The sequence below is a fragment of the Candidatus Poriferisodalis sp. genome, assembly GCF_965214215.1.
In the GTDB taxonomy this organism is placed as follows: Bacteria; Actinomycetota; Acidimicrobiia; order Acidimicrobiales; family Poriferisodalaceae; genus Poriferisodalis.
Genome location: NZ_CBDCBD010000003.1, coordinates 864002 through 977956, shown reverse-complemented (window position 1 = coordinate 977956; position 113955 = coordinate 864002). Strand labels below are relative to the sequence as shown.

The window sequence follows — 113955 nt, the reverse complement described above, 5'->3', positions numbered from 1 at the left end:
CCGCCGGCCTACTTGAGCGACCCCGACCGCGACGCCGAATACCAACGACTCATGCGCGACGAACTGCTAGCCGAGCGCTTGGATCATCTCGATCTGCTCGACAGCACCCTCGCATTGGAACATCTCGACGATTCGCAGGTCACCGCTTGGATGCAGGGTCTGAACGAACTGCGCCTCGTGCTCGGAACCCAGCTCGACATCTCCGAGGAAGACGATCCCGCCGACGTCGACCCGCACGATCCTGCCCAGCGGCCACGACTGCGCTACCACTACCTCGGTGGACTCCTCGCGGAGCTCATCGATGCCGCATACCGCTGAGCCGCCTGCGCCAGCGCGATCGTTGCCACGCTGCGGGTTCGGCCTAGCCTGAGATGCCCTGCCCCCATCGTCTAGCGGCCTAGGACACCGGCCTTTCACGCCGGCGGCACGGGTTCGAATCCCGTTGGGGGTGCACTGGTTCACAGCGTGCCCACTGCGCCGCCGCCGACCGGCTTGGGCACGATCGCCAGCAGCAGCCGTAGCTCCGCGGCAGGGGGAAACTGTCCCTGAACCTGCAGGTCAGGGGCACATTTCCCTGTCTAAGAAACGTTCGTATCGTAGACACCTGATCTGAGCCTGTCAAGCAGGCGACTCAGAACTGCGGCCTCTCGCCGGCGACGGCGCCCATCGGGGCCGCAAACCCGCGTACTTGCTGAGCAATCGGGCACCGTCGCCGCCTCGACGCGAGCCGGCCGCGGCGTCGCGCGCCAACCGGTTGTCGCGCTCCCGTGCTGTCGATGAAACGAACGATTCGCAGCCGCGTCGGCTCTGCGGACGGCATCAGTTGCATGGGTTCCTCCCAGGCGCCGGCGCGGCCGCGGATCGCCCCAACACCCGATTCGCGCACCAAGGACCCACCAATGCCCAAACGCACCCTCGCCGCGCTGTGCGCCGTGCTCGCGTTCGCCGCCGTGCTCGTGGTCGTGCCGCTCGCCACTGCTGACGACGCCGGCGCGGACACACGCACCAAGACCGTGCAGCGCTGCTCCTATGACCCCTTCGCCGGCCGGCAGTGCTGGACCGAGACCGTCAGCGTCTCCCACGTCCACAGGTGCGGCGCCGGCATGACCGGCACCTACCCGAACTGCTACCCCATCCCGCCCGCGACTCAGCCGGTGTGCCCCGCGGGCATGACGGGCACACCCCCGAACTGCTACCCGCCTCCGACCACCACAACCGAGCCACCCCCGCCGCCCACGACAGCAACTCCTCCCCCGACCACAGCGGCACCGCCGCCCACCACGCAGCCGCCGCCTCCGACCACCACCATCTACGTGCCGCCCACGACCACCACCACCACGACGGCCCCGCGGGCCTGCATTCCGCCCAGGCACCGCCACGGGAGCACCTGCCACCACAACCACAGCGACCCGCCCTGCGGCACCGGCCTATGGACACCCCACAACGGTCACCCACCCCAACAACGGCCCCCCTGCACCACCGAGCCGCCCAAGACAACCGAGCCGCCCGCCTGCGAGACAGACCAGCACCGGCACGGGATAACCCAAAACCGGAGCGGCGCCGACTCGGGCTGCCATTACGTCAGCGCCTCACACTGTGCGGCCGGCTACCACGAACACGCCCACGGCTCCGGGGCCTGCCACAGCGTCGGCAACGAGCGCTACTCGCACAAGGCCAACCACTTCGGCGACATCTACCACTGCTCGGCCGGCGAGCACGAACACCCCCACGGATCAGGCAACTGCCACGACGCCGACACCCTGCACTGCCACCACCACCCGTCGGCCAATGACCCCACGCCCAGCCGCTGTCATGACGCCGGAATCGTTCACACGGAGGATTGCCCCGCCGGCCAGCACAAACACGACGCCGGGCTTGGCGGCTGTCACCCTGTTGACGAGGACAAATGCCCCGCCGGCCAGCACGAGCACGTCGAGACCGTGCGCTGGGGCTGCCATTCCCCCGATCTAGATCACTTTTGGTCTTCAACCAGCGAAACGGTGCTCGACGCCACCGGGCTGGTTTTGTGCGCACCCGCACATCTCATCAAGCGAATCGACGTGTCCTTCCTCGTAGGGCAGGGCTGCGAAAAAGTGTGGGAGGAGATCACAAAATCGCAACGAGAAACGGGCGAAGCGAAAGAGAAAGAGCACGACGAAGCCGCCAAAGACGACGACGCGGACGACAGCGATTCGGACGATGGCGACAGCGATGGTGCGCCGAAGCCGCCGACCTTGGACCAAATGCTCGCCGCGCAAGACGCCTACGAGCGGGGCGAGCTCAGCCGGGAGAAGTACAGAGCCCTTCACCAGAGCTATATCTGCCAAAACAGCCCGCAGCACCTGAAGGACATCTGCCCATGAGTTCCGCCGATTACGCTGAACCCATGCCTGCGAACGCATCCGCCGCGCCGCCGCTTCGGCGGAGCCTGCGGGCCCCGCTGCGCTGGTGCAGGACTAGAGCCGAAATGGTCGCGACAACCCCTCTCTTTTTTGGGATCTTTTTGCTTGACGGCCTTGTGGGGTGGCTTTACCTCGGTGCAATCTTCGCGGGCTGGGTCGTGTGGACGCTTGCCCGGCCTAGGCCACCTGCGGAGGCGTCATCTGCGGAGGCGTCATCCGCGGTTGCTCTGGCCAGCATCCCGACGGAGCGGCGGGCGGCGGCGGAGGCGCGTTGGGCGGCGGGTGCGGAGGCGGCCTTGCGCGAGCGAGCCGAGCAGGCAGCCGAGTACGAGCGGGCGGCCGAGCAGCGGCGCCGTGAGGGTGCCGAGCGGCGCGAGGCCGAGGCTGAGCGTCGGCGCTTGATGTAGGGGAACGCGCTCGGCTGCTGACAGCGCCGAGCGTGGGCCGAGCTCATCGACGAAATGCGGCCCGGTCGTGGCCACGACATCGAATGTCACGGCTGACGTGACAATGACACGCCATGTTTCGGCGGGTCACAATGACGGCATGACAACTTCCGGAACAGAACGCGCCCAGGTCGTCGCCCGCGTGGTGAGACGCGGCGCGGCGGCGGGGGTCAGCCGCAGCCGACGTAGCGGAGGGCGTCGCGTAGTTCTCGGAGCTGCTTCGGGCCGGGGGCATCAGTGACTCGGAGCGTCAAAATGCCCAGAACGACTGGAAGAACGGGAAGCTCGACGGCGACGACTACGAATGCATCAACAACCTCTGGCTGTGCTCCATCGGCATACCAGTGCCAGGGGTCTGCCGATGAGCGCCCCCAACTACCCTGTATCCAAAGGAATGGCGATGAACGCCCGAACTGACTCCGACCCTCAAAGAGAAGCCTTTCGCTCAGCCAGTTGGATGGGGCGACCCCGTGACAGACGCGAGCGCTTGGTCAGCCTGCTGGGCATCGTGTCGGTCTACCTCATGGCTTGGCTCATCAAACCGGGCAAATGGTTCTTCAGTGACTACCGGGGTACCCTCATTACATTGGCAATGATGATGGCCGCAGGCGGCGCATTCGTCGTAGCGTTCGTGTTGTGGCAGCGGAACCGCACTCCCACGCGGAGACAGCCGGCCGCTAGTGGGGGTTAGTCGCAGCCGGCATCATGCGGGGCGTCGCCTATTTCGGCGAGGCGTTTTCGGCCGGAGGGCTGTGTGTGCCGCCGCTGACGGCGTCCGCGACATCGCCTGCGTCACCGATCGGGCCCGCCAGACCGTCCACCGCTGGCGAACCGCGCCCCCGGCCAAAAGCAGCCGAGGGAACTACGCGACGCTCCCAAAATACGACGGCTGCGGCTAACCCCGGCCGCTAGCGGCCGGCCGCCGCGTCGGCTGCAGGGGCTTCGACAACCTGGCAGGGTCCGCAGTCAGAACGGCCCCCGCACAGCACCGCGGTTGGCCGCAGCCCACACCAACGACAACGCCCCGAAGCAACGACATCGGTACGTATCGCTGGCTGCGAGGATCTTGTCGCGATCGGCGTCGGCTCGTGCTTTGCAGGCGCACGGTGCCTCTGCCACCCGATTAGGGCCGCCACTGCTGCAACGCTGAAGAACAGAATCGGCGCTACGGCCCAACCGGGGGAGAGCAGACGCAGCGACAGCACTCCGACGGTCAGTACAGCGACCGCTGCGAGCAACCCCGCCAGACGCTCGCGGAAGTCACCGCCGGCCCACAGGGCAACCGCTCCGAACAGCCCAGCAAAGGCGATCAGTCGCGCCAACGTCATGCCCGAATCAATGATGCTTCGCCCCGCGAGAATCACCACGAAAGACCACAGCCATGCCCAGCGCCCCCGCTTCGTGGGCTGCTCGAAGGCGGGTTCGTTCGTAGGCATGGTGTCCGGGTAGCTGGGGGCGCTCATCGGCCTAGCGCCGCGCAGGCGTCGGTCCAGCCCTGGGCGCAGTCGCGCTCGTTCTAATTCCTCGACAGCTTGTCTTTCGCCTCATTCGCAGCGTTCAACGCCTTCGCTGCCGCATCGTCGCCGCGGCGTTCATCAGCACCAGCTCGGCTGCGGATTGTGCTGGCAGACGTAGCGGCGGTGAACAGCGTTGAACTGCTCTTGGGTGATGTTCCCGTCCTCCTTCACTCGCGACGGGGCCACGGCCGAGCCGTCGGGGTGTCGCTGCGCTCTGCAGTCATGGGTTCAAGGTAGTTGGGGGCGCTCATCGGCATATGGCCATGTTCGGGCTGAGCTGGCAGGTGTAGCGATGGTGAAGGACGTTGAACTGCGCTTGGGTGATCTTCCCGTCTTCCTTGGCCTGTTGCCATTTGAGCATGTCGTCCATAGTCAATGGCTTCGGCGTAGTCAATGGCTTCGGCGTACCGTCGTCGTCGTTCTCGGAGTCGCTGTCGCCGCCGGAGTCGCTGTCGCCGCCGGTGAAGTGCTCGACGGCGATGCGAGCCGCTTCGACAGCGGTGCCGCAGGTAACGCTGACGGTCCCAGGATGGGCTACGAGCCACGCCACCCACGCCGAGGCCGCTACGACCACCGTGGCCACGGTGGTCGTAGCTGTCGTCTTTGTCAGTGCGACGTAGGCGGCGCCAGCGGCTGTGGCTATCAAGAGCCGCTTTGCTTGCTCGGGCGCGTTGTCCCAGAGCTTCTCGATCTCCGCTCTCAGTTGTTCCAACGACTCTCGCTCGCCCTCGGCAGCTTCCCCATGGGTCTCGCCTATGTAGTTGACCAACCGCCCCAAAGCGGCTAGGAGCTCCGTAGTTGACGCCCCTTGGCACTGAGTCGGCCGTGGGGGCGGGTCAAATGAGGCGTTGGTGCCGTCGTTGACCTTGTTGAGCACGTCGATCAAGTCGTCGGCGTAGTCGCCGCAGGGATCGGCCGTCGCGGTGGTCTTGCAGGCGGGGAGCGCTACGGGGCGGTACCCCGCGTGGGGAGCCCAGGTCTTGCCGGTGCCGCATTGGCCGGCTGGCGGAGTGAACTCGTCGGTGTGGCAGCCGTTCCCGAAGCGGTGAGAGCCGCCGGTGCAAGTGACCGTAGAGGAGCCGCCGCCGGCCCACGCTCGGCGCTGTCAGCAGCCGAGCGCGTTCCCGTATGTCGAGCGCTGACGCTCAGCCTCGGATCGCCGCCTCCCCTGCCGCCTCACGGCGACCGCGGCGCTTTCCCCACTCAAAAGCCATGCCCACGATGAACACAGCAGCTAGCCCTGATTCTTCATGGGGCTGTGGGTCGGTGCGGTGTGGGTCCGCGGAAAAGCCCCTCTGACCTGCGACGATGCATGGCGTTGAGTCAAGCATCAGCGAGTTCAGGGGGGCATCTCCGAGGTGAAACCTACCAGTGTCACGAACGCGCAGTTGACAGGCGGCGGGGACCGGGTTGTTTGGGGTGCGGGCCTGTTCGCGCTGGGGCGGTTCGCGGACCGTGTGGGGCTGACTGAAGCGCTGTCGGCGGCGGTGCCCGCACGCGGGGAGCGTGCTCCGGTTCATGACCGCGGCGCGGTTTTGGTTCATGCGTTGTTGGTGCTGGCGGGCGGCGGTGAGGCGTGCACCGATATCGAGTATCTGCGCGCTCAGCGTGAGCTGTTCGGCGAGGTGGCGTCGGACTCCACGCTGTATCGCACTCTCACCGGTCTGGGCCCCGGCGGCGGTGCGGCGCTGATGAGCGCAGCGGCAGCGGTGCGCTCCGGGTTGTGGGCCGGTCACGATCGTGGTCGCCCGCTGGTCCTCGACGTCGACTCGACATTGGTGGAGATCCACTCGGAGAACAAAGAGGGCGCAGCGCCGCATTTCAAGGGCGGCTACGGGTTTCATCCGATGGTGTGCTCGACCGCGGACGGGGAGCCGCTGTGGGTCAAGCAGCGGGCGGGCAACGCCGCCGCGAACGACATCGCCGATCATCTCGAAGTGATCGACGCCGCGGTGTCGATGCTGCCCGAGCCCGACGCGGCAGGGCACCGCCCAGGCGACGACAGCGAGCTGGCGCAGCGTTCGCTGGTGGTGCGCATCGACGCGGCGGGCTGCTCGGCGAAGCTCGCGAAAGGACTGCGGGACCGCAACATCGGGTTCATGGTGTCAGCACGCTCGACGCCCGGCATCCAAGCAGCGATCCGCGGCGCTTTGGGCGACCCGGGCCGCTGGCACAACGCCGCCAAGAGGCCCCGCCAGCGCAAGCCCGGCCGCGCTCAGGTCGCGGACCTCACCGACCTCGTCGACCTGCCGGGCTGGCCCGCTCGAACCCGGCTGATAGTGCGCCGCGAACCATTGCATCCCGGCGCGCAGCGCAGCCTGTTCGGAAGCGACAACTACCGATACTGGGGATTCCTCACCGACCGGACCGGCGACACAGCCCAGCTCGACCGTCTCATGCGCTCACACGCCGACGTCGAGAACGCCATCTGCCGGCTCAAAGACAGCGGCCTGGCCCGCATGCCGTTCACCGACTGGCACGCCAACAGCGCCTGGGCGGCCCTGGCCATGACCGGCCTCGCGCTCGTGGGATGGTTCCAGACCCGCTGCCTCACCGGAACGCTGCGCCGAGCAGCCCCCAAACGGCTCCGCTGGCAGCTGTGGCACCTCCCGGCGGTCGTGTGCCACAGCGCACGACGCGTCCTGCTGCGGCTCCCCCAACAACACCCCGGCGCCCGAGCCCTGCTCGCCATCGCCCACCCCCGCTGACCCGCCGCGGCACCCGAACTCGACGATGCCCGCACCAGCGGGCCGGCTCCGCCGCGCCCCCGAACACGCCCCACAGCATGCCCACACCCAAATCGGAGCCAAAAACAGCCCGGCCGAGCCCCGGCCCGCACCCCGACAACCTCGACACGACAAATCAGGCCAACCGGCATGCCCAAAAGACGACTCGCGGCATTCTCATGAATAATCAGGGCTAGTGCACCTAGGGCCGCCACGTTCCACCATCCCGAGAGCGACAACCACCTATCGGCAGATTTCGCCAAAATTAGCCACCCGAAGCATATTGCAGTCATCCTCAGCCATATGGAGACGAACGAAGGCGATTTCTGCGGGTGGTCAAGCCCGTCTGCGGCCGTGTCGGTGCTCGCGGGTTCAGGGTAGCTGCGGCTCATCATTTGCACCAGTCCGTGTTCGCCACGGTCGGGCTTTGACTGTCATGCGCTCACCATGTCAGACCGTGACGGTGCCGTGTCGCTGTCTCGGCTGTCAAGCGGCGAGGCGCGCGAGGCCGTCGCGGTCGGGCTCCCCGGGGCCGCCGATACGGGCCGGGGCGGCGAGCAGCATGGCGGCGATCTCGCCGGGAGCGATCCCGTCAGGCCGAACGCCCGACATCAAGGGCCGACGCTCAGCCCCGAAGCGCCGCCACCCCCTCAGCCTCACGGCGACGCTTCATGGCCCACTTGTGCGCTATTTCAATGATGCCGCCGCCGCATATGACCACTAGGGCGTGCCACGGCGAAAACAAATACCCGACGAGAGGCATGATGAAGAAGACGACCCACCCCGACCAATAATCACGCCTCGATATCGGCGCCTCGATGTCGGTGCTCATGGTGTGAGGGTAGTTGAGGCTCATCATTTGCACCAGTCCAAGCTCTGCACGGCCGGGCTGGTCGCGCACAGGTGGATGCGATTCGGCCTCGCCCATTCCCCCCGCTCATCGGCCCAGTGCCGCGCAGGCGTCGGCCCAGCCCTGGGCGCAGTCGTACTCGTTCTGAATCCTCGTCAGCACGTCTTTCTTGAGCTCGCCGCGCTTGAACTTATCTTCGGCTTTTTTCACGTCGTCAAGGGTCGGCGGGCCGTTCTCGGCGGGGTCCGTGTCGTCGGCGTCATTGCTGTCGGTGCTGTCGGTGCCGTCGATGTCAATCTCAACCGCTGCGATGATTCTCTCGCACCCAAATGTGGCCGCAGCCTGCCCAAAACCGGGAACCCGGAGAGCCTTGCCTCGGGTTCTAACGACGGCCGCGACGAACACGTAACAGGCAGCCGCTGTGCTGGCGGCTTCTACGTGTTCGACGCCGGGGATTTCGTAATCCCAAGCTGCCTGCATCGCTTTGGCAAGTTGTTCATATGCCTCGCGCCGGGCCTTGCGTATCTCTTCGGAATTGTTCGGATGGCCCTTGCCTAACGCGGCGAGGGCATTGCCAATTGCCGTGAGCAAATCCGACGTAGAGGCACCTATGCACTGCGTCGGTGTCGCGGGCAGGGTGGGCGGAGTGTTGGTGCCGTCGCTGACCTTGTTGAGCGCGGCGATCAGGTTCTCTGCGTAGTCGCCGCAGGGATCGGCCGTCGCGGTGGTCTTGCAGGCGGGGAGCCGTATGGGGGTGTGCCCCGCGTGGGGAGCCCAGGTCTTGCCGGTGCCGCATTGGCCGGCTGGCGGAGTGAACCCGTGGGTGTGGCAGCCGTCTCCGAAGCGGTGAGAGCCGCCGGTGCAAGTGACCACAGTGGGCTCGAAGCTGCCGCCTTCGTCATCATCGTCGCCGCTGCTGTCGTCGCTGTCGTCGCTGTCGGTGTCGGTCCCTCCGCCGCCGTCGTCATCGCCGCGCCGCCGTCGCCGCTGTCGGTGTCGTCGCTGTCGTCGCTGTCGGTGTCGGTCCCTCCGCCGCCGTCGTCATCGCCGCCGCCGTCGCCGCTGTCGGTGTCGTCGCTGTCGTCGCTGTCGGTGTCGGTCCCTCCGCCGTCGTCGTCATCGGCGCCGCTGTCGCCGCTGTCGGTGTCGTCGCTGTCGTCGCTGTCGGTGTCGGTCCCTCCGCCGTCGTCGTCATCGCCGCCGCTGTCGCCGCTGTCGGTGTCGTCGCTGTCGTCGCTGTTCTTGTTGTCGGGGGGGATGGGGTAGCAGTCCGGGAAGGTGCCGGTGGTGCCTGCGCCGCAGTTCTGGTTGGCGGGCGGGATGGGGTAGCAGTTCGGATAGGTGCCGGTCATGCCTGCGCCGCAACTGTGGGTGTGGGCGACGGTGACGGTCTCGGTCCAGCACTGGCGGCCGGCGAACGGGTCATAGGAGCAGCGCTGCTTGGTGGTGGTCTGCGAATGCGCTGCTGCGGGTTGGGCGACCACGGCGAGCGTGGACGCGGCAACGAGCAGCGCCAGCAGTGCGGCGAGGGTGCGTTTGGGCATTGGCGGGTCCTTGGTGCGCGAATCGGGTGTTGGGGCGATTCGCGGCCGCGCCGGCGCCTGGGAGGGACCCATGCAACTGATGCCGTCCGCAGAGCTGACGCGGCTGCGAATCGTTCGTTTCATCGACAGCACGAGAGCGCGACATCCGGTTGGCGCGCGACGCCGCGGCTGGTTTGCCTCGGGGCGGCGACGGTCCCCGATTGCTCAGCAAGTACGCGGGTTTGCGGCTCGGATGGGCCCGATCGCCGGCGAGAGGCCGCAGGGCTGATTCGCCCGCTTGACAGGCTCAGATCAGGTGTCTACGATACGAACGTTTCTTAGACAGGAGAATACGCCTCTGACCTGCAAGTTCAGGGACAGTTTCCCAGGACGAGTGGCCTCGTCTCAGAGTGGCAAGCCCGCCTCGGGTGCCAGAGGCAAGCGGAGTTCGACGGTGGTGCCCGGGCCCTCGGTGTCGACGACGGCGGCAGTGCCGTCGTGGGTGCGAGCGACGTAATCGACGATCGACAGTCCGAGCCCGGATCCGGGCTGGGAGCGGGCTTCGGGAGCGCGGTAGAACCGCTCGAAGACCGTCTCGCGCAGGGCAGCGGGGATGCCTGGGCCGCGGTCACGCACCCGGACCCGAGCTTCGCGTTCGGCTGCTGCGACGCTGATCTCGATGGGTTCGCCGGGCGGAGACCACTTCACCGCGTTGTCGACGAGGTTGCCGATCGCTCGCTCGACCAGCGCCGCATTCACGACCACCTCGCACGGCACGAAATCAGTCACGAAGGCCGTCTCGGTGCGGCGGCGGTGCCGGTCCACCACCGACGCCGCCAGCTCGGCCAAATCGACGCGCTCAGGCTCGCCCTGGGATCGCTGGTCGGTCGCCAGCTCGACAAGTTCGCTCACCAGCTCAGTGAGTTGGTCCAGCTCGAACTGCACATCGTCGAGCATCTGGCGCCGCTCGTCGCTGTCGAGTGCGACGCCTGCGCCCCCAGCGTCGGCTTGCGTTGCGGCCTCCGCTGAGGCGGCAGACGGTTCGGCGCGGACTAGCAATTCGATGTTGGTGCGGATGCTGGTGAGCGGTGTGCGCAGTTCGTGACCGGCGTCGGCGACCAGCCGATGCTGCTGGGCACGCGACAGCGCCAACGCCTCCAGCATGGCGTTGAAGCTGCGAGCCAATTCGCCCAGCTCGTCGTCGCGTTCGAGCTCGATGGGCTGATCCAAGTCTTGGGTCTGCGCGACATTGCGCGCCGCATCGGTGAGTCGTCGGACCGGTCGGATGGCACGGCCCGCCACGAGAAAGCCCAACAGCCCGGCGCCCGCGACGCCGATGGCAGCGACCACCGCCAACGCGTTGCGCAATCCCGCCACGTTTGCGTCTACCTCATCGAGCGGGCTCGCGACCATCAGCGCGCCAGCCGGCGATATCGGCACAGTCAGCACTCTCAAGCGCACACCGTCGGCAGACACATCGGTTCGGTGACGGCGAGCCCGTCCGTTCGCCACCGCAATATCGGCGGGCGCCACCGGCAGCACCTCGTCAGACGTGTACACCACTGCGCCGTTGGGGGCCACGATCTGCGCAAGCACATCCCGCGGGACGAAACGCCCGAAGAACTGGACGCCTCGGCGTTCGGGCAGGCGTCCGCCGCTCGCAATCAGCACCGCGACTCGGTCTTCCAACGTACGGTCGAGCGCGGAGCGTGCTTCGTCGCGGGCAATCCAGAGCGCGACCCCTGAGACGGCCAGCACGGGCACCGCAACGGAGATGGCCACGAGCAGCCCGAGGCGCGTTCGCAACGTCATGGCGAACTTGGATGCACAACCGCGTCCCCAGCGGCCCATCGACGCAGCACACGCGCGGGCGGGATACGAGACGGCGCCAGCAGGAGGGTCAACGGACCCCGTGCTCCTTGAGGACGTATCCCACGCCGCGCACCGTGCGGATCGGGCTGTGGCCATCGGGGCCCGCAGCCGCCGCCAGCTTGCGGCGCAGGTAGCCCACGTAGACCTCCAAGGAGTTGGAGGCCAGCGACGCGTCGTAGCCCCACACCGTGTCGTAGATCTCCTCACGGTGGAGCACCCGGCCCCGGTTGCGCACGAACAGCTCCAGCAGCCGGTGCTCGGTATGGGTCAGCTCGACGGGCTCGCCAGCACAGCTCACCTCGTAGCTGGCGGTGTTCAACACGATGTCGCCGCACACGAGACGCTCACCGTGGTCGCTTGGGAGCGCTTCGGCGTTGCGGCGCAGGAGCGCCCGCAGCCGAGCCAGCAGCTCGTCGAGCGCAAACGGCTTCGCCAGATAATCGTCAGCGCCGGCATCGAGGCCTTCCACTCGGTCAGCGGTGGCACCTCGGGCCGTCAGCAGAAGGATCGGCACGCGGTTCCCGGCCGCGCGCAGGCGGCGGCACAGCTCGAATCCGCCCAGATTCGGCATGGTGGCATCGAGCACCAGCACGTCCGCCCGACCGGCGAGCGCCTCGCCCTCGAGGCCGTCGCGGCCTTCGAGCACCTCGTAGCCCTCGAGCTGCAGCGCGCGTCGCAGGGCAGCCCGGATGCGCTGGTCGTCGTCGACAACGGCTACTGCGGCGCGGTTGCGCCCTGGTGGGTCAGCACCCATGGCCTCATTCTGGAATGCGCACCATGAGAAACCCATGAGAGGCGGCGCCGCTCGGGGCCGGAGCTCGGCCGCTAGCCGGCAGCCGAAGCGGTGCGGCGCAGGTGCGGGATCGTGAGCACCGAACAGGCTTCTCGCTCGGATTCGTAGGTCAGCGCCCGCACAGCATCCGCGATGTCCCACCAGACCACCTCGTCGACCTCGCTCGGGTCTCCGGTGAGCCGCTTGGGCACCTTCGTCGGCGCCATTGCATAGAAGAGCACCAGCTTGGGTATCTGGCTGCCGATCAGGTAGCTGACCGGGTAGGGCGCCGAGGTGATCGCGCAGCGCACGCCGGTCTCCTCGCGTACCTCACGCAGCGCGGCCTCCTCCCAGGACTCGCCCGGGTCGAGATGGCCCTTGGGCAGCGACCAGTCGTCGTATCGGGGCCGGTGCACCACGAGCACGGCGCCTTTGTGGCACACCACGCCGCCGGCCGCCCGGTCCACGGGAGCGTTGGCGTAGCGCCCCCGTTCGACGTGGCGGCGCCGTGGCTTCATCGGTTTCTTTGCGATGGCCTCTTGGGGGCGTTCGGGCGCGGCCCGCTGATCGAGTTTCTTCTCAACCGTCCTGGGTGCCCGCTTGCGGTCACCCTCCAGCGAGCGCTTCTTCGATGACCCAGGTCGGTTCTGTGCCACGGTTCGTGTCTAGCGTGTCCGCGCCGCCCACGGTGAGCTTGTCGCGGGCATCGAAGAAGATCGCGCGGAGATCTGCGGGAACTCAGGGAGTTTGCATGGACTTGGGGATTTGCATCGCATCGCACATCGGCGATCTCGACTACGTGGAGCGCGCCGAAGAACTCGGCTACACGCACGCTTGGTTCGCAGACAGCCACATGCTGTGGTCGGACTGTTATGCCACGCTGGCGCTTGCTGCGCAGCGCACGAGCACTATCGGGCTCGGCACCGGTGTGTCGGTCTCGGGCACGCGGCCCGCGCCGGTCACCGCCGCGTCGATAGCCACGATCAATGCCCTCGCTCCCGGGCGGACGTTTCTGGGCATCGGGACGGGGAACACGGCAATGCGGATCATGGGGCACAAGCCTCAGCGCATCGCCGAGTTCGATCAGTACCTCGCGGCGTTGCGGCCGCTGCTGCGCGGCGAGGAAGCCATGCATCACTTCGGCGGCAGTGCGCAGCCGATCCGTCACATCATGCCGGACGCGGGCTTCGTCAACTTCGACGATCCGATCCCGCTGTACGTGTCGGGCTTCGGGCCGCGGTCGCTGGGGCTGGCGGGCCGCTACGGCGATGGTGCTGTGCTTTCGGTGCCGCCTGACGGTTCGGCGACGGCCCGCGTCTGGGAGTACATCGAAGCGGGCGCAGCCGAAGAAGGCCGCAGCATCGACCGCAGCGACTACCTGATGTGCTCGCTCACCACGATCGTGGTGCTCGACGACGGCGACACCCTGGCAAGCCAGCGCGAGCGCGTTCACCATGAAGCGGGTGCGTTCGCGATGGCGTCGCTGCATTACTCCTACGACCAATACCGGCAGTTCGGCAGGTCGCCCGGCGCTCGCCTCGAGGCGGTCTGGGACGAGTACTGCGCCATGCTCGACGACTCCGACCCCGATCGCATCCACCAGCGGATCCACGCCGGCCACAACTGCTGGGTGCTGCCGGAAGAAGCTCGGTTCCTGACCGACGAGCTCATCGACGCCACCTGCATCGTGGGCACCGCAGACCAGGTCACCGAACGACTGGCGGATCTCGGCGAGCGCGGGCTCGACCAGGTGATGATCCTGCCGAACTTCGACCCTCGCTATGACGTGCTCGAACGTGTCGGACGCGAGATCATTCCCCGGCTTCCGACCGGCTGACGTCGCCATGGTCTCGCCGCCTTGCGCGGCTTTACCCGATGGCCGGCCACTTGACACTCGCGGCGCGATCTCTGCAGGCCGCTCGGTAGCCTTGTGCGCTGCTGTCAAGCCCATCTGCGGGAGCTGCTTCCCATGAGCAACATCTGCCAAGTCACCGGTCGTCGGCCGCACTCGGGCTTCAACGTGTCTCACTCGCACCGGCGGACCAAGCGCTGGTTCAAGCCGAACATCCAGCGGAAGCGGTTCTGGGTGCCCAACGAGCAGCGCTGGGTCACGCTGACCGTCAGCGCCAAGGGCATCAAGACCATCAACAAGCGTGGCATCGAGTCGGTAGTGGCCGAGCTGCGCCGCCGGGGAGAGAAAGTCTGATGCCCAAGAGCGACAAGCGTCCCGTCATCAAGCTGAAGTCCACCGAGGGCAGCGGCTACACGTACTCGACTCGCAAGAACAAGACGAACACCCGCGAACGCATCGAACTGCGCAAGTACGACCCCGTGCTGCGTCGGCACGTCATCTTCAAAGAAGAACGCTGATCGAGGTCGCTGTCGGGATAGCTGAGCGGGTTCGCGAGCGGCCTGCGTCCCAACGCCTGTTGCCCCGGGCACTTGCCCACCGCGTACCCAGACTTGCGGGGGCGCGTTCTCGCCCTTCGTCGCGGCCACTTCGCTCCCGCCCCCCATTCGGCCTGTGCACCTGAGCCTGCGTGCGGCGCGGCACCTCGCCATCGGCGCGCAAGGGCTCGCCGCAACGCTCCCGGCGGGACGGCTCGATGCACGCCATCTGCGACGCGCCATGGGCCAGATGGGTCTGCTGCAGATCGACGCCGTCAGTGCCGTGGCGCGCTCGCACTTGCTGGTTCTGCGAGCGCGAATTGGCGGCACGCACGACGCCGTGCTCGCGTTGCTGGAGCGGGCGGCCTACGCCCGCGGGACGGCCGACCGGGAGCTGACCGAGTACTGGGGCCATGAGGCTTCGTTCGTTCAGGTGAGCGACTGGCCGCTGTATCGCTGGCATATGCGGCGCGGCGAACAAGGCGAGATGTGGAGCGGCTTTGCGCGCTTTGGGCGCGAAGAGCCACGCCGCATCGACGAAGCACTGGCATGGCTGGACAGCAATGGGCCGGCATCATCGGCGGAACTGGACGCAGCGCTGGGCTGGGGACCCGGTGTGCGAGGGCCGTGGGGCACGCGCAGCAACGCAAAGATGGCGCTGGCATGGCTGTTCTGGTGCGGTCAGGTGGGCGTGGCGGAGCGGGTCGGCTTCACTCGCCGTTACGACATGATCGAACGGGTGCTGCCCGACAATGTGTTGGCACGCGAAGTCGATGAGCCAGACGCTCACCGGGCGTTGCTGAGCCAAGCGGCCGACTGCCTCGGCATTGCCACCGCAGACGATCTGATCGACTACCACCGACTGCCAAAGCGCATTGCGCGGACACGCATTCATGAACTCGTCGAGGAGGGAACCCTGCTCGAAGCGACGGTCGACGGCTGGGACAGATCCGCCTACCTGCCTGCAGCGTTGAAGCGTGGCCGCAAGCGATCCCGGTCGGCGCTGCTCAGCCCGTTCGATCCGCTGGTGTGGTACCGCCCGCGTGCTGAGCGCCTCTTCGGGTTCCGCTACCGGATCGAGATCTACACGCCCAAGGCCAAGCGACAGTACGGCTACTTCGTGCTGCCGTTCCTGCACGACGATGCGCTGGTGGCGCGCCTCGATGTTCGATTCGACCGGGACCGCGGCGTCTTGGAGGTGCCGGCCTCTTGGGCGGAACCAGGGGCGTGGCCCAGCGGTGGCGAAGCAGAGACCAGAACTCTCGAGGCGTTGGCAGCCGAACTGCGCGCGCTGTCAGCATGGTGCGGCGGCGAGGGAGTGTCGGTGTCGTCTCGCGGCGATCTCGCTGACCGTCTCTGGCGAGCACTGGGCGGCGCTGATTGCTGATCCAGATCGCTATCGTTGCTGGTCTTGCATCGGCAGCGACTGCGGTCGCCGTGTCGGTGCGAGCAGACAGCAAATCAACTGGTCCCGTGGTGAAGTCTGGAGTTCACGCTGGCCTGTCAAGCCAGAGGTCGCGGGTTCAAATCCCGTCGGGACCGCGGTCGGGTAGCTCAGTTGGCAGAGCGCGCGCCTGAAAAGCGTGAGGTCACCGGATCGACGCCGGTCCCGACCACTCTGGTGCGAGTGCAAGGCTTCGCCGCACTCGCGACAATAGAAACGAGCGAAAGGGTTGCGCCCTCGCTCGCGACAATAGAAATCAAGGCTTCGCCGCACTCGCGACAACAGAAACGAGCGAAAGGGGCTTCGCCGCACTCGCGACAATAGAAGGGCGTTTAGCGGCGGGTGACTTGGTCGGTTCGGGCTGCTTTGGCTACTGCGGCGGCTACTGCGGGGACTACTGAGCGGTCGAAGGCTGTGGGGATGACCAGCTCGGGGCACAGATCGTCGCTCGACACGGCAGCCGCAATCGCGTCGGCAGCGGCGATCTTCATGTTCTCGGTGATGTCGGTGGCACCTGCGTCGAAGGCGCCCCGGAAGATGCCCGGGAATGCCAGCACGTTGTTGATCTGGTTGGGGTAGTCGCTGCGGCCAGTCGCCACGACGCCGGCGATATCGGCGATGTCGTCGGGCAGGATCTCGGGGTCGGGGTTCGCCATCGCGAACACGATCGGCCGCTCCGCCATGCTCGCCACATCGTCGCGGGTGACGAGCCCAGGGCCGCTCAGCCCCAAGAACACGTCTGCACCGGCCATCGCGTCGGCCACCGTGCCAGCTACACGCTCCGTGTTGGTGTTGGCGGCAAGCCATTCCTTGGCGTGGTTCAGGTCGGCGCGTCCGGGGTGAATGGTGCCCTTGCGGTCGCAGGCGATCACGTTGCCGATTCCAGCGCCGAGCAGGATCTTTGCGGTTGCCACGCCGGCGGCGCCAGCGCCCAGGATGACGCATTGCAGGTTCGCCAGCTCCTTGCCCACAATGCGCGCCGAATTGCGGAGTGCCGCCAGCGCAACGACAGCGGTGCCGTGCTGGTCGTCGTGGAACACGGGAATGTCGAGCGCGGCGCGCAGCGCTTCCTCGACCTCGAACGCGCCGGGCGCTGCAATGTCCTCGAGGTTGATGCCGCCGAAGGTCGGCGCGAGCCGGATGACCGTTTCGACGATCTCATCAGGCTTGGTGACGTCGAGGCAGATCGGGAAGGCGTCCACACCGGCGAACTCCTTGAAGAGCAGCGCCTTGCCTTCCATAACCGGCATCGCCGCCGCCGGACCGATGTCGCCGAGACCGAGCACGGCGGTGCCGTCGGACACGATGGCCACCGTGTTGCCCTTAATCGTCAAGTCGTGGGCGCGAGAGGGATCATCCACGATCGCCCGGCAGACACGGGCCACGCCTGGCGTGTAAGCCATGGACAGATCGTCCGCGTTGCGCAGCGGGATGCGGCTGACCGTCTCGAGCTTGCCGCCGTCGTGCAGCTCGAAGGTGCGGTCGAGTGCCGATATGACCGTGATGCCTTCGAGGCCGTTGACAGCTGTGCAGATCTCGGTGATGTGCTGCTCACTGGCTGCGTCGACCACGATGTGCTGGCGCAACGCCCCCTGTGTGATCGTGAACCCGTCGAGGCTCTGAATGTTGCCGCCGACATCGCCGATGGCGGTACACAGCCGGCCGAGCGTGCCCGGCTGGTGAGCCAGCTCAACTTCGAGCGTGGCGGAATAGGCGGCGGTGGGTCGGGACCCTGCGGTGGCAGTCATCGGCGCTCCTGCGCGTGTGCAGAACCGGCAGGGTATTGGTCTGGACTGCTGTTCTAGGCCTGATCAGGATCGAGGAGGTGGACGGCGCCGTCGCCACGCCGGATCTCGCCGATCTGGAATGCGTCGTGTCCTGCTGCACCGGCAATGTCGATCGCACTGTCCGCGTACGAGGGCGGCACCGCCACCACCATGCCGACGCCCAGGTTGAAGACGCGATCCATTTCGGACTGGGTCACCGGTCCGGTAGCGGCGATGTGGTCGAAGATCGCAGGCACCGGCCACGCACCGCGTCGCACGACCGCTTCTGCGTCGGGGCCCAGCATGCGTGCAAGGTTCGCCGCCAGTCCCCCGCCGGTGATGTGGGCAGCGCCGCGAGCGTCGCATTCGTCGAATATCGCCAGCACTGCGGGGGCATAGATCGCTGACGGCGCCAGCAGCTCGTCGCCCAGCGCGCGATCGGCACCCGGCCATGCCGGCACAGCAAGCCGCCCGGCGTCGAGCGAAGTGCCGCACAGGACGCGGCGGGCGAGGCTGTAGCCGTTGCATCGCAGCCCGCCGGACGCGAGTCCCACGAGCACCAAGGGCTCGCCCCCAACGGGGGCCGGCAGTCGTGCGCGCTCGACGACGCCGACGGCGAAGCCAGCGATGTCGACGTCGTCGGGAGCGAGCGCGTCAGGGTGTTCAGCCAGCTCACCGCCGACCAAGGCGCAGCCGGCAGTGCGGCACCCCGCGGCCAGGCCCTGCACGATCGCCTCCATCACGTCGGGATCGAGACGACCCGCGGTGATCTGGTCGTGAAACAGCAACGGTTCTGCGCCAAGCGTGACGATGTCATCGACGCACATGGCCACCACGTCGATCCCGATGGTGTCCCATCGGCCGAGCGCAGCGGCGACGAGCGGCTTGGTGCCGGCACCGTCATTCGCGCTCACCAGCACCGGTTCATCCATGCCCGCCGGCAGGGCAGTCACCGCCCCGAATGCCCCGATGTCGCTCAGCACCTCAGGTCGGAACGTGCTGCGAGCGTGCGGCGCCAGACGCCGCACCGCCTCGTCCCCCGCAGCGATGCTCACTCCGGCCGCTTCGTAGGTCAGCGGTGCGGCACCATCGGCCGTTATGGCCTGCTCGGGTGCATCCGAGGGCTCGGCAATCATCGGACTGCCGCCGTCGCACCGTCGCGATCGAAACTGGGCGCGTGGTCAGAATTTTCCGCAGGGCCATCTGTCATCGGATCGGTGCAGTTCGCAGGCATCATCGCACCGGTGTCATCCGGTCAGCGGCGCCGTGACGACCGCAGGCTGCACGCGGCCCGTGGCAATCAGCGAGCGAGGGGGCTCGTCGGTGTCGCTTCCGAACACCTCCGCACGTGCCCTCGCACCGATCTCGATTGGGTATTCACCCGTGAGACATGCATGGCAGAACCCGCCGCCGGGCACGCCAGTGGCCTCGACGAGCTGATCGAGGCTCAGGTACGCCAGCGAGTCGACTCCCAGGTAGTCCTCGATCTCGGCCAGATCACGGTTCGCGGCCAGCAGCTCGTCGGAGGTGCCGGTGTCCATGCCGTAGAAGCAGGGCCACCGGTAGGGCGGCGAGGAGATGCGCATGTGCACCTCCGTGGCGCCGGCACCGCGCAGCATCTCAATAATGGACCGAGTGGTCGTGCCGCGCACAATCGAGTCGTCGACCACCACGAGCCGGCGTCCGTTGATGTTGGGGCTGATCGGGTTCAGCTTCGTTCGCACACCTAACGACCGGACATGCTGGTTTGGCGCGATGAAGGTGCGTCCGATGTAGCGGTTCTTGACGAGTCCGTCGCCGTAGGCGATGCCGCTGGCACGTGCGTAGCCCTGTGCGGCAGGAATGCCCGATTCGGGAACGGGCATCACCAGATCTGCTGCGACCGGTGCATTGGTCGCCAGGTGCGCACCCATGCGCTGCCGGGCTGCGTGCACGTTCTGGCTGGCCAAGTTTGTGTCAGGACGCGAGAAGTACACGAATTCGAAGATGCACAGATGCGGTGCCAGCCCGCCGCCGGTTTCGGGTCTGCTGGCGAACGGCCACAGCGAACGGCAGCCCGCGGCGTCGATGATGATCATCTCGCCCGGCCGGATCTCGCGTTCGAAGGTCGCGCCCACCACCTCCAGCGCCGGGTTCTCCGAGGCCAGCACCCAGCCGCCCCGATGCGGGTCGACATTGGACGGATCGATCCCGGGCTCATCGACATTCAGGCGGCCCAGACACAGCGGCCAGATGCCGTGCGGGTCGCGGACCCCGATCAGGCGATCCCGGTCGGCGACCACGAACGTGAAACCGCCACGAAGGCTTGGCAGCACCGCTGCCAGTGCCTCGGTGACGGCCTCGCGCGGTCGCGTGCGAGTGATCTGCGGTGTGGCGCTGATGCGCTGGGCGACCAGCTCGGCGACGAGGTCGCTGTCACTGGTGACCACCCCGTCGAGCATCCCCGATGAGGCAGCAAGCTCGGCGGTGTTGGTGAGGTTCCCGTTGTGCCCGAGCGCGAATTCCGTGCCGTCGAGGCCCCGGTAGAACGGCTGCGCCGCGCGCCACGAGCTCGACCCGGTCGTCGAGTATCGGGTGTGCCCGATGGCCAGATTGCCCTCGAGCCCGGCCAGCACCCGGTCATCGAACGCACTGGCGACGAGGCCCATGTCCTTCACCACGGTGATGTGGGTGCCGTCGGACACCGCAATGCCGGCCGATTCCTGCCCGCGGTGCTGCAGCGCGTACAACCCGAGGTAACTCAGGTGGGCGACGGGACCGCCAGGCAGGTACACCCCGAAGACGCCGCAGGCCTCGCGCGGTTTGCACAGCTCCACACCTTCCTCCGGAGCCTGGCTCATGCCGCGGCCCCGCTGGCAGGTTGTGCGAACGATCCAGGCAAGGCGCCGCGCCAGCGGACGAGCGTCTCGTCGAGCGCGAGGTCGACATCGAGGCCCGTTTCGGAAGCCCGGCCGATCTGCACGCGCGATCCGCCGAACGATCCAAGGCGGCGGCATTCGACTCCCGCTGCGGATGCCGCACTCGCGAGACGGTCGACATCGTCAGCCCCAACGGCCGCGAGCACGCGGCCAGGTGGCTCGGCAAACAACGCTCGTGCCGCTGGCGCCGAGGTTCCAAGCGACGGCACCCGGGCGTGCACGCCCGTGCCGCCGTGACAGCACATCTCCGCGATTGCCACCGCGATGCCGCCATCGGAAACGTCGTGCGCGAAATGCACGAGGTTGTCCCGTACGGCGCCTGCAACGAATTGGGCAGTTGCGACGCTGGCGGCGAGGTGGAGCTGCGGCAAGGCTCCGTCGCGGCAGTGGCGGCGTTCCCATGCCCAACGGCTGCCGCCCAGCGGGACCGGGGGGCGCGCGACAGGATCAGCGCCATCGTGCGCCTGACCGGCGAGACCGGTCGGAGCCAGCACCACAAGCTCGGTCCCGGGCGCCACGGCGGCGGCGATCGGACGCCGGACGAGGTCGGGATGCACACCGACCATGCACACCACCGGAGTCGGACAGATGTCGATGCCGTTGGTCTCGTTGTACAGGCTGACATTGCCACCGACGACCGGTATTGCGAGCGCATCGCAGGCTTCGGACATCCCGTCGATCGCCTCCGACAGCTGCCACATGACTTCGGGATGGGTCGGATTGCCGAAGTTCAGGCAGTTGACGAGCGCGAGCGGGTCGGCGCCCACGCAGGCAAGGTTCAGTGCCGCTTCGATCACCACCATGGCGGTTCCCCTGCGGGGATCAGCGTCGCACCAGCGATGGTTGCCGTCGACCGAGATGCCCAGGCCCCGACCGGTGGGCGTGCCGTCGCGAGGGTTTCGCAATCGCAGCAGCGTGGCGTCGTGCCCGGGGCCGACGACCGTGTTCAGAAACAGCTGGTGGTCGTACTGCCGGTATACCCAGCTCGGGTCCGCGAGCATCGCCAGCAGATCCGCGGCGCAGTCGCCCGGAGCGCCAGCCGGCGAACTCTCTGCGACACGATGGGCTGCAGGATCGACGCGGCGGCGGACTGCGAGATCAGCAGGCGGACTCTGGGGGCGGTCATAGGACGGCGCGTCGTCGTGCAATGTGCTCGCAGGAACCTCTGCCAGGATTTCGCCCTCGGCACCGTCACGGACCCGCAGCATGCCGTCGCCGGTGACGCGCCCGACAACGGTCGCATTCACTTCCCAGCGCGCGCAGATCTCGAGCACCTGATCGACGTTGGCCGGCGCGACGATCGCCAGCATCCGTTCCTGGGACTCCGAGGTCATGATCTCGAAGGGCGCCATGCCGCGCTGACGCAAGGGCACCGCGGTGACGTCGACCTCCATGCCGGTACCGCCGCGTGAGGCGGTCTCGCTGGCCGCACACGTCAAGCCGGCGCCGCCGAGATCCTGAATACCGCTGACGAGTTGTGCTTCGAGCAGTTCCAGGCAGGCTTCGATGAGGCGCTTTTCTTCGAACGGATCGCCGACCTGAACGCTCGGGCGCTTGGTCGCATCGTCGTCAGCTTCCTCGAAGCCCGCCGACGCCAGCACGCTGACGCCGCCGATGCCGTCGCGGCCGGTGCTCGCGCCCATCAGCACGGCCGAGCTGCCCACGTCGGTCGCGCGGCCGAGGACCAAGCGTTCAGTTGGCATGATGCCCAAAGCGGCCACATTCACCAGCGGGTTGTCTCGGTACGTCTCGCATGACACGAATTCGCCTGCGACGGTCGGAACCCCGACGCTGTTGCCGTATCCGGAAATACCGCTGACGATTCCCTCAGCAATCCAGTTGCTGCGCGGCTCATTCAGCGGTCCGACACGCAAAGGATCGGCGAGGGCAATAGGACGTGCGCCCATCGTGAAGATGTCGCGCAAGATGCCGCCGACGCCTGTCGCGGCACCTTGATACGGCTCGATGGCGGAGGGGTGGTTATGGCTCTCGATGCGCACTGCTACGGCAATCCCGTCGCCGACATCGACAACGCCAGCGTTCTCGCCCGGACCGACGAGCACCCAGGGTGCCTCCGTTGGCAGCCGAGCGAGATGGCGACGCGACGACTTATACGAGCAATGCTCGGACCACATGACCGCATACATGGCGAGTTCGAGATGGTTCGGCTGCCGGTCCAATAGTTCGCAGATGCGTTCGTATTCGGAGTCTGTGAGACCCAAAGCCTCATGAATGCTTGCAGAACCAGAAGCAATTGCTGTCACATCGACCCGATTACATTGGATAAGACTGCACATCCTGCTATACAGACACCATGAGTGAACGAACAATGTCCGATGAACACAAGGCGGCGATTGCCGCCGGGCGCATTGAGGCCACGGCTGTGCGCGACTATCTCGAGGCGCTCGAGACCAACCGCCCGCGTCCGGGCCGTCGGCAGAGTGCGGAGTCGTTGAACGCCAAGAAGGACGCGGTCGACGCGCAGATGGCTGAGGCAAAGCCGATCAAGCGTTTGCTGCTCATGCAGGAGCGCCGCGACATCGAAGCCGCCATCGAGGAGATGCAGATCGAACCCGACATGGCCTCGGTCGAAGAGGGCTTTGTCACCCATGCCAGCAATTACGGGCGGCGCAAGGGCATCCAGTACGCCACGTGGCGCGAATTCGGGGTCCCGACAGACATGCTGGCCCGTGCGGGCATCACACGGGGCGGCTGACACTTCAGACCACCCAGCCGTCGGCACTTGAAATTTCGATCCACACGGCCGTCATTCCTCGTCAAGCCGTACGGCCATCGACGACTCGACGAGTGCTCGCTGCTGCTTCGAGCAGCGCTTCGAGCAGCCTGCAGCCGTCCGTTGATCCCAATAGTTCTGAGGTGGCCCGTTCGGGGTGGGGCATGAGACCCACCACATTGCCCATCTCATTGCAGATACCGGCGATGTCATCCAACGATCCGTTGGGATTGCCCACGTAGCGCATCACTACTTGGCCTTTCTCGCGCAAACGCTGCAACGTCAGGCGATCGCACACATAGTTCCCTTCGAAGTGGTTAATGGGGATGTGCAGCACCTCCGACGTTGACAGTCCATGTCCCAGAACATGATTGACCGACGCCATCACCACCTGCTGCGGCTGGCACAAAAACGAGAGCCCCGCATTAGGTCGTAATGCTCCGGGCAGCAGACCTGCCTCGGTCAGCACTTGGAACCCATTGCATATGCCGACGATGGGACCGCCAGCACTCGCAAATGACGCCACTGCGTCCATGATCGGCGAGAAACGGGCGATTGCTCCCGTTCGCAGGTAGTCGCCGTGAGCGAAACCGCCGGGGATGACGACAGCATCGACACTCCCGAGCGAGGTCTCGTCGCTGTGCAGCAGCACCGTTCTCGCCCCCAATTCAGTCAGCGCATCGAGTGTGTCGAGATCGCAGTTCGTGCCGGGAAACCGCACGATGCCGACCGTGACGCTCACCGACTGGGTTCCTGGGCTGCGGGTTCCGGCGTCATGGGTTCTTGCGTAGTGGCGCGCAGCTCGATGCGGGTGTCTTCGATCACCGGATTCGCCAGCAGGCGTTCGCACATCTGCTCGGTCACTGACCGGGCCTCAGCGGCGTCCGCCGCGGAGACCTCCATGCGGATGGCTTTGCCGACCCGCACCTCGCCGACGCCCGCAAATCCCAACGCTGCGAGGGCGCGTTCAATCGTGGTTCCCGCCGGATCGGCAATCTCAGCGCGCGGCGAGACTTCCACCAAGACATCCCAGCGGCTCATGGGGCAGTTGCTCCGCCCAGTACGCCCGATTGCGCCAGCCAGTCGTCGAACGACTCGCCGGTCAGCGTCTCGTATGCCTCGATGTACCGGGAACGGGTGGCGGCCACCACGTCGTCAGGCAGCGGCGGGGGCGGCGGCTCTTTATTCCAGCCGGTGGCTTCGGTGGCGTCACGCACCGGCTGCTTGTCAAGCGACGGCGGCGTTGCGCCCGGCTGCCAGTGATCCTTGGGCCAGAAGCGGGACGAATCGGGCGTGAGCCACTCGTCGGCAATGACCAGGGCACCGTCCACGTAGCCCAGCTCGAACTTGGTGTCGGCAATGATGATGCCCCGCTGCCAAGCATGCGCGGCCGCCGTGCTGTAGGCATCGACGCACACTTGGCGGGCGGCGGCGGCGGCTTCATCACCGACCAACTCTGCGGCTGCGGCAAAAGAGATGTTCACGTCGTGCCCATCGGTCGCCTTGGTGGACGGCGTGAAGACCGGTTCAGGCAGCTGCTGAGATTCGAGCAGCCCGGCCGGCAGTGGCTCGTCGTGCATGGTGCCGTGCTCGCGGTATTCCTTCCACGCCGAACCGGTGATGTACCCGCGCACGATGCACTCGATCGGCAGCATCTCTGCCCGGCGGACAAGGAGTGTCCGGCCGGCGAGTTCGGGTCGCCGCGCGGCGGCGGGGAAGTCGCCGGGGTCGGTCGAGACCACATGGGTCGGTGCAATGTTGCCGAGCCACCTCGACCACCACGCCGTCATGGCGGTCAGGACACGGCCCTTGTCGGGCACCGGTTCGTCGAACACTACGTCGAAGGCCGAGATGCGGTCGCTTGCGACCATCAGCAGATGTCTGTCGTCGACGCGATACATCTCGCGCACCTTGCCGCGGTGGACGAGTTCCAGCTCGCTCACGTTGCTCCTTTCATCGGGTCTCTCTTCGGATCGTGATCGCCGAAGCGCCATCTCGCCGCGTTCACAGCACCTCGCCCCCTTCATAGGCCACAGCCGGCCCGTATCGCTCGGCGAGCTTGCCTGCCGCAGCCACGAACTCGTCGACTTGATCGGTGGCACGACCGCTGAAGGAAGCATGGTCAGCGAGTGCTGATTCGATGTCACCGGCGCTGAGCGCCAGCACGGGGTCGGCCGCGAGCCGCTCCGCCAAGTCGTTCGTGGCGGCGTTGCCCTCCCGCAGCGACAGCACTGCGGCGGTCGCGTGCTCGGCAATTCGTTCGTGCGCCTGCTCGCGGCCCGTGCCAGCGGTGACAGCAGCCGCGAGCAGACGGGTCGTCGCAAGGAACGGCAGGTACTCGGCCAGCTCTGCCGCGATGCGTGCGGGGAAGGCGCCGAAGCCGTCCAGCACGCTGAATGCCGTCTCGAGTGCACCGTCGAGTGCGAAGAAGGCGTCGGGAAGCACTACCCGGCGCACTACCGAGCAGCTGACATCACCCTCGTTCCACTGATCGCCGGCCAATTGCGATGCCATCGTGAGATGTCCTCGCAGGATGACGGCGAGGCCGCTGATGCGCTCGCAGGACCGGGTATTCATCTTGTGCGGCATGGCCGACGAACCGACTTGGCCGGCCTTGAATCCCTCGGTCACCAGCTCGAGGCCGGCCATCAGGCGAACGTTGAGCGCCAGGTTGGCGAGCGGCGCGGCGGCGACGACAAGCGCGGCAACGACATCGAGGTCGAGCGAGCGTGGATAGACCTGCCCAGCCGACCCCAGCACGCGGCCGAATCCCAGCTCATCGGCGATCCGGCGTTCCAGGCGGTCGACCGCTGCGGGATCGCCGCCCAGCAGTTCCAGCAGGTCTTGCTGGGTGCCGACCGGTCCACGCAGCCCGCGTAGCGGGTAGCGGCCAGTCAGCTCTTCGAGGCGTTCGATGGCCACCATTGCCTCGGTGCCGATGGTGGCCCAGCGTTTGCCCAGCGTGGTCGCCTGCGCAGGCACGTTGTGGGAGCGGGCGGTCATCACCAGGTCACGGTGGGCAGCGGCCAGGGCGGCGACGCGCGTGATGAACGCCGCCATGCGCTCAGTGACCAGCTGCAAGGCTGAGCGCACCTGGCACTGCTCGACGTTCTCGGTGAGATCTCGCGAGGTCATGGCGCGGTGGATCTGCTCATGGCCGGCCAGCGCGCAGAACTCCTCGATGCGTGCCTTGACGTCGTGTCGGGTGATCCGCTCGCGTTCGGTGATGGAGTTCAGGTCGACCTGGTCGATCATCTCGCGATAGGCCTCCAACGCGCCATCGGGAACGTCGACGCCTGCGTCGCGCTGGGCTTCGAGCACCGCTATCCACAAACGGCGTTCGAGGATGATCTTGTGGCGTGGCGACCACAGCTCGGACATCTCAGCGGAGGCGTAGCGCGTCGCCAAGACGTTGGGGACGACGTCGGGGCTCATGTCAGCGTCACCGGGCACCCGCGGCGCGGAATTCCGCCAGACCCCGGGCGAGCTCCGAATCGGTCACCGCCAAGATCTCTACGACGAGCACCGCAGCATTCGCCGAGCCGTTCACCGCAACAGTCGCCACGGGGATGCCCTTGGGCATCTGCACCGTCGACAGCAGCGCGTCGAGCCCGTCGGCAAGGCCGCCGCTGAGCGGCACGCCGATCACCGGCAGTGTCGTGTGTGCGGCCACTACGCCCGCGAGGTGCGCTGCCATACCGGCGCCGCAGATGATCGCGGCAAAACCGGCATCGCGTGCTGTCGTCGCGAACGACATGACGGCTGCCGGCGTCCGGTGGGCGCTCATCACCTCGGTCACATGGTCGATGCCGAACCTGTCGAGCATCTCGGCGGCTGGCGCCATCTTTGGCGCATCGTTCGGCGAACCCATCAAGATGGCGACTTTCATTGCTGAGCTCCCCTGTCATGGATCGACGTGTGGTGCGAGTCTCGCCGTCCGGAGTCGGTGACGGGGAGATTTCCGCTGCCGCGCTCACAGCGCCGACCCATACCCGTAGGCACCCTCATCGGCCGAGCGCGGCAGTTGCTGCGGTCTCGGCCGCAGCGATGTCGGTGCGGTAGGTCATGCCGGGCCAATGAAGGTGCCCCACTGCTTGATAGGCACGTTCGCGGGCCGCCGCGACATCGGGGCCGCGGCCGCACACGTTCAGCACCCGGCCGCCGCCGGTTACCAAAGACCCAGCAGATCCAGCCTGACCGTCCGCGGTCCCGACACCCGCACAAAAGATCGTGACGCCGTCGACCTCACGCGCGCGCTCGAGGCCAGATATGACGTCGCCGGTGCGCGGTGCAGCCGGATAGCCCTCCGCAGCACAGACGACGCACACCATGGCGTCGTCGGAGACGATGACCTCGTCGCTCAGCTCGCCCGCTGCCGCACCGGCCAGCAGCAACGCGAGGTCGTTGGTGATGCGCGGCAGCGTGACCTGTGCCTCGGGGTCGCCGAAGCGCACGTTGAACTCCAGCAGGCGGGGTCCGTCGGGCGTCAGCATGAATCCGGCGTAGAGCACGCCGCGGTAGTCGACGCCCCGACGGGCCAGCTCGGCCAGCGTCGGTTCGAACGCCAACGCACCCAGTTCGGCGCAGACGGCCCGGTCGACATCAGCCAACGGCGAGACGCAGCCCATGCCGCCCGTATTCGGCCCCGTGTCGCCGTCACCGACGCGCTTGTGGTCACGCACGGCTGTGGGCAGCAGTACCGCTCGGCGACCGTCACAGAGCGCAAACAGCGACACTTCGGGGCCTCGCATCCCTTCTTCGATGACGATGCGGCGACCGGCGTCCCCGAATGCCGTGCCGTCGAGCTTGGCATCGATGTCGGAATGGGCTGATGCCACGTCGTCGGTGACCAGTACGCCCTTGCCGGCGGCGAGTCCGCTCGTCTTGATGACATACGGCGGTGCCAGTGTCTCGAGGTAGGCGTGTGCTGCTTGGCGCTGCGCCGGTTCGCTGGCGAAGGTGGCATAGCCCGCCGTGGGCACACCCGCAGCGCTGACGACTTCTTTCATCCACGCCTTGGAGCTTTCGAGCGCGGCGCCATCTGCGCCCGGTCCGAACACGAGGCGGCCCGCCGCCCGCAGGCGATCTGCCAAGCCATCAGCCAAGGGACCCTCAGGTCCGATGACATACAGGTCGGCGTCGATCTCAGTGGCGGGGGCGGGAGTGCTGCCAGCTATGCCGGGGTTCCCGGGGGTGACAACGACATCGGCTGTGGCGGCCAGGGCACTCGCAAACGCGTGCTCGCGCCCACCCTGGCCAACCACGCAGACCCTCATCAGCGCTCCCCGACTCAGGCCGCGAAGCGGATGTACTGCTCGCGGCCTGGACCGACGCAGACGTAGCGAATCGGCAGACCAAGCTGGCGTTCGAGGAAGACGATGTAGTCGAGGGCCTGACGGGGAAGCTGCCACCGTTCGGTGACCTTGTCGAGCGGCATTCTCCAGCCAGGCAGCGTTGCGTAGACCGGCACGGCCCTGTCATGCAGCGCACGCAAGTGCGGCAGGTAGTCGTAACGGCGGCCGTCCACCTCATAGGCCACGCACACCTTGATCGTGTCGAGCTCGTCGAGCACGTCGAGCTTGGTGAGCGCGACTTCCGTGCACGCATTCAGGCGCACCGCTTGACGGCCCATGACCGCGTCGAACCAGCCGCAGCGGCGCGGCCGGTTGGTATTGGTGCCGAACTCTGCGCCGCGATCGCGCAGATGTTCGCCGGTCTCGTCGTCGAGCTCGGTCACAAAGGGGCCAGAACCCACCCGGGTGGTGTACGCCTTCGCGATGCCGATGACCTGGTCGATCGCGCCAGGTCCGATGCCCGAGCCGACGAGCGCGAACCCTGCCACCGGGTTGGAGGAAGTCACAAAGGGATAGGTGCCGTGGTCGAGGTCGAGGAAGGTGGCCTGGGCGCCCTCGAACAGCACTCGCTCGCCCGCATGCAACGCCTCGTGCAGCCAGCCGACGGTGTCAGCCACCAACGGCGCCAGCTGCGGTGCTACCTCGTCGAGCAGCTCGGTGGCGAGCATGTCTGGATCGGTGCCTGGGTGGTCGAAGACGCGACGCAGGTAGTCGTTACGGTCGTCGAGGACGGAGTGCAGCCGCTCGCGCAGCTTCACTGGATCCAGCAGGTCCTCGATGCGCAGACCGACTCGGGCCGCCTTGTCGGCATAGGCAGGCCCGATGCCTCGTTTGGTGGTGCCCAAACCTGCCTGGCCTCGCCGCTCTTCCACCAGTTCGTCGGTGAGCTGGTGGTACGGCAGCACCAGGTGTGCCGCTGGACTGAGCATGAGGCGACTGCAGTCGACACCTCGCCGGGTCAGCATGTCGATCTCGTCGATCAGCACCCACGGGTTCACCACCACGCCGTTGCCGATGATCGGCGTGACGTGGTTGTACAGGACACCGCTGGGAATGAGCTGGAGCTTGAAAGTCTCGCCGTCGACAACAAGCGTGTGTCCTGCGTTGTGGCCGCCCTGGTAGCGGACGACGTGCTGGCAGTCCTTTGCGACGATGTCGACGATGCGGCCCTTGCCCTCATCGCCCCATTGCATTCCTACGACGATTGAGCCCGGCATGATTCAGCCCATCGCCAGCCAGCAAGGCGCTGTCGTCGTCACCAAATCAGTCTAGGGACAGACCCCTCCGGGACCGCCGGAACTTAGGCTGATCCGGCCAGTCGGCAGGCCATTCAGCAAGCCTCCGACAGCGACGGAAGGTCGCCGGCTGCGGTGGGCGCACTGATTGCGAGGATCGACGTCATGATTCATGACTATTACTATATCACTAAACTTGATGGTTATACACTCAAGTTTGTCGCCGCATCGGCGTTGGGGCTACCCAGAGAGCCGCATGTGTCAAGCCTGTGGATTCGGCCTTCCTCCTCGCCCCGAAGCTGGCCGCGGGATGAGATCGGTCTGGGGCAGCGGCACCAGGTCGCGCCGGTACTGCCGGTGCGTCTGGGCCACGACAGCGGCAGCCTCGGCCTGCACATCGGCGAGCTTGCGCTCCAAGGCCGCCACACGTTCCTCCAGTTCCAGCACACGCTTGACGCCTGCCAAGTTGAGACCTTCGCTGGTGAGCTGGCTGATGCGGTTGAGCATGGCGATGTCGCGGTCGCTGTAGCGGCGGCTGCCGCCTGAGGTGCGTGCGGGCGCCACCAGGCCCTTGCGCTCGTAGATCCGCAGCGTCTGAGCATGCACACCGGCAAGCTCGGCCGCCACCGAGATGACGTACAGCGCCCGATTGCGCTCTGACGCAGATGGCGTTCGCCTCGGTTGTTCGCTCATGTTGTCGCTCCTGCAGCGTCGGCGAGAGTCGCCGGCTCCGGGGAGGCATAGCGCTGTCGCCGGCTCGTGCCTCCCTCGAAATCAGTGACGTCGCCCAGCGCCTCGATGGCGGCCTGCTCCGCGGACGACAGCTTCGTCGGCACGACGATCTCGACGCTCACCAGCAAATTGCCGGTGCCGCGGCGAGTGGCGATGCCGCGGCCGCGCACCCGGAAGGTCTTGCCCGAGGGTGTCCCCTGTGGGATGCGCAGCGTCACGGGGTTCCCGTCGAAGTCGAGCACCTTCACATCGGCCCCGAGCACGGCCTCGGGGAACGTGATCGGCACGCTGAGGGTCAGGTTCCGGCCGTCTCGTCCGAAGTCGGCATCAGGTGTCACGTCGACCAGCACAAAGAGATCGCCGCTCGGTCCCCCGCCCGAACCCGGCGAGCCCTTGCCCGCCAGCCTGATCCGATCGCCGTCGTCGACGCCGGCGGGAATGCGCACCTTGACCTTTCGCATCCCGCCCGACGCCGAATCGGGCGCCACAACCTCGGTGACGGCACCCGAGACCGCATCGCGAAACGAGATGCCGACGCGGGTCTCCAGATCTTGGCCGCGCATCGGCATGGGGCCAGCGCGGCCGCCGCGGCCGCGGCCATCGCCGAACAGCGTGCCGAAGATGCCGCCCAGGTCGCCGAGATCCTCGACGCGGATGCTGAAGCCTCCCGGGCCCGACGCGAAACCGCCCGTCTGGGGGCCGAAGCCAGCTGGCCCCATCCGGCGCGCCTCGTCGTATGCAGTGCGTTTGGTGGTGTCACCGATGACGTCATACGCCGCGGAGATCTGCTTGAAGCGCGCTTCATCGCCGTCGCTCGAATCCGGATGGTGCTTGCGGGCGAGCTTGCGGTAGGCCTTGGTGACCTCCTTCTCCGACGCGTCGGGCGAGACGCCCAAGACCGCGTAGTAATCGGTCTCGAACCACTCGCGTCGTGGGCCCATCGCCGTCCCCTACCCCGTACGCACCTTGACCATGGCGGCACGCAGCACGCGACCGTCAAAACGGAACCCGCTGCGCAGCTCCGCGGTCACAACTTGGAGGACTTCGGCGTCGAGTTCCGGCTCGCCAGCATCAGCTCCGGTCGCGGCGACGTCTGGGGATTCTCCGGCATCGTTATCGGATGCCGCCGTACCGGGTTCGGGTGCCGCTTCGATCGTCACTGCCTCGTGCTGGTTGGGATCGAAAGGTTCCCCAACTGCGTCGATTCGTTCGAGTCCTGCCTTGCCCAGGGCCACCATGAGTGACTGTCCAACGGCGGCCACCTCACTGTGTCCCTGTGCAGTGGCCGCGTCGCACCCGTCAAGCACTGGCAGCAGCGACTCGACCAGGCGGCTAACGCCAGCGGAGACCTGTTGGCGTCGCTCCGCTTCGACTCGCTTGCGGAAGTTCTGGAACTCGGCTCGCTGCCGCTGCAGCTGGTCCAGATAGTCATCCCGCTCGGCCGTCACGGCATTGAGTTTCCCCAGCAGGTCAGCTCGATGCGCCGAGTCATCCAGCTCCGGCGAACTCTCGTCGAGTGACTCCGCAGTCGCTGCAGCAAATTCGGCGGCCTCGCCGACGTCAGGCTCGCTGGTTGCGGCGTCGTCAACGCCATCGACGGCGGAATCAACGGCGGTCTCAGACGGCTCCGGTGCTGAGGCGCTCACTTCTCCTCGTCCACGATCTCCGCGTCGACGACATCGTCGTCAGAACCGGTGCCGGCGGCACCGGCATCGGTGCTCGCGGCCGCAGACTCGTACAGCTTCTGACTGAACGCGCTGCTGGCCGCAGCGAGCGTCTCGGTTGCGGACCGGATCGCGTCGAGGTCATCACTCTCGAGCGCTTCGCTGGCAGCCGCCAAGACCGATTCCACAGGCTCTTTGTCGGCGGCAGCAACGCTGTCGCCTTGCTCGTCGAGCAGCTTGCGTGTCTGGTACACGAGCGTGTCCGCATTGTTGCGGACCTCTGCCTCCTCGCGCCGGCGAGCGTCCTCCGCGGCATGCGCCTCGGCGTCGGCGACCATCTGGTCAATCTCTTCGGACGACATGGCCGACTGCCCGGTGATGGTGATCGACTGTTCCTGGCCGGTGGCGCTGTCCTTTGCGGAGACGTGGACGATGCCGTTGGCATCGATATCGAATGCCACCTCGATCTGCGGCACGCCCCGCGGTGCGGGCGGCAGGCCTACCAGCTGGAACTTGCCCAGCGTCTTGTTGCCGCCGGCCATTTCGCGCTCACCTTGCAGCACGTGGATCTCAACGGACGGCTGGCCGTCTTCGGCAGTGGTGAACATCTCCGAGCGCCGTGTGGGGATGGTGGTGTTCCGTTCGATGAGCCGCGTCATCACACCACCCTTGGTCTCGATGCCCAGGCTCAGCGGCGTGACATCCAGCAACAGCACATCGGTGACGTCACCCTTCAGCACGCCGGCCTGAATGGCTGCACCGACCGAGACCACCTCGTCGGGATTCACGCCCTTGTGTGGCTCACGACCCGTCAGGTCGGTCACCAGCTTCTGTACTGCAGGCATCCGGGTGGAGCCGCCCACCATGATCACGTGGTCGATGTCGTTCTTCGACAGGCCGGCGTCCTTGATCGCCTGCTCGAACGGGGCCCGGCAGCGCTTCAGCAGATCGAAGGTCAATTCCTCGAACTTCGCTCTGGTCAACTCGTAGTCGAGGTGGAGGGGACCGCTGTCGGTCGCAGTGATAAACGGCAGGTTGATCTGAGTGGACTGCTTGGACGACACGTCCTTCTTGGCCTGCTCGGCCGCCTCCCGCAGTCGCTGGCAGGCCATCGCGTCGGCGCTCAGGTCGACTCCGTGATCTCCTTGGAACGACGCGGTCAGCCAGGACACCACGGCGCCATCCCAGTCATCGCCGCCGAGACGGGTATCGCCCGCCGTGGACTTCACCTCGAAAACGCCGTCGCCAATCTCGAGCACCGACACGTCGAACGTGCCACCGCCGAGGTCGAACACCAGGATCGTCTGGTCCTCAGTCTCCTTGTCGAGGCCATAGGCCAGTGCTGCGGCAGTCGGCTCGTTGATGATGCGCAGCACCTCGAGCCCGGCGATCTTGCCGGCCTCCGTCGTGGCGGTTCGCTGCGCATCGTCGAAGTACGCGGGAACGGTGATGACCGCTTCGGTGACCGTGTCGCCGAGATACTGCTCGGCGTCGCGCTTCAGCTTCTGCAGCACCCGGGCCGAGATCTCTTGGGGCGTGTAGTTCTTGTCGTCGATGGACTTGCCCCACGTGGTGCCCATGTGCCGCTTGACCGACGCGATGGTCCGGTCGGGATTCGTGACCGCCTGCCGTTTGGCGACCTCGCCGGTCAGCACCTCGCCATTGCGTGCGAAGGCCACCACCGACGGCGTGGTGCGGTCGCCTTCGGCGTTGGCAATGACGGCGGGCTCGCCGCCCTCCATGGCAGCCACCACCGAATTTGTGGTTCCGAGGTCAATTCCGACAGCCTTGGGCATCGTTGTGCCTTTCATCGTGAGGCATCCCGGCCCACAGAAGCCGAGAATGCAGGTATGTGGTGGAGACAAGCATATAAGTTGAGTGTTCTATTAGCAACTTCTCTAAGTGATCCTACCGGTTGGAGGTCACAACGCTGTTCGATGGCTACCCGAGCGACATTTCGACCGCCAAGGCCGCGGGCTACCGTGCACGCCCATGTCATCGCCAGGCGAAACGCACACCCTCGTGCTCCTACGCCACGGGCAGAGTGTTTGGAATCTCGAGAACCGCTTCACCGGCTGGTGGGACGTGGGCCTCACCGCCGATGGCGACGCTGAGGCCCGCGCAGCTGCAGCGGCGCTGGAGGCGGCGGGCATCGAGCCAGACGTCGTGCACACGTCGCTCCTTCGGCGTGCCATCCAGACCGCCAACATCACGCTCGACGCGATGGGGCGGGGTTGGCTGCCGGTACGGCGGCACTGGCGCCTGAACGAACGGCATTACGGCGCGCTCACCGGTCTGAACAAGACCGAGATGGCCGAACGGCACGGCGCCGACCAAGTCCACCTTTGGCGTCGCAGCTATGACGTGCCTCCCCCGCCGATGCCAGCCGACCACGAGTTCGACATTGGGGGCGATCCGCGTTACGCCGGTCTGGCTGCGGACGAGCTGCCCCGCACCGAGTGTCTCGCCGATGTCGTGACGAGGCTGCTGCCCTACTGGCACGACGCCATCGCGCCCGATCTGGCGGCGAGGTACACCGTGTTGGTGGCAGCCCACGGCAACAGCCTGCGGGCGCTCGTGAAACACCTCGACGGCATCGGCGATGCCGAGATTGCCGAGCTCGACATTCCGACCGGGGTGCCGCTGGTGTACGAACTCCGCGACGATCTGCAGGTTGCGCGGCAGTGCGCTGTGCAGGACCGTTACCTGCGCTGAGCCCCAAGCGCCGCTACAGGGCGTCGATGCCGCGCTCGCCGGTGCGGATGCGCACGACGCTGTTCACCGAGGTGACCCACACCTTGCCGTCCCCGATGCGCTCGGTTCGGGTGGATTCAACGATCGCATCCACGACCCGTTCGGCCAGCTCGGTCGCCACCAGCACTTCGATGCGGACCTTGGGGATGAAGTCGACGTGGTACTCGGTGCCCCGGTAGGTCTCGGTGTGGCCGCCTTGGCGGCCAAACCCCCGCACCTCCGACGCGGTCAGCCCAGTGATGTCGAGATCCCTCAGTGCTTCAAGCACCATCTCCAGCCGGTGTGGCTTGATGACCGCTGTCACCATTGCGACCGAGGCCTCAACCATTGCGCCCTCCCGACTCGCCCCCCAGCGTCGCACGCCGCAGGGCCGATTGCACGCCATTCGTACGACAAATGGACGGCGGGCGCTAATCTTTGACCTGTCTTGGGGGCCGCGCGAGTGCTACGGTCCCGCGCTTGTGGACCTGCGGGTCCGGGCGCAACAGGCCACTGTGGCAAGGGAGCGGCATATGACTGTGGCGAATCGTGCGGAGAGTCTTCGTGAAGTTGATCTGTTCTCCGACTGCAGCAAGAAGGAACTTCAGCACATCGCACGCAAGGCCGAGCAAGTCGATTTCACGGCCGGCGACAACATTGTCGAGGAAGGCAGCGGTGGGGCGATGGCCGGATATGCCTTCGTGATCGTGAGCGGCACGGCGGTCGTGCGCCGCAACGGCCGCAAGGTTGCCGAGCTTCAGCCCGGCGATTCCGTGGGCGAAATGGCGCTCTTTGACGACGGACCTCGCACCGCATCGGTCGTCGCCGCCACCGACATGGAGACGGTCATGCTGTCTCGGCGAGAGCTGAAAGGCATCATCGACAGCACTCCGTCGGTCGCGCACAAGCTGCTCTCGGAGCTGGCTGGTCGCCTGCGCAAGGCGAATCGCAAGCTCTACGGCTGAGCTGTCGCATCACTCGAGACCTGCTTATTCGGTCGTGAGTCTCGCGATGACCCTTGCTCAGCGCGCCACGGCTCCCAGGTGCGGCAGGGTCGTCAACTAACTTCGCGAACGTGAGCAAGCCACTCCTGCGACCCCACCAGCTCGTTCTGGGCATCGGCATCGCATTCGCTGCGATCACCGCTGCATCGGGAATCGTCGCCTCGGCGCTGGGCTTCCATGTCGAGACAGACGAGGCCCATCGGGAGGTATTTGGCAACATCCCCGACGCCGTCAAGTTCGCGTTCTATGCACTGACGTGCGCTGCCATCCTCTATGGAGCGTGGAACTTCGCCCAACGCGCCCGCAATTGGCAACGCGGTGCGCCAGACCGGCGGCGCACAACCGCTGACAACGCTCGGCGGCGGATGCGCGATTACCGCGGCGGCGTGCTCATGCAGACGCTCCTGCGCGACCCCGCCGCCGGGGTGATGCATGCACTGCTCTACTACGGCTTTCTGGTGCTGCTAGCGGTCACCACCACGCTCGAGATCGACCATCAGCTGCCCGAGCGGGCCAAGTTCCTTGTCGGGCCGACATATCAAGGCTTCAGCTTCGTGGGCGATCTGGCCGGGGTGATCTTCCTGATCGGAGCGGTGTGGGCGATCGTTCGCCGATACGTGGCGCGCCCGTATCGCATCCGGATCAAATCACGGCCCGAGCACATGGTCATCCTGATCGTGCTGGCGGCGCTGGGCGCCACCGGCTTCGTGGCCGAGGCCATGCGCATCGTGATCGACGGCCGACCGGCATACGAGCAGTGGTCCTTCATCGGCTACCCGCTGTCGGCCGCATTCGACGGCCTCGCGAACATTCGAGGCTGGCACCAAGCCCTGTGGATTGCCCACGTGGGCTGCTTCATGGCGTTCTTGGTGATGCTGCCGGTCACCATGCTGCGGCACATGTTCACCTCGCCGCTCAACATGTACCTGCGTGACCGCGAGCGGCCCAAAGGCGCCATGCGGATGGTGCCCGATCTGATGGAAGCCGACGACATCGAGACCATCGGCGTGTCGGTGGTGAACGAGTTCACTTGGAAGCAGCTGCTCGACACCGACGCTTGCACCATGTGCGGCCGCTGCACAGCGGTGTGCCCGGCTCACGCCACGGGCAAGCCGCTCGATCCCCGCGAGATCGTGCTGAAGACGGGCGAGATCATGGCGGCGACCGGCGATCACGGCCAGGTGACGCCGCCGATCGGCACCGACGCCGAGATCACCGTGTCAGCCGATTCGATGTTCGAGCGCATCACTCACGACGAGCTCTGGGCGTGCACTACCTGCAGGGCGTGCGACGAGGCCTGCCCAGTGAATATCGAGATCCTCGACAAGATCCTCGACATGCGTCGCTACCTGACGCTGATGGAAAGCGAGTTCCCCGCAGAGCTGGGTACTGCATTCCGGGGCATGGAGAACAACGCCAACCCGTGGAACCTCAACAACGGCGAACGGGCCGACTGGGCTGACGGCCTCGAAGTCGAGGTGGTCGATCCCGACGACGCGTTCGACCACGAGTACTTGTACTGGGTGGGCTGCGCCGGATCATTTGACGACAAGAACCGTCGGGTGTCGGTGGCCACGGCGAAGCTGCTGCAGCGAGCCGGCGTCGACTTCGCCATCTTGGGCCCGGGCGAGAACTGCACCGGCGACAGCGCTCGGCGCTCGGGCAACGAGTACCTCTTCCAGATGCTCGCCGGCGAGAACATCGCTGCGCTCAACGGCATGGGCGTCCGCAAGATCATCACCCAGTGCCCCCACTGCTTCAACACGCTGCTCAACGAGTACCCGCAGTACGGCGGGAACTGGGAGGTCATCCACCACGCCCAGCTCCTCGAACAGCTCGTGGCCGACGGGCGGCTGGATCTGTCGCAAGCGCGGCTCGACGAGCGGGTCGTGTATCACGACTCGTGCTATCTGGGCCGCCACAACGACGTCTACCTGGCACCACGCAACGTCATCGGCAGCCTGGGCGGGGTCGAGATCGTGGAAGCGCCACGCAACGGCACCAAGGGCATGTGCTGTGGGGCAGGCGGCGCACGGATGTGGATGGAGGAGACCCTCGGCACCAAAGTGAACGACGAGCGCTCACGCGAGCTGCTCGACACCGGCGCCGACCGCATCGCTACGGCGTGCCCGTTCTGTTACATCATGATCGATGACGGCGTGAAGGGCCACGGTGTCGAAGACGACCAGGTCAAGGTCGCCGACATCTCCATCCACCTCATCGACGCCCTCGAAGCCGGCGAGAACTGAGCCTCGCACCAGCGGCGACAGCACGCGAAAAGCCGCGAAAAAACGAAAACAGACGAAAAAACGAAAAACCGCGAAAAGGCTCAGCCGCTACCGTGGGAAGCATGCCCAATCCAGCGGTGAATCCCTTTGCGCCAACCTTCGGCGCACCGCCTCCGCTGTTCGCGGGCCGTGATGACATCCTGCGGCGGTTCGATTCCGCACTCGACACGGGACCGACGCACCCGGATTACACCCTGCTCATCACGGGCGAGCGTGGTGCCGGCAAGACCGCTCTGCTGAACGTGCTCGAAGACCATTGTGCCGAGCGGGGTTGGCAGTCAATCACCGCCGCTGCGTCGACAGAATCGCTGTCCACACGCATCACCGACGAGGCCCAGCGCCTCGTCGCCGACATAGCGGCAGAATCTCGACGACCCCGCCTCAGGTCGATCAGCGCACTCGGCGTAGGCATCGAGATGGTCGACGAGGGGCGCCGTGATAGTGCACCGGCCAGGGCGAGCCTGTTGACCACGCTCGAGCGGTTGGCCTCGGCGCTCCAGGAAATCGGCGCCGGCCTGCTCATCACCGTCGACGAGTTGCACGACGCCGAGCGCGACGATGTACGCGACGTGGCGTCGGCAGTGCAGATCGTCACACGGCGCCAACAACGACCGCTCGCATTCGCAGCAGCCGCATTGGCCTTCGTCGAGAACACGCACCTGGCCGACGCGAATATGACGTTCCTCCAGCGATGCGCCCGCGCCCGCTTGGATGCGCTCGACTCCGCTGACACCCGCCGAGCGATTCGCCAGCCGATCCAAGACTCCGGTGGCGACATCGACTGTGACGCGCTGGACGAGGCAGTCGCCGCCACGCTCGGCCACCCCTACATGATCCAGCTCGTCGGGTTCCATGCATGGGAGATGCGGACGAACGCCGCTGCCTCCGTCAGCGTTGCAGACGTCCGTGCGGGCATCGTCGAAGCTGACCACGCGATGGTCGGCCAGATCGCCGGTCCCATCTGGAATCGGCTCTCCGCCATGGACCGCAGATTCCTCGTGGCCATGCTCGATGACGGTGATGATTCCGCGCTGTCGGACATCGCCGACCGAATCGGGCGTGAGCTGCAGTACACACGCGTTTACCGCCGCCGCCTCCTCGACGCCGGCGCAATTGACAGCCGAAGCGGGGCCCGGGTCGCCTTCCGCCACCACGCGCTCAGAAAACGCGCCCAAGATGCCGTCCGGGAAGACCCCGGCCTCTCCCCGAGCAATCGCTGATCCACCACGGGCGAACCATGCTTGCGCTTCACGTATGGAGCTACCCCGCCGCTTCTTGTCCGAACAGCTCGACGCGTCATATGGGATCGCCTCTTGTCCCATACACGACACCGCTTTTGATGCGGGGCTTATCACCGTCAACGGGGCCTGCGAGCACATCGAACGCATCGGCTGCAGCAGAGCCAGCACACCGATCCGGGAGTCGAACACAGCTTCGGGCGCGTTCTGCGGAGCAACCTCCGCTCGCCTGAACGTTCCGTGCCGAACAGCCTCTACCTGAGCTGGCACCATCGACATGTCTTTCTCGACACACTCTGAGCCGGGCGCTCACCAGCGGGCAACCGGGAGCTCATAAGGAAGCGGCCCGAGCAAGCCATCGCTGCCGTCAGCATTCGCTATCCGCACGCCCAGCATCACCGCATAGCCGGGTTCCACGGGTCCTAGACGCTCTTCAGCTTGAGCTTCCTCATCGACGAGCCGCGGATCAAGCGCTCGCAGCAACACACGGGGTAGGTGAATGCTGCCTCGAAATTCATCGTCCACGCACACGTCGCCGTAGCTCAAGCGCTTCGCACAGAGGAATCGGTCTATTCGTACCGCCTCATCGAACCAACGGGATATATCCGATATCGGCATCAGTCCTGGCATAGCACGCCGGGCACTCAACCGGCGTCGTCACCCGGTTCAGCACGCCCGCGTGTACCGCCCTGGGACGAGCAGCGCCAGCGCTCAGCATGTGTTGCGATAGTAGGACGGCTACAGCATGCGGCGGGAGCGGAAGTTCTCGTGGTAGCGGCTCGGAGTTGGGCCTCGTTGGCCCCGGTACTTGGACCCCAGCAGCTCGGCCCCGTAGGGGTGCTCGGCCGGCGTGGTCATCTCCATGAAGCTGATCTGGCAGATCTTCATGCTGGGATACAGGGTGATGGGCAGGTTAGCCACGTTGGACAATTCGAGAGTCAGGTAGCCATCCCATCCGGGGTCGACGAATCCCGCTGTGGTGTGGATGAGCAGGCCGAGACGCCCCAGCGACGATTTGCCTTCGATGCGCCCGACAAGGTCGTCGGACACCGCCACGCGCTCGAGGGTGGAACCCAAGGCGAACTCGCCGGGATGGAGGATGAATGCATCACCGGCGGCGACCTCCACCTCCTCGGTCAGGTCGGTCTGATCCTCGATGACATCGATGACGCGGCGGGTGTGGTTGCGGAAGACGCGAAACGTGGCGTCCAGCCGCAGATCCACCGAGGAGGGTTGCACCGCTGCGTCGCCCAGCGGCTCGATGACGATGCGGCCGGTCTCGAGGGCCTCACGGATGCTCCGGTCCGACAGGATCACCGCACTCCCCTTCTGTCGCACGCATTCCTTGTCAACACGCGGGTCAACCGACGGGCGACCTTAGTGCTGCAGCGCCAGAGGGGACGCCGATCGAGACGCTCGCACTGAATAGGCTCTGGCGTCGTTCCGCGGGTGTAGTTCAATGGCAGAACTTCAGCTTCCCAAGCTGATAACGGGGGTTCGATTCCCCTCACCCGCTCAACTCATCCTGCGAGCAGCGTTGCGAGGGCCCAGAGAGCCGCGACGAACCCCACGAGTGCCAGCGGCACCGCTCGCCGCGCTGGCGCGCGCACCGTTTGCCCGCCTTCGTCGGCACGCCGAGGCCGCACCATGGCTGCCACGTTGCCCACGAACAGCGCAGCGCCCAGTGCCAACACCAAATACGGGATGAGATCGTCGCCGAGGAACATCGTGCCGCCGTTCCCCGCAGACAACGCCGCTGTTGGCATGCCAACGAGATGCGCACCGAACACTTCGGCATGAACGGCAAAGGCGTTGGCGACGGACATGACGTTCAGCTTTCGTGCGCCATGTCGGCGAAGAGCGTGTATTGGGGCATGAACGCCAAGCGCGCGGTGCCAGTCGGCCCGTTGCGGTGCTTTGCGACGATGACCTCCGCCATCCCACGATCGGCGGTGTCTTCGTCGTAGACCTCGTCGCGGTAGATGAACATGACGATGTCCGCGTCTTGCTCGATAGAACCCGACTCGCGCAGGTCCGACAGCATCGGCCGCTTGTCGCTACGAGATTCAAGGTTGCGGCTGAGCTGGGAGAGCGCCACGATCGGCGTCTCGAGCTCACGGGCCAGGATCTTGAGGCCACGTGAGATCTCGGCGATTTCCACCTGGCGGTTCTCGGCATTTGCGCGGCCGCTCATGAGCTGCAGGTAATCGACCACGATGAGCCCCAGGCCGCCGAGCCGGCTGCGCAGCCGCCGGGCCTTGGCACGGATCTCGGTGACGGTCACATTCGGGTTGTCGTCGATCCACATCTGCGCATCTCCCAGGCGTCCCACGCTGCGCGTGATGTGGTTCCACTCGTCTGCGCGCAGCTGGCCCGTTCGCACCCGCGTGGCGTCCACCCGCGCATCAGAGGCCAGCAGCCGACCCGTCAGTTCGGCATGGTTCATCTCCAGCGAGAAGAGCAGCACCGGTTGCTGCAATTCGAGGGCCACGCTCGAGGCCATCGTCAATGCGAAGGCCGTCTTGCCCATCGCGGGACGGCCGCCCACGACAACCAAAGATGACGGCTGAATGCCAGCCAGAATCCGGTCCAGCGAGGAGAAACCGGTCGCAAGGCCCGAGAACGCGTCACCCCGCTCATACAGTTCCTCCAACCGGTCCAGGCTCTCGTCCAGCAAATCGTGCAACGACTGCGTGGAGTCGACGATGCGGCGCTCGGCCACGCTGAACACCATCGACTCCGCCTGGTCGATCGCTGTAGCCGTATCGGCGGGCCGGCTGTAGGCCAGCTCGGAAATCTCTGACGAGACGGCGATCAAGCGCCGCAGCAACGCGTTGTCCTCCACGATCCGCGCGTAACGGTCGACGTGGGTGAGCGTCGGCGTGGAGGCTTCGAGTGCCAGCAGGCGCTCGGGCCCCCCGGCGGCGGCGAGGTTGCCGGTGCGTTCGAGCTGATCGGCGACGGTCAGGCAGTCGACAGGCTCGGAGGTGACGTAGAGCGACTCGATCGCCTCGAAGACCAAGCCGTTGGCCGGCACGTAGAAGTGGTCGGCAGCAAGACGCTCGACCGCAGCGCCGATCGCGTCGCCTGACAGCAGCATCGCGCCGAGCACCGATTCCTCGGCATCGATGTTCTGCGGTGGCACTCGCCCACCGGACCTGCGCGCAACATCGGTCTGCAATTCGGCGAGACTCATCGCCGCCTACCTTGCCGTGCAAGCCCTCTGGATCGCTTGGGCACATCACGGGGATTTCCGGTGGAAATCAGCCCCGCGGCATGTGCATAACCGCCACCTTTTCCACAAGCCGTATAGCCAAGCTTTGACATGCCCCCAAGGTGACCAAGGGGGTGTCACACCAAAGTCGGCGAGACCGGGTACCGACCCGGCTCGCAGACCGAGCGCTAGTCGAGCGCGACTACCTCGACGTTGAACGCGAAGGACACGTCAGGGTGCAGCCGTGCGGAGACCTCGTGGGTGCCAATGGTCCGGATCGGGGCCTCTATCGACAGCTTGCGCCGGTCGACATCAGCGCCTGTACGGGCGGTCACCGCGGCAGCAACCTCGGTAGTCGTGACCGATCCGTACAGGTGCGTGCCCGAGCCCGCGCGAGCTGCGATCGTCACACCGTTCGCGACCAGTTCTTTGGCGACACGCTCGGCGGTCTCGCGCTCACGCAGGTCACGCGCAGAGCGTGCCCGAGCCATGGCAGCAGCCTGATCGACGGTTCCGTCCGTCGCCCGCAGGGCCAGCCCGCGCGGGATCAAGTGATTCCGCGCGAAACCGTCCGCAACATCGATCACGGATCCAGCGGTGCCGACGCCATCGACATCGCTGCGCAAAACGACCTTCATGCTCGTTCTCCGCCGAGCTGCGCAGGTGCCTGATCAACGATCTCGTCAAGCTGCTCTTCGATCTCGTTGTCGGGCTGCTCCTGCTCGTCGCCCGCAGGCCCACCTGCTCGATCAGCAGGCGGCCGGCGGTCGTCACCGGGACGCCCGCCGCGGCGCTTGTCACCGCGACGCTGCGTCATCGGCCGGCGCGCGTACTCGATCAGCGCCATCTCCCGAGCAGTCTTGATCGCGCGCGCCACCTCACGCTGCTGCTGGCGGTTGTTGCCAGAGACGCGTTGGGCCCGGATCTTGGCTCGCTCGGAGACAAAGGCCCGCAGCAGCTCTGCGTCCTTGTAGTCGACGTAGGACGTGCCGGCCGTCGTGAGCGGGCTGACCTTGCGCCGGCGCGGTCGGCTGCGCAGGTCCTTCGCGCGGGCTCGCCCGGTTCGCTTGCGTGGTGGCATTAGAACGGTTCCTCCTCAGGTGACTGCGGCGGCGGGCTGTCGCCCGATTCCCAAGCTCCGCCGCCGCGACGCTCGCGGGACCCGCCCGCGTCGCCGGCCGGCCCCCTCGGGGTCCGAGTGACCTCGGCTGTCGCCCAGCGCAGCGACGGTGCGATCTCGTCGGCAACAATTTCCACGACGTTGCGCTGCTCGCCGTCCGGCGTCTCCCAGCTGCGCTGTTCGAGCCGTCCGCTGACGACCACGCGGTTGCCTTTCGCCAGCGACTCGCTGACGTTCTCGGCCAGTTCGGCCCAGCAGACCACGTTGAAGAAGCTGACCTGCTCCTCCCAATCGTTGGTTTGACGGTTCATCCACCGCCGGTTGACGGCGACGCCGAGCACTGCTCGAGCGCGGCCGGTTTGAGTGAATCGAAGTTCAGGATCGCGGGTGAGATTTCCCACCACGGTGATGGTGTTGTCAGCCATGACGCCTCCGCTTAGTGGCTGTTGGTCGACCCCTCGCCGAGCAATCCGCGCCGCTGCGCTTCGTCGTCGGGGAGTCTGATGAGCTTGTGGCGGACAACTTCGTCCGCGATCCGCAGATACCGCTCAACTGGATCCATGGCTCCGGGCTCAGCCCGTAACTCGATCACCGAGTAGTAGCCGCGTGTCTTGTGGTTGATCTCGTACGCAAAATCGCGCAGACCCCAGAAATCAAACGAGGCGACCTCGCCGATCTCCGAAATCCGGCCTTGGACCTCGTCCATGGCTTTGCGGGCTTCAGCGTTCTCCAAGTCACCGTCGCAGATGACCATCAGCTCGTACGCGCGCAATTGGGGGCGACCTCCTGTGGACCCGCCGGGGCGGGGCCCCTCGCGGGGCAGGGACTGGTTGGTGCACCAACCTTGCGAACCCGGCCCCAATGAGCGGGCTTGCAGCAAGCGTCGAGGACGCTTGTGGCTGGACGGGCAGCCAAGTGCCCGTGGTGCGCCCGCAACGCTAGGCCCAGAGCTCGTGGATCGCACACTGAATTTCCGGTGAGCCACATCCGCGCATGTCCGCTACGGCACGGAGTGCAGCGTGTCCAGCACTGTCGTGAACAGCTCATTCGCCCGCAACGCAGCGTCGGACTCGCCCGGCGGCAGGCTCGCAGTGACCCGCACCGCGGCGGTGTAGTGGTCGGTCCAACCGGCGAACCACGCGTCGCCAGTCTGCGGGGAGACCCCTGCACGACCGAGCACCGAAACACCCCACGGCAGGGTGAACGTTGCCATGCCCGCCCGCAGGTCCGAGATCGACGCTGGCTCCCCAACCGTGGTGCGCTGCATCGGCCAGCGGTCGGTAGTGCGCTCAGTCAGCGACAGGCTCGGCGCGCCGTCACCGGTTTCGAGCACGATCCGGGGGGTGCGCTCCTCACCGCCGGTAGCGGCAACGCTGAATGCCGTTGCAACCCGCGCGGCGTCTGCAGCCTGAGCGACGACGTCGTCAGCTACATCTGGCGCGATCCACCGCTGCAGGTCGGCTGCTGCGGAGCCAAGCAGATCCCCCACCGGCCGCGGCCGCAGCGGTGACGCCACATCGATGTCGACCCCCGCAGTGGCCCGGGAGGCGGTCACGAGGACACGCATGCCGCCGCTGCGGTCCAGCACAACGACGTCGACGCCGATATTGCCGCTCGCTGAGTCGTCAATCTGCTCGCGAACGGCACGCAACGCTGCACGCTGGGCCCCCAGATCCAGACTGGTCGTGACGTGCAGGCCACCGGTGACGACCCGGTGAACGCCGTACCTCTCCACGAGCTCGACGTACGCCCGCCCCACCGCCGCGCCCAAGCCGGCGTCGGTGATGAGCATCCGGACAAATCCGCCTGCTGCGGCGTCAGGGGCCTCAGGGTCGGCCGCGCCGACACCGAGCCCGGTCGCCGGGCGGATACCGGCCTCGACCCGGGTGGATCGTCCCGCAGCCAGCTCGTCGGATGTGAGCACATCGTGTTCGAACATCGCCAGCAGCACCCGATCGCGGCCGAGCCGCGCCGACTGGTTCGGATCGTCGGAAGGTCCCGACGCGGCATCGACGCCCCAGGGAGCGTCGACGAGTGATGCGATGAACGCCGCCTGCGGCACCGTGAGATCCGAGGCTGCGACGCCATACCAAGCGTTGGCCGCGGCATGCACGCCGTAGGCACCACGACCCAGATAGGCGATGTTCGCAAATCGCTCGAGAATCTCCGGCCGGCTGAGCTCGCGTCCCAGCCGCAACTCCGCCAGCAGCATGCGTGCTTCGTCGAGGCTGCCGTCGCGCGCATGGTGGACGATGTCGAGGTACCTACGCATGATCCCTGCGCTCGCCGGTTCGGGATCGCCCGTGGCTCGACGCAGCGATGCCGCATACGTCGCGGCATCGACGCCCTCTCGCTCCAGAAAGCTCGGGTCCAGCACCGCAACCATGGCGTCGACGAGTGCAGGCGCCATGTCCTCGAGGCCCAGTGATGCGTGCGGGACACTCGGGCCGATTTCGACAATCGGCGTGCCGTAGCGGTCATACAGCACGCTCGGTGCCACCGAAGCGTGCGACGGGGTCGAGGGCAGGCTGTCCAACAGCCGGCTGCCGGCGCCCACTGCGATCGCGATCACCAGCACGAGCCAGAGCAGCCATCGGGCCCAGCGCTGCCGAGCGGGCATCCGGCGCAGAGTACAGCGAACCGGCGGGCCAACTTGCGCAGAAGCTGCGCGGATAGGTGAACCTTCCCGCTGTCGCACCAGTTGTTTCCCGCACTTGTTCGCCATTCTCATGCGGTTGTGCTCACGGCCCGCTCGGGCCACGGCTTCGCCCATCGGCTCAGCCTCGTACAGTCGATTTGTACCCTCGGACACGTGGGATCGACCCCGGCTCAAGCGCCCCGGCCGGCTACACGAGCGCTGAGCGACGACGACCGGCGAGAGCTGGCCGAGCGGATCGGGTCGCTGGCGACCGCGTTCGCCGGCGCGGGACATCGGTTCTTTCTCGTCGGCGGGCTCGTTCGTGACGCGCTGCTCGGTCACGGCCTGACGGGCGACATCGACATCACGACCGATGCCATCCCGGACCGGATCGCGGAGCTCGTGACCCCCTGGGCCGACGCCGTTTGGGCGCAGGGAAAGCGTTTCGGCACGATCGGGGCGCGCCGAGGCGGCACCACCGTGGAGATCACGACTCATCGGGCCGAGTCCTACGACAGCGGGTCGCGCAAGCCGCACGTCCGCTTCTCCGACGATGTCGTGATCGACCTAGGACGGCGCGACTTCACCGTCAATGCCATGGCCATCGAGCTGCCGGGTTGGACACTGCTCGATCCCTTCGACGGCTTGACGGATCTGGCAAACGCCGTTCTGCGCACCCCGTCGGCCCCCGAAGGCCTGTTTGCCGACGACCCGCTGCGGATGCTGCGGGCGGCCCGATTCAGCGCGCAACTCTCGCTCGTCGCGACCCCAGAGCTCACCTCAGCAGTGCGCAGCTCGCGCCCGCGGCTGACCATCGTGTCGCGCGAACGGATTGAAGCTGAACTGAGGAAGCTCCTTGAGCTGCCCCGGCCCTCCGCCGGCGTCAGCTTCCTCGTCGAAACGGGTTTGCTCGGCGATGTGCTGCCGCCCTGGCAGCACGCCGACGTGGCGGTCCCCGCCGCAGCGCTCGACGACGTCGCCCATCTCGATGCGTACCTCGAGGACCCAGTCGCACTGCGCTGGGCCATCCTGCTCGGACCGGTGTGCGACGACGGAGCTGCCGCGGCGCGCACGCTGTCCGCGTTGCGCTGCACCAACTCGACGACCCGCAAGGTCGCCGCGATCATCCGGGCGTCTCGGTCGCTCGAGACAGCCGTCGCTGAGGCCATCGAAACCGGAAACAACGCCGACGACTGGCGCAGGGCAGCTCGTCGACTGATCGCCGACTACGACGGAGAACTCGACGCCGCAACCGTCAGCTTGACCGCATGGGGCCGAGCGCTCGGCGAGCCTCACGCCTCGTGGTTGGCTGAGATTCGCGCGGCCGAGGGCGCCGGCCTCACGAGTCTCCCGGTGGACGGCCACCGCGTGATGGAAGTGCTCGGCCGGTCGGGCCCCGTGGTCGGAGAAGCGCTGGCGTGGCTGCGCACTCAGCAGATCGAACATGGCCCGCTGAGCGCTCAGCGCGCGCATGACCTTCTCTCAGCGTGGGATCGAGGCCAAGAGCACGAGGGGCCGAGCGCATTTGAGCCAGCGCACTAGCGTGAGCCGCGTGGCGCTCCAGCCTCACATCGCACCAGAGCCTGCTCCGCCGGTTCCCGGATCGGTCGACTACCGGCTCAAGCGCCGCCGGCTGCTCGCCGACGTGGAAGCAGGTGTGGTGTCGCGGGCCGAAGCCTGCGACGCTCACCCAGACCTGTTGCGGGCCGCTCGCAACGCCGCTCCGCCCCTCGGCAGGCGCTGCCCGCTGTGCCCCGAGGGCGATTTGCGCATCGTCGGGTACGTCTTCGGTCCCCGGATGGGCAGCGGCGGCAAGTGCGTGCTCTCCGACGCGGAACTTCAGCGCGTCGCACGGCGCAACGGCAGCTTCATGGCCTACGAGCTTGAGGTGTGCCCGGAGTGCGGCTGGAATCACCTCATCCGGAAGTACCCCCTCAACACCGGCTGAATTCGGGGCGCGGCATCACCGCCGGCGTGGTGAGAATCCGAACCGTGGGCATCGCAGTGGCAGGAGTCGGAGTTTCTGGCATCCTCATGGCAGTCCGTTGCGGGCCTCGACTGGCCCGTGATCGGAAGACTGGCCCGGTCTGTACGCCGGTCTGATTGATGACTTCGGCAGGTGACGATGAAGTTTGAGCTCGGCGACCGCGTGATCTACCCCCATCACGGTGCGGCGGAAATCACAGCCCGTGAGGAGCGAGACGAATTTGGCGAGTCCCGCGAATATCTGGTGCTCAAGACTGCCCATGGTGATCTGACCGTCAAGGTCCCCGCCGACATGGTCGACGAAGTGGGCATGCGACCGCCGATCGACACCGACGATGTCGAAGATCTCTTCGAGTTGCTCGCCAAGAAAGACGTCCGCGAGCCCGCCAACTGGAGCCGACGCTTCAAGAATCACCAAGAGAAGCTGAAGTCGGGCGACATCTACCAAGTCGCCGAGGTAGTGCGAAACCTCGCGCTTCGTGAAAACGCCAAGGGCCTTTCGGCCGGCGAGAAGTCGATGCTGGAGAAGTCTCGGCAGATTCTCGTCTCGGAGCTGTCCATCAGCATGGACGTCACCGAGGACGAGGCTCGCCAACAGGTGGAACTGCAGCTCGACGGCTGAGCGAGCAGCGATCGGGCGGCAGAGGCCAGGCCAACAAGATGCCCCGCCAGCAGGGCGCCGCGGCAGCAGCCGCAGGAATCGGCGCATCACGACTGGCAGGCCTCGCACGCACGGCGCTTGTCACCAACATCCTGGGGATCGGCACCATCGGCGATGCCTTCGCTGCGGCGATGCGCATCCCGAACTTCCTGCAGAACCTCCTGGGGGAAGGTGCGCTCTCGGGGGCATTCGTGCCCGCGTACAGCTCGCTGGCCGAGCGCGATGAGCGTGCCGCTGGTCGGCTGGCCGGCGCGATCGCCACGTTCCTGGTCGCGATCACCGCGACCGCAGCGCTGATCAGCATCTTTGCCGCACGACCCCTGGTGCGGCTCATCGCCTGGGGATTCGTGGGTGAGCGATTCGAGCTGACTGTGACGCTCGTGCGCATCACGGTGTGCGGTACGGCACTCGCCGTGCTGAGTGCCTGGTGCTTGGGCGTGCTCAACAGCCACCGGCGCTTCTTCCTGTCCTATGTGGCACCGGTGGTGTGGAATGCCACCCAGATCGCCGTGCTCGTCGGCGTGCTGGCATGGGGGGTCGCTGGCACCGGCCGCGCGACCGCGTTGGCCTGGGGCGTCACCGCCGGTGCAGCAGCCCAGGTGCTCGTGCAGCTACGCGGTGTCTGGCGGGCGGATCAGTGGATCGCACTGAACTTCGGTTGGCGAGAACCGCAGGCAGCAGGAGTCATCAAACGGTTCGGGCCCGCGGTGGCCGGGCGCGGGGTACTGCAGATCTCGGCCTTCCTGGATCTCGCGCTGGCCTCGCTGCTCAGCGTGGGAGCGGCGGCAGCGATGGCCGCCGCGCAGACGCTGTACCTGCTGCCGCTGAGCCTGATCGGCACCAGCATCGCCGCGGCCGAGCTGACCGAGCTGAGCCGCATCCGCGACCCCGCCGCGGTTGCGCAGCGCACATCTGAGCGCCTGTGCGCGACCGCCTTCGGCGTGTCGGGCGTGATGGCCGTCTACTTTGCCGCCGGCGGCCCGCTGACCGACTCGGTGTTCAATCTCGCTGGGCTGCGCAACGCCATCGCGGACGACGACATCACCCTGATCGCACTGGTGCTCGGCGCCTACTCGCTTGGATTGGTCCCGCTCGTGGCATCGCGGTTGTGCCAGAACGTCCTTTTCGCCGCGCGCGACACACGCACCGCCGCTTCGATCGCAGCCATCCGGCTGGCCGTCTCATTGGTCATCGGCGCGGCGCTGATGCTGCCGCTGGACCGGGTGCTCATCTTGGAAGGCGCCCTCACCGGATTCGGCGATATCGAGCTGTTCTCGTTGGAGTCCACCTGGTCACTGCTGGACGCAAAGATCCGCTCCGAACCCGCGTTGCCCGCCCGCCTGGGCGCGGTGGGTCTGGCACTGGGTGCCGCAGTGGGTGCGTGGGTGGAACTGGCGTTCCTGCGTCGAGCAGTCCTGCAGCGCCGACCCTCCAGAACGGGTCTGCCGCGACAGGCCGACTGGCCCGCACAGCGGCTGTTCGGCGGCGCTCTCGCCCGCCACATGGTGCCGGCCGCCGTGGCGTTCGTCGTCGGATTGCCGGTCACGCTCGTGCTGGCGCCGCTGCCGTCAGTGCTGCGAGTTGTGATCGCCGGGTTCACCATGGCAGGGCTTCACGTCGGCTGCGGTTTGGCGCTGCGGTTGCCCGCCGCACGAGCGCTAACTTCGCAATTGTCCGGCGTCATGGGACAGCACCGGCAGCACCCGCCCGACGACGCTCGCGCAGACACCGACACCAACACCGACAGCAACTCAGACCAGTCCCAGTCCCCCACCGACGACAACGAGGGAGGGCCGCCGCGATGACAGCGCAAGCCCCCGTGCACATCATCACCGACAGTTCATGCGATCTCAGCGAGGAGGTCACCGCAGACCTCGGCGTCACGGTGGTGCCGCTGGAGATCCGTTTCGGCATGCAGTCGTTCACTGATCGCGTCGAGCTGAGCACGGCCGACTTCTGGAAGCGCAGTCGCACCAGCGACGAGCTGCCGTCAACGGCCGCTCCCTCCCCCGGTGCGTTTGCCGAGGCATACCAGCGCGCCGCTGACGCCGGCGCGAGCGAAGTAGTCGTCATCACGCTGAGCGGCGATCTCTCTGCAACGATCGAAGCGGCGCAACAGGCGGCATCTCAACCCCCAGAGGGCCTCACGTGCCATGTTGTCGACAGCCGTACCGTCAGCGCAGGCCTCGGCTTGCTGGTCATCGCAGCTGCTGAGCTCGCGGCCGGCGGCGCCAGCGGGTCCGAGGTCGCCGAGGCCACACGAGAGACATCGGAACGCGTCCGCGTCCACGCAGCGCTGGACACGCTCGAAAATCTGCGCAAGGGCGGCCGCATCGGCGCAGCGCAATCACTGCTCGGCTCGGTGCTGTCGATCAAGCCGTTGATCACGGTCACCGACGGCCGCGTCGAACCGGCGGGCAAGCAGCGCACGCGCAGCCGAGCGCTCTCGCACCTCGTCAATCTGGTCGAGGCCGAGAGCTCACATATCTCCCAGATCGCGGTGATGCACGCCGACTGTGACGACGTAGACGACTTCGTCGCGCGGATCGCTCCGCTCACCGTCAGCGAGCCCAAAGTGATGCTGATCGGGCCGGTGGTCGGGGCACATGCGGGCGTCGGCACGATCGGGGTCGTCTATGTCACACAGGAGCGCGCATAGGTGAACTCCCCCGCAGCGCCCCCTCAGGAGTGAGCAGCACAGACCACACCAGCACTGTCTCGAACGACCGGTACGAGCGGCGCGAGCTGCTGCAACCAGGTGCCGTCGAGACGTGGTCCGGTCTGGATCGCACGCTCAATCGGCCCGTCACCATCCGCCGGGCGACGGCTGACAGCGAGATCGGTCATCGGCTGCGCCTGCAGGCCAAGGCGCTCGCGCGGGTGGAGCACCACGGCCTGCTCCACATCCTCGACACCTACGACGACGCGAACCATTTCGCGATCGTCACCGAGCAGCTGCCCACGAGGATGCTCATCGACGACATCACCTCGGCGGGTCCCGACACCAGGCGACTCGCTGCGACGGAGGCAATCCGCATCGTCATCGCGGTCACCGAAGCGCTGGCGGTCCTGCACAGCGCTGGCTTTGCTCACGGAGGGGTCGACGCCGACTACATCGGGTGGCGAGCCGAAGTGGGATGGGTCATTCTCAACGGCCCGCCGACCGACGACGCCGTCACGATTCCCGCCACACGGCGAGCCGACCTGGTGTCGATCGCTGTTCTCGCGCACCGGCTCCTCGCTGGAGCTGCGCCCAAGCGCCGGCCTGATGGGACTTGGGAGCTCGATCACGTTGTGCCCGACGTCGTCGCACCAGTGCTGGCGCGGGCCATCAGCGCGTCGGATCCCTGGCCCGATGTCCCGTCGATGCTGCTTGCGTTGCGTTCGGTCGTGGATGAGTTGCCGGCAACCAACGGCGAACGCTCCGATCGCAGGTCGGTATGGCAAGCCGAAGGGCACTGGTTGGCGCCAGTCGGCGTCTTGCTGGCCGCAGCCGCAACGCTGGTCGGCGTCGCGCTGGTCATCGAGCAGCCGTCTGAACCCGAGACCGATGCGCCGCCCGACACCGATGCGCCCGCCCCCGTCACGGGGACCTCGACGCTGGTCACGGTGGATCCGCCTGCTACCGCGACCACCGCGCCACGCGCCACTCCGCCGACACCGACGACGACCCAGGTTCGTCGCGCGCCGCTCCTGCTCGAGTCCATCACCGACTTCGATCCCGCTGGTGACGATCGCGTCGAGCATCCCGAACGCCTCATCTTCATCAACGACGGCGACCCGACGACGGGGTGGAGCACGGCGCGCTACAACACCCGCGATTTCGGCGGGCTCAAGGACGGTGTCGGGCTCATCGTCGTGCTCGGCGGCGACGAGCCCCAACCAGTGGATCGTCTCGTGATCGATTCTCCCACCGTGGGCTGGGCCTTCGAGGTGTACGCGTCTCGCGAGCGCAATCGCACGTTGATCGACTGGGGCAGCCCCGTCGCGATCGCGCAGGACATCACCGGATCGACAACGCTGGATGTGTCAACCGCCGACGCCGCCGCCCTGCTCGTGTGGATCACCGATCTCGGCAACGAACTGCCCAACGGCGGCCACCGGGTGACCATTTCGCGGATTGAAGTCAGCACCACGCTCGGCGGCACCGTCTAAGCACCACCCAGCACAGATGCCGTGACGCGCCGAGAGGCTGAGCCGCTAGGCGAAGCCGTGGCCCGAGCGGCCCGTGAGCACAACCGCATCAGAATGGCGAACAAGAGCGGGAAGCAACTGGTGCGACAGCGGGAAGGTTTACCTATCAGCGCGGCCTCCAAGGACTGCGTCGCCCATGGCCTTCGCTGCGGGATGGCCCTGTCTCGTAGGCTTCCGCCGATGGTTATGAAGCAGGGGCGACGCCGTCCGCCCGAAAATCCACCCGAGGGAGCTGACGACAACGTCGATGCAGCGGTCGCTCGCTTCGTCGACGTGGTCGAGGCCGTCCGCGCCCGCACGACCGGACCGCTGCTCACCGCTGCTCGCGCCGTTGTGTACGGCCTCGTCATCATGACCGCGGCCGTCGCTGTCGTGGTGCTCATCGCCATCGCCGCCATCCGGGCACTCGACATCGCGGTGCCCGGTGACGTGTGGTCGGCGCACCTGATCGCGGCAGGCGTGTTCGGCGGTGCCGGAGCATGGGCGTGGTCCAAGCGTCGCCCGCGTACGGCGAGCGGGACATGAACGGCGCCGACGGCACTGGATCCGATGATGCCGCCCCATGCGGCACTGGATCCAACGATGCCGCCCCATGCGGCACTGGGTCCCGCGACGTCATCATCGTCGGGAGCGGTCCGGCTGGCCTCACTGCTGCTATCTACACCGCGCGGGCGAACCTGGCGCCCCTCGTCTTCGAGGGTGAGCCCTCCTCGACGAGCGATCAGCCTGGAGGACAGCTCATGCTGACCACCGACGTGGAGAACTACCCCGGATTCCCCGACGGCGTCATGGGCCCCGATCTCATGGTCAACTTCCGCGCCCAGGCGGAGCGCTTCGGTGCCGAATTCGTGACTGCCAAGGCCACGCGCGTGGACTTTAGCGAACGACCGTTCTCGATCTGGGTCGGCGACGAGTGCTACCGGAGCCGAACTGTCATCGTCTCGACCGGTGCACAGAGCCTGATGCTGGGGCTGCCCGACGAGGAGCGCTTGATCGGCCACGGGGTGTCGACGTGTGCCACCTGTGACGGTTTCTTCTTCCGAGGCCACGAAATCGCTGTGGTCGGAGGCGGCGACAGCGCACTCGAGGAGGCCATGTTCTTGACCCGATTCGCCTCCAAGGTGTACGTCGTGCATCGGCGCGACCAATTGCGGGCCTCCAAGATCATGCAGGACCGAGCACTCGCCAACGACCGGATCGAATTCCTGTGGAATCGACAGGTGGTGGAAATCCGGGGCGACGACAAGCTCGAAGGCGTCACGCTCATCGACACCCAAACCCAGGAGCGTTTGGCGCTGGACGTGACGGGCCTGTTCATCGCGATCGGCCACCGACCGAACACGGAGCTGTTCGCCGACTGGCTCGATCGCAAGCCCAATGGTTATCTCATGACCGATGCCGGCAGCGCCCGCACAAACATTGAGGGCGTCTTCGCTTGTGGTGATGTGCAAGACGACTACTACCGCCAAGCAGTGACGGCGGCCGGCTCCGGGTGCCAGGCGGCCATTGACGCCGAGCGATGGCTCGAGGCCCAAGGCCACTGAGGCCCCCCACGCGCTGAGCCGCCATCGGGAGAGACCGCAGCGGTAACCTCGCGACAACCACGAGATGAGGAGCCAGCGATGGCCGAAGGCATTTCCACCTTGGATGACAGCACGTTCGACGAGACCGTCGGGAGTGCTGACAGCCCCGTGCTGGTGGATTTCTGGGCCGAGTGGTGTGGACCGTGCAAGATGATCGCCCCCATTCTCGAGGAGATCGCCTCCGAGCACGACAACATCCGCATCGCGAAGGTCAACGTCGACGAGAGTCCCGACTTGGCCATGCGCTACCAGGTGATGAGCATTCCCACGCTGATCATGTTCCAGCACGGCGAACCGGCAAAGCGCTTGGTCGGCGCCAAGCCGAAGAGCGCATTGCTCGCTGAGATCGGCGAATTCCTCTGATCCGACCGTTCGGCATCGGCGCGGCTGGTCCGCACGTTCGAGACCTGCAGCACCGCCTGAGCGCAACGGGCCATTGGCATGGCCCCATCACCGGACTCTTCGACTCGGCGACCGCCGAAGCCGTCACGTCATTCCAGGCGCAGCGGTCGATCGATGTCGACGGCATCTGCGGTCCCGAGACCTGGTCACTGCTGATCGAGGCAGGGCAGCGGCTGGGCGACCGCCTGCTGTACCTGCGCACACCGAACCTCAGAGGTGACGACGTCGCCGAGGTCCAACGGATGCTCAGTACCTTGGGATTCTCCGTCGGCCGCATCGACGGGATCTGGGGTCCGCTCACCGCGGCGGCGCTCGCCGACTTCCAGGTGAACGTGGGCCTCGGCGGTGACGGTGTCTGCGGCAGCCGCACCGTGGCGACGCTGCAGCGATTGGTGCGACCGCTCGGTGACGCGTCGGTGGTTGCCCACATCACCGAACGTCAGCGTCTCGAATCCGCAAGCGGGCAGCTGGCTGGACATCGCATCGCGGTGGGTGAAGCCGGCGGCCTCGAACCTGTGACCGCCTCAGTGCGGCGCGAGATCGGGCGCGATGGCGCCGAGGTGCTCACCGTTCATCATCCGGACTGGTCGACGCAAGCCGCGCAGGTCAACCGCTTCGGCGCAGCCGTCTACATCGGTTTTGAGATGAAGCCCGCCGCGCCGTCGATCAGCTACTTCCAGGGCCGTCACTTTGTGAGCCGCGCAGGTCGCAAGCTCGCAGCCGATATTGCCGACAGGCTCGAACCAATGTTCGGTGCCATCCCGACCAACGGCATGGGGCTGCCGATGTTGCGCGAGAGCGCCATGCCCGCTGTGCTGTGCCGGTTTGAGCGAATTGACGCTCTACTCACGCACAGTCGGGAGGTGGCCGACGTGGTTGCCGGCTCGACGCGCGACCTGCTCGCCGACGAACCCGCTGCCTGACCGGCAGTTCCAACATTTGCGTGCTTCTCCCCAAGTTATCCACAATTGGTGGACAACAAGTTCAGATTGAGGCTACGAATACCGGCCGTCAGGCTTGTTGGCTGCAAACTCTACATTCGTGATTGTTCGGCGCTCAACCTGTGATGGAGGCTTGAACGTTGGCGCTCAGCGCCTCGTAGAGCCGGCCAAGATCATCCATATCGGCAAATCTGATAACAATCTGTCCCCCGCGACGGCCAACCTGCACCTCGACCGAGGTCGCTAAGGCATCGGCGAGGGCGGATTCGACCTCCAGCACCGCTGCTGGACGATCTGTGCCGGCAGACGGCGCATCGGCGACCTCATCACTCGGCAGCGCCAGTGACGGCTCGCGCTCGGTCTCGGGTTCGACACTGCGGGACCGAACCGCATCCTCGACCGTGCGAACCGACCATCCTTCGTCCACGGCTCGCTCGGCCAGCACCTCAAGTTCGATGAGATCATCGCAGCCGAGCAGCGCACGGGCGTGGCCGGCCGAGAGCTCTCCGTCCATGAGATAGCGCTGCACCGTTACTGGCAATGACAGAAGACGGAGCGAGTTGGTGACCGCCGCCCGGCTGCGGCCCATGCGGCGTCCCAGCTCGTCATGGGTGACACCGAAATCATCGATGAGCTGTCGATACGCAGCTGCCTCTTCCAAGGGGTTGAGATCTGCCCGGTGGACGTTCTCGATGAGGGCGTGAGTGAGGCTCGATTCGTCATCGACAGCTCGGACGACGACCGGAATCGTGTCCAACCCGGCGCTGCGCGCAGCTCGCCAGCGGCGCTCGCCAGCGATGATCTCAAATTGCCCGACAACGCCCGTCTCGCGTACGACGATCGGCTGCAACACCCCGATCTGGCGAATCGAATCTGCAAGAGCTTCGAGGGCCCCAGCATCAAAGTGCTGCCGAGGCTGCAACGGATTGACTTCGACTGCCGACAGGGGCACTTCGCGGTAGGCCGATTGGCCGGTGGGAATCAGTGCACCGAGGCCCCGTCCGAGTCCTCGTTGAGCCTTCATGTGGCTGCTCCTTCAAAGCTCTGCGGCGTGGCGAACTCCCCCACTGCAGCGTGGTTCGTCGCCTCTCGAGGTTGCACAGGCGGGTGTGGATTGCCACGCTCATGGATCTCGCGGGCGAGCTCCTGGTACGCCACGGCGCCGCGGCTGTTGGGTGCATACGCCGTCACCGGCTGACCCACGCTGGGGGCTTCAGACAGGCGCACAGTCCGCGGGATCACCACCCGGCACACACGCTCGCCGAAGTGGCGACGCACATCAGCGACCACTTCAGCGGCGAGCCGAGTCCTGGCGTCGTGCATGACCATGACGATGGCCGTGATGACGAGGGCAGGATTCAAACCTTCGCGCACCATCTCCACGTTGTGCAACAGCTGGCCAAGGCCCTCGAGCGCGTAATACTCACACTGGACCGGCACCAGGATTTCCACAGCAGCGCTGAGCGCATTGACTGTCAGCAAGCCGAGCGACGGTGGGCAGTCGATGAAGATGTAGTCATAGTCATCCGCAATCGGGGCGAGAGCGTGCCGGAGCTTCAACTCACGGCTAAAGGCGGTGACAAGTTCGATCTCCGCGCCAGACATCTCCAACCGTGCGGGCGCAACGGCGAAGTTCTCGATGTCAGTCGGTCGGATGCATTCGGTGATCTCAGCTGAACCGAGCAGCACCTGGTACATCGAAGTCTCGAAAATTCGCGGGTCGATGCCAGCACCAGTTGCCGCGTTGCCTTGCGGGTCCATGTCGACAAGCAGCGTGTTGTGACCAGAGTCGGCGAGTGCCGCACACAGATTGACTGCTGTCGTCGTCTTGCCGACACCGCCCTTCTGATTCGTCACCGCGATGATGCGGCCCATGCGGCCTCCGTTCACTGACGACTGAAGATCGCCAATTGGAGTTCAGAATACGCCAGTCACGAGCCGCCAGGAGATCCGTTTTCGGCAATGTTTCACGTGAAACACATGAGATACGGTGGATCGCGCCATGTTGACAGCGGATGACGGCCTGCTCACCGTGCTTGGTCACAGCCAGCGCCAGGGCTTTCTCGGCCCGGGAGAGCTCCTGACCCATGTTTCCCATGCGCGAGCCCACGACGACGCCGCTCATCCAATGCCTGGGCAACAATGGTGTGATCTCGGCAGCGGCGGGGGAGTGCCAGGACTGGTGATGGCCCTCGTGCGACCCGAGGTGCAATTTGTGCTGCTGGATCGGTCCCGGCGGCGGACAGACTTCCTCAAGACCGCTGTGCAGGACCTCAGGCTCGCTGATCGCGTCGCAATTGCGCTCGGAGATGCCGCTGAGCTCGCTCGCCTCCCTGAGCATCGTCACGCCTACGACGGCGTGGTCAGCCGGGCATTCGGTCCCCCGGCTGCAGTCGCAGAATGCAGTGCCGGGCTGCTGAAACCTGGCGGCAGGCTCATCGTCAGCGAGCCTCCCGGCAGCGACGAGACACGCTGGCCCGCCGAGCCTCTTGCCCGGATCGGCATCCGTTTCCTGCGCATGACCGGACATGCACCAACGTTCGCGGAGCTCGTGCGCCTGGCAACACGAGATTCGACCTACCCCCGAACGTGGAAGCAGATCCGCAAACGCCCTCTGTATTGACCCCGGATTGATCCCGGTGCGCGACTATTCCTCGTCGGCCGGGCTGGAGGGCACCAACACCACTCGCCGTCGCGGTTCATCACCCACCGAGATGGTGTCAACACCCTCGATCTCGTTGACGGTGTCGTGCACTACCTTGCGATCGGCCGCATTCATCGGCTCGAGCCCGCGTTCGGTCCCACGCTCCCGCACGGCACCGGCAAGTTCACGAACGTATGCCTCGAGCGCCTCTCGGCGTCGCTGCCGATAGCCACCGACATCCACCCGCACCCGCGCACGGCGAATACCCGGCAGCCTGCGCTGGAGCATGGTTTTCGCGACCTCCTGGAGCGCAACTACATGACGGCCGCGCGGGCCGATGAGCAGGCCCAGCGCCTCGTTCTCGCCTTCAAGATTGATCTCGAAGCTGTCGTCATCCGCGGCCACCGGCACAGCCTTGGCCTCGATGCCGAAGGCGGCAACCAAACCGTCCAGGAACTCCTGCACCATGGTCTGCTGTTCTGCTGTCGTTGTCTCGCCTGTCATCTACCTCTCCTCTGATCGGACCATTCTCACCGAACCGCCGACTGGCACGCACCCGGTTCCGGGTAAAACTGGGCGCAATACGCCCGGTACTTCATCAATTCGCCGTCGGAACGAACCAGTCGCGGTCGCGGCACGTACTGCTTGCGGCTCCAGACGACCACATCCTGCTTGACGTCGTGAACCTGCAGGCTCGAAACGATCTTGTTCATGATGGGTGCTCGCATCTGCCGCGGCAGAAAGGCTAAGCCGGCGATGGGACGCTTCGGATTTCGTATCTCGCGAACCTGCGAAACGATAGACAAATCGATCAGCCTGCCGTCCACCGGTGTAGCCAATACCCACAGCCGGGCATCCATGCCAATCGTCAGTTCGGTGAATTCGACATACGAGTAGCCCAGCCCACTGAGGTTCGCAACTGCCTCCACCTCGAGGTGCATCCCGACAACCTTGGCGATCTTGCGGTCGGTCGCGAACCCGAATCGGCTCTCGAGATACGGACCCTCGATCGTCACTGGCGTCTCGTTCGTCACATTGCCGTAGCCGTGGATATAGCTCAGGTGCGCAATGTCGACGGAGTTCTCGCTCGTCTCCTGGGGATGGCCGGGGAACTGCAGCGTCCGGACCTCGATATCGCTCCACCCAGTGCCTGCAGACGGCGCGTCAAGAAGCTGCCACTGCGGCGGGCGCCCTTCCAGACCCCACCAGGCGAACAGCATCCCGTTGATCTCGCTCGTCTCGAACACGCTCAACGTTGCCGAGCGGGCAGAGGCCGCCGACGGGGTGGCGACACATCGCCCATCGGCGTCATACTCGAAGCCATGAAAGGGACAGACGAGTCGGCCATTGACGACCCGACCCCCAGCAGCTGGACCCAGCTGTGACCCCAAGTGAGGACACAGTGACTCAGCCACGCAAATCTGGCCGCCCTCGTCGCACCAGATGACAATGTTCTCGCCCATCCACGTCTTGGAGATGAGTTTCGACCGCTCGACTGCGCGCCGCGTCGTCAAAAAGTACCAACCCTCGGGAAACGGTGGCAGCGAACTATTGTTCGTCTTCTCCTTCGGTCCGGTCGGCACGGTTTCACTCACCTCGCCCGAAGCCAACGGCCGTGACTTCCTCACGAGCTTTGGGTTCCGGCAGGATAACTGTTTCATTGCGCTCGCCGAACCGGCGGGCTGTACCCTTGCCGACATCGCGAGCAACACGTATGCCCCAGAACCCTCTTCCCGAGATGTCTAGCGAGACCGTCGATTCGACGGCGCCAACCGCCGTGCCGACGCTCAGCCTTCCCGAAGAACTCATTTTGATGCTCCTCAATGAGGAGACCGGCTATTTCCATCAAGTCCCTGGTTGGCACCTGAACTGTGCCATAGCCGGTGCCGCAATCGCGGAGTTATCTCTGCAAGCTCGCGTCGACACCGATATGGACCAGTTAATCCTGCTGGACAAGACGCCCACCGGTGACCCTGCGCTGGACTTCGCGCTTCACCACATCAGTGCTGAGGGTGATACGAAGGACGCCCAGTATTGGGTCGAGCGACTCGCACCTCATGCAGAGATGATGATCGATCTAACTTTGGATCGGCTGACCAATACCGGCATGCTCGAGCACCACGACGGCAACTTCTGGACGCTGTCTACGGCCGTACGACACAGCGATTACATCACTGACAGTGGTGACGACACCGCTGTCGGGTTCATCAAGACTCGCATCGGGAAATCAATATTTGCTGGCGCAATCCCGAGTCCGCGAGACGTCATCATCATCGGTCTCGCCAATACCTGCGATGTCTTGCGCTTCATCTTCGACCTTGATGATGAAGCCGAAGATCGGGTCCAACTTCTCCGCCAGATGGATCTGATCGGTCAGGCCATCGCCAACGCGGTTGAGCACAATCTTGCCGGCCCGTCGCTTCGGCACACCGCGTTCACTAAGCAAATTCCAGTCGTGCCACTGCGACGAATGATATTTAGTCGCCATGCCCTTCGAGGCAACCTGCCGGCCTATTTTGCTGACCTCCAGCAACGCTTCGGGCCTATTTTCCACATCAAACCGCCGTTCCGAATGCTTCCGGACATGTATGTCTTGGCAGGCCCCAAGACCAATCGATGGGTCCATCGTTATAGCCGAATGTACATGCGTTCACGCGACTACTTCCGGGGCATTGAGGCGGCATATCATGCATCTGGCCTACTCCCGGCACTGGATGGCGCTGAACATTTCCGTATGCGCAAGGTCTTGCGTGCTAGCTATTCCCGGTCAAATCTTGAGCGACAATTGCACAAAGTACACGCCGACGCAATCGCTCATATTTCAGGTTGGCAGAAAGGTGACACGTTCAAGCTTGTGCAGATGTGTCACCATTTATCCAATGCACAGCTCTCCCCGTTACTGGTCAACGTCGACTCGCAGGACGTTGTCGACGACATCATCGCCTACAAGCAGCGTGCATTGAGCACACATGTGGCGAGAGTATTACCTAGGTTCCTGCTGCATACGCCCAGCATAAGGCGAAAAGCGAAATCCATCGTCAAAGTGGTCGACCGGATCCAGCGTTCCCATACGTCGGCCCAGCGCTCCGGATGCCCGCGAGATCACGCAGATGAGTTGCTCGCGCTTCACAGCCATGATCCGGTGTTCCTGCCGGAATCAAATCTCAAGTTCGCGTTGTCAGCACCAGTACTCGCCGCGATGTACGTCGGCGATGAACTCGGCTTTATCTTGCATTGCCTCATAACGCGCCCCGACATCTACCGTCGAGTACAGGTGGAAGCCGACGTCGTATTCGGACACGACGAGCCGAGGTGGGATTTGCTGGATTCCGACGAAGTCGACGTCACCCAGCGCTTCTTGAAAGAGTGTCTACGACTGTACCCAACGATTCCGGGTTCGATCCGCACGGTGATGAACTCATGCGTGGTCGAAGACTATGAACTGCCCATCGGGGCACGAGTTTTTGTCGCCGCCACGGCTTCGCACTACCTGGACGAAGTCTTTCCCGATCCTCATACGTTCGACATCGACCGCTACCTGCCGGCGCGCGGCGAGCACCGTACGCCGGGCTACGCACCGTTCGGGCTGGGCACTCACAATTGCATGGGCCAGCGACTCGTCGAGCTGCAGCTCGTCTCCAGTGTGCTGCTATTGGCTCACCACTTCACCTTCGAACTGAAAAAGCCCAATCGCAAGCTGAAGATCAATCCGTTCCCGTCGATGTCGCCGTCCATGAGGATCAAGGTGGTTATCAAGGAGCGGCGGCACGAGCCGACTGTTTGAGGTCACTAGCCCCGCTGGAGCATCCAGTTCAAGAAGTCGAGCCCGACGGCTTTGGCGCACCGGCGCGTCCCGAAGATCGGGAGCGACGACGGCCGGACCGGCCGCCTCGGTTCTGGCCCTGGCCTCCGCCCTTGCCTCGCTGCCCCTTCTGCTGCCCGCCACCGGATCGCCGACGGGAACGTCGACGATCTCGTCGCTGGTCGCCTACTCGCGGCGGCGGACCGGTCGGGCGAACTCGCACGCGTACGCGAGCAGGGTGGTGCCGGAGCCCCCAACGGGAACGAGCCGGCTCGGCGAGGATCTCGATGTCCGCGTCTTCGGCCGCTATCGACAACGCATCGAGGGCACGATCCCGTGCTTCGGTGACGGTGTTGCCGGTCACCACGATCCACTCCATGATTAAGCGCCCTCATTTCCCACCGCAGCCGCCGGCGCGCTCATCGTTTGCGGCGATTACGGGTCTTGCCGTCGCCTGAGGTGCGACGACTCTGGATGGGCTTGGTCTCTGGCGCCGGTTCGGCACGCCTGCGCTTGCGGCCTCGCCCCCCGGGGCGATCCCGACTCGACGATCTCGCGCCACGACGCGCGCTCTTGCGAGCGTCGTCCACTCGTTCTTCCGACGAGCGGGTCCGGCGGACTGCTGGCGGTTCCACAGGCTCAGTCGGGGCCGGCTGCGGGGCAGGTTCGCTCGCGGGGTCTCGTGAGCCAGCCCGACGTTCCGCGCTGCGGCGCTCACGCTCAGCCCGGCGCGCCGCCTCGGCGTCGAGTGCCTTGCGTGAACGCTGATTCGGAACCTGCCGCGGCGCCTCGGGCTCAGGCTCGGGGACTGTCTCTGCTTCGATGACGCCGGCAGCGGAATCGCTCTCCACCAGCGGTTTCGGCGGCTTCATCGTGGCGTGGATGAAGGCCTGGGTCAGCATCCGGTAGATGCTCGACACGATGAAGTAGGGCACCAGTGCAGCGGGCACGAAGAAGCTGAAGACCGGCAGCATGAAGGGCAGGTACTTCATCATGATTTCCATCTGGCGATTCGGCATGGCCGAATTGCCACGCCGCCTCGCCATCTGGCGTTGCTGGAGCCAAGCCAGCACGAAGGTGACCGCGACGAGTCCCAGGTACGGGAACCCCTCGACGAAGTCAGCTTGGATGACGTCCTTCGCCGCCTTGGACAGGTCCATCCCCAAGGACCGCATCTCGCCGCCGGCAGCGACGATGTCTTGGTACATCGCCGATTCAGGACTCAGGTTCCTGGGAAACGGGTTATCGACCGGGTTGTCTTCGGGAATGCGCAGATTCCAGATAACCCGGTACAGCACGATGAAGATTGGAATCTGAACCAGGTTCGGCAAGCAGCCGCCCAGGGGGCTCACCCCATGGGACTGGTACAGCTTCATCATTTCTTCGTTGAGCGCTTGACGGTCGCCAGCGTGTCGCTTGCGCAGCTGCGCCATCTCTGGCTGCAGGGCCTGCATCTTGGTCATCGACTTGGCGCCCCGCAGTGTGAGCGGGGTGAACACCAGCATGATTGCCAGAGTCAGCATGCAAATGGCGAACGTGTAGTCAGCCAGCAGCGAGTAGAACCACGCCATCACGGCGGCGAGGCCGTCAAATATCGGATCAGCCCAATCAAACATCAGCGCATCCCTGGTTCAGTCACGGCGAGTGCATGTCCGGCCCGGTGAACCTGGTCGCTGTGCTGTGGAACCGGGTCGTAGCCCCAGCCGCCCCAGGGATGGCAGCGGCAGATACGCCGCAGGGCCAGACAGCTTCCGCGCCCCGCACCCCACGAACGTACGGCGTCCAGTGCGTACTGCGAACACGTCGGATCAAACCGGCACGACGGCAACCGCGAGCGGGGGAGCGCTCGATACAGCTTGACCGCCGCGATCAATGCTCGTCCGATAGGCCCAGATCTCATTTCGGCGAGTTCGGCGGGCTGTTCAGCGCCCCCGCCGCCGACAGCAGCTCCACCAGCTCGGCCCGAGCTCGTCGATAGGTCACCGCCGGTGCCGCTGCGCGAGCGCCGAAGAGGTAGCGACCGGGCGCCATGTCGCTCGCGAACTCGCGCAAGAGGGCTCGCAGACGCCTGCGAATCCGATTGCGCATCACTGCTGTTCCCAGACGGCGGCTGAGCGCGAACGCCACACGCGGCCGCCCCAAGCCGGGGTCGGCTGCGAAGGCCATCCACAGCAGCTCGCTGTCGAATCGACGACCGCGGCGCAGCGCTGTGAAGTCGGCCCCGCTGCGGCACGAATCGATCAGGCGCTCAGCCGTTGCCGGCCCTTGCGTCGGCGAGAGTTCACGATCGCCCTGCCTGCGCGGGTGGACATGCGATGGCGAAAGCCGTGCCGGCGTGCCCGTCTGCGGTTGTGTGGCTGGAATGTACGCTTCACGCTGCAGCCTCCTGGAGGGTTCAGGCCGCGGGCGGTTCCGCGAATTGCGGTGCGACGGCCGGAGCGTGCCCGGACCTTGGCCCGAGAGCACTGACAGCCTAGGGGTGCTGATGCGGGGCGGCACCGGGGTTCGGTGCAGTCGGCGCGTCTGTCCGGGCGCGCGTATTCCGCGCGCGATCGCTCGCGACGATCGCAGTGGACCTACGGACACAGCGCGCGTCAATGCAGCAATTCTCGACGGCATCCGCTGGTTGTGCGGGCGTTTTGCGCCTGTCGGCATGCTGTCGAACACCGGTCAACTCCCGCTTGGCAGAGGTCCACGAAGACGCGTTTGCGACAGGGGCAGCGCGGCCATAGGTTCCGACCACCGGATGCCGCTTGGTGACTCGAAGGCGAACAACACGTTCCCCCCGCACACATCGGCCGCAGGCGAACGAGGTTGTCGTAGTGAGTTCTCCGCAGGCGGAATCCGCAGCCGACGGACCCCACGGCCGGCACGACATTTCGGCGCCATCGGAATCTTTCGAGGCCCCTCAGGGCACCTCGAAGGCTGCGGCGACGGCGGGAAGCACGCGCGCTAACACCGACGAGCTGTGGTCGCAGTGCCGCGAGATATTGCGAACCACGGTGTCCGACGCGCTGTGGCTGGGCTACTTCCGGCACCTGGAGGCGCTGCACATCGACGGTGAGCTTGCCGTACTGATCGCGCCGAGCAACATGATCCGCGATCGCATCCAGAGGCGATACATCCCCATGCTGCACGCCGCCTTCGAGCAGCTGCCCGTACGCCCGCAGACCTACGAGATCGAGACCCGTCCCGAACTCAGCGAGCTCGACAGCGCCAACGGCACCGATGCCCAGCAGCACGACCTCGATGGCATCGACGACGACGATGCCCCACTCAGCGACGACGCCGAAGCGTGGCACCCAGCCGCCGGCGCGGCCCAGGCGCCGCCGGCCCGCGCCTCCACAGCGACAGACACGGCCGTCACGTCACCCGAGGTCACCACGCCGTCGCGCCGGGTCTCCGGCGTCGACATCACCAACCCCCGGTACACCTTCGAGAGCTTCGTCACCGGGAGCAGCAACCGCTTCGCCCAGGCCGCGGCGCTTGCGGTCGCCGAAACGCCAGGCGTTGCTTACAACCCGCTGTTCATTCACGGAAGCACCGGGCTCGGCAAGACCCATTTGCTCCAGGCCATAGTGAACTTTCTGCAATCCACGCTGCCGGAGCATCGTGTGCGGTACGTCTCCACCGAGACGTTCCTCTCGGAGTTCATCGAGGCCATCCGCACGAACACCACGCCGGCGTTCAAGCGGCGCTACCGCGAGCTCGACGTCTTGCTGCTCGACGACATCCAGTTCATGGAGGGCAAAGAAGGCTTACAGGAAGAGCTGTTCCACACCTTCAACTCGCTGCACGTCGCGGGCCGGCAGATCGTCATCTCCTCAGATCGTCCGCCCCGCAGCATCGCCACGTTGTCGGATCGACTGCGCAGCCGCTTCGAGTGGGGCTTGATTACCGACATCCAGCCACCGGATCTGGAGACCCGGGTGGCCATCTTGCGCAAGAAGACCGAGCACGGCCATGTGCCCGACGAGGTGCTCGAGCACATCGCCCACATCATCACGAACAACATCCGTGAACTCGAGGGTGCGCTGGTACGGGTCACGGCGTACGCCAGCCTCACGCGCAGTCCGGTCTCGCTCGAGATGGCCCAGCAGATTCTCAGCGATGTCCGCGAGCCGCAGGAGAAGCCGATCACCACCGACCGGATCCTGCAGATGACTTCGGACATGTTCGGTTACAGCATCAGCCAGCTCACCAGCCAGGGCCGCCAGCAAGGCCTCGTAAAGGCCCGCCAGATCAGCATGTATGTCATGAGGGAACTCACCGACTTGAGTTATCCCGCCATCGCCAGCGTCTTCGGCGGCCGCGATCACACCACCGTGATGCATGCCGTCAAGAAGATCAACGGTCTCCTGCCTGCAGAACGCAGGGTGTACGACCAAGTCGCACAGCTGATCGCTCACGTCCGGGCTGCCTGAGGCCGACGCGACGACTGCTGTCCGCTGTGCGGTTGACGGCTGGATCTAGGGTGTCTCCACACGCTGTGGACAACGAGTGGAAAAGTTCTCGACAGACCTCGGGAAAAGTTGCGATTATCCACCGCGGAGTCGGCGACGCGAGAAAATGGAGGGTGTAGCTGTGGACGCGGCAAGCAAGACTGTTGACAGCCTTCGTTGGGCTGATCTGCGACAACGGCCAGTCATCCACAATCCACAGCCCCTACAACCACTACTGAATAACTATCAACCTTCTCTTTGAGGATTGTCTGTCTCATCGGTCCGGTAAGGCCAAGGAGAACCACCTGTGAAATTGCGCATTGAACGAGACGCATTGGTAGAGCAGCTGGCCTTGGCCAGCCGAGGGGTCAACGCGCGCGGTGGTGGCCTGTTCGTGCTGACCGGCTTGCATCTACGCGCCGACGAGGAAGGTCTCGCTGTCACCGGCACCGATCTCGACCTGACGGTGCGCACACGTCTGCGCACCGCGGTGGAGGCGCCGGGAGAGACCGTCGTGCCCGCTCGCCTGCTGACCGATATCGCGCGTGCTCTGCCGCCAGGCGAGGTCGATCTGCAGGTAGCCGATGATGAGGCTCAGATCACGAGCGCACGAGCGCAGTTCTCGGTGCGGACCCTGCCGACTGCCGACTTCCCGACCTTGCCCCAGCCCGCCGGCGATGATGTCACGGTGCCTGCTGTCGACCTCGCGCAGGCCTTCCGTCAGGTCGTCCGCGCGGCGAGCTCCGATGACGCCCGCCCGATCCTGACCGGCGTGCTCATGGCCGCCCGGGGTGATGGTCTGCGATTGGTGGCCACCGATTCCTATCGCCTCGCCCTGCGAGACCTCCCCGAGGCACAGGTGCTGGGGCCGGGCCAGCAAGTACTCGTACCCTCACGGGCGCTTGAGGAACTGGGCCGGATCCTTGACCCGAGCAAAGACGTGATCATGCGCTTGGGGGAGAGGGAAGTCACCTTCGAAGTCACCGGCGATTCCACCTCGGCGCAGGTGACCTGCCGCCTCATCGCCGGCGACTTCCCCAGCTACGAACCGTTGATTCCCGACTCTCACGACAACCGCCTTGAGATAGACCGCGGCGCATTGCTCGATGGCGCCCGCCGGCTCCGGCTGTTGGCCCGCGACACGAATGCACCCCTGCGCATGGAGTTGCGGCCTGACAGCATCGAGCTCACGGTCATCAGCCAAGACGTGGGCAGCGCAAGCGAAGAAATCGATGCTGCCTACGAGGGAGAACCCACCACGGTGGCGTTCAATCCCGACTACCTCATCGATGGCCTCGAGGCGGCAGGCGGTGACACCGTCGAGCTCGTGCGGCTCGATGCGCTGAAGCCTGCGGTGCTGCGGGCACCTGGGCAGGGCGAATTCTTGTACCTGCTGATGCCCGTGCGGGTGTCGTGATCGTTGCTTGGCTGAGCATCGAGAACTTTCGCAATCACCGGGCGACGAAGCTGTCGTTCGACGCGCAACGGACGCTCATAGTCGGTCCGAACGGGCATGGCAAGACCAACCTGCTTGAGGCGATCGCCTTGCTGGACGGTTCGGGCTCGTTCCGCGGGGCGAGCGCGGAGACGCTCGTGCGCTCTGGCTGCGAGCGGGCCTTCGTGCGTGCCGAGATCCAGCGGAATCGCCGGGCGCACCTGGTGGAGATGGAGATCGCTGCAGGCGGTCGATCTCGCGCCCAGGTGAACGGACAGCGGGTGCGCTCACTGCGCGATCTTGCCGAGGTCGTCAGCACCGTGGTGTTCTGCCCCGCAGACCTGTCGATCGCAGCGGGAGGGCCGTCGGTGCGTCGCGAGCTGCTCGACAGCGTGCTGACCGTCACCGACCGAGAGTACCGAGCGACGCGGCTTGATTTCGAGCGGATCCTGCGCCAGCGCAACAATCTCTTGAAACAGGCCGGTCACCGTCCCGACGCCGAGGCCATGACGGCCCTCGATGTGTGGGACGCGCAGCTCGCGACCGCCGGCGAGGTCATTGCACGCCGGCGTGAGGCCCTGTGTTCGGCGCTGAGCGCGCCGGCAGGGGCCGCCTACGACCAGCTCGCGGGTTCTGCTGTGGAGCTGCGTCTGTCCTACGCGGCCGAGTGGCGCCATCACACGCTCGCTGAAGCATTGGCACAGGCTCGGCGCGATGACCTGCGGCGCGGCACAACAACCGTGGGCCCGCACCGCGACGACATGACGGTCTGCCTCGATGGCCTGCCGGCACGCACGCACGCTTCCCAAGGCGAGCAGCGCAGCATCGCCCTGGCGTTGAGGCTGGCGCAGCATCGCTGCACGGCCCAGATCAGCAAGGTCGAGCCGGTCGTCTTGCTAGACGACGTGTTCTCCGAACTCGATGAGGACAGGGCCCGCCGGCTCGTCGGCTGCCTTCCTGCCGCGCAGATCGTGGTGACCTCGGCGACCGGACATGTGCCGTCTGGGATCGAAGGGCACAGCCACGTCCACGTTCGCGACGGCGAAGCGGCGCCCGCGAAGCGCTGAGCGGTTGAGCGCCAAGCCTGAGTTGTCTGCGCGCCCTGCGAGGCTGGGCGCGCGAGCATGTTGACCCGATGAAGAGACGCCGTCGCACAACGGGTGGCCGGGAGCCACGGCCGATCAGTGATTCGATCCGGGCGGTCACTGCCGGCTTTGGTTCTCGAGGGCGCGCGATGGACCTCAACGAGCGTTGGACTGAGGCGGTCGGGGAGGCGATAGCGGCCCACTCACAGCCCGAGCGGCTCGACGCCGGCCGGCTGACCGTCGTGGTAGACGACCCTGCCTGGGCGACAGAGCTGCGCTATCACTCCAGCCGGATTCTGGCTGCATTGAACGCCGAATCGGGTGCCGCGACGATCGCTGAGCTCCGCTTGCGCGTGCAACCTGGGACTTGACTCAGAAAAGTACTGTTGACCTGCGGTTTTAGCACTACGCGAACGGCTCATTCTGCGCCAAGAAAGGCACACTGTCCAGTAGACTGGTGAGCCGTGACCGACACCGCCCTGGCACCCAGTTCAGCGGCAGGAGCGGACGGCGCAGACGCAGCTGGCAACACCGTGGTCGGCGACTACAACGCCGATGCCATCACCGTGCTCGAAGGCCTCGAGCCAGTGCGTGAGCGACCGGGCATGTTCATCGGTTCGACCGGTCCGGCGGGGCTGCATCACCTCGTGTACGAGGTGGTCGACAACGCCGTCGACGAAGCCATGGCAGGGCACTGCAGCTCGATCGACGTGACCTTGCGGGCCGATGGCACGTGCAGCGTGACCGACGACGGCCGCGGCATTCCTGTCGAAGCTCATCCGCAGTATCCCGACAAGTCGGCGGCCGAAGTCGTCCTCACAGTGCTCCACGCCGGCGGCAAGTTCGGCGGCGCTGGCTACAAGGTGTCCGGCGGGCTGCACGGCGTCGGCGTTTCGGTGGTGAACGCCTTGTCGTGCGAGCTGGAAGCGATCATCGACCGCGAAGGACGGCGCTGGAAGCTGCAGTTCCGTGACGGTGGCGAGCCCGTTGGCGATCTGACCGATACCGGTCCTTCACCCGATGAGGGCACGGGCACCACCATCACGTTCAAACCCGACCCGACCGTGTTCGACCACGTCGAGTTCCGTGCCCAGACGCTGACCGAGCGGCTGCAGATGATGGCGTTCCTGAATGCTGGCCTGCGAATCGGCTTCGTCGACGAGCGCCGACCTGAGCCGGTCCGCCACGAGTACTGCTACCCGGGCGGCATTCGCGACTTCGTACGGCACCTCAACGAGACCTCCGAGACCCTATTCGACGAGGTCGGCTATCTCACTGCTGTCGAAGACGGCGACGAGGTGGAGATCGCCTTCCAGTGGAACACCGGCTTCAACACCGACGGCATCCACAGCTTCGCGAACGGCATCAACACCATCGAGGGCGGTATGCACACCGAGGGGTTTCGCTCGGCGCTGACCTTGGCAGTGAACGCCTACGCCAAAGATCGCAAGATGCTGCGCCCCGACGACGGCAATCTGCAGGGCGATGACATCCGTGAGGGCCTCACCGCGGTGGTGAGCGTCCGCATGGAATCACCGCAGTTCGAAGGCCAGACCAAAGCCAAGCTGGGCAACACCGCCATGCGCAGCCTGGTGCAGAAGTCGGCCTACAGCGGCCTGGGCGAATGGCTCGAAGAGCACCCCAGCGAGGCCAAGCTGGTGCTTGGCAAGGCCGTCGACGCCCGCCGGGCCCGCGTCGCCGCGCAGAAGGCGCGCAATACCGTCCGCAAGTCGGCACTCGGGGGCGCTGGCCTGCCCGGCAAGCTCACCGACTGCTCGTCGGGCGACCCCGCCGAATCAGAGCTGTACATCGTGGAGGGCGACTCAGCGGGGGGATCGGCCAAGGAGGCCCGCGATCCCGCCACTATGGCGATCCTGCCAATCCGGGGCAAGATCCTCAACGTCCAGCGCAGCCGCCCCGAGCGGATCTTCGACAACAACGAGATCGGCGCGCTTATCTCGGCGATCGGCGCAGGTGTCGACGGTGCGACCGGCGAGGGGGGCTTCGACGTCGCCAAGGTGCGCTATCACAAGGTGATCCTGCTGTGCGATGCCGACGTCGACGGCAGCCACATCCGCACCCTGCTGCTGACGTTCTTCTTCCATCGCATGCGTGCGCTGCTGTCGGGGGGCTGCGTGTACATCGCCCAGCCGCCGCTGTACTCCACCAAGGTCGGCACCGACTCCGTCTACCTCAAAGACGACCGGGCAAAGGCGGCGTTCCTCGAACAGCGGCCCAACCACCGCAACGAATTCCAACGTCTCAAGGGCCTCGGCGAGATGGACGCCCAAGAGCTGTGGGATACCACTATGGATCCAGCCAGCCGGACCTTGCTTCGCGTCACGCTCGAAGAGGCCGCCACAGCCGATCTCATCTTCAGCATCCTCATGGGCGACGACGTGGATGCCCGCCGGGGCTTCATCCAGAACAACGCCAGCGACGTCCGTTTCCTCGACGTCTGAGCTGACGGACAGACGGATCCGGCCGGGAGCGACATGAGCAACGACGAACCCGACACCGGCCCGTCCCCCGGGAGCAGCGCCGTCGGCGTGGTGGATGTCGAGATCCAGACCGAGATGGAGCAGTCGTTCCTCGACTACGCCATGTCGGTCATCACCTCGCGGGCGCTGCCCGACGCCCGTGACGGCCTCAAGCCGGTGCATCGCCGGATCCTGTGGTCGATGTTCGACACTGGCCTGCGCCCAGACCGTCCGCACAAGAAGTGCGCCACCGTGGTCGGCGACGTCATCGCCAATTACCACCCCCACGGTGACGGATCGATCTACGACGCGCTGGTGCGGATGGGCCAGTCATTCAGCCTGGGCAACACCCTGATCGACCCGCACGGCAACTTCGGCTCGCCGTCTGACCCGCCGGCCGCCTACCGCTACACCGAGTGTCGGCTGACCAATTTGGCCATGACCATGGCCGAGGGCATCGACGAGGAGACGGTGGATTTCGCGTCCAACTTCGACGGTTCCCGTACCGAGCCGATGGTGATGCCGTCTCGCTTTCCGAATCTGCTGGTCAACGGCAGCCAGGGCATCGCGGTGGGCATGGCTACCAACATCCCCACGCACAACCTGGGCGAGATCATCGACGCCACGATCCATCTCATCTCCCATCCCGAGGCCACCGTCGAAGACCTGATGGAGTTTGTGCGTGGGCCTGATTTTCCCACCGGTGGGCGGATGCTTGGGCGCGCCGGCGCTCGTGAGGCTCTGACGACTGGCCGTGGCTCAGTGAAGCTGCGGGCTCGAGCCGAGATCGTCGAGCACCGCAAGCGGACAAGCATCGTGGTTACCGAGATCCCCTACCAGACCTCGATCGAGAACATCGAGCGCAAGATTGCCGACGCGGTGAATCGCAAGGTCATTGAGGGCATCACCGAGTTACGCAACGAGTCTGCCAAGGGCGTCACCCGTTTCGTGATCGAGCTGCGGCCGTCGGCACCGGTGAACGTGGTGCTCAACAACCTGTGGAAGCACACGCCGCTGCAGTCGAGTTTTGCCGTGAACATGGTGGCGCTGGTCGACGGTGTGCCCCGCACCCTCAACCTCAAAGACGCCCTGGTCGCCTACGTCGATCACCAGATTGAGGTGGTCACGCGGCGCAGCCAATACCGGCTTGACCAGGCCCGAGCCCGAGCCCACATCGTGGAAGGCTTGCTGCGCGCGCTCGACCTGATCGACGAGATCATCACCTTGATCCGCGCCAGCGAAGATCGGGCGGCGGCGCTGGAAGGCCTGTGCGCGGAGCCGATGTCGTTCAGCGCTGAGCAGGCCAATCACATCTTGGACATGCAGCTCAGCCGTCTGACCCGGCTGGGCCGCACACGGCTGAGTGACGAGTTAGCTGAGTTGGCGCAGGTGATCGTCGAGCTCGAAGCAATCCTCGGCGACGACACACGGCTGCGGCAGGTCATCATCGACGAGCTGAGCGCGCTGCGGGCCGACCACGCCACGCCTCGACGCACCGAGATCGTCACCGATCCCGGCGAGATGGATGCGGAAGATCTCATCGAGGACGAACCACTAGTGGTGACCTTCACCCGCGAGGGCTACGTGAAGGCCACGTCACCCGACATGTTCCGCACCCAGGGCCGCGGAGGTCGTGGGGTGCAGGGCGCGCGGCTCAAGGACGACGACGTGGTGGTCCGCGTCCTGCTGACGACGGCGCACGCTTGGCTGCTGTGCTTCACCAACCGCGGCCGGGTACACCGGCTGAAGGCCTACGAGGTGCCGCTCACGAGCCGCACCGCGCGGGGCACCGCACTGGTGAACTTGCTGCAGCTCGCCCTCGACGAACGCGTCGAAACGGTTGTGGAGGCTCGGGAGTTTCCACCGGATCGATACCTGATGTTCGTTACCCGGCAAGGACTCGCCAAGAAGACGTCGCTGAGTGCGTACGAGAACATCCGTGCCAACGGGTTGATTGCGCTGAGTCTGAGAGACGGTGACGAGCTGGTACGGGTGCTCGAAACATCAGGCGACGACGACGTTCTCGTCGTGTCCCGAGCGGGTCAAGCCATGCGGTTTGGGGAAGACGACGTGCGGTCGATGGGACGCAACGCGGCCGGTGTGCGCGCTATGCGCTTGCGCCCGGGCGATGTGGTGGCGTCGGCGGATGCGCTGACTCCCGATGACCCCCGCGACCTGCTCGTGGTCACGAGCGCCGGCGCCGCCAAGCGCACGGCCGCGAACCGGTTCCCTCGCAAGGGCCGCGGCGGGCTCGGCATCATCGCGGTCAAAATGCCCAACGCTGAGTCACAAGTAGTTGGCGCCCGTCTGGTGGACGCCGACGACGAGGTCATGCTGGTGTCCTCTGGAGGGGTGCTCATCCGCACTCCGGTATCGGACATCTCCGCTCAGGGGCGTGCCGCGGCCGGTGTGCGGGCGATGGCCCTCGAGGACGGCGTACAGGTTGTGGCAATCGCGCCCGTCGAGCTGCCGGACATTCCCGACGCCGACGAATCCGATGACGCAGACGCCGGCGAAGTCACCGAAGTCAGCGAAGTCGACGGCACAGTTCGCGAAAACTCTGCAGATGAAGCGAGCCCGACGCCATAGCGTCAGCCAATGCCGACAGATGCGGCACCGGCGGCACCGGCGACACCGAGCCAGCGCGGGCAGGCGGCACTGCCGGTGGCGCTCATGGCCTTGGCGTTGCTCATCAGCATCGGGTTGGTGGCCCGCTGGGGTCAGGCGGCGCTCGCAAGCTCACGGGCGCAGGGCGCAGCCGACGCAGCCGCGCTGGCGACTCTCGCAGCAGCCGACCTGCATGCCATCGCCGAAGGTGTGCCGCCGGACAATTCCGTGGCGTTGTCTGCGGTGAGGAATGCGGGCGGGTCGCTGCTCGCCTTTGAAGCGCACGTCAACAGCAGCGAAGTGTTGGTGGAAGTCGTCGCAGAGGTTGACGGTCAGCGCGCTTCGGCCGCGGCGGCGGCGTCGCTGCCACCGGTTCCGGGGGCGAACGGGCGGGCTGGCGACTGACTCCTACACTGCGAAGCGTGGCCGATCCGACATCCGGTCAGGGGCCGCCGTCGCCGGAGCAAAGCGGACCGACTCCCACCGACGAGCTGTTCGCGGAAGCGTTGGGCATCACCCCGACGAGCCGCGCGCCCGTCCCGCCCCAGATCCCGCCCGCGCCGCCGCACGCCTCACAGGCGCCGTCGCTCCACCCGTCACCCGGCCAGCAGGTGCCGCCGCCCCACCAGGCGCAAACCCCGCGGGTGCGGTGGGCATGGCTGAGCCAGCGTCAGGCTCGGGTGCGCCGCACGCATCGGATCCTGCGCCACATCGACCCTTGGTCAGTCTTCAAGGTGTCGGTGCTGCTGTACGCCTGCCTGTATGTGGCTGTGCTGGCCGCCGGGGTGCTGCTGTGGAACGCGGCCCAGCGGTCAGGCCTGGTCGACCAGGTGGAGTCGTTCATCAGCGAAGTCGGCTCCTATGAGAGCTGGACGATCGACGGCGCGGTGATCTTCGGGCGTGCCCGGATCGTCGGCCTCATTGTCGCTGTCGTCGGCGTCGCTTTCAACGTGGTGATGGCGATCATGTTCAACCTGATCAGCGATCTCACCGGCGGCGTGCGGGTCACTGTGCTCGAAGACGACCGCCGCCCCCCCGCCCGCTAGATCTCCGAGCCGGCCGACGCAGATGCCAGAGCTTGTGGGAGCACGCCGATAACCAGCTTGGTCGCTGCGGCGGCCTGGCTGTAGTGTGTGCGGCTTCGCGGGGCTATAGCTCAGTCGGTTAGAGCGCACCCCTGATAAGGGTGAGGTCGTTGGTTCGATTCCAGCTAGCCCCACAAGAGGGCCCGCAGCAGTCATGGTGAGCTTCCTTCGCCGTGCCCTGCTCGCGGTCGTCGTCGGCGGGCTGGTCACCATCGTCCTGCGCCTGCGCCCCTCCCAAGACGTGCCGCGCCGCGAGGGCAGCTGGCGCGAGCTGGCCGGTCCTGGCTTACGGTGAGCTGAAATGAGCCTGAACCCGTGAGCACCGTTGCCGTCATCGGCGCGGGTGCTGTGGGGCAGCGCATCGCCCGGCAGCTTGCGTCGCGGCCCGACGTGGATCGCTTGGTGTTGGGGTCGCGCCACACCTCTCGCCTGCGGGGCCTTGCGTCACAATTGCTCGACGTGGACGTGGAGGTGCTCGAGCCCGGTGCGTTGCCCGAAGCTGACGTCGTGGTGCTGAGCCTGCCGAGCGGGGGTCACGCTGCACTGACCGAGAAGGCCCTCGAGCGGAGCTCGCACGTGGTGTCGCTGTCGGGTGCCGTGACCGACGTCGAGCAGTTGCTCGCGATGGACAAGCGGGCCGCAAACGCCCGACGGTCCGTCGTGGTCGGAGCGGGTTTCTCGCCGGGGTACAGCTGCCTGCTGGCGCGTCACGGTGCTGCCCAGTTCGACATGGTGACCGAGGTGCACATAGCCCGGGTCGGCACTGGTGGTCCCGCCTGCCAGCGCCAGTTGCACCGCGCCCGCACCGGCACTTCGGTCGACTGGCGCGACGGGCAATGGCGTCGTCGCCGCGGCGGTTCGGGACGTGAGCTGGTGTGGTTTCCCGATCCGCTCGGCGCGCATGACTGCTATCGGGCGGCGCTGGCAGACGCGCTGCTGCTCGTGCCCGCCTTCGGCGAGGTCGAACGGGTGACCGCACGCGTCGCGGGCACCCGGCGCGATCGCCTCACCGCGATGCTGCCGATGCTGCGGCCGCCGCATCCCGAAGGCGGCCCCGGGGGAGTGCGTGTGGAGCTGCGCGGCCTGCGAGACGGCCGCCACTGCACCGACGTGCTCGGTGTGATCGATCATCCGAGCGCCGCTGCTGCCGCGGTTGCAGCGACTGCTGCAGGCTGGGCACTGGCCGACGAGCTGCCCACAGGCGCGTGGGGGCTGGGCATGCTCGACGATCCGTTGCCCTGGCTTGCTGAGCTGGCCCAGCGCGGTGTCCGCGCTGCCGCCTACGAAGGGGCACGCCTGTAGCGCCTCGGCAGAAGATGCAGGATTCATAGCTGCAAAGGCGGCTGGAGACTCTGCGACGTTGCGACCGGCTGGATCGCTGGAGCAGAGGGTCCTGCCGCCTCCGCAGCGGTCGCTCGGTCAGATCCGTACTTCGCGCTGCCAATCGGCGAGCAGGCTGTCGTCTCCGAACGTCTCGAGCTGGTCGGTGCCGCCGCGGCCCCACACGAACAGCAGCAAGCTCTGTGCCGTCCCCCGGGCGGCCACGTCGCACTTGCGGTGCGCATGCTCAACCTCGATGCCGCTTTGGGTGCGGGTGATCACCCATTCCCCGTCGGCATCGGTGGCATGCAGGTGAATGGTCTGTCCGTTGCCGGCGAAGACGTCTGGCTGGCGCACCGGCAAGAAGAAGTCGAAGAGCTCATCGATGCCATCGATGGCGGCAGCGGGTTCGATCGGTGCGGGCGTGGGGTCATAGGCAGCTTGGGCGTCCCAGCGGTGCATCACGGCTTCGTTGGCCATGCGACGCTGCCAGAAGCCGATGGTTTGGTCGTGGGGGTGGAAGCTCCATGACGGCTCGTTGGGGTCGCGGTCGGCGAGCACGTCGGTGATGCGAGCGAGGGCATCGGCATGCCACTGCGACAGCGAGCAGTCGGGCTGGATGATCGAGTCGCGCTCGACGGGCCCGCCAGCCGCGATGCTCGAACCGACGAAAGTCCACACCCCCGCGCAGTGACCGATCAGACCCTCCAGATCCCATCCTTCGCAACGAGGAATGGCCCGCTGCCAGTCGTCGGGGTTGGCCTCGGCCCTGGTCGCGACCTCGTCGAGTCGAGCGCCTTCTGTTGCCAGCCACTGTGCGTAGGGTTGCTGCGTCATGGCTGCAGTTTCTCTCTCGTCGGTTGCCGGGGCGTTCGCATCGATCCCGAGTCCGTCGCGCAACTCTGTCTCGCTCGGCCCACTCGACATTCGAGCCTATGGCGTTGCCATTGGCGTGTCCGTGCTGGTTGCGTTGTGGATCACCAGCCGTCGCTGGCGCCGGGCGATTGCAGACCGAGACGATGCGTACCGGGCTCGCTCCCATGACCTGGTCGGCACCATTGCGATCTGGGCGGTGCCGTCAGGGCTGATCGGTGCCCGGCTTTATCACGTCATCACCGACTTCGACCGCTACCAGGACAACCTCGGCGATGCGGTGAAAATCTGGCAAGGCGGCCTGGGCATCTGGGGCGGCATCTCGGTGGGCGTTCTGGTCGCGGTGTGGATGCTGCGTCGGGGCGGACACAGCACCGGGGCGATGCTCGACGCGCTGGCGCCCGCGCTCGCAGTGGCTCAGGCGATCGGCCGGCTGGGGAACTGGTTCAACCAGGAGCTCTACGGCCGCCCGACGGATCTGCCGTGGGGGCTCGAGATCGACCAGGCACACCGTGTGGCCGGCTACGGCCTCGAAGAGACGTTTCATCCGACGTTCGCCTATGAGGCCCTGTGGAATCTGTGCCTGGCGGCGACGCTCGTGTGGGTGGTGCCCAAGGTGCTGCCGCGCCTGCGCACCGGCTACCTGTTCGCGATGTACGTGTTCGGCTACACCGCTGGACGGTTGTGGATCGAACTGCTGCGCATCGATACGGCCAACGAGCTGTGGGGTGTGCGGCTCAACGTGTGGACCAGCATCGTGGTCGGCCTTGCAGCGTTGGCAGCGGTGCTGGTGGGCCTGCGCCGCGGTCCTACCGAGGAGACCGAGTCCGGCGACGCTGACTCTGACGGCGGCAATGTTGATCCCGAGATCGACGACCCGGAAACGCAGGGCGCCGAGACGAACGGCTGACGGTCGGCGACCAGCGCGGCCGCCGGTGATCAGCTGAGCAATCCGATGAGCGTCTCGCGGGTGGCGGCCTGCTCGTCGAGGGTGCCGAATGCGGAGCCGGCGAACGACGTCACCCCGCAGTCGGCCAGTGCGTTGATGCGGTCGCCGACCTCAGCAGCACTGCCGATGATGGCGATGTCTTCGGGCCCGCTCAGGCCCTCCCGGTCGATCATCGCCCGGTAGCTGGGCAGCGTCCCGTACACCACCAAGTCTTTGGCCGCTCGGGCCCGGGCAGTGTCGACGTCATCGGTCACGCACACCGGGAAACCGGCGACGACCTGCGGCGCCGGTCTGCGGGCCTCGGCTGCTGCCTCGTTGATGGTCGGCGCGGTGTGGTCTCGCAAGGTCGCCGGTCCGGTCATCCAGGTGATGGTGCCGTCGGCCATGCGGCCCGTCAGTCGCAGCAACTGGCTGCCCAGCGCTGCCACGAACACCGGCGGCGCGTCGGCCGGCGGGGGGGTGATCTCACCTCGGCCGACGACGGCGTCGCCGCCGTGAGACACGCGCCGATCGGTGAGCAGCTTGGTCAAGATGGTCAGGTAGTCGCGCATGTGGGCGATCGGCCGGTCGAAGGAGTAGCCCCACATGCCTTCCACGACCGGCTTGTGCGACGGGCCGATGCCGAGATCGAGGCGACCGCCGATGATCGCCTGGGTCGTCAGGGCCTGCTGGGCGAGCATCATTGGATGCCGCGGGTAAGTCGGCACCACCGACGTGCCGACACGGATGCCGGGCACGTCACGGGCGGCAACAGCGATGGTGGTCAGCGCGTCGTGGCCGAAGATCTGCGGCGTCCAGTAGCGGCCGAAGCCTTGCTCGGATGCCTCGCGGATGCTGGCCTCGAAGCGCTCAGGCGTGGTGTCGAATCCGAACAGCTCAATATGCATGGCTGGGATCGTAACGGTGCCGCTCGCCCCTTCTCCGCTATCGATGAGGATCAGGCGAAGGTGTCGAACAGTTCTTCGAGCGCCTTGAGCTGGCCCCCGCTCGTGCTCGACGGCACCAGGATCGGCGTCTTGCAGCCGGCGTCGAACCATGCCTCGACGCCGTCGCGGACCTCGCTGGCGGATCCGTACAGCGTCGCATTCGACAGCCAGTCATCGGTCATCGCCCGGTTCACAGCGTCGCCGTCGCCTGCGGCAATGGCCGCCTCGACCGCCTCCATCTCGTCGACCCAGCCGGCCTGCTTCCAGTAGTTCCGGTAGTTCGGCAGCGCGACGTAGCCCGACAGCGTCTTGCGGTTGCGGGCCGCGCCTGCAGAGCGGTCGTCGTCGATGACGGTCGGGATCATGTTTCCCACGAAGAAGTCGTCACGGTTTGCGGCGTCGCCGAGGTGCGCCACCGAGTTGGCGAAGTCGTTGCAGCTCGCATTCGCCCAGACCGCCCCGCAGCTGATCTCGGCCGACAGCTCGGCCATGCGCTGACGCAGCGTGGCCAGCACAATCGGCGGGAGCTCACCGTGCTGCTGCGAGGCCGTCTCCATGGCAGCGATGTACTCGCGGATGTCGGCGAGTGGCTTGCCCGGCGTGATGCCGAGGCGCTGGTGCACCGGGCCGTGCGTCACGCCGATGCCCAGCCAGAAGCGTCCGCCCGAGACTTCGTGGATGAAGGCCGCGGTCGAGGCCATGTCTACGGGGTTGCGGAAGTAGATCGGCTGCACCGAAGTGCCGAAGTGGATCTCGTTGGTGACGTGGGCAATGGACTGGCACAGCGCCACCGGGTCGCCCATGGAGGGGCAGTAGATACCGCTGAATCCTCGTTGTTCGATCTCAGCGGCGATTTCCAGGGTGCGCTCGCGCCGGCCGCGTACGGCCGCCAGCGAAATGGCAGGCATGTTCATGCGGCGTTTCCTAGCAGACGTGCCCGATTGTCGCCGTTTCGCCGGGAGGGTCTCCAAGCGGTTTGCGGGCCACGAAGCAGTACAGCGGCGTGAAGATTCCCGTCTTGCCGCCGGCGACGTATGCCTCGGCAGTGCGATCCAGCAGCTTGGCGATCTCGGCGGTGCCCCTGGGCAGCACCCTCAACGTTTCGCCAACGCGTGCGGACCCAATGGCGAGCCGGCGACCCAGGGGTGTTCCTCTCAGGGTGCTGCTGCGGGTTCCGCTGCGCGCCTCCATGGGCTGATACCACGGAGTGGTCGAGCCATTTTCTGCAGTGCCGCGGTCGGCGCCTTCGATGACCTCGAATCCTGCCGATTCGAGTGCTGCGTTGACTTCTGCAAACGTTGCGATCTTGCGCAGCGCAATCCCGCGCATGAGTTCTTGTTTGATGTCTTGGTGCTGAGCGTTGTCAGGATCGAACGTGTCCGTCAGGCACATTTCCTGCCCCCACAGCAGGGCGCCGGGCTTGAGCACGCGCGCGATCTCGGTGAATGCGCCGACCTTGTCGGGCGCGTGACATGTCGATTCGATCGCGTAAGCGCGGTCGTACGTGTTGTTGTCGATGGCACCCATGTCCATGAAGCTGGTTTCCACGTAGTCGATCATGTCGCTGAGGCCTGCTTCGGCGGTCAATGACCTTGCCCTGGCCAGTTGGACTTCGCTGCTGTTGATGCCGGTGACCCTGACGCCTGATTCTCGAACCACCGTCCGCATCGGTCCGCCGATGCCGCACCCGACGTCGATGACCGACATCGGTTCGCGCAGGTCCAGCTTGTCGATCATCAATCGCTGATGGCGGAGCTTGGAGTCTTCCAAGCTTTCTGAGGCAGTCAGTGGTGCGAAGTGCAGGGATTCACCCCAGCCGTAGATCATGAGATGGCTGCAGATGTCGTAGTACTCGCGTGCTGTCTCGGCGTGGTCGGAATTCGCGCTGTCGTCGGGTGCCAGCGTCTTGTCGAGCCGTCCGTTGAGTTGCTCCACCCGGTGTCGAAGATCTGAGTCGCGGTACGACGCTCTCAGTCCGCGCGCTACTTGCCAGATGCTGCTCACCCGGCGGAGCCTATGACCAACCTGTGCCACCACTTCGGCGGGCGCAGCTCGGGAATCAGCCTGAGTGTGGCTCTGCTTCGCGCATCGGCAGGGCGAGCAGGCCGAGCGCGATGAGGCTGGTGAGGGTGACGAGCCCGATGGCGGGTCCGAATCCGGAAGCGTCGATGATGAAGCCACAGACCGCCGGACCGGCAAGCGCGCCGACGCCTAGACCCGTGTAGTAGATGCCGATCACGCCCCCCAGGTTCTCTACCCCGTACCAACTGGCGAGCACCGAGGGTGTGGCGGTGACCCACACCGCCCAGCCGATGCCGTGGGCAACAGCGCTCACGATGAGCACTGCGGGGTTCCCGTCAGACACCCACCAGATAGCGAGTGCCGCTGTCATGCAGACGAATGCTGCTCGGCACAACCGCATCGGATCGACGCGATCCCCCAGTGCACCGCAGACCAGTCGGGCGACCACGCTGGTGGCGCCTGAGATGCCGATCAGGGCGGCGGCCAAGGCCGGCGCGACGCCACGCTCGACCGCGTAATCGTTGTAGAACGCGACCGGGGCATAGAAGCCTGGCCCGATTGCTACGACTGCTGCAAAGAACAGCAGGAATCGACGCGAGCGCACCAGCGTGGTGACTCGGATGAGACCCCCAGACGGCGTTCGCACCCGGTCGCCGCGCGTGGCTGCCCAGCCGATGGCGACGAACGCTACGGCAGCCAGCACGGCGTAGGTCTGGCGCCAGCCCAGCGCGGAGATCAACGCGTGGCTTGCCAAGGGCATGACCAGCGTCCCGGCTCCGACGCCGGCGAGCAGGAAGCCCATCGCCGCAGGACGACGTCGCTCGCTGAAGCTCCGGCCGATCAGGCCGATCATCGACGGGTAGCAGAAACCGGTCGCGAGTCCGACGAGGACCCCGAAGGCGGCATAGGTTTGCCACAGCGCGTCTGAGATGGCGGTCAGCGCCAGACCAGCCGACATCGCCAGCGCCGCGACCGCGATCAGCAGCCGAGCCCCGAAGCGGTCGCCGATGCGGCCCCCGATGGCGCCGCCGGCGTAGTAGGTGCACACCGCAGTCGAGAACAGGGCGGCCACGGGTCCGGTGCTGGTGTTGAGGTCGTCCGCAATCGGCGTCAGGAACACACCGAACGAGAAGAGGATTCCGAAGGTCACGAAGTTGGCAGCGAACGCCGCTGCCGCAATCGACCACGGGTCCGACGCGTCCTCCGGTTGTCCAGGCTCGCTCAGATCCGATGCGGCAGCCACCAGCTTCCAAGCCTGCCCGGTCGAGCGGTACCCTCGCGGCTCTTCGATTCGTTGGGGCTGTAGCTCAGATGGCAAGAGCACCTGCTTTGCAAGCAGGGGGTCACGGGTTCGAGTCCCGTCAGCTCCACCACGTTGGACAAAATCAAGAACCTTTGAATTGACCTTTCTTTTGGATAGGTGAGCTTCTGGAGCGGATTGCGCTAGCTGGCGGGAATCGAATCGGCTACCCGCAACTAGCAGGCTGCTGAACTACGGATAGCAGGCGCCAGGCTGGCCATCGCCGATGAGTGAGCGCACGCTGAGCAGAGATCGCGCGCTGGTGCAGTCTGTGAACGTGACCCAGCTGGTGCCCCACGGGTCCCTGTCACCCCCTTCGCTGGCAGACGCGGGCGCGATTTGATAGGATAACACTATTTTATCTTTGATATGGTTGTGCGCGTAACCAGAAAGCACTTCGAGACTGGGGAAAGCGATGTCCCGATTCATCATCGTCTTGGCACTGGCTGTCGTCGCCTTTGGAGCGGCATCATCCACCACGTTGGCGTCGGCGTCCTTACCCGGTACTCCCCCCCCCGCCGCGGGATTATCGGCCGACGACAACTCGCCGGCCGCTGACTGCTCCCCCAACGAGGCGATCCTGGCACGGGCCGAGCGGTACCGGGCGCTGAACGACAAGCCGCCCGGATACGGGAGAAGCTGGCGGCAGGTGCTGCTCTTCCTCGGGGTCGACCATGAGTACAACGGAACGGACCCGGTCAAGCCGGTGACGCTGGCCCTCATGGACGAGCGCGTCGGCCGCTGGAGCGGCTGGAAGCAGTTCCGCGACGAGGTCGCCCGACTCCTCGACTGCGGTTGGACGCCAGGCGTTCAGGACACGTCCCAGCCGGAGACAGAACAGCCGGAGACACAGCAGGCAGAGCCACAGCAGGCGAGTTCCCTCACGTCATACACGGCGTGGGTCACGCAGACGCATGACCAGGATTACGCCAAGAGTTTCCGCTACAACGTACCCGAGGGGCAACTGACCACATTCGACGTGACGGTGCACGTGCAGTTGACGCCGGCGGATGCGTCGGTCAATGGGGTGGTCGTCCGGCTGCACGCCCCTGCGATAATTCAGCTGCGCGAGAACGCAACCTCAATAGGTGCGGGGACTACCGACACGCATATCCCAGCGTCATCCACAGCGTGGACGCACCGCGGTAGCGGCCACTATACGCGCACTGTTCCAGTGACATTCAACACCGTCGATGACAACGTGGTGACGAGTAATCACAATTTGGGGTCAATCGAGATTCTCACCATACCCTACGGTAAGCAAACCAAGCGGGGCACCCACGGCTCGGAGGTGGAGTTCTACCACGAGGAGAAAGACCGCACCTATCCGAAGATTGGCAACATCACCAACACCAGCAACACGGCAGGCACCTATGTGGTGGTGGCGGACCGTCAAGCGGATGCCAATCTCCGGGTCGTGGTCACACCCTCTGGCTCCGCCTCGGTCACCCCGCGTGGCGTACTGTGGTCTGACATTCTCAAAGACACGCCTCCCGGCACAGAGATCACCGAGCAACACAACGGAAACGCGCTGTATTTCTCGTGCACCAGCACCGAAAAGGGGTGGCTCACCCTGGACAAACACTGGAATGGCCCCCATCACATCGAGGCAGATTATTCGCACACCGTGCAGGTCTGCCCGATACCTACGAGCTACACGGCTTGGGTGACGCAGACGCCGGATCAGGATTACGCCGCGAGTTTCACCCACGAAGTTGCCGAGGGGAAGACCAAAACGTACGACGTCACGGCGCACGTGCAATTGACACCGGCGAATGCGGCGGTGGCTGGGGTGCCCATCCGGCTGCATGCCCCTGCGATCATTGGGCTGCGCCAGAACGCAGTCGCAATAGGCGCAGGAACCACCGACACGGACCTTCCAAAGTCGATCGCAGCGTGGACGCACCAAGGAAACGGGCACTACTCGCGCCCCGTTCCAGTGACATTCAACACCGTCGATGACAACGTGGTGGAGGGCAATCACCATTTGGGGTCTTACGAGATTCACACCATACCCTTCGTAAGACCCTTCGGTACGCAAACCAAGCGGGGCGCCGGCTCGAAGGTGGCGTTCCACCACCAGGAGGATGATCGCACCTATCCGAAGATTGGCAACATCACCTACACATCCACCACGGCCGGCGCCTATGCGGTGGTGACGGGCCGTGAGGCGGATGCCAAGCTCCGGGTCGTGGTCACACCCTCTGGCTCCGCCTCGGTCCAGCCGCTTGGCGAACTGTGGTCTGACATTGACCCCAACACGGCTAGCGGCACCGAGATCACCCTGCAACACAACAAAAACCCGCTGTATTTCAAGTGCCGCAGCGCCGAACCGGGGTGGCTCACGCTGAAAAAACACTGGAATGCTCCCGATCACATCGAAGAAGATTATTCGCACACTGTGAAGGTCTGCCCGGGGAAACCTCCTGCCGGCACCAAGAGGAGCGACTACCTCACGTACAAGTTCGACGCGGGCTTGAATTGCAAGGAAGTCGACCGGCTGAACAGCAGCGGCGCCGCCGGTATTTTTGGCTGGGTTGACGTCTTGAACAGCGGCCCCAGCGGAGTGTGCCACCAGGATTTGGAATATCTCTGGGAGCTGCTTGGGAACCAGTCATTCCAAGTGGCATGCACGGTCATGAGCGGTGAGGGCCAGCCCCACGGCGGGGTTATGTCTGTCACCGTCAACGGGGAGAAGCTGCTCGCTGATGACCACCCGCTTCTGCGGCAGTACAAGTCCGGGTGCTACCTCCGCTGAGGGATCCGGCGAAACGTACAAGTGCAAGCGCCGCCAGCAGCAGAGTAAAGGTGCCCAGCCAGGCCAAATCCAGGCTGGGCACCCCACCTCCGTGCTGGACTCAACGAGATACCCGCGCAACCGTACTTCCGTCATTCCCGTGTCTGCCGGAGACCTTTGCATAACCCCTCAACCGCCCCGCCTCCGAGCGGAGGCCTGCTCGTTCCCTGGCCTCTTACCGGGAGCCTGCGCGAAACCCAGTGCGAATCACATCGCATCCAAGTTGCAAGGCGCTGTCAGCGAGACTCTGCCTGCCGAAGCCTGCGCTCGCCGAGTTCCCATTCTTCGTGGACAACGCATGCCGAGAGCTTGATTTGCTTGACAGTCACCTTGGCATCCGACCTATCCAGCGAAACGCGTGCCGCCCCAGACTCCCCTTCGAACGGACAGTCAAGCGTCGGGCCGTCTGCCTCAAACGCCGAAAGAGGCAACGACTGCAACGACGCGAAGATCGCGCTCGGTATCTCGACGAGCTGATAGCAGTACGGAACGGACTGCGGATCGTCACGAAACGCTCGGAGCATCAGGATGGCATCGACCGTGGCGCAGTATTCCTCGAAGAGCTCCAACGTCCGGGTCCGGCGACTCCTAGCTGATCGGACGTCCTGGATCCACGCCGCTTCGGTGAGCTTGGAGATGTGAATCGTCGATTTCGATAGCCGTTGAGCGGCGGTTGATTTCAAAGAGAGCTTTCTTCTACGACCATCAGGAGTCTGAACCGTGGTGTCGACGAAGCGCCTTGTCGCCGACGCGGGCGGATCGATGCTCCAGCCAACTGCCTCGCAGGCATCCCGAAACGCGTTCTCGAAGCCAGTCTCCTTGAGTGCGTCCACGGCGAGCCCATGGTGCGCGGAAATGAGGAGGCCGAAGTACTCGACCCAATCAGATTCCGCCGTGATCCACGTTGGCTGAGAAGCGGAGCCCTGGGCCTGTGGAGGGTCCGAGAGCGAATCGACCATGCGTGCGACGAAGCGAACACCCATCGGCGAGAGATCGTCGATCTTGCGCCTCAGGGACTCGCTGTCGCTCATTGGGCCAGTCGTCGCTCGATGAGATCCACGAAGGCCGGGTTGAGCTCGATACCGGCCCATCTGCGATCAAGTGCTCGTGCCGCGAGCAGCGTCGTACCGGAACCCGCATAAGGGTCCAGGACCATGTCACCGGGTTTGCTGGTGATGGTGATGCACTGGTCTGCGAGCGTTAGCGGCATGACAGCTGGGTGATCTTCTACCCCGCAGTCGTCGCGCCGCCGTGGCTCGGTGTTGATGTCCCAAACCGTCCTCAGCCGACGGTCGTTCGGTCCGCGGACGGCATCGACGTCATAGAAGTAGTCCTTGTTCTTCGACAGCAAGAACAAGGACTCGTGCGCCTTGGTCGGACGGTCCCGGACCGATTCCGGATGGGCATTCGGCTTGTGCCAGATCACCTCTGAGCGCAGCCACCAACCAGCATCTTGAAGCGCGAATGCCAAGCGCCATGGAACTCCGATGAGATCCTTCGGCTTGAGCCCCTCGGGCGTTGCTGGCCGAACCCGCATCGCACGCGCCCGGTTCTTGCGGTCAGGGGCTCGGTAGCGCCGGTTACCCGAGGTGTAGCTGTCACCTACGTTGAGCCAGACGGTGCCGTCGTCGGTCAGCACCCGCCGGATCTTGTCGAACGTCACGACGATGCTCTTGACGTAGTCAGCGAGAGCGTCATCACGACCGATCTGGTCGTCGACCTCGTAGTCCCGCAGCGACCAGTACGGCGGCGATGTCACAACGGTCTGGACGCTGCGATCAGGCAGCAGGTCCAAGCCCTCTTCGGCTCTCCCGCACAAGAGAACAGATTGACCGAGATTGCGAGGCGGTTCAGTACACGGCAGATCGTACCGTCGGTGGCCTTGCAGACTTCCGGATACTTCGCGGCCCATCACAGTTGACCGTAACCGCTTCAGGCCGCCCCTTCGCGAATGCCCGTGGTCATACTCAAACAATTGTTCATCCATGCCCGGCACGGTAGACCGACGGTGTGACTGACAGTGCCCGGCCAGGGGCAGGCGGACAACCGGGGCGATCGTTGTCATGGGCACCGCGCCGTCGCTGGCTAGCGTCCAACGCCGTGGCCGCGGACCTGATCCATCGGCGAGTCCGGCTGGAAGTCCGGGAGCTGAGCGTCGGGTGGGGAACTCTGCGCACGATCGCCGATGCGTTCGAAGTCGAAGGATTCGCACCAGGGCCGGAGCCGGATGAGTCCGGTGCGCGGCGGTGCTTGTTCGACGCATATTGCGAGGCGATCGACTGGACCCATGCCGAACAGGTGGACTCAGGGTTGCGGGTCTTCGAGGAGGTTGTCTCTTGGATCGAGCCCCACAATCCGCCAATGCGACAGCACGCTCTCTTGAAGCTGCGACGCCTTCTCCACCGGGACGGCCACGAACTTGACGACCGAGGATTCATCCATCCAACCGAGAAGTCGACAGTCCCGGAGCTGCCGTTGGAGCAGCTGCGCAATCCTGCGTCGATTCGTGAGCAACTGGGCCGGCTCGATCCTTCCGACCCGGCACTGGCGATCGGTGCCTCGAAATCACTCATCGAGGCAACCAGCAAGCACGTCCTCGAAGAACTTGGCATCGAATACAACGATCGCGCAGACATGGCAGCGCTCGTCAGGGCAGTCCAGAAAGCCCTCAAAGCCCACCCTGACGAGATCGCCCCAACTGCCAAAGGGCGCGACACCATCGTGCGAGTCCTATCGAACCTCTCCCAGGTCACTGTCGGCATCGCCGAACTCCGCAATGAATACGCCCCCGACCACGGCCGCACCCGGCCCAGCACCGGTCTGGGACCGCGCCACGCTCATCTCGCAATCGGCACGGCGCAGACCTACTGCCGATTCCTACTCGAAACGCTCGAGCACCGACGAAGCGAGGAGACGAACGCCTCCTGACTCCGCGACCGCCGATATAGGAGCATCGACTCGGCGCCTATGCAGATACCGGTCGTGTCCCGAAACAGAAATCGCCGCCAGGCCCGATCGCGCCCCCGCAGAGCCAGCAGGGCCGTGGCTCCCGCCTCGTCTCAGTGCCCGCTCCTGGTCCCAGCACTGGTTAGCACGTCGAACTCGTGCAGCGCGGCCCAGCAGCTCCCATTGCGCCAACCCTGCAGCAACTTTCTCGTTCGCGCTCGGGGATAGCCCGACTGGACCCTGCTCGACACCCTCACCCCACGCTAAAACGCGAAGAGCCTCAAACCCGGGGCGATTCACCGTGGCACCGACGGCGGCACCGATGACGATGACCTCGTGGCGGCTGCTCGTCTCGCTCGTCACCTCTTCCTTCACAGGTGCTCATTGAGGAACGCAACGGTTTGGTCAAGCGCACGGCGCGCCTCGGACAGTCTGAGGATCGTGAAGAATCCGTGCAGCTCGCCGTCGTAGCGGGTCAGCGTGACCGGGTTGCCGGCTGCCTGAAGGCGCTGTGCGTAGTCCTCGGTCGCGTCCCGAGTCGGGTCGTACTCCGCAGTGATCACCAGATTCGCCCCGAGATTCGACAGGTCCGTTGCCGCGGCGGGGCTGCAGTACGGCTCAGCGCGTTGGGCCGGGTCGGACGTGTACATGTCCCAGAACCATTCGCAGTCCCCGTTGAGAAGGAGGCCCTCCGCACCTAGTTCGGGGTTGGAGACGCGCATCTCGGTGGTTCCGTACGCAGTCACCACCACCTTGGGCACTCTGAGACCTTCGTCGCGGGCGCGCAACGCCAAGGCGAACGACAGCGAGCCCCCGCACTGTCGCCGCCGACTCCGAGCCGGCTCACGGCGCCGGGAACCTCGGCGGAACCGGTCTGCAGCCAGCTCCAGACATCCACGCAGTCGTCGAGACCCGCCGGATACGGATGCGCAGGTGCGAGTCGGTAGTCGACCGAGACAATCACGATGCCGGCAGCGTTGGCGAGGTTGCGCAGGTACTCGTCGTGCATGTCGAGGTCGCCGAGCGCAAAGCCGCCTCCGTGCAGGTACATCAGCACCGGCAGGTCGGTGGCCTCGCTGGGGCGGTACACCCGCACAGTCGCCGAGCCCGCTCGCGTCGGCACCTGCACATCGAACCGCTGGAAGATCTCGGTGGTCGGTGGGAGGGCGGTCGTGCGCATCACCTCGCGCGCGGTGTGCAGCGGCATCTCGCTCAGCGCGAGTGGCATGGCCCTCTTGACGGCCTCGAGGAAAGCGACAGACTCGGGTGAAAGAGGCATGTGTACTCCTAGACCGTGTTTCGCTTCATGTCGACGATCGACCGCACCACGTCGGAGACGGCATGGCCGCTCGTTCATTTGCCGGTTCGAAACGCATGGTCACCGACTCCATGGTGCTGGGTCACCAAATGGCATTGTCGATCCTCAGTTGCAGCAGCTCGGCAGCGGGAAGGCAATCTCCGAGGCCATGGCATCACTTCGCGCCGCCCGTGCGCAGATCGACACCACCCGGCGTGGCGAACCAGCTCGCCTCATTGTGATCACTGCGTTCGGCCACGGCTATCAAACCGACGATGGCATCGCAGTAGTGCCTCTCACCGCCCTCAAGCCCTGATTCAATCCGGCTCACGCCCGTCGGGCGTCGGGTCAGCAGAGCGCGAAGCCGGCTACCGGGCGTGTGGGGCGGCGGTCGACGACCTGTGCACAGAAGGTTTGGGCCTCGTCGAGCCGACCACTGCGGATGTAGGCGGCGAGCAGTGTGTTGGTCACCAGGTCGCGCTGGGCCCGGCTGCCGCCGATACGGACGACTTGAGGGATCAGCGGCTCGAGGATGTCTATGACCGCCGACCACTTCTCGTCGACGAATGCGGCATAAGCCCGAGCCAGTGTCGCCCCGGTCGTCTCTGCGGGCAGGCGGCTGGCCTCGCCGAGCTCTTGCAGCAGCGCGATGGTCGTCTGCAGCTGCTCGGTTTCGCCCAGTGCGGCGTAGAGGAGGCCGACGTGGGCATCGACAAACACGATGGGCTGGGGGAAGTTTGTCTCGTAGAACTCGCGCACCAACTCCCACGAGTCTCGGTTGCGCGGGTTGCCCGCCAGCTCAGTGCGCCACATGAACGACGAGGAATCGGAGAACACGGTGATTGGCGGGCTGGTCGTCGTGCCGGGCAGGCAATTCTGGCTGAAGGCCTCCCACGCGGCGTCGGAGCGTTCGACTGCCAGCAATGCCAGCGCGTAGTGCCACCAGATGTGGCAGTGCAGGACGCTCGCCCGGTCGGAGGCAGGGAGCCACCCGTCGAGGAAATCGACCGCCTCGTCGTCGTCACCGGCTTCGAAGAACGCATGGATCAGTGTGTGGGCGCCATGGGGATTGGTCGGTCGTTGTGCCAGCGAACGCTCGGCCAGCTCTCGGCCCTGGTCCCAGCGGCCGGTCTCGATGAGCGCGAACGCATGCACGGTCGCGAACCACCAGTCGTCTCCGTAGTGGGTGGCGAGCGGTTCGAGGAATGCGAGCAGCTCGGATTCCCTGCCGATGCGGCCGCTGAAGCCGATGGCGCCGAACACGCCGCACGCGGGGGACAGGGCGAACGCGTCGCGGGGATGCTCGGCGACGTGCTGCCCGATGAGGTCGAGCGCTTCGGCGACCTTGCTGGCCACGAGCAGGCGAACGATCTCCACGTGCTGGCGTTCCCGTGCTGTGGCCCCGGCGCTCAGCCGGACGGCGGTTTCCACAGCGGCGCGAGCTTCGGCGGGCCGCACGTAGAGCTGATGGTGGCGGGCCATGGCGGCATGAGGAAGGGCGAACCCCGGGTCGGCGTCGATCGCCGTCGCCAGGCACTCTTCGACCCCGGAATCGGCGGCGAGCATCCGATCGATGCCCTCGACATAGGCCTCACGGGCGGCGACGGACGAGGTGCTGAGCTTGAGGCCGTAGCGGTCCTTCATGGGTTCCGCCTCCTGAGTCCCCGATCTTTGGCAATCCTTGGGGATTGCGTCAGACCATCACCAGCGACCAGACGAGAGGTAACCCGGAACCGAGTTCGGTCCATTGGGCATCTTCGGATACCTGCCACACCTCGCCGGTGTCTGTGCCGACCAGGACGCCGCCGACGTTTGCGGGATCGGCGATGAGACCGTGAAAATTGACGGGTGACGGCGAATGGGCCTCGTCGCAGAGCGACCGCCACGACTGGCCATGGTCGTCCGACCGGTACAGGGCTGCGTTGGCCCCGCCGTCGTCTTTGTAATGGGAGAACGCCGTGGGGGCGCTGGCGACGGTGACGCTGTAGGGGTCGCGGCAGTCGATGCACAGCGGGCGCGAGTAGCGCGGCACGACGCCCTTCCAGGCGTAGTCCCATGTCTCGCCGTAGTCGTCGGAACGGAACACGCCGGCGTTGCCCTCGAGTTCCTCGGCGACACCGTCGAAGCGGCCGTAGCCGGTGCTGACGAACAGCACACCGGGCTCGGCTGGGTGGGCGAACATCATGTGGATGTCGGGATTGCCGCCGGGCAGATCGACCGACCAGCTCGCGCCGCCGTCGGTGCTGCGGGCCACCCCGCCGACTTCGACGCCGACCCAGATGCGGTCAGGATCGTGCTCGTCGATGACCAGGGCACGGGCACGTCCTGGTTGGGGAGGTTCGACGGGCACGCACCACCGTTCGGCCTCGGGAAGGGCTGCGAACGAGGTGATCTCCGACCAGGTCTCTCCCTGGTCGTCGCTGCGGAACAAGCCAGCGGGCTCGGTGCTGGCGTAGAGCCGCCCGCCCGGCGCAGCACGGATCTGCCAGACGTCACGGCCTTCAAGCTGCGGTCCCGACCAGGTGCGGCCCCCGTCTTCGCTGGTGTGCAGTCCTGCAGCCGATCCCGCGAGCACACGACCGTCGAGGTTCACGAGGTCGCGGACATGGCGAGCGTCGAGCGTCTGTGTGGACCCAGTGCCGTCGACGACGAAGACGCCTCTGGTGGTACCCGCAAGCAGCTGACCGTTCATGGGTTCACCCTAGATCGCGCGCGGAAACCACGAGTTCGAGCAGGGTCAGCTCGTCCAGACCCCATCTGGTTGGCGTCAGCCGCCGCGCCGGCGTCGGCGTGGGCGCCGCCCGACCAAGCGTTCGTCGAGGGCTGTCTTCGGGTTGAGGACTACCTCGACGGACGGCGGCGGTTCATCGCCTGCGAGCACCGAGACAATCCGCTCGGTGTGCGCTGGCGTGCTGCCGCAGCAGCTGCCGATCACATCGACGCCCGCTATGTGCGCGCGGTGTGCGTGCGCGGCGAGCAACTCGGGTGTGCCGTCGTAGACCAGTCCGTCGCCGTGCCAGTGGGGCACGCCTGCGTTTGGTTTGGACACCGTCAGCGTGCCGCTGCCGACGTTGGCAATGACGATGACAGCCGCCTCGGTGTCGGGCACGTTGTTGCCGCAGTTGGCGCCGAGGGCAGCGAGCTCCAGCGCTCCCAGCCGTTCAACGAGTTCCCTGCCGGTCACGCCCATCATCGTGCGGCCGGCAGTGTCGAAGCTCATGGTGGCGGCGATTGGCAGGTCGCACGCTGAGCGTGCCCCTCGAACGGCAGCCTCGATCTCGTCGAGCGCGCTCATCGTCTCGATCCACAGCAGATCGGCGCCACCGGCGGCTAGCGCGGCGGCTTGCTCGGCGAATGCGGTTTCGCACGCACCCACTTCCATGGTGCCGAGCGGTGCGAGCAGCTCGCCGGTGGGCCCCATGGATCCGGCCACAAGCACTGGCCGCCCTGACCGCTGCGTCTCCGCGTCGGCTTCGAGCCGGCCGATCTGCGCGGCAGCTTGATTCAGCTCACCTACCCGGTGTTCGAAGCCGTGAAGCGACTGGCGGAAGCAGTTGCCGCCGAAGCTGTTGGTCACAATCAGGTCTGCGCCCGCCTGCAGGTAGCCCCGGTGGATGGCGCGTATCTCGTCGGGGTGGCTGAGATTCCATTCCTCCGGCGACCAGCCCGCCGACAGCCCGGCGGCGAACAGCTGTGTGCCCATCGCGCCGTCGGCCACGACGTAGCCCTTGGACATCACCAGGTCGCGCAGTGTGGCTGTCATCAATGAGGCCCTTCATCGGCCGGTTGGCGGTTGCGCAGCCGTCCTATGAGTCTTGGCCGGCACAGCCAACGTACCGAGGCCGCGTTTCGCTGCAAAACGATTTTCTCGCAGCCGCGCCTCCTTCCGTCGTCACCCGCGTGCACATCGTGCAAGCATTCCGTCCAGAGGCTGAGCCGCTAGGCGAAGCCGGGGCCCGAGCGGCCCGTGAGCGAAGCGAACAAGAGCGGAAGGCAACAGGCGGCACGATGCGGAGGTGTACCCCTCCGCGTTGCATCAAGACCTGAAGGGGGCTGGCCATGGACGAGGTGACCTACGAAGTCGACGGGCATGTGGCGACGATCACGTTGAATCGGCCGGACAAGCTCAATGCAATGACCGATGAGATGTACCAAGCGATCGGTGCGGCGCTGCTCGCATCAGACTCCGACCCCGCGGTGCGGTGCACGATCGTCACCGGTACCGGTCGGGCATTCACCTCCGGACACGATCTCGGCGAGTTCGCGGACCGAGAAGCCTGGATGCCGTGGCGACCTGATCGGTTCGACATCGGGCTGGAAACCGCGAAGCCGACGATCGCGGCCATCCAGGGCTATTGCCTGGCTGGCGGACTCGAACTGGCGCTGTTCTGCGACATCCGGATCTGTGACGACACCGCCCAATTCGGCTGCCCGGAAGTGCGCTGGGCGATCCTGCACGGTTACGGCGCATTGCGATTGCCGGGATTGATCGGCTCGTCGGATGCGATGCGGTTGCTGCTGACCGGTTCGTTCATCAATGCCGCCGAGGCGTTGCGCGTCGGGCTCGTCAGCGAGATGACTGCGCCGCAAGACCTGCGGGCAACCGCCCAGGGCATCGCTGATCAGATCGCCGCGAACGGCCCCGCCGCCATTCGCATGACCAAGGAACTGGCGCTGCGGGGCCGCGAGATGTCCTTGCCCGACGGCCTGCGCCTGTACCAGGAGTACACCCGGTCGGCCTTCAGCTCCCCCGACGCGAAAGAGGGTCTGCGGGCCTTCGCCGAACGCCGCGACCCGAACTACGGCGCCTGACCTCCGGCTGAGGTACCCGTTGCTCGGCGGTATCTGCCGCCGACTGGGATAGTCACCCTTGGTTACGCCGTTATCAGCATCTCGGCTGGCAATGTCGTTGGCTACTCCTGTCGCCGTTGCTGGGCAGGGTCAGTTGTCGCACTGCTCCACTGCGTCCAGGGTGCGCGCCGTTCGATCCCAGCGGGTGTTCTTGAGCCAGTTGGAGACTGTCTGTGCCAGATCCGCCGACATCGGCGTGAGGCCCGTGTCCTCGCCCAACGCGGCCAGCACCCGGTTCCAGCGTTTGATGCCCGCGGCCGCCTTGGTGGTGTCGAGGGCGTCGCGCCAGCCGGTGACCTCGGCCACCGTGATGGCGTCGGCCGGCAGCTTGCAGACCGACGGCGGGTCATCGTTGTCGGACACCGCCGCAGTGGCCGCGCTGGCCGACGAGGACACGGTGTAGCCCGTGCCGGTGTTGACCGTGGCCGTGACCGAACCGTCAGCCTCGTCCACGCTGTCGTCGCTGGTGGCGACGGTCAGGGTGTAGGTCCCGCTGGTCGGGATGGTGACGGTCTGCGCTCCGATAGTGGCGCCGTAGTCGCCGCTTTGGGAGACGTTCACGCTGACCGTCAGGTCGGCCGCCGGAGCTGGGCTGGCGCTGATCGTGAAGCTGGCAGCGCTGCCTTCGGTGACGTCGCCATCGCTGGCGATGCTGATCTCAGGCGTGGGCGGCGTGGCCGCAGGTGTGGCCGGTGGTGGATCATCGCACTGGTCCAAGGCTGACAGGGTGCGAGCGGTGCGATCCCAGCGGGTGTTCTTGAGCCAATTGGAAACAGCCCGCGCCTGCGTCACCGTCATCGGTGTTTCGCCGGTCTCCACGCCCAGCGCGGCCAGGACGCGGTCCCAGCGCTTGATGCCCGCGGCGGCTTTGGTGGTGTCGAGGGCGTCGCGCCAGCCGGTCACCTCGGCCACCGAGATGGCGTCCGACGGCAGATTGCAGGCTTGCGCCGCCGGTGCAGGCGTCGCTGCGGCGGCAGTGGTGACCGCGATCACCGAACTCGACTTATTCGTGGCCACGTTGCCGTTGACCACTGCCATGATCTGCGCCGAGTACTCCGTCTCCGCATCCAGGCCGGTCACCGTGTAGGTCGTACCCGCCACCGGGACGCCGGTCACGGCGTTCTCGTCCTGCCAGTAGCGCACCTCGTAGCTGTCAACGCCGTTGGCTGCTGACCACCCCAGGGTGAACCCGTCGGGGGAGACGTCGGACACGCTGACCGCGCTCACCCGGTCGTCGAGGCTGTCGCCGCCGCCGCTGCCCGTGGTCAGGGCGTCGCGCACCTCGCCTTGCGGCGACGCTTCGGAGCTTTGCGGTCGCAACGGGGGACCAATCACCGGAATGTCGTCGTCGTGGTCTACCAGCTGAATCCCGTCGGACACCACGATGGCCTGGCGATCGAAGAACGTGTAGTTCTCCCCGAGAGTGCGCACGACGATGGCGCTGTACTGATCCACACCACCATGGATGGTGTACTCGTGCGGCTTGGTGAGGTTGGGATTGGCCTGAGATACCGTGCTGGGTATACCCAGCGTGCGGTCGTCGTTACTGTCCTTGCCCTTGAGGAAAACCTCAATGGCGTAATCCACCGGACGGGTGAAGTACAACGCGTGACTGACTGTGTTGTCCGAGGCGTAGCGCTTGATCAGCCGGATGTTCAGGTTGTCGTCGTCGCCGTGACGGAGCAGGAAGGTATTGCGGTTCTCGTTCACGGTCACACCTGCATCCGTTTCCTCCAAGGACAAGGTCGCCGTCGCTGTGGCCTGCACCTCGGCGATGTTGTCGTCCTTGGCGTCGAGGTAGATGTAACCCATGGTGCCGCCCACCGGGATCGGCTCTACGGCGATGTCGATGTCCTGTTCCGGAGTGAAGTGACCGGTGTCCGACGGGTCGGGCCAGGTGAGTTTCGGCGTCAGCTCGGTGTAAACCGGACGCGATGCCCGCACCGCCAGCTTGATCCGACCGTTCTGGCTTTCCGGCAGGTTGACCGCGCTGGTACTGACCAGCCCCACGGTGATCGGCTGCTCGTTGTCAATCACCCTGATCGGATACTCATAGACGGCGCCGTCGTAGTTCTTGTCGTGCGATCTGAGGGCGATCCGCAGCGTCACGTCGTCGGTGGGCACGGTGGCGATGTCCTCCGTGGCCTCGATGACAATCTGCGCGCCGTGCAACGTGGCGCTTTGCGTGTTGTAGTTGTAGATGAAGTCCACCCGCCAAGGGCAGGGTGCGCGGCAGTATCCGCTTTGCATCGGCAGCATGTGGCTGGCGCCGGAAGTGATCGAAGCAGTGTGGCCGCCGGAGCTAATCGACGCCGTCGCTGTGACCTCGTCGGTTGGCGCCTCTGTTAGACCGAAGAAGAAGGTTGAGCTGCTGCCCTCGCCGATGGTGAAGACACCGTTGTCGTCAGCGATGGGGCCATCCAGTCCCCCGCGCAGGCGCAGACCCGTCGCTTCCTGGTCGTTGTCCCGCAGGGTGATGACGGCTTCGCCGCTACTCGTGCCTGTGGGACTGCCGGAGCCGGCCACCACTACGGTCAGTTTCACCTTCACTACATCGTCGACGGTGTCGTTGTCTTCCCGGGCGATCAGCTCAAAGTCGGCGAATAGCGGCGTGTCCTGCGCCGGAGTGACGGCGTTGGGGTTGAATTTCACGGAGGTGCCTTCGGAGGTGCCTTCGTAGGACACCGTGGGGTGGTTGGTCAACAGTTTGACATCGAAATCCTTGCCCCGAGCGCCGCCGGTGAAGGCAAAGTTGATCCTGGCGCTGTCGCCGTCGGTCAACGGTCCCGCCGCGCCCCGCACGGAGTCGAGGTTGACGCGGAACCGTGCCTTGTCGCTGGAGCTGCCCTCGGTTGCGATGTTGTCAAGGGCGCTGATCGAGGCGTGAACATCGCGGTCGTTGTCGTTGATGGTGATGGTTGCGGTCGTGTGAGTCCCGGCAACCCAGCCATTGCCTTCGCTATCGCCATTGAGGTCCGGCAGGGCGTCCATGTCGATGGCGACCGTGAGGGTTTCATCGCCCTCCTTGTGCTTGTCATCGATTAAGTGGATGTCAAAACTCACGCCAGCACTAGAACTGCTTGCCAGATCTACAATTTGCGGACCAGGCTCATGGTAGTCCGCGCCTTCCGTTGCGGTGCCGGCAGTGAAGGTCAGCGGCAGCTCGAATTCCGGCGTGGCGACTCTGGAAAAATTGACAACCGGCTGAACAAGGCCCCCATTCTCGGGGCCGCTGAAAGCATTTTTCGAAAAGCCGATTACGGGTGCGGGAGGGTTATCGTCGTCTATGAGATAGATGTGATTGCGCCCGCTGACCCTGAAGGAACCCTGGGCCTCACCGAGGGTCTGCACAAATATATTGCTGATGCCACCGTTACTGCCTACAAACCAAGCGATTTGCCGATTGCTGGTGTTGCTATCGTCAACGGCGGTCAGCTCGAGCTTGGCTTCTCGTACGCCGGCGCCGGTCATGGTCACAATCGGGTTCTGCGCGGTGGCGGTAACCCCGTTGACAGTCCCGCTGGTGGATAGGGTGACGCCAGTGTTGTCGGCGCCCGGCTTCTTCTGGAGGGTCCAGTCGACGCCTTGTCTTCCATCAGAATTACGTCTGGTCCCAGTCTTGAACGCGATGGTTTGACCCGCTTTCAGCGGCCCCCGGAGTCGGTACGTGATGTCGGTCTTGCCGCCGTTCTCCGGAATAATGCTTTTGCCAATAGACAGAGTCACATGGGTGCCGTCTTTGTCGGTCACCGTGCCGGTGGCGGCGTCGGTAGCGCCCACGGTGTAGCCGGTCCCGGGTCGCAGCGTCACGGTGACGGCACCGTTCGGCTCGTCATTATTGTCGTCGACGGTTTTGACCGTGAAGGTTCCGGTCTCGCTGCCGGCGTAGATGACGGCTCGTTTGGAGCCCCGCTCGGAGGCGTTGAGGTAGGTCTGGCCCTGGCTGGTGTCCTCGGTGACCTGGACGTTCACGGTGAGGTCGCGGTCCAGCGTGGGATCGCTGGCGGTGATGGTGAAGGTCAGCGTCTTGCCCTCGGCCACGCTGGGAGTGGTAGCGGCGATTTTGAGATCCGGCAGCGCGGTTTGCGCGGCGGCGTCCGGCGGCGGGTCAACCACCAACAGCGCGGCGGCCGCCGTGATCACCAGGGCCAGGACCAGGCCGAAGCGTTTCGGATACAGCCGCCAATTGATCCTGCCTTCAGGACCCGCAGTCAGTGTGTGTGGCGGGGGGGGGGGGTAGATGAGCGTAGAAAATTCCGCATATTATTCATCTTTACCACAACCGCCGATTCGGAATATTGCAACCGGTGAGCGGTGCCAGTTGTTGATCTGGGTGCCCCAGGCGTGCAGGATGCGGCCGAGGCGATCTCTTCGAGCAGCGGGTGTCGGTCGGCCTTCAGTTCCCCCGACGCGAAAGAGGGTCTGCGGGCCTTCGCCGAACGTCGCGACCCGAACTACGGCGCCTGACCTCCGGCTGAGGGACCCGTCGAACGGCGGTATCTGCCGCCTGCCGCATCAACGCGACGTGGGTCATTCGCAAACCCGGTCACGGTCATTGCTCGATGCCTCTCGCGCGCCCTGACCAGTCGGCATTGCATTCCTCCCGGTGATCGTCGGCCCGGTTTCCGCTAGCAGTCGACGGCGACGGCGAGAGCTTCGCAGACCTGCGCGAGACGATCGGGCGTGAGCGTGCAGATGCGTTCGGTCAAATCGCCTGTGGGCACTGCTCCGATGTTGTCGATGCTTGCTGCGCATTCCTGAGGCACGCCGTCTTGGCGGTCGAGTCGAACCTCGGTGGGGATGTCGCGGATCGTGCGCGTGAGCGGCACGGCGATGACGCGGTCGAGCACGCCGATGGCTGCATCGCGGGTCATCACCAGATACGGCCGACGCCCGGCGTCTTCGTGCTCGCCCCACCAGACTTCCCCGCGATGTGGACCCCTCACCACGGCTCCTCGAGTATCGAACTGCGCAGGAACGCCCGTGCCGCACCCAGCTCGTCATCTGTGGGCGGAACGCGCCGGTACCCCTCGATGATGGCGTCATCGATCTTCTGGCGCGCGCTCTCCGCCGTGACTTTCTCCACGCCGGCTCGCACGGCAGCCGCGCGAGACTTGAAGATGCCGGCGGTGACGAGATCGTCCAGCCGAGTCAGCAATGAATCAGGCAGTCGAACCGCGATCTGCGTAGTTGACATCCACTCAGCATACCAATGCGACTACCACACGTGAATGCTCCGCGAAAGACGGAATCACGAGATCTGGATGTCGGAACGTGAGCGCCCGGTGATGCCTCGACGCGCTACCTCGCGGGCGATGGTCTTGGTGAAGGCAATGACGCAACCCGAGCGCTGGGCCTGGGCCACGCCCTCGTCATGGGCTCCGCAGGCGTGGGTACGCTCCGGGGCCGCTGGGCTGACGGTTACTCGGGGGTGATGTGCGGGGCGTTCGGGTACTGGATCTGAGCGACGGCCGGGCGGGTGCGTATTGCGCTCGGCTGATGGCTATGACCGGTGCCGAAGTCGTGGTGGGCGAGCCGCCGGGGGGTTCGGAGCTGCGCCGGTCACGCATGGTTGACACCGGCGCTGGCCCGGTTTCTGCAGCGTGGGAATACCTGCGAGCAAACACAGCGAGCGTCGTTGTGGACGCTGGGGCTTCGCTCGCGGATCTGGCTGCGGGCTTCGACGCCGTGGTTTTGGACTGCCAAGGCGACCTGGCGCCGGTGCAGGCCGACATAGCTGCAGCCCGCGAGGCGCAGCCCCGATTGGTGGCAGTGGCCATCACGCCCTACGGGTTCACCGGGCCGAAGTCGGCGTGGCGGGCTGGCCCGCTCGAGCATTGGGCGCTGGGCGGGCACATGAGCCTCAACGGCGAGCCCGACCGGCACCCGCTGCCGGGCGGCGGTCCATGGCTCACGCACTTGGTGGGGGCGACCGCGGCGATCGGCATCCAGGCGGCGCTCACCAATGCCGCAACGACTGGCGACGGCGACCTGGTGGAGGTCTCAGCGCTCGAAGCGCTCGCCAACGCTCACCAATGGAGCTTCAGCCTCTACACCCACAACGGCGTCACCAAGCGTCGGTGGGGCAATCGTTTCGGCGAGCAGCACCATCCGCTGGCGCTCTATGAGTGCATCGACGGCTGGGTCTGCATCGCGGCCGTCTCGGTCCACCAGTGGGAGGGCTTCTGCATCGCTATGGACCAGGTGGAGTTGCTCGCCCGCGAAGACTTCTATGTGCCCGCCGTGCGCTTCGACCACGCCGACGAGCTGGACGAGATCATCGCTGCTTGGACGGCCACCAAGACCGTCGCCGAAGCAGTCACTGCGCTGCAGGACAACCAGGTCCCCTCCGGACCGGTGGCCAGTCTCGACGACATGCTCGCCAGCCCGCAGCTCGCCGCACGCGACTACTGGGTGAACCTGGATACCCCGCCGGCCGAGGCTGCGCCGGGCGACTCAGCGGCTGGGGCACCGGTGTCGGTTGGCTCTCCGTTGAGCGACGAGATGACCGTTGTCACAGCACGACCGCGGGTGCCGGGTCCGCCGGCTCGTATTGACGGCGCGACACCGCATTTTCGCCGCGCACCAGCGCTCGGTACCGACGCCCTAGTGTCCGCCACCCTGACGGCCGACGCCGCGGCGGGCGATGCCGCGACCACCCGAGGGCAAGAACCGATCTGGCCCGAAGGCGTCAAGCCGCTTGCGGGCGTGCGTGTTGTGGAGTTCACGATTGCCTGGGCAGGTCCGCTGGTGTGCCGGATGCTCGGCGATCTCGGCGCCGACGTCATCAAGATCGAGCACCCCACCGCACGCGGCCTCGCCATGCCGCCTGCCGAGAAGATCGTCGCCGAACGGGGGAACTGGGAATGGGGCCAGCTGCCCGGCCCTCTGTCGCGCAATGGCATCTTCCTGAACAACGATCCCGGCGACGACTGGTTCAACCGGCTCGGTCACTGGAACAAGATGAACCGCTCGAAGCGGGGCCTCTGCTTGGACCTGAAGGCGCCCGGCGGCCGCGAGGTGCTGAGCCGGCTGGTCGCAACGGCCGACATCGTGGTGAACAACTACAGCCCCCGCGGCGTCCGCTCCGCCGGTATCACGCCCGCCGAGCTGCGCGAGATGAACCCCGCCATCGTGACGCTCGACATGTCCGGCTTCGGCGCCACCGGTCCCGACGCCGAACGCATCAGCTGGGGCCCGGTGCTCGACGCCGCCTCGGGTCTTGCCTCCACCACCGGCTACCCCGACTCAGGTCCCTATAAGCAAGGCATCGCCTTCCCCGACGTCGTCGGCGGCCTGCACGGAACGGTCATCGCCCTGGCAGCCCTGTGGCAGCACTGGCGCACCAGCAATCCGGTTGCGGTCGATCTCTCCCAGCTCGAAACAGCGATCGCGGTAGCCGGCGACCAGTTCGCGGAAGCCTCCATGCGCCGGACCGGCACCCCGCCACCGCCGCGCCGAGGTGCACGCTCGCCAGACGCAGCGCCGGCGGGCGTCTACCGGTGCCGCGGCGACGACGCTTGGCTGGCACTCACCGTCACCGACGACGAGGCCTGGAAGGCACTCGCCGGAGCGCTCGACGATCCAACATGTGGGCAGCACTGGGCAACCGAGGCAGCACGCCAAGCCGATCACGACACCATCGACGCCATGATCGAACGCTGGACGCTGACGCGAGACAAGCACGCCGCCGCGGCCGAGTTGCAGGCGGCCGGGATTAGCGCTTCAGCTGTGATGACCATCGCCGACATCGTCAACGACGACCACAGCACGGCTCGAGGCCTCATGGTCGACCACGCCCGCCCCGACGGGCAACCACAGCTGTTCCCCGGCCTGCCTTTCCGCTTCGACACCACACCAACGGCCCTCAGCCCTGCCCCCACACTTGGCCAGCACAACAACCCGATCCTGACCGAACTCGGCTACACAGCCGCCGAAATCGCCGCGCTCTACGACACCACCACCATCGCTCAAGCCCCATCAGATTGAGAGCACGCGCCGCCTCCGCAACGGGGCCCTCCTAGTTGATCTCGACGACGCGGTCCCAGAAGTCCTCATCGGTGGTGAGGAAGAGCCGCAGCTCGTCCTACCCGGTTCACTCGAAAACTCGATCACGGCCACTGTTCTATGTGCATCGCGTGCCATGACCAGTCAGCGTCGCATTCCTCGCGCTGCTCGTCGGTCGGCCATCCGCTGAGCGACACTCGGTCGCCGATCGCCACGCGCTCGCCGGCTCCAACCCAGAGAGATTGGGAGTCATCGTCGTACAATGTCGGCAGCCATGCGATCGCATGTTCGAGCCCTCGGACATCCTCGTCCGTATAACGAGATGTAGAGGGCCGGAAACGCGGCATGAGCCGAGGCAACAGCAGCATCGTGCGTCGTTCATATTCGTATGGGGATTCGGCGTCGATGACAAGAGCGCATTCTCCTTCAATGGCAAGGATGCCTGCGAGTAGGGAATCGGATGTCGCCGAGAAGTCGCCGAGACGCTGATAGTCCCACATGCCCTTGAACTCGGGCGCGAACGCCGCGCTGGGCCGTTCAGGTATGCGAACACCGACGTGGTCGCATCCTGCCAGCAGCGTCCCCGCAATGACCAAAGCCAGCGCTGTGCATGTCGCACCCGCCGCCGCCCGTCGCGTCGGACGTTCGCCCGCGATTCGTCGCTCTGCCATTTCGCGCTCTACCGAACCGTGACGTTGCCCGCGCTCAGGATGTCGATGTTGAGCAGCCATTTGACTTCGTCGATGGTCGGGCGGTAGCTGATGTCCGTGATGGCTCGCCATGAGCCTTCCGTTGACGCTGGCCTACCACACGCTCACAGGACCCGATGACCCACACTCGGTCGGATGGAATCGATCAGGCCATCGTGAGACCACCACTGACAGACAAAGTCTGTCCAGTGATGTAGCCAGCTTCCTCGCTGCACAAGAAAACAACAGCCGCCGCCACCTCGTGCGGCTGCCCTATGCGCTTCATCGGCACAGCCCGAGCCATCGCCCCGATGATCTTGTCGCTCGTGTCGGTCGCCGCCGCGATCTCTTCCAGCAGCGGAGTGTCGGTCGGTCCAGGACACACCACGTTCGCAGTGATGCCCCGCCGCGCTACCTCGCGGGCGATGGTCTTGGTGAAGGCAATGACGCCGCCCTTGGCGCCGGCGTACACGGCTTCGCCCGAGGAACCCACCCGGCCGGCATCGGAGCCGATGTTTACGATGCGGCCGAAGCCGGCCTCAGTCATGGCCCCCAGGCAACCCTGCGTCGTCCGCAGCGGGCCCTTGTAGTTGATCTCGATGACGCGGTCCCAGAAGTCCTCGTCGGTGGTGACGAAGGGCCGCAGCTCGTCCCAACCCGCGCAGTTGACGAGCACTTCGACCGGCCCCAGTTCGTCGACGACCGCCCGGAGACCGGCGGCAACGGCATCGGCGTCAGACACATCCATCTCGACAGCGATTGCCGTGCCGCCCGCCGCGTTGATAGCGGCTGCCGTGTCAGTGGCCTCGGGCACTCGCAAGTCGGCTACCGCGACCCGGCGGCCGTCTCGAGCCAGCCCCAGGCAGATCTCGCGGCCGATGCCCCGGCCGCCGCCGGTGACCAGCGCCACCCGGTTTGCGTTGCCGTCATCGTTCACGTCGTCTCCATTCGTCGACTGCTGCGATTGCAAGGTGCGGGGAGCTGCTGCCCAGTGCCCCGGGGCGAATCCGCTCAGGCGCGGGTGGCTTGGGCCACGTCGCCCCACTTGTGGACCATGTCGGGGTCCTTGCGGATCTGCTCCTCGGCCAGGTACATGACCACCCGGGCGGCGGTGCCCGTGTAACGGTCTTTCAGCCGGTCTGCCATCTCGTCCCATGGCCCGACGACAGCGAAGTGCTCGAGCATGTCGTCGGTAATGGTGTCGGCCATGCCAGCGATATCGCCGGTGCTCATGAGTTGGCGCAGCTTGTCGGTGACGCCCTCGTAGCCCAGATCTGTGAATTGGAACGCATAGTTCGGTGTGGTGCCGTAGAACGCGATCTGCGTCTTGGCCCGCCTGATGAGCGGTGCCAGCTCGTCGGGTGTGTCGCCGGGTGCGGCGAATACCGGCACGATCAGGTCGATGTCGGCGACGTCACGACCGGTTCGCTCAGCACCCCGGGCCACCTCAGGCAGCAGCCGTTCGCGGATGTAGTGCATCGTGTGCATCGGGTGGACGTGAACGCCGTCGGCAACCTCGCCGGCCACGCCGTTCATGATGGGACCGACAGACGAGATATCGACCTTCACGTCGCCGTGGTCGTGCGCGCGCGGCGCCCATTGTGCCGGCAGCAGGCTCAGGTTGAAGAACTCGCCTTCGTAGCTGAGCTTCTCTTCTCGCCGGAAGGCCCGCAGGCACGCCTGCACTGCCCCGACGTAGTCGCGCATGCGCGCCGCCGGGCGATCGAATTCGACCCCATATCGCCGCACGATGTGACCTTTCACCTGGCTGCCGAGGCCCAGCCGGAAGCGGCCGTTGGTCTCGCCGGCGAGTTCCCAGGCGATCTGCGCCGACACCATCGGGCTGCGAGGGAAGGCCACCGCGATGCCGGTCGTGAACGTGAGGCTGGGGGCCGCCATGGCGGCTGCGGCGAGCTGCATCCACGGCACCTGACCGGTCTCGGTGTAGAGCATCCCCGAGAAGCCGGCGCCCTCGACCTTGCGGGCCAGGTCGGCCGCATCGCTCCAGGTCGATGAGCCGGTCATCAGATCGAATTCCACGATGTGTCTCCAGTGGGTGCGGGGTCGGGTTGCCTGTGCTGCTGGGGCGAGCACGAATTCGCTCAACGTAGCCCCCACCGTCCATTGGTGTCGCGGGGAGGCTGGGCGGGGCAAGACACCACTCGCATACGCTGCGGCCATGTCCAAAGGTGCGACCTATGACTGGCTGCTGCTGGGGGACGCCGTCGATCGTGCGGCTCGCATGTGGGGAAACCGCCCGGCGGTGGTCTTCGGTGACCGCCGCTGGAGCTACAACGACTTCGTCACAGAGGTGGACCGCGTCGCAAAGGGGCTCATCGCGCTGGGAACGCAACGCGGCGACCACGTGGCCGTGTGGATGACCAACTTGCCCGAGTGGCTGTGGTTGCAGTACGCCATTCCGAAGGTGGGCGGCTGCATCGTGCCGTTGAATACCCGGTACCGGACTGACGACGTGGCCTACACGGTGGCGCAGTCGGAGAGCCGGTTCATGATCTCGATGGACCAATCGGGGCCGATCGACTACCGAGCGATGCTCTGCGAGGCCCATCCCGACATCGTTGATGCGGGGCACCTCGAGAGGGTCGTGTTCACCGGAGCGGACCGTGACGACGCGCTCGCCGATGCGATGGGTTGGGACGATCTGCTGGCCGCAGGCGAGCGTGTCACCGACGCGGAACTGGCCGAACGTGCTGCCAGCGTGACAGTCGACGACCGCATGATGCTGGCCTACACGTCGGGCACGACCGGCCACCCCAAGGGCGTCGTGCACACCCACCGCCCGCTGCGCAACAGCCGCGAACGCGCAATGTTGCTGGGTCACACTTTCAATGACATCCACATGAGCTACCTGCCGCTATTCCATCTGTTCGGCTTCGGCGAGGTGTCGATCCAGGCGGTGCTCACGGGCGGCTGCCAGGTGCTGTTCGACACGTTTGACCCAGCCGCCGTGCTGGCAGAAGTGGAGTCCCATGGCGGCACGGTCCTCCACGGTTTCGACTCCCACTGGGGCGACCTGCTACGCGCCCAGGACGAGCACCCCCGCGACATGTCCAGCCTGCGAATGGGAACCCTGGCGGCGGGCATGGAGTCGTCCACACCCATCGCTCGGCGTGCGCAGGAAGTGTTCTGCCCCACCATCTCGGGCTGGGGCATGAGCGAGTCGTGGGCGTTCGTGAGCTGCAGCCACCCCACCCATTCCGTCGAGCAGCGCACCGAAGCCTCCGGCTACCCCATGGACGGCATCGAGTACCAGATCCGAGACCTCGAGACGGGGCAAGAGTGCCTGCCTGACGCCCCAGGAGCACTGTTCGTGCGCGGCTACACCGTGATGGAGGGCTACTGGCGTCGCCCCGAGGCCACCGCCGAAGTGCTCGGCGATGACGGCTGGCTCGACACCGGCGACATAGCAAGAATGCGCCCCGACGGCCACGCCGTCTTCATCGGCCGCCACAAAGACATGCTGAAAGTAGGCGGCGAGAACGTCTCCCCCGCCGAAGTAGAGGGCTATCTGCTCGAAGCCGACGGCGTCGAACAGATAGCAGTAGTCGGTTACCCCGACCCCCGCCTCGTAGAAGTCCCGGTCGCCTTCGTCCAGCTCACGGCCACCGCCCCGCCAGACATCACCGAGGACGCGCTCATCGAGCGCTGCCAAGGCCGGATAGCCAGCTTCAAGATCCCCCGAAAGGTGATCTTCGTAGAGGAAATGCCCACCACCCCGTCGGGCAAGATCCGCAAAGTAGAACTCAGAGACTGGGCCCTGAGAGACCTAGGCGACCCCGCCCACGCTTGAGGTGCGGCGAAACGAGGGGCGGGCAGAGGCATGGCCTCCGCGCGCAGTTATGAAGCGCTCCTCGCACACCCAGATAGCGCACGAAGCGCTTCATCTGTTTGAAGCACGGAGGCCATGCCTCTGTTCGCCCCGGGTTTAGTGACTAGGGCCCAGAAAAGGCCATGGCCGATCCGACTGGCCCATCGAGCGTGTGGTCGACAGCAAGCCCCATGGATCGCTCACTCTCACGCGTCTTGACCTCGGCGCGAGCCACCACATGGTGATGCACCTCATCAGGCCCATCAGCCAGCCGCAGTGTCCGCTGCGCATGCCACATGTCAGCCAGCGGGAACCACTGCGAAACCCCAGCAGCCCCATGCATCTGGATCGCTTCGTTGATGATGTCGCAGCACTTCTCGGGCACCATTGCCTTGACAGCGCTCACCCAGACGCGCGCCTCGGCGTTGCCGAGCGTGTCCATGGCCTGGGCCGCCCGCAGCACCATCAGCCGCATGGCCTCGACCTCGATGCGTGACCGCGACACGACCTCCATGTTCTTGCCCAGGTTGATGAGCTTCTTGCCGAAGCCCTCGCGGCTCAGTCCCCGGTCGACCATCATCTCGATGGCCTTCTCGGCGGTGCCGATGGAGCGCATGCAGTGGTGGATGCGACCCGGTCCCAGCCGCAGCTGAGAGATCTCGAAGCCGCGGCCTTCGCCCAGCAGGATGTTGTCGCGGGGCACGCGCACATCCTCAAAGGTGATGTGCATGTGGCCGTGCGGGGCGTCGTCAGAGCCGAAGACGTGCATCGGGCCCAAGATGTTGACGCCGGGAGCGTCGATCGGCACGAGGATCTGCGATTGCTGCTTGTAGGTGTCGGCATCGGGGTTGGTGCGCACCATGGTGATCATGATCTTGCAGCGGGGGTCGCCGGCACCGGAGATGTAGAACTTCTCGCCGTTGATCAGCCACTCGTCGCCGTCGAGCACCGCGTTGGTCTGCACCTGCTTGGCGTCCGAGCTCATCACGGCCGGCTCGGTCATGGCATAAGCAGAGCGGATCTTGCCCTCGAGCAGCGGCTCGAGCCATTGCTGCTTCTGCTCAGGCGTGCCGACGCGCTCGAGCACCTCCATGTTGCCGGTGTCGGGCGCGGAGCAGTTCAGGCACTCCGAGGCCAGCCGGTTCTTGCCCAGCTCATTGGCGATGTAGGCGTAGTCGAGGTTGCTCAAGCCCTCGCCGGTCTCGGCGTCGGGCAGGAAGAAATTCCACAGGCCCTGCTCGCGTGCCTTGTTCTTGGCACCCTCCAGCAGCTCGAGCTGGCCGGGTGCCCAGCTCCAGCGGTCTTCGCGGTTCTCACCCATCCGGTGAAATTCCTCGGTGATGGGGTCGACTTCGTCGCGGATGAACGCCTTGACCGCTTCGTACAGCGGCTCGACCGCGGCGGACATCCGCAGATCGAAATCGTCCATGCTCGCTGACTTCAATGCTCCGCCAACCACAGCGGCTCCCCTCGTGTGCTCGCCGTCGGCAGGTCTGCCTCTGGCGCAGAGAACCCTACCGAGATCGCCCGATCGGCACCGGGCCGGCGGCCTATCCCCGACCGGTCCCGAGCGCGCCGGTACCTTCGACTGCCATGTTGCAGTGTGTTCGAGGGATGTGCACCGAGATGGCCACGGCCGAGCTGGGCTACGACGTGCCCCAGACGAGGGCGTGGCTCGACGACCTCGATGCCGCCACGATCGCTGGCACCTCCCGCCAGCGAGACATGATCATGCCGTTGTGCCGAGCCCACGCCGATCGGATCAAAGTGCCGGTTGGGTGGGAGCTTGACGACCGCCGGGCGCCTGAGCCAGAACCGGCGATGACCCCGCCGGCACCGAGCGCCGAAGCCCCAGAGGGAGTTGAACCGCTGTTCAAGCCGCGGTCCCGTCCCGAGCCGACCGACATGCCAGGACCCGACCCCGAGCATGCACCGTCGTCGCTGCTCGAACGGGCCTTCCGCGCCTCGCCGTCGCGCTAAGAGGCTGAGCCCCGGGTCCGAGCGGCCCGTGAGCGCAGCGAACAAGAGCGGGAAGCACAGGGCGAAGCCGTGGCCCGAGCGGCCCGTGAGCGCAGCGAACAAGAGCGGGAAACAAGAAGTTCGCCAACGCGGAGGCGCGCCTGGCGGCTCACGTCTCAGAGCAGGCTCGCTCGCCGTGCGGCGGTGAGCACCAGCCGTCCACGAGGGTTCAGGCTCGCCCGGTAACGAACTCCCTCACCGTCCACCAGCACGAGTTCGTTGCCCTCGCTGGCAACCCGGAGTTCCACACCGAGCTCCGCAGACAGCTCGGATCGGCTGGCCTCCAGCGCAGCCCGCATGGCACTGCGGCGCTGCGCCTCATAGAGATCCATGTCGTACTCGACAAAGTCCCCAGGCTCAGTCCCAGTAGGCCGCACAATCAAACAATGTCACAAGCGCCAGTAGCTTGAGAGCGTGAGCCTGTGGCTGGCTGTGCCGCTCTCGCTGTTGTTCATCTACATCGTGTACCGGCTTGGTCTGCGCATGATGGCCACATTCTCGCGGCCGATCCCCCCGCCGCCCCCGCCAGGAGAGCTGCGACGGGTGCGCCTCACCTACCGGTGCAGCCTTTGCGGCACCGAGATGCGCATGACGCGCTCGCCGGTGCAAAACCCTGAGCCGCCCCGCTGCTGCAGCGAGGACATGGACCTGGTGGCCAACGCGGACGAGTAATTTCGCCGTCGCCCACAGGTTTTCCACATTTTGGGGAAAATCACATCTATGTGATTCAGCGCCAGCGGGTGGCGAGCAGGATGCCGATCAGCACGATGCCCAAGCCGACGGCAATCCATACGCTGGCCGGACTGCCCGGCAACCAGCTCATGTAGTTCGACACGATCACTGCGGTGCCGATACCGAGCAGTGCCGCGATCAGCCAGCCGAACCAAGCGGCGCTCTGGGGCGCCTGGCTGCTGGTGCTCTGCTGCTGAGTTGGCGCGTTCAGCGGTTGCGTGCCCTTGGGCGTGATGCGACTGGTCTTGCGGGGCCGGGCCATGGCCGATCAACCTAGTGGTCTGTTGGCCAGATGCCCGAGAGGTGCGCCACGGTGTGTCAATGACGAATGCACCTCGGTCACGAGTCGTCTATACCGGGACCGTCGGAGGGTTCTTGGTCCGGCCCGACCTCATTTGGCGGCACGTCCGCTGAGATTGCCGTGGCTTCGCCGATGACGAGTGTCACGCTCTCGAAGTTGAGTCGAATGTTCGTCCCTGAAGCGGGCTCCAGGGCGATGACTTGGCCATCACCGGGGTCTCCTTGGGGAACCGGTTGACTGCGCTGATCGACAGTGAATCCCAATTCAGTCATTGCGGCAGCGACTTCGTTGGGCGCGAAGGTCCCCAGTGCCTGCAGGCTGGGAACCGGCGCCACTTCGGGCGGCTTGAACATCAGGAGCACGACCTCGGATCCGGCGATGAGCACCGTTCCGGGATCAGGACTGATGCCACGCACGACGTTCGTGTTGACGTCGAGATTGGACACCTCGCGCGCTGTGCGCTTGACGGTGAACCCGAGTGCCAGCAGCTCGGGTTCGATCCGGTCGGCGAGCGTCGTGCCGAAATCTGCCAAGGCCGGCACCACGAGTTCCTCGGGACCGTCTGAGACGACCAGCGTGATGACGCTGCCCCGCTCTGCCGGCTGGCCAGCCTCGGGGCTGCTGCGTATCACCGTTCCTTCGCTGAATTCGGTGGAGAACTCTCGCTCAACCCGGTCGACGAGTCCGAGACGGGCCAGCGTCACCCGGGCGTCATCCACCGTCTGCCCGACCAGGCGAGGCACCTCAACCTCGCCGCGACCTGCAGAGACAGTCAGCGTCACGACCGTGCCGGCTGGACGCTGTTCGGTGCTCGGGATGCTCTGTTCGGTCACGAGCCCGACCGCCAGGTTTTCGTTGCGTACATCAATGCGCTCGACGCTGAAACCTGCGGTAACGAGTACCTGCTCGGCCTCTTCGTAGGTTCGCCCGACCACGTTGGGCAGCAGCACCAAGGTGCGCGGTGCGGCCGCGAACAAGGTGATCGGGTTGTCGGGGTTATTGGGCTCGGCGAGCAGCAGCCCGGCGCGGGGATTCTGCTGGAACACGACGTTCTCGTCGACGTCGTCGCGTTCGGAGAATTCGACGCTGACGTGATCGAAGCCGACATCGCCGAGTTCGCGCTCGGCTTCGGAGAAGTGCAAGCCCACCACGTTGGGCACTCGCAGCCGCACGTCAGAAGTGGGATCGGGCTGGGCCACGACGCTTGGCTCGCCCCGGTCGTTGACCAGCAGGAACACCAGCCCTGCGATGACCAGCAGCAAGATGACGAGCAGCGTGATCCACATCGGCGTGCGATCCGGCGGCTCGATGGAGCTAGGCGGCGGCCCCTGCGGGTATTGCGGGGGGTACTGCGGGCCGCCGTATTCCCCCGCGCCTCCTCCGCGGCCATAAGGCGGTGTGGGCGGGGCGACAGGCGGTTGGGGGTAGGCGGGCGGCGAGACCGCAGCTGGCGGTGTGGCGGGTGCTGGCGGTGTGCCCGCAGGCGGGCCGGCGCTCACCGCCGGGAAGTACGCCGTGACGTCGCTCGCCGCAGCATGCGTCGGCTGGCCCGCCCGGAAGCGCAAGAGATCGTTGCGCAGTTCGGCGGCTGAGCCATAGCGCGCAACAGGATCCTTGGCGAGCCCTCGCAGGCAGATGGCTTCGAGCTCGTGGGGAACGTCGGCGTTGTAGCGCGACGGGGGGATCGGCGCCTCCTGGACGTGTTTGTAGGCGATGGCGACGGGACTGTCGCCGGTGAACGGCGGACCCGCCGCGAGCACCTCGTAGAGCACGACGGACAGCGAGTACACGTCGCTGCGCGGATCGGCATCGTGCCCTTGAGCCTGCTCCGGCGACAGATACGTGGCCGTGCCCATCACCGATCCGGTGCGTGTCAGATCGTCGGTGCCGCCGCCGAGCGCCCGGGCAATGCCGAAGTCGGCCACCTTGACCTGGCCGGACTGGGTGATCATGACGTTGCCCGGTTTGATGTCGCGGTGTACCACGCCGTTGCTGTGAGCGAATGCAAGCGCAGCCGCGATGTCGATGGCGATGTCTGCGGCGCGGTCGGGATGCAGCGGGCCGTCGCTGCGGATGACCTCCGCCAGGCTTCGACCTTCGACGTACTCCATCACGATGTAGTAGGTGCCTTCGTGGTTGCCCCAGTCGTACACGCCGACCACATTTGGCTGGCTCAAGTTCGCAGCGGCTTGAGCCTCTCGGCGGAACCGCTCGACAAATGATGAGTCGGTCGCGAATTCGGGGAATAGCACCTTGACGGCGACGGGCCGGTCGAGGAGGCGATCGCGGCCCAGGAATACCTCGGACATTCCGCCGCGCGCGATACGGCTGAACAGCTCGTAGCGACCGCCGAAGATTGGGTTGTCGGTGTCTGCCATGAGCACGGGGCGCTTGCTGGGTGATTGGGCCGTCGGGTCAGCGGGATGACTGCGAAGTTGTCGGGCTAGGGGAGGTCGGGGTCCGAGACTGCCCGCAGCGCAAGGGTGGCTTCCGCTGCGGTCGCAGCGATCATCGTTGCCAAGGTACCGCCGCCTCGTGGCTCGGCGACGCCAAGAACGGCGTCGGGTTCGATCACAGCCGCCACGACGACCGTGGGTGCATCTGCCGGGGCCAACAGCACTGCCCAGCTCCCGGTGCGCGTGCTGCTGCTGGTTGGATCGGTCAACAGGCCCGAAGCGATCGCCGCGGTGAGCTCGACGCCGTCGGCTGGGGTGAGGCTGATCGAAGCCTGTCGTGCCTGCACAGCCATACGAGCCAGCAGCGTGGCTGCATCGGCGGTCTCAAAGAGACGACCTGCGGTCTGCGGCGTCGCGGCACGCGACACGCCGGCGCCCGTTGGCTGACCGCCGTCAGCGTGCGTCGGCGTCCGCCCGCTCACGCTGCGCACCACGTAAGGGCGCATGCGAACCCCTCCGTTTGCGAGCGAGGCCGCTGCCATTGCCAGCTGCAGCGGCGTTAGCGGCGTGCCCGAGACCGCAGCTATGGCGTCGGGTTCTCCGGGCAGGTCTATGCCGGTGGGCCCCTGTGCTCGGCTCGCGCCAGCCAGCAAGTCCGTACTAGCGGTGTCCGCTGGCTGGCTAGCGGTCAAGCCGTAGTGGTGTTGGTACGCACGTGCTGAGGGCGGACTGCTGGTCATTGCGGGCGGATCGGGCGCGAGAGCCTCCACCTTGTT

The 113955-nt window shown here is 65.9% G+C and carries 108 protein-coding genes, 6 tRNA genes and 2 pseudogenes (2 of these 116 only partly in view); 51 read left to right on the top strand and 65 right to left on the bottom strand.

The window, feature by feature from the left end; genetic code table 11:
* The 4 genes from ACOOF5_RS06715 to ACOOF5_RS06700 all read left to right on the top strand — a co-directional run.
* A protein-coding gene (locus tag ACOOF5_RS06715; protein WP_420437748.1) for a DUF2017 family protein crosses the window boundary here: on the top strand, positions 1-318 show its 3' portion. The gene continues 171 nt to the left of window position 1, outside the view; 318 of the gene's 489 nt are visible here — the last part of the coding sequence; its start codon lies beyond the left edge, outside the window; the stop codon is at positions 316-318.
* A gap of 60 nt (positions 319-378) precedes the next feature.
* Positions 379-451, top strand: a tRNA-Glu gene (locus ACOOF5_RS06710).
* Between the two features lie 448 nt (positions 452-899).
* On the top strand, positions 900-2363 hold the full coding sequence (locus tag ACOOF5_RS06705; RefSeq protein WP_420437747.1) for a hypothetical protein: 1464 nt from the start codon (positions 900-902) through the stop codon (positions 2361-2363).
* A 155-nt stretch (positions 2364-2518) separates the two neighbouring features.
* On the top strand, positions 2519-2809 hold the full coding sequence (locus ACOOF5_RS06700; RefSeq protein ID WP_420437746.1) for a hypothetical protein: 291 nt from the start codon (positions 2519-2521) through the stop codon (positions 2807-2809).
* A 1803-nt stretch (positions 2810-4612) separates the two neighbouring features.
* On the opposite strand, the gene ACOOF5_RS06695 is transcribed toward ACOOF5_RS06700, so the two are convergent.
* On the bottom strand, positions 4613-5251 hold the full coding sequence (locus ACOOF5_RS06695) for a hypothetical protein (RefSeq protein ID WP_420437745.1): 639 nt from the start codon (positions 5249-5251) through the stop codon (positions 4613-4615).
* Positions 5252-5723: 472 nt separating this feature from the next.
* On the opposite strand from ACOOF5_RS06695, the gene ACOOF5_RS06690 reads away from it, so the two are divergent.
* Positions 5724-7073, top strand: a complete 1350-nt coding sequence (locus ACOOF5_RS06690) for an IS1380 family transposase (protein ID WP_420436225.1) — start codon at positions 5724-5726, stop codon at positions 7071-7073.
* A 504-nt stretch (positions 7074-7577) separates the two neighbouring features.
* Here the strand turns inward: ACOOF5_RS06690 and ACOOF5_RS06685 are convergent.
* From ACOOF5_RS06685 to ACOOF5_RS06655, 7 genes are all read right to left on the bottom strand, one after another.
* On the bottom strand, positions 7578-7703 hold the full coding sequence (locus ACOOF5_RS06685) for a hypothetical protein (protein WP_420437744.1): 126 nt from the start codon (positions 7701-7703) through the stop codon (positions 7578-7580).
* Between the two features lie 13 nt (positions 7704-7716).
* Entirely contained in the window at positions 7717-7923 is a 207-nt protein-coding gene (locus ACOOF5_RS06680) for a hypothetical protein (protein ID WP_420437743.1), read from the bottom strand.
* A gap of 105 nt (positions 7924-8028) precedes the next feature.
* On the bottom strand, positions 8029-8532 hold the full coding sequence (locus tag ACOOF5_RS06675) for a hypothetical protein (RefSeq protein WP_420437742.1): 504 nt from the start codon (positions 8530-8532) through the stop codon (positions 8029-8031).
* A 92-nt stretch (positions 8533-8624) separates the two neighbouring features.
* Positions 8625-9485: a hypothetical protein gene (locus tag ACOOF5_RS06670; protein ID WP_420437741.1), complete on the bottom strand. Its 861-nt coding sequence runs from the start codon at positions 9483-9485 to the stop codon at positions 8625-8627.
* Positions 9486-9869: 384 nt separating this feature from the next.
* Positions 9870-11276, bottom strand: coding sequence for an ATP-binding protein (locus ACOOF5_RS06665; RefSeq protein WP_420437740.1), 1407 nt, complete (start codon positions 11274-11276; stop codon positions 9870-9872).
* 88 nt (positions 11277-11364) lie between these two features.
* Positions 11365-12090, bottom strand: coding sequence for a response regulator transcription factor (locus tag ACOOF5_RS06660; protein ID WP_420437739.1), 726 nt, complete (start codon positions 12088-12090; stop codon positions 11365-11367).
* Between the two features lie 71 nt (positions 12091-12161).
* Entirely contained in the window at positions 12162-12764 is a 603-nt protein-coding gene (locus ACOOF5_RS06655) for an NUDIX hydrolase (RefSeq protein WP_420437738.1), read from the bottom strand.
* 95 nt (positions 12765-12859) lie between these two features.
* Here ACOOF5_RS06655 and ACOOF5_RS06650 point away from each other — a divergent pair, with 95 nt between their 5' ends.
* The 6 genes from ACOOF5_RS06650 (at position 12860) to ACOOF5_RS06625 (ending at position 16112) form a co-directional block, all read left to right on the top strand.
* The gene (locus ACOOF5_RS06650) at positions 12860-13945 is read left to right on the top strand and encodes an LLM class flavin-dependent oxidoreductase (protein ID WP_420437737.1); all 1086 of its coding nucleotides are present in this window, start codon (positions 12860-12862) and stop codon (positions 13943-13945) included.
* A 132-nt stretch (positions 13946-14077) separates the two neighbouring features.
* Complete coding sequence (rpmB, locus tag ACOOF5_RS06645) at positions 14078-14314, top strand: 50S ribosomal protein L28 (protein ID WP_420437736.1); 237 nt, start codon at positions 14078-14080, stop codon at positions 14312-14314.
* Complete coding sequence (gene rpmG / locus ACOOF5_RS06640) at positions 14314-14478, top strand: 50S ribosomal protein L33 (RefSeq protein WP_420437735.1); 165 nt, start codon at positions 14314-14316, stop codon at positions 14476-14478. Before rpmB ends, rpmG begins: the two co-directional genes overlap by 1 nt.
* Positions 14479-14632: 154 nt before the next feature.
* Positions 14633-15883, top strand: a complete 1251-nt coding sequence (locus tag ACOOF5_RS06635) for a winged helix-turn-helix domain-containing protein (RefSeq protein WP_420437734.1) — start codon at positions 14633-14635, stop codon at positions 15881-15883.
* An 80-nt stretch (positions 15884-15963) separates the two neighbouring features.
* A tRNA-Asp gene (locus ACOOF5_RS06630) sits at positions 15964-16038 on the top strand.
* A 1-nt stretch (position 16039) separates the two neighbouring features.
* Positions 16040-16112, top strand: a tRNA-Phe gene (locus ACOOF5_RS06625).
* A 160-nt stretch (positions 16113-16272) separates the two neighbouring features.
* On the opposite strand, the gene ACOOF5_RS06620 is transcribed toward ACOOF5_RS06625, so the two are convergent.
* From ACOOF5_RS06620 to purL, 4 genes are all read right to left on the bottom strand, one after another.
* On the bottom strand, positions 16273-17688 hold the full coding sequence (locus ACOOF5_RS06620; protein ID WP_420437733.1) for an NAD-dependent malic enzyme: 1416 nt from the start codon (positions 17686-17688) through the stop codon (positions 16273-16275).
* 53 nt (positions 17689-17741) lie between these two features.
* Positions 17742-18842, bottom strand: a complete 1101-nt coding sequence (purM, locus tag ACOOF5_RS06615) for a phosphoribosylformylglycinamidine cyclo-ligase (RefSeq protein WP_420437732.1) — start codon at positions 18840-18842, stop codon at positions 17742-17744.
* 111 nt (positions 18843-18953) lie between these two features.
* A complete protein-coding gene (gene purF / locus ACOOF5_RS06610; protein ID WP_420437731.1) occupies positions 18954-20546 on the bottom strand; it encodes an amidophosphoribosyltransferase in 1593 nt (530 codons plus the stop codon).
* Entirely contained in the window at positions 20543-22921 is a 2379-nt protein-coding gene (purL, locus tag ACOOF5_RS06605) for a phosphoribosylformylglycinamidine synthase subunit PurL (RefSeq protein ID WP_420437730.1), read from the bottom strand. Before purL ends, purF begins: the two co-directional genes overlap by 4 nt.
* Positions 22922-22938: 17 nt before the next feature.
* On the opposite strand from purL, the gene ACOOF5_RS06600 reads away from it, so the two are divergent.
* The gene (locus ACOOF5_RS06600) at positions 22939-23340 is read left to right on the top strand and encodes a hypothetical protein (RefSeq protein WP_420437729.1); all 402 of its coding nucleotides are present in this window, start codon (positions 22939-22941) and stop codon (positions 23338-23340) included.
* A gap of 61 nt (positions 23341-23401) precedes the next feature.
* Here the strand turns inward: ACOOF5_RS06600 and purQ are convergent, their stop codons facing one another.
* The 11 genes from purQ to dnaK all read right to left on the bottom strand — a co-directional run bounded on the left by purQ (position 23402) and on the right by dnaK (position 34139).
* Positions 23402-24100, bottom strand: a complete 699-nt coding sequence (purQ, locus tag ACOOF5_RS06595) for a phosphoribosylformylglycinamidine synthase subunit PurQ (RefSeq protein WP_420437728.1) — start codon at positions 24098-24100, stop codon at positions 23402-23404.
* The gene (gene purS / locus ACOOF5_RS06590; RefSeq protein WP_420437727.1) at positions 24097-24399 is read right to left on the bottom strand and encodes a phosphoribosylformylglycinamidine synthase subunit PurS; all 303 of its coding nucleotides are present in this window, start codon (positions 24397-24399) and stop codon (positions 24097-24099) included. The genes purQ and purS overlap by 4 nt, the downstream gene beginning before the upstream one ends.
* Entirely contained in the window at positions 24396-25301 is a 906-nt protein-coding gene (locus tag ACOOF5_RS06585; RefSeq protein WP_420437726.1) for a phosphoribosylaminoimidazolesuccinocarboxamide synthase, read from the bottom strand. The genes purS and ACOOF5_RS06585 overlap by 4 nt, the downstream gene beginning before the upstream one ends.
* 61 nt (positions 25302-25362) lie before the next feature.
* Positions 25363-26793, bottom strand: a complete 1431-nt coding sequence (purB, locus tag ACOOF5_RS06580; RefSeq protein WP_420437725.1) for an adenylosuccinate lyase — start codon at positions 26791-26793, stop codon at positions 25363-25365.
* Positions 26794-26800: 7 nt separating this feature from the next.
* A complete protein-coding gene (gene purE / locus ACOOF5_RS06575; RefSeq protein ID WP_420437724.1) occupies positions 26801-27247 on the bottom strand; it encodes a 5-(carboxyamino)imidazole ribonucleotide mutase in 447 nt (148 codons plus the stop codon).
* 115 nt (positions 27248-27362) lie between these two features.
* Positions 27363-28622: a phosphoribosylamine--glycine ligase gene (purD, locus tag ACOOF5_RS06570; protein WP_420437723.1), complete on the bottom strand. Its 1260-nt coding sequence runs from the start codon at positions 28620-28622 to the stop codon at positions 27363-27365.
* 26 nt (positions 28623-28648) lie between these two features.
* Positions 28649-29929 (bottom strand): adenylosuccinate synthase, encoded by a 1281-nt coding sequence (locus ACOOF5_RS06565; protein WP_420437722.1) that lies wholly within the window; start codon positions 29927-29929, stop codon positions 28649-28651.
* A 279-nt stretch (positions 29930-30208) separates the two neighbouring features.
* Positions 30209-30640 carry a heat shock protein transcriptional repressor HspR gene (locus ACOOF5_RS06560; RefSeq protein WP_420437721.1) on the bottom strand — a complete coding sequence of 144 codons (432 nt, stop codon included), beginning with the start codon at positions 30638-30640 and terminating at the stop codon, positions 30209-30211.
* Positions 30637-31620: a DnaJ C-terminal domain-containing protein gene (locus tag ACOOF5_RS06555; protein WP_420437720.1), complete on the bottom strand. Its 984-nt coding sequence runs from the start codon at positions 31618-31620 to the stop codon at positions 30637-30639. The genes ACOOF5_RS06560 and ACOOF5_RS06555 overlap by 4 nt, the downstream gene beginning before the upstream one ends.
* A gap of 9 nt (positions 31621-31629) precedes the next feature.
* The gene (locus tag ACOOF5_RS06550) at positions 31630-32325 is read right to left on the bottom strand and encodes a nucleotide exchange factor GrpE (protein ID WP_420437719.1); all 696 of its coding nucleotides are present in this window, start codon (positions 32323-32325) and stop codon (positions 31630-31632) included.
* The gene (gene dnaK, locus ACOOF5_RS06545; protein ID WP_420440913.1) at positions 32322-34139 is read right to left on the bottom strand and encodes a molecular chaperone DnaK; all 1818 of its coding nucleotides are present in this window, start codon (positions 34137-34139) and stop codon (positions 32322-32324) included. The genes ACOOF5_RS06550 and dnaK overlap by 4 nt, the downstream gene beginning before the upstream one ends.
* Before the next feature lie 196 nt (positions 34140-34335).
* Here dnaK and gpmA point away from each other — a divergent pair, with 196 nt between their 5' ends.
* Positions 34336-35058, top strand: a complete 723-nt coding sequence (gene gpmA / locus ACOOF5_RS06540; RefSeq protein WP_420437718.1) for a 2,3-diphosphoglycerate-dependent phosphoglycerate mutase — start codon at positions 34336-34338, stop codon at positions 35056-35058.
* Positions 35059-35071: 13 nt separating this feature from the next.
* Here the strand turns inward: gpmA and ACOOF5_RS06535 are convergent, their stop codons facing one another.
* Positions 35072-35425, bottom strand: a complete 354-nt coding sequence (locus ACOOF5_RS06535; RefSeq protein ID WP_419551321.1) for a P-II family nitrogen regulator — start codon at positions 35423-35425, stop codon at positions 35072-35074.
* A gap of 184 nt (positions 35426-35609) precedes the next feature.
* On the opposite strand from ACOOF5_RS06535, the gene ACOOF5_RS06530 reads away from it, so the two are divergent.
* The 3 genes from ACOOF5_RS06530 to ACOOF5_RS06520 all read left to right on the top strand — a co-directional run bounded on the left by ACOOF5_RS06530 (position 35610) and on the right by ACOOF5_RS06520 (position 39588).
* Complete coding sequence (locus ACOOF5_RS06530; RefSeq protein WP_420437717.1) at positions 35610-36041, top strand: cyclic nucleotide-binding domain-containing protein; 432 nt, start codon at positions 35610-35612, stop codon at positions 36039-36041.
* A 110-nt stretch (positions 36042-36151) separates the two neighbouring features.
* The gene (locus tag ACOOF5_RS06525; RefSeq protein WP_420437716.1) at positions 36152-38329 is read left to right on the top strand and encodes a heterodisulfide reductase-related iron-sulfur binding cluster; all 2178 of its coding nucleotides are present in this window, start codon (positions 36152-36154) and stop codon (positions 38327-38329) included.
* Between the two features lie 101 nt (positions 38330-38430).
* Entirely contained in the window at positions 38431-39588 is a 1158-nt protein-coding gene (locus ACOOF5_RS06520) for an ATP-binding protein (RefSeq protein ID WP_420437715.1), read from the top strand.
* Positions 39589-39915: 327 nt separating this feature from the next.
* On the opposite strand, the gene ACOOF5_RS06515 is transcribed toward ACOOF5_RS06520, so the two are convergent.
* On the bottom strand, positions 39916-40092 hold the full coding sequence (locus ACOOF5_RS06515) for a hypothetical protein (RefSeq protein ID WP_420437714.1): 177 nt from the start codon (positions 40090-40092) through the stop codon (positions 39916-39918).
* A gap of 252 nt (positions 40093-40344) precedes the next feature.
* Positions 40345-40923: a dCTP deaminase gene (dcd, locus tag ACOOF5_RS06510; RefSeq protein ID WP_420440911.1), complete on the bottom strand. Its 579-nt coding sequence runs from the start codon at positions 40921-40923 to the stop codon at positions 40345-40347.
* Between the two features lie 128 nt (positions 40924-41051).
* On the opposite strand from dcd, the gene ACOOF5_RS06505 reads away from it, so the two are divergent.
* A tRNA-Gly gene (locus ACOOF5_RS06505) sits at positions 41052-41122 on the top strand.
* A gap of 4 nt (positions 41123-41126) precedes the next feature.
* On the opposite strand, the gene ACOOF5_RS06500 is transcribed toward ACOOF5_RS06505, so the two are convergent.
* The 7 genes from ACOOF5_RS06500 to ACOOF5_RS06470 all read right to left on the bottom strand — a co-directional run bounded on the left by ACOOF5_RS06500 (position 41127) and on the right by ACOOF5_RS06470 (position 46560).
* Positions 41127-41432, bottom strand: a complete 306-nt coding sequence (locus ACOOF5_RS06500; protein ID WP_420437713.1) for a hypothetical protein — start codon at positions 41430-41432, stop codon at positions 41127-41129.
* A gap of 5 nt (positions 41433-41437) precedes the next feature.
* A complete protein-coding gene (gene dnaB / locus ACOOF5_RS06495; protein ID WP_420437712.1) occupies positions 41438-42802 on the bottom strand; it encodes a replicative DNA helicase in 1365 nt (454 codons plus the stop codon).
* Positions 42803-43008: 206 nt separating this feature from the next.
* The gene (rplI, locus tag ACOOF5_RS06490; protein WP_420437711.1) at positions 43009-43458 is read right to left on the bottom strand and encodes a 50S ribosomal protein L9; all 450 of its coding nucleotides are present in this window, start codon (positions 43456-43458) and stop codon (positions 43009-43011) included.
* The gene (rpsR, locus tag ACOOF5_RS06485) at positions 43455-43901 is read right to left on the bottom strand and encodes a 30S ribosomal protein S18 (protein WP_420437710.1); all 447 of its coding nucleotides are present in this window, start codon (positions 43899-43901) and stop codon (positions 43455-43457) included. The genes rplI and rpsR overlap by 4 nt, the downstream gene beginning before the upstream one ends.
* Positions 43901-44365, bottom strand: coding sequence for a single-stranded DNA-binding protein (ssb, locus tag ACOOF5_RS06480; RefSeq protein WP_420437709.1), 465 nt, complete (start codon positions 44363-44365; stop codon positions 43901-43903). Before ssb ends, rpsR begins: the two co-directional genes overlap by 1 nt.
* Positions 44366-44376: 11 nt before the next feature.
* Entirely contained in the window at positions 44377-44712 is a 336-nt protein-coding gene (gene rpsF / locus ACOOF5_RS06475) for a 30S ribosomal protein S6 (RefSeq protein ID WP_420437708.1), read from the bottom strand.
* Positions 44713-44940: 228 nt separating this feature from the next.
* Positions 44941-46560 (bottom strand): transglycosylase domain-containing protein, encoded by a 1620-nt coding sequence (locus tag ACOOF5_RS06470; RefSeq protein ID WP_420437707.1) that lies wholly within the window; start codon positions 46558-46560, stop codon positions 44941-44943.
* A 192-nt stretch (positions 46561-46752) separates the two neighbouring features.
* Between ACOOF5_RS06470 and ACOOF5_RS06465 the strand changes: the two genes are divergently transcribed.
* The 10 genes from ACOOF5_RS06465 to ACOOF5_RS06420 all read left to right on the top strand — a co-directional run bounded on the left by ACOOF5_RS06465 (position 46753) and on the right by ACOOF5_RS06420 (position 56327).
* The gene (locus ACOOF5_RS06465; protein WP_420437706.1) at positions 46753-48120 is read left to right on the top strand and encodes a CCA tRNA nucleotidyltransferase; all 1368 of its coding nucleotides are present in this window, start codon (positions 46753-46755) and stop codon (positions 48118-48120) included.
* A gap of 10 nt (positions 48121-48130) precedes the next feature.
* A complete protein-coding gene (locus tag ACOOF5_RS06460) occupies positions 48131-48526 on the top strand; it encodes a DUF5318 family protein (protein WP_419837321.1) in 396 nt (131 codons plus the stop codon).
* A 177-nt stretch (positions 48527-48703) separates the two neighbouring features.
* The gene (locus ACOOF5_RS06455) at positions 48704-49186 is read left to right on the top strand and encodes a CarD family transcriptional regulator (protein ID WP_420437705.1); all 483 of its coding nucleotides are present in this window, start codon (positions 48704-48706) and stop codon (positions 49184-49186) included.
* A gap of 38 nt (positions 49187-49224) precedes the next feature.
* Positions 49225-51030, top strand: coding sequence for a murein biosynthesis integral membrane protein MurJ (murJ, locus tag ACOOF5_RS06450; protein WP_420437704.1), 1806 nt, complete (start codon positions 49225-49227; stop codon positions 51028-51030).
* A complete protein-coding gene (locus tag ACOOF5_RS06445; protein ID WP_420437703.1) occupies positions 51027-51884 on the top strand; it encodes a DegV family protein in 858 nt (285 codons plus the stop codon). The genes murJ and ACOOF5_RS06445 overlap by 4 nt, the downstream gene beginning before the upstream one ends.
* Positions 51885-51913: 29 nt before the next feature.
* The gene (locus tag ACOOF5_RS06440; RefSeq protein ID WP_420437702.1) at positions 51914-53380 is read left to right on the top strand and encodes a hypothetical protein; all 1467 of its coding nucleotides are present in this window, start codon (positions 51914-51916) and stop codon (positions 53378-53380) included.
* 219 nt (positions 53381-53599) lie between these two features.
* A complete protein-coding gene (locus tag ACOOF5_RS06435; RefSeq protein WP_420437701.1) occupies positions 53600-53944 on the top strand; it encodes a hypothetical protein in 345 nt (114 codons plus the stop codon).
* Positions 53899-54963 carry a thioredoxin-disulfide reductase gene (trxB, locus tag ACOOF5_RS06430; protein WP_420437700.1) on the top strand — a complete coding sequence of 355 codons (1065 nt, stop codon included), beginning with the start codon at positions 53899-53901 and terminating at the stop codon, positions 54961-54963. The genes ACOOF5_RS06435 and trxB overlap by 46 nt, the downstream gene beginning before the upstream one ends.
* 78 nt (positions 54964-55041) lie before the next feature.
* On the top strand, positions 55042-55365 hold the full coding sequence (gene trxA, locus ACOOF5_RS06425; RefSeq protein ID WP_420437699.1) for a thioredoxin: 324 nt from the start codon (positions 55042-55044) through the stop codon (positions 55363-55365).
* Positions 55356-56327 (top strand): peptidoglycan-binding protein, encoded by a 972-nt coding sequence (locus tag ACOOF5_RS06420; protein WP_420440909.1) that lies wholly within the window; start codon positions 55356-55358, stop codon positions 56325-56327. The genes trxA and ACOOF5_RS06420 overlap by 10 nt, the downstream gene beginning before the upstream one ends.
* 133 nt (positions 56328-56460) lie before the next feature.
* Here ACOOF5_RS06420 and ACOOF5_RS06415 read toward each other — a convergent pair whose 3' ends face one another.
* Together ACOOF5_RS06415 and ACOOF5_RS06410 are read right to left on the bottom strand one after the other, a co-directional pair.
* The gene (locus ACOOF5_RS06415) at positions 56461-57369 is read right to left on the bottom strand and encodes a ParB/RepB/Spo0J family partition protein (protein WP_420437698.1); all 909 of its coding nucleotides are present in this window, start codon (positions 57367-57369) and stop codon (positions 56461-56463) included.
* Entirely contained in the window at positions 57366-58220 is an 855-nt protein-coding gene (locus tag ACOOF5_RS06410) for a ParA family protein (protein ID WP_420437697.1), read from the bottom strand. Before ACOOF5_RS06410 ends, ACOOF5_RS06415 begins: the two co-directional genes overlap by 4 nt.
* Before the next feature lie 127 nt (positions 58221-58347).
* Between ACOOF5_RS06410 and ACOOF5_RS06405 the strand changes: the two genes are divergently transcribed.
* Positions 58348-58968, top strand: a complete 621-nt coding sequence (locus tag ACOOF5_RS06405; protein WP_420437696.1) for a 16S rRNA (guanine(527)-N(7))-methyltransferase RsmG — start codon at positions 58348-58350, stop codon at positions 58966-58968.
* A gap of 24 nt (positions 58969-58992) precedes the next feature.
* Here the strand turns inward: ACOOF5_RS06405 and ACOOF5_RS06400 are convergent, their stop codons facing one another.
* The 3 genes and pseudogenes from ACOOF5_RS06400 to ACOOF5_RS06390 form a co-directional block, all read right to left on the bottom strand.
* Positions 58993-59457: a protein jag gene (locus ACOOF5_RS06400; RefSeq protein ID WP_420437695.1), complete on the bottom strand. Its 465-nt coding sequence runs from the start codon at positions 59455-59457 to the stop codon at positions 58993-58995.
* A 62-nt stretch (positions 59458-59519) separates the two neighbouring features.
* Positions 59520-60236 carry a hypothetical protein gene (locus tag ACOOF5_RS06395; RefSeq protein WP_420440907.1) on the bottom strand — a complete coding sequence of 239 codons (717 nt, stop codon included), beginning with the start codon at positions 60234-60236 and terminating at the stop codon, positions 59520-59522.
* Positions 60237-60317: 81 nt separating this feature from the next.
* Positions 60318-60452: pseudogene (locus ACOOF5_RS06390) on the bottom strand (Rieske 2Fe-2S domain-containing protein); the annotation flags it as partial.
* Between ACOOF5_RS06390 and ACOOF5_RS06385 the strand changes: the two are divergent.
* Positions 60439-60735 (top strand): hypothetical protein, encoded by a 297-nt coding sequence (locus ACOOF5_RS06385; RefSeq protein WP_420441021.1) that lies wholly within the window; start codon positions 60439-60441, stop codon positions 60733-60735. The pseudogene ACOOF5_RS06390 and the gene ACOOF5_RS06385 sit on opposite strands and share 14 nt — an antisense overlap.
* Positions 60728-62773 carry a cytochrome P450 gene (locus ACOOF5_RS06380; protein ID WP_420437694.1) on the top strand — a complete coding sequence of 682 codons (2046 nt, stop codon included), beginning with the start codon at positions 60728-60730 and terminating at the stop codon, positions 62771-62773. Before ACOOF5_RS06385 ends, ACOOF5_RS06380 begins: the two co-directional genes overlap by 8 nt.
* Positions 62774-62801: 28 nt before the next feature.
* Here the strand turns inward: ACOOF5_RS06380 and ACOOF5_RS06375 are convergent, their stop codons facing one another.
* Genes ACOOF5_RS06375 through rpmH form a run of 5 tightly spaced genes read right to left on the bottom strand, consistent with a single transcriptional unit; the run spans position 62802 to position 65166 of the window.
* Complete coding sequence (locus ACOOF5_RS06375; protein ID WP_420437693.1) at positions 62802-63170, bottom strand: Jag N-terminal domain-containing protein; 369 nt, start codon at positions 63168-63170, stop codon at positions 62802-62804.
* Between the two features lie 40 nt (positions 63171-63210).
* Complete coding sequence (locus ACOOF5_RS06370) at positions 63211-64407, bottom strand: YidC/Oxa1 family membrane protein insertase (protein WP_420437692.1); 1197 nt, start codon at positions 64405-64407, stop codon at positions 63211-63213.
* Positions 64407-64691, bottom strand: coding sequence for a membrane protein insertion efficiency factor YidD (yidD, locus tag ACOOF5_RS06365; protein WP_420437691.1), 285 nt, complete (start codon positions 64689-64691; stop codon positions 64407-64409). Before yidD ends, ACOOF5_RS06370 begins: the two co-directional genes overlap by 1 nt.
* Entirely contained in the window at positions 64688-65032 is a 345-nt protein-coding gene (gene rnpA, locus ACOOF5_RS06360; RefSeq protein WP_420440905.1) for a ribonuclease P protein component, read from the bottom strand. Before rnpA ends, yidD begins: the two co-directional genes overlap by 4 nt.
* Positions 65032-65166 carry a 50S ribosomal protein L34 gene (gene rpmH / locus ACOOF5_RS06355; RefSeq protein ID WP_419840726.1) on the bottom strand — a complete coding sequence of 45 codons (135 nt, stop codon included), beginning with the start codon at positions 65164-65166 and terminating at the stop codon, positions 65032-65034. Before rpmH ends, rnpA begins: the two co-directional genes overlap by 1 nt.
* Before the next feature lie 447 nt (positions 65167-65613).
* Between rpmH and dnaA the strand changes: the two genes are divergently transcribed.
* The 11 genes from dnaA to ACOOF5_RS06300 all read left to right on the top strand — a co-directional run bounded on the left by dnaA (position 65614) and on the right by ACOOF5_RS06300 (position 77227).
* Positions 65614-67215 carry a chromosomal replication initiator protein DnaA gene (gene dnaA, locus ACOOF5_RS06350; protein ID WP_420437690.1) on the top strand — a complete coding sequence of 534 codons (1602 nt, stop codon included), beginning with the start codon at positions 65614-65616 and terminating at the stop codon, positions 67213-67215.
* A gap of 325 nt (positions 67216-67540) precedes the next feature.
* A complete protein-coding gene (dnaN, locus tag ACOOF5_RS06345) occupies positions 67541-68650 on the top strand; it encodes a DNA polymerase III subunit beta (protein WP_420437689.1) in 1110 nt (369 codons plus the stop codon).
* A complete protein-coding gene (gene recF, locus ACOOF5_RS06340) occupies positions 68647-69735 on the top strand; it encodes a DNA replication/repair protein RecF (RefSeq protein ID WP_420437688.1) in 1089 nt (362 codons plus the stop codon). Before dnaN ends, recF begins: the two co-directional genes overlap by 4 nt.
* A gap of 68 nt (positions 69736-69803) precedes the next feature.
* Positions 69804-70124: a DciA family protein gene (locus ACOOF5_RS06335; RefSeq protein WP_420437687.1), complete on the top strand. Its 321-nt coding sequence runs from the start codon at positions 69804-69806 to the stop codon at positions 70122-70124.
* Between the two features lie 162 nt (positions 70125-70286).
* Entirely contained in the window at positions 70287-72215 is a 1929-nt protein-coding gene (locus ACOOF5_RS06330; protein WP_420440903.1) for a DNA topoisomerase subunit B, read from the top strand.
* A gap of 33 nt (positions 72216-72248) precedes the next feature.
* A complete protein-coding gene (gene gyrA, locus ACOOF5_RS06325) occupies positions 72249-74822 on the top strand; it encodes a DNA gyrase subunit A (protein WP_420437686.1) in 2574 nt (857 codons plus the stop codon).
* A 9-nt stretch (positions 74823-74831) separates the two neighbouring features.
* Positions 74832-75245 (top strand): pilus assembly protein TadG-related protein, encoded by a 414-nt coding sequence (locus ACOOF5_RS06320; protein WP_420437685.1) that lies wholly within the window; start codon positions 74832-74834, stop codon positions 75243-75245.
* Positions 75246-75262: 17 nt separating this feature from the next.
* Positions 75263-75886 (top strand): DUF3566 domain-containing protein, encoded by a 624-nt coding sequence (locus ACOOF5_RS06315; RefSeq protein WP_420437684.1) that lies wholly within the window; start codon positions 75263-75265, stop codon positions 75884-75886.
* Between the two features lie 99 nt (positions 75887-75985).
* Positions 75986-76059, top strand: a tRNA-Ile gene (locus ACOOF5_RS06310).
* A gap of 23 nt (positions 76060-76082) precedes the next feature.
* A complete protein-coding gene (locus tag ACOOF5_RS06305) occupies positions 76083-76220 on the top strand; it encodes a hypothetical protein (RefSeq protein ID WP_420437683.1) in 138 nt (45 codons plus the stop codon).
* 20 nt (positions 76221-76240) lie between these two features.
* Positions 76241-77227: a Gfo/Idh/MocA family oxidoreductase gene (locus tag ACOOF5_RS06300; protein WP_420437682.1), complete on the top strand. Its 987-nt coding sequence runs from the start codon at positions 76241-76243 to the stop codon at positions 77225-77227.
* Positions 77228-77344: 117 nt separating this feature from the next.
* Here the strand turns inward: ACOOF5_RS06300 and ACOOF5_RS06295 are convergent, their stop codons facing one another.
* Entirely contained in the window at positions 77345-78082 is a 738-nt protein-coding gene (locus ACOOF5_RS06295) for a maleylpyruvate isomerase family mycothiol-dependent enzyme (RefSeq protein ID WP_420437681.1), read from the bottom strand.
* Here ACOOF5_RS06295 and lgt point away from each other — a divergent pair.
* Positions 78081-79028, top strand: coding sequence for a prolipoprotein diacylglyceryl transferase (gene lgt / locus ACOOF5_RS06290; RefSeq protein WP_420437680.1), 948 nt, complete (start codon positions 78081-78083; stop codon positions 79026-79028). The genes ACOOF5_RS06295 and lgt overlap by 2 nt on opposite strands.
* Before the next feature lie 29 nt (positions 79029-79057).
* On the opposite strand, the gene ACOOF5_RS06285 is transcribed toward lgt, so the two are convergent.
* Genes ACOOF5_RS06285 through ACOOF5_RS06270 form a run of 4 tightly spaced genes read right to left on the bottom strand, consistent with a single transcriptional unit; the run spans position 79058 to position 83258 of the window.
* Entirely contained in the window at positions 79058-79954 is an 897-nt protein-coding gene (locus tag ACOOF5_RS06285) for a TIGR03564 family F420-dependent LLM class oxidoreductase (RefSeq protein ID WP_420437679.1), read from the bottom strand.
* 50 nt (positions 79955-80004) lie between these two features.
* Positions 80005-80907, bottom strand: coding sequence for an LLM class flavin-dependent oxidoreductase (locus tag ACOOF5_RS06280; RefSeq protein ID WP_420437678.1), 903 nt, complete (start codon positions 80905-80907; stop codon positions 80005-80007).
* 10 nt (positions 80908-80917) lie between these two features.
* Positions 80918-81997 (bottom strand): methyltransferase domain-containing protein, encoded by a 1080-nt coding sequence (locus ACOOF5_RS06275; RefSeq protein WP_420437677.1) that lies wholly within the window; start codon positions 81995-81997, stop codon positions 80918-80920.
* Positions 81998-82052: 55 nt separating this feature from the next.
* Positions 82053-83258 carry an MFS transporter gene (locus tag ACOOF5_RS06270; RefSeq protein WP_420437676.1) on the bottom strand — a complete coding sequence of 402 codons (1206 nt, stop codon included), beginning with the start codon at positions 83256-83258 and terminating at the stop codon, positions 82053-82055.
* 53 nt (positions 83259-83311) lie between these two features.
* Between ACOOF5_RS06270 and ACOOF5_RS06265 the strand changes: the two genes are divergently transcribed.
* Together ACOOF5_RS06265 and ACOOF5_RS06260 are read left to right on the top strand one after the other, a co-directional pair.
* Positions 83312-83388, top strand: a tRNA-Ala gene (locus ACOOF5_RS06265).
* Between the two features lie 342 nt (positions 83389-83730).
* Positions 83731-86073, top strand: coding sequence for a hypothetical protein (locus ACOOF5_RS06260; protein WP_420437675.1), 2343 nt, complete (start codon positions 83731-83733; stop codon positions 86071-86073).
* A 275-nt stretch (positions 86074-86348) separates the two neighbouring features.
* Here the strand turns inward: ACOOF5_RS06260 and ACOOF5_RS06255 are convergent, their stop codons facing one another.
* The gene (locus ACOOF5_RS06255; RefSeq protein WP_420437674.1) at positions 86349-87071 is read right to left on the bottom strand and encodes a hypothetical protein; all 723 of its coding nucleotides are present in this window, start codon (positions 87069-87071) and stop codon (positions 86349-86351) included.
* Between the two features lie 68 nt (positions 87072-87139).
* Positions 87140-87931 carry a DNA-methyltransferase gene (locus tag ACOOF5_RS06250; protein ID WP_420437673.1) on the bottom strand — a complete coding sequence of 264 codons (792 nt, stop codon included), beginning with the start codon at positions 87929-87931 and terminating at the stop codon, positions 87140-87142.
* A 281-nt stretch (positions 87932-88212) separates the two neighbouring features.
* Here ACOOF5_RS06250 and ACOOF5_RS06245 point away from each other — a divergent pair, with 281 nt between their 5' ends.
* Positions 88213-89040, top strand: a complete 828-nt coding sequence (locus ACOOF5_RS06245) for an abortive infection family protein (RefSeq protein WP_420437672.1) — start codon at positions 88213-88215, stop codon at positions 89038-89040.
* Between the two features lie 389 nt (positions 89041-89429).
* Here the strand turns inward: ACOOF5_RS06245 and ACOOF5_RS06240 are convergent.
* Positions 89430-90238: pseudogene (locus ACOOF5_RS06240) on the bottom strand (alpha/beta hydrolase).
* Positions 90239-90524: 286 nt separating this feature from the next.
* Between ACOOF5_RS06240 and ACOOF5_RS06235 the strand changes: the two are divergent.
* Positions 90525-90671 (top strand): NagC family transcriptional regulator, encoded by a 147-nt coding sequence (locus tag ACOOF5_RS06235; RefSeq protein WP_420437671.1) that lies wholly within the window; start codon positions 90525-90527, stop codon positions 90669-90671.
* 32 nt (positions 90672-90703) lie between these two features.
* Here ACOOF5_RS06235 and ACOOF5_RS06230 read toward each other — a convergent pair whose 3' ends face one another.
* From ACOOF5_RS06230 to ACOOF5_RS06220, 3 genes are all read right to left on the bottom strand, one after another.
* Positions 90704-91999 (bottom strand): tetratricopeptide repeat protein, encoded by a 1296-nt coding sequence (locus ACOOF5_RS06230; protein WP_420437670.1) that lies wholly within the window; start codon positions 91997-91999, stop codon positions 90704-90706.
* A 49-nt stretch (positions 92000-92048) separates the two neighbouring features.
* Positions 92049-93047, bottom strand: coding sequence for a WD40/YVTN/BNR-like repeat-containing protein (locus tag ACOOF5_RS06225; protein WP_420437669.1), 999 nt, complete (start codon positions 93045-93047; stop codon positions 92049-92051).
* A 75-nt stretch (positions 93048-93122) separates the two neighbouring features.
* Positions 93123-94118, bottom strand: a complete 996-nt coding sequence (locus ACOOF5_RS06220; RefSeq protein WP_420437668.1) for a homocysteine S-methyltransferase family protein — start codon at positions 94116-94118, stop codon at positions 93123-93125.
* A gap of 296 nt (positions 94119-94414) precedes the next feature.
* Here ACOOF5_RS06220 and ACOOF5_RS06215 point away from each other — a divergent pair, with 296 nt between their 5' ends.
* On the top strand, positions 94415-95167 hold the full coding sequence (locus ACOOF5_RS06215; RefSeq protein WP_420437666.1) for an enoyl-CoA hydratase/isomerase family protein: 753 nt from the start codon (positions 94415-94417) through the stop codon (positions 95165-95167).
* A 129-nt stretch (positions 95168-95296) separates the two neighbouring features.
* Here ACOOF5_RS06215 and ACOOF5_RS06210 read toward each other — a convergent pair whose 3' ends face one another.
* From ACOOF5_RS06210 to ACOOF5_RS06200, 3 genes are all read right to left on the bottom strand, one after another.
* Positions 95297-99349, bottom strand: coding sequence for a fibronectin type III domain-containing protein (locus ACOOF5_RS06210; RefSeq protein WP_420437664.1), 4053 nt, complete (start codon positions 99347-99349; stop codon positions 95297-95299).
* A gap of 485 nt (positions 99350-99834) precedes the next feature.
* The gene (locus ACOOF5_RS06205) at positions 99835-100152 is read right to left on the bottom strand and encodes a type II toxin-antitoxin system PemK/MazF family toxin (protein WP_420437662.1); all 318 of its coding nucleotides are present in this window, start codon (positions 100150-100152) and stop codon (positions 99835-99837) included.
* Positions 100149-100403 carry a hypothetical protein gene (locus tag ACOOF5_RS06200; RefSeq protein WP_420437660.1) on the bottom strand — a complete coding sequence of 85 codons (255 nt, stop codon included), beginning with the start codon at positions 100401-100403 and terminating at the stop codon, positions 100149-100151. Before ACOOF5_RS06200 ends, ACOOF5_RS06205 begins: the two co-directional genes overlap by 4 nt.
* Positions 100404-100642: 239 nt before the next feature.
* Between ACOOF5_RS06200 and ACOOF5_RS06195 the strand changes: the two genes are divergently transcribed.
* Positions 100643-103195: a CaiB/BaiF CoA transferase family protein gene (locus tag ACOOF5_RS06195; protein WP_420437658.1), complete on the top strand. Its 2553-nt coding sequence runs from the start codon at positions 100643-100645 to the stop codon at positions 103193-103195.
* A 122-nt stretch (positions 103196-103317) separates the two neighbouring features.
* Here the strand turns inward: ACOOF5_RS06195 and ACOOF5_RS06190 are convergent, their stop codons facing one another.
* The 3 genes from ACOOF5_RS06190 to ACOOF5_RS06180 all read right to left on the bottom strand — a co-directional run bounded on the left by ACOOF5_RS06190 (position 103318) and on the right by ACOOF5_RS06180 (position 106020).
* Positions 103318-103884 (bottom strand): hypothetical protein, encoded by a 567-nt coding sequence (locus tag ACOOF5_RS06190; RefSeq protein ID WP_420437656.1) that lies wholly within the window; start codon positions 103882-103884, stop codon positions 103318-103320.
* Between the two features lie 184 nt (positions 103885-104068).
* On the bottom strand, positions 104069-104839 hold the full coding sequence (locus ACOOF5_RS06185) for an SDR family NAD(P)-dependent oxidoreductase (RefSeq protein ID WP_420437654.1): 771 nt from the start codon (positions 104837-104839) through the stop codon (positions 104069-104071).
* A 74-nt stretch (positions 104840-104913) separates the two neighbouring features.
* Positions 104914-106020: a TIGR03617 family F420-dependent LLM class oxidoreductase gene (locus ACOOF5_RS06180; protein WP_420437652.1), complete on the bottom strand. Its 1107-nt coding sequence runs from the start codon at positions 106018-106020 to the stop codon at positions 104914-104916.
* A gap of 61 nt (positions 106021-106081) precedes the next feature.
* On the opposite strand from ACOOF5_RS06180, the gene ACOOF5_RS06175 reads away from it, so the two are divergent.
* On the top strand, positions 106082-107713 hold the full coding sequence (locus ACOOF5_RS06175; protein ID WP_420437650.1) for a class I adenylate-forming enzyme family protein: 1632 nt from the start codon (positions 106082-106084) through the stop codon (positions 107711-107713).
* Between the two features lie 142 nt (positions 107714-107855).
* Here ACOOF5_RS06175 and ACOOF5_RS06170 read toward each other — a convergent pair whose 3' ends face one another.
* Positions 107856-109160 (bottom strand): acyl-CoA dehydrogenase family protein, encoded by a 1305-nt coding sequence (locus ACOOF5_RS06170; protein ID WP_420437648.1) that lies wholly within the window; start codon positions 109158-109160, stop codon positions 107856-107858.
* 164 nt (positions 109161-109324) lie between these two features.
* On the opposite strand from ACOOF5_RS06170, the gene ACOOF5_RS06165 reads away from it, so the two are divergent.
* Positions 109325-109711 (top strand): DUF3499 family protein, encoded by a 387-nt coding sequence (locus ACOOF5_RS06165; protein WP_420437646.1) that lies wholly within the window; start codon positions 109325-109327, stop codon positions 109709-109711.
* A 155-nt stretch (positions 109712-109866) separates the two neighbouring features.
* Here ACOOF5_RS06165 and ACOOF5_RS06160 read toward each other — a convergent pair whose 3' ends face one another.
* Positions 109867-110127, bottom strand: coding sequence for a hypothetical protein (locus ACOOF5_RS06160; protein ID WP_420437644.1), 261 nt, complete (start codon positions 110125-110127; stop codon positions 109867-109869).
* Positions 110128-110164: 37 nt separating this feature from the next.
* On the opposite strand from ACOOF5_RS06160, the gene ACOOF5_RS06155 reads away from it, so the two are divergent.
* Positions 110165-110422, top strand: coding sequence for a hypothetical protein (locus tag ACOOF5_RS06155; RefSeq protein WP_420437642.1), 258 nt, complete (start codon positions 110165-110167; stop codon positions 110420-110422).
* A 55-nt stretch (positions 110423-110477) separates the two neighbouring features.
* On the opposite strand, the gene ACOOF5_RS06150 is transcribed toward ACOOF5_RS06155, so the two are convergent.
* The 3 genes from ACOOF5_RS06150 to ACOOF5_RS06140 all read right to left on the bottom strand — a co-directional run.
* Positions 110478-110744: a cell division protein CrgA gene (locus ACOOF5_RS06150; RefSeq protein ID WP_420437640.1), complete on the bottom strand. Its 267-nt coding sequence runs from the start codon at positions 110742-110744 to the stop codon at positions 110478-110480.
* 77 nt (positions 110745-110821) lie between these two features.
* Positions 110822-113161, bottom strand: a complete 2340-nt coding sequence (gene pknB / locus ACOOF5_RS06145) for a Stk1 family PASTA domain-containing Ser/Thr kinase (RefSeq protein WP_420437638.1) — start codon at positions 113159-113161, stop codon at positions 110822-110824.
* A gap of 65 nt (positions 113162-113226) precedes the next feature.
* Positions 113227-113955, bottom strand: the 3' portion of a protein-coding gene (locus ACOOF5_RS06140) for a penicillin-binding transpeptidase domain-containing protein (RefSeq protein WP_420437636.1). It continues 534 nt past the right edge of the window; the window shows 729 of its 1263 coding nt (coding positions 535-1263); its start codon lies beyond the right edge, outside the window; the stop codon is at positions 113227-113229.

Excerpts from the sequence above, each read along its gene's own strand:
- ACOOF5_RS06705 (WP_420437747.1), top strand. The coding sequence starts at position 900 with ATGCCCAAACGCACCCTCGCCGCGCTGTGCGCCGTGCTCGCGTTCGCC.
- ACOOF5_RS06685 (WP_420437744.1), bottom strand. The coding sequence starts at position 7,703 with ATGTCGGGCGTTCGGCCTGACGGGATCGCTCCCGGCGAGATCGCCGCC.
- ACOOF5_RS06680 (WP_420437743.1), bottom strand. The coding sequence starts at position 7,923 with ATGAGCACCGACATCGAGGCGCCGATATCGAGGCGTGATTATTGGTCG.
- ACOOF5_RS06670 (WP_420437741.1), bottom strand. The coding sequence starts at position 9,485 with ATGCCCAAACGCACCCTCGCCGCACTGCTGGCGCTGCTCGTTGCCGCG.
- ACOOF5_RS06665 (WP_420437740.1), bottom strand. The coding sequence starts at position 11,276 with ATGACGTTGCGAACGCGCCTCGGGCTGCTCGTGGCCATCTCCGTTGCG.
- ACOOF5_RS06660 (WP_420437739.1), bottom strand. The coding sequence starts at position 12,090 with ATGGGTGCTGACCCACCAGGGCGCAACCGCGCCGCAGTAGCCGTTGTC.
- ACOOF5_RS06650 (WP_420437737.1), top strand. The coding sequence starts at position 12,860 with ATGGACTTGGGGATTTGCATCGCATCGCACATCGGCGATCTCGACTAC.
- rpmB (WP_420437736.1), top strand. The coding sequence starts at position 14,078 with ATGAGCAACATCTGCCAAGTCACCGGTCGTCGGCCGCACTCGGGCTTC.
- rpmG (WP_420437735.1), top strand. The coding sequence starts at position 14,314 with ATGCCCAAGAGCGACAAGCGTCCCGTCATCAAGCTGAAGTCCACCGAG.
- ACOOF5_RS06620 (WP_420437733.1), bottom strand. The coding sequence starts at position 17,688 with ATGACTGCCACCGCAGGGTCCCGACCCACCGCCGCCTATTCCGCCACG.
- purM (WP_420437732.1), bottom strand. The coding sequence starts at position 18,842 with ATGATTGCCGAGCCCTCGGATGCACCCGAGCAGGCCATAACGGCCGAT.
- purF (WP_420437731.1), bottom strand. The coding sequence starts at position 20,546 with ATGAGCCAGGCTCCGGAGGAAGGTGTGGAGCTGTGCAAACCGCGCGAG.
- purL (WP_420437730.1), bottom strand. The coding sequence starts at position 22,921 with ATGTGCAGTCTTATCCAATGTAATCGGGTCGATGTGACAGCAATTGCT.
- ACOOF5_RS06600 (WP_420437729.1), top strand. The coding sequence starts at position 22,939 with ATGAGTGAACGAACAATGTCCGATGAACACAAGGCGGCGATTGCCGCC.
- purS (WP_420437727.1), bottom strand. The coding sequence starts at position 24,399 with ATGAGCCGCTGGGATGTCTTGGTGGAAGTCTCGCCGCGCGCTGAGATT.
- purB (WP_420437725.1), bottom strand. The coding sequence starts at position 26,793 with ATGAGCCCCGACGTCGTCCCCAACGTCTTGGCGACGCGCTACGCCTCC.
- purE (WP_420437724.1), bottom strand. The coding sequence starts at position 27,247 with ATGAAAGTCGCCATCTTGATGGGTTCGCCGAACGATGCGCCAAAGATG.
- ACOOF5_RS06565 (WP_420437722.1), bottom strand. The coding sequence starts at position 29,929 with ATGCCGGGCTCAATCGTCGTAGGAATGCAATGGGGCGATGAGGGCAAG.
- ACOOF5_RS06560 (WP_420437721.1), bottom strand. The coding sequence starts at position 30,640 with ATGAGCGAACAACCGAGGCGAACGCCATCTGCGTCAGAGCGCAATCGG.
- ACOOF5_RS06555 (WP_420437720.1), bottom strand. The coding sequence starts at position 31,620 with ATGGGCCCACGACGCGAGTGGTTCGAGACCGATTACTACGCGGTCTTG.
- dnaK (WP_420440913.1), bottom strand. The coding sequence starts at position 34,139 with ATGCCCAAGGCTGTCGGAATTGACCTCGGAACCACAAATTCGGTGGTG.
- gpmA (WP_420437718.1), top strand. The coding sequence starts at position 34,336 with ATGTCATCGCCAGGCGAAACGCACACCCTCGTGCTCCTACGCCACGGG.
- ACOOF5_RS06535 (WP_419551321.1), bottom strand. The coding sequence starts at position 35,425 with ATGGTTGAGGCCTCGGTCGCAATGGTGACAGCGGTCATCAAGCCACAC.
- ACOOF5_RS06530 (WP_420437717.1), top strand. The coding sequence starts at position 35,610 with ATGACTGTGGCGAATCGTGCGGAGAGTCTTCGTGAAGTTGATCTGTTC.
- ACOOF5_RS06520 (WP_420437715.1), top strand. The coding sequence starts at position 38,431 with ATGCCCAATCCAGCGGTGAATCCCTTTGCGCCAACCTTCGGCGCACCG.
- ACOOF5_RS06500 (WP_420437713.1), bottom strand. The coding sequence starts at position 41,432 with ATGTCCGTCGCCAACGCCTTTGCCGTTCATGCCGAAGTGTTCGGTGCG.
- dnaB (WP_420437712.1), bottom strand. The coding sequence starts at position 42,802 with ATGAGTCTCGCCGAATTGCAGACCGATGTTGCGCGCAGGTCCGGTGGG.
- rplI (WP_420437711.1), bottom strand. The coding sequence starts at position 43,458 with ATGAAGGTCGTTTTGCGCAGCGATGTCGATGGCGTCGGCACCGCTGGA.
- rpsR (WP_420437710.1), bottom strand. The coding sequence starts at position 43,901 with ATGCCACCACGCAAGCGAACCGGGCGAGCCCGCGCGAAGGACCTGCGC.
- ssb (WP_420437709.1), bottom strand. The coding sequence starts at position 44,365 with ATGGCTGACAACACCATCACCGTGGTGGGAAATCTCACCCGCGATCCT.
- ACOOF5_RS06470 (WP_420437707.1), bottom strand. The coding sequence starts at position 46,560 with ATGCCCGCTCGGCAGCGCTGGGCCCGATGGCTGCTCTGGCTCGTGCTG.
- ACOOF5_RS06455 (WP_420437705.1), top strand. The coding sequence starts at position 48,704 with ATGAAGTTTGAGCTCGGCGACCGCGTGATCTACCCCCATCACGGTGCG.
- murJ (WP_420437704.1), top strand. The coding sequence starts at position 49,225 with ATGCCCCGCCAGCAGGGCGCCGCGGCAGCAGCCGCAGGAATCGGCGCA.
- ACOOF5_RS06445 (WP_420437703.1), top strand. The coding sequence starts at position 51,027 with ATGACAGCGCAAGCCCCCGTGCACATCATCACCGACAGTTCATGCGAT.
- ACOOF5_RS06435 (WP_420437701.1), top strand. The coding sequence starts at position 53,600 with ATGGTTATGAAGCAGGGGCGACGCCGTCCGCCCGAAAATCCACCCGAG.
- trxB (WP_420437700.1), top strand. The coding sequence starts at position 53,899 with ATGGGCGTGGTCCAAGCGTCGCCCGCGTACGGCGAGCGGGACATGAAC.
- trxA (WP_420437699.1), top strand. The coding sequence starts at position 55,042 with ATGGCCGAAGGCATTTCCACCTTGGATGACAGCACGTTCGACGAGACC.
- ACOOF5_RS06415 (WP_420437698.1), bottom strand. The coding sequence starts at position 57,369 with ATGAAGGCTCAACGAGGACTCGGACGGGGCCTCGGTGCACTGATTCCC.
- ACOOF5_RS06410 (WP_420437697.1), bottom strand. The coding sequence starts at position 58,220 with ATGGGCCGCATCATCGCGGTGACGAATCAGAAGGGCGGTGTCGGCAAG.
- ACOOF5_RS06405 (WP_420437696.1), top strand. The coding sequence starts at position 58,348 with ATGTTGACAGCGGATGACGGCCTGCTCACCGTGCTTGGTCACAGCCAG.
- ACOOF5_RS06400 (WP_420437695.1), bottom strand. The coding sequence starts at position 59,457 with ATGGTGCAGGAGTTCCTGGACGGTTTGGTTGCCGCCTTCGGCATCGAG.
- ACOOF5_RS06385 (WP_420441021.1), top strand. The coding sequence starts at position 60,439 with ATGTTCTCGCCCATCCACGTCTTGGAGATGAGTTTCGACCGCTCGACT.
- ACOOF5_RS06380 (WP_420437694.1), top strand. The coding sequence starts at position 60,728 with ATGTCTAGCGAGACCGTCGATTCGACGGCGCCAACCGCCGTGCCGACG.
- ACOOF5_RS06375 (WP_420437693.1), bottom strand. The coding sequence starts at position 63,170 with ATGGAGTGGATCGTGGTGACCGGCAACACCGTCACCGAAGCACGGGAT.
- ACOOF5_RS06370 (WP_420437692.1), bottom strand. The coding sequence starts at position 64,407 with ATGTTTGATTGGGCTGATCCGATATTTGACGGCCTCGCCGCCGTGATG.
- yidD (WP_420437691.1), bottom strand. The coding sequence starts at position 64,691 with ATGAGATCTGGGCCTATCGGACGAGCATTGATCGCGGCGGTCAAGCTG.
- ACOOF5_RS06335 (WP_420437687.1), top strand. The coding sequence starts at position 69,804 with ATGAAGAGACGCCGTCGCACAACGGGTGGCCGGGAGCCACGGCCGATC.
- gyrA (WP_420437686.1), top strand. The coding sequence starts at position 72,249 with ATGAGCAACGACGAACCCGACACCGGCCCGTCCCCCGGGAGCAGCGCC.
- ACOOF5_RS06320 (WP_420437685.1), top strand. The coding sequence starts at position 74,832 with ATGCCGACAGATGCGGCACCGGCGGCACCGGCGACACCGAGCCAGCGC.
- lgt (WP_420437680.1), top strand. The coding sequence starts at position 78,081 with ATGGCTGCAGTTTCTCTCTCGTCGGTTGCCGGGGCGTTCGCATCGATC.
- ACOOF5_RS06295 (WP_420437681.1), bottom strand. The coding sequence starts at position 78,082 with ATGACGCAGCAACCCTACGCACAGTGGCTGGCAACAGAAGGCGCTCGA.
- ACOOF5_RS06285 (WP_420437679.1), bottom strand. The coding sequence starts at position 79,954 with ATGCATATTGAGCTGTTCGGATTCGACACCACGCCTGAGCGCTTCGAG.
- ACOOF5_RS06280 (WP_420437678.1), bottom strand. The coding sequence starts at position 80,907 with ATGAACATGCCTGCCATTTCGCTGGCGGCCGTACGCGGCCGGCGCGAG.
- ACOOF5_RS06260 (WP_420437675.1), top strand. The coding sequence starts at position 83,731 with ATGTCCCGATTCATCATCGTCTTGGCACTGGCTGTCGTCGCCTTTGGA.
- ACOOF5_RS06255 (WP_420437674.1), bottom strand. The coding sequence starts at position 87,071 with ATGGTCGATTCGCTCTCGGACCCTCCACAGGCCCAGGGCTCCGCTTCT.
- ACOOF5_RS06235 (WP_420437671.1), top strand. The coding sequence starts at position 90,525 with ATGGCATCACTTCGCGCCGCCCGTGCGCAGATCGACACCACCCGGCGT.
- ACOOF5_RS06230 (WP_420437670.1), bottom strand. The coding sequence starts at position 91,999 with ATGAAGGACCGCTACGGCCTCAAGCTCAGCACCTCGTCCGTCGCCGCC.
- ACOOF5_RS06225 (WP_420437669.1), bottom strand. The coding sequence starts at position 93,047 with ATGAACGGTCAGCTGCTTGCGGGTACCACCAGAGGCGTCTTCGTCGTC.
- ACOOF5_RS06220 (WP_420437668.1), bottom strand. The coding sequence starts at position 94,118 with ATGACAGCCACACTGCGCGACCTGGTGATGTCCAAGGGCTACGTCGTG.
- ACOOF5_RS06215 (WP_420437666.1), top strand. The coding sequence starts at position 94,415 with ATGGACGAGGTGACCTACGAAGTCGACGGGCATGTGGCGACGATCACG.
- ACOOF5_RS06200 (WP_420437660.1), bottom strand. The coding sequence starts at position 100,403 with ATGTCAACTACGCAGATCGCGGTTCGACTGCCTGATTCATTGCTGACT.
- ACOOF5_RS06190 (WP_420437656.1), bottom strand. The coding sequence starts at position 103,884 with ATGGCAGAGCGACGAATCGCGGGCGAACGTCCGACGCGACGGGCGGCG.
- ACOOF5_RS06175 (WP_420437650.1), top strand. The coding sequence starts at position 106,082 with ATGTCCAAAGGTGCGACCTATGACTGGCTGCTGCTGGGGGACGCCGTC.
- ACOOF5_RS06170 (WP_420437648.1), bottom strand. The coding sequence starts at position 109,160 with ATGGACGATTTCGATCTGCGGATGTCCGCCGCGGTCGAGCCGCTGTAC.
- ACOOF5_RS06165 (WP_420437646.1), top strand. The coding sequence starts at position 109,325 with ATGTTGCAGTGTGTTCGAGGGATGTGCACCGAGATGGCCACGGCCGAG.
- ACOOF5_RS06150 (WP_420437640.1), bottom strand. The coding sequence starts at position 110,744 with ATGGCCCGGCCCCGCAAGACCAGTCGCATCACGCCCAAGGGCACGCAA.
- pknB (WP_420437638.1), bottom strand. The coding sequence starts at position 113,161 with ATGGCAGACACCGACAACCCAATCTTCGGCGGTCGCTACGAGCTGTTC.